Below are 115,343 nucleotides of genomic sequence, written 5' to 3' on the forward strand. Positions count from 1 at the left end.
CACCGTGCTCGAGCCGACCGCATCCATCCGGCATCCCGATGGGCGATTCCCGCTCACAACTCAAGATCGAGCTCCCGATCGGCCGCGCGCGACCGCTCCGGACCTCTGCGCCGCGGCGACCCGCGACCCGTTCCTTACCCGCCCCGGCTTCCCGCGGCGGGCCCGCGCTCAACGATAGGGGGCGTCCATGGCGATGGAGCGCGCAATCTCACGCTCCCACCGGTCGCCGTTCGCGAGCAGCTTTTCCTTGTCGTAATAGAGTTCTTCACGGGTTTCCGTGGCGAACTCGAAATTCGGACCTTCGACGATGGCTTCCACCGGACAGGCTTCCTGACAGAAGCCGCAGTAGATGCACTTCACCATGTCGATGTCGTACCGGGTGGTACGGCGGGTGCCGTCGTTCCGGCGCGGGCCGGCCTCGATGGTGATGGCCTGCGCCGGGCAGATGGCCTCGCAGAGCTTGCAGGCGATGCAGCGCTCTTCGCCATTGGGATAGCGCCGCAAGGCATGCTCGCCGCGGAAGCGCGGCGACAGCTGCCCCTTCTCAAAGGGATAGTTCAGCGTCGCCTTGGGCCTGAAGAAATAGCGCATGGCCAGGAAGAAGCCGGAGACCATCTCCGTCAGGAAAAACGCGCGCGCGGCCTGATCGAGCTTCATGGGCGCTCTCCCGCCGCGGTCACGCGGCTCATCTGATGGGTCGGAAGCACGTTCATTGGGGCGCATTCCCGGTGAAGTGCAGCACGCCAGCGACCACCACGACGGCGATCAGGGAGATGGGCAGGAACACCTTCCAGCCCAGCCGCATCAGCTGGTCGTAGCGATAGCGGGGCACCATGGCCTTGGCCATGGCAAACAGGAAGAACATGAAGCAGAGCTTGATGACAAACCACACCAGCCCCGGCACCCAGGTGAAGGGCGCGAACGGCAGCGGCGAAAGCCAGCCACCCAGGAACAGGATCGTCCCCATGGCGCACATGGTCATGATGGCCACGTACTCGCCCAGCATGAACAGCAGGTAGGGCGTGGAGCCGTATTCGGTCATGAAGCCCGCCACCAGCTCCGACTCCGCCTCGACCAGGTCGAAGGGCGGGCGGTTCGTTTCAGCCAGCGCCGAAACGAAGAAGACGACGAACATGGGCAGCAGCGGCAGGAAGTACCAGTTCAGGAAACCGAACCGGCCGTTCTGCGCCTCGACGATGGCGCTGAGGTTCAGCGAACCGGCGCACATCAGCACGGTGATGATCACGAAGCCGATGGAGACTTCGTAGGACACCATCTGCGCGGCCGAGCGCAGGGCCGCGAGGAAGGGATACTTCGAGTTCGAAGCCCAGCCGCCCATGATGATGCCGTACACCCCGAGCGACGAGATGGCGAAAATATAGAGCACGCCCACATTGATGTCGGCGATCACCCAGCCATCGGCGATGGGCACAACGGCCCAGGCCGCCAGCGCCAGCACGCAGGTGACGAGCGGCGCCAGAAGGAACAGCACCTTGTTGGCGCCCGCCGGAACCGTTGGCTCCTTCAGCACGAACTTCAGCAGATCGGCGAAGGACTGCAGCAGGCCGAACGGCCCCACCACGTTGGGACCGCGCCGCAGCTGCACCGCCGCCCAGATCTTGCGGTCGGCGAGCAGAATGAAGGCGATGAAGATCAAAAGCGCCACGAGCAGCGCCAAGCTCTGCCCGAGGATGATCAGCACCTGGAGAAGGGTATCCTGCCAGCTCATCGGTTCTTATCGCCCCCTCACGCTTGCCGCGCGCGGGCCGAAGCCCGGGCCGCGCGCGCCATCGTCGGCGCCGTGTGAATCCTGCCGTAGCGTCCCATCGCGCTCACTCCGCCGCCTCGGCGGCACTGGCCGCCTGGAGCGCCGAGCATTCCGCCATGATGGCGGAGGCCCGGGCGATGGGGTTCGTCAGATAGAAATCCTCGATGGGCAGCGCGAACGCGCCCTTTTCCACCGCCCCGCCCTTGTCTGCCAGCTTGGCGATGTCGTCCGCCTTGCCTGCCTCGATCTGGTCGACGCGGCCAAGGTGTGGATAGGCGGCCATCAGCTTGGCGCGCAGGCCGGTGAGGCTGTCGAACGGCAGGGTCTGGCCCAGCACCTCGGACAGCGCCCGCAGCACCGCCCAATCCTCGCGCGCCTCGCCGGGGGGGAAGGCAGCGCGGTTGGCGAACTGCACCCGCCCTTCGGTATTCACATAGAGGCCCGACTTTTCGGTATAGGCTGCCCCGGGCAGGATCACATCCGCCCGATGGGCGCCGCGATCACCATGGGTGCCGATGTAGACGACGAACGCGCCGGGCTCCACATCCACCTCGTCGGCGCCCAACAGGAACGCCACGTCGAGACCGCCGGCCGCCATGGCCTTGGTGTCGAGGCCCTTGGGGCCGGGCACCGCGCCCACGTCCAGGGCGCCCACCCGCGCGGCCGCCGTGTGGAGCACGCCGAAGCCGTTCCAGCCCTCCTTCACCGCGCCGCACGCCGTCGCCAGCTTGGCCGCGAGGGCGAGCACCGCAGCGCCATCCGCACGGGCGAGAGCGCCCTGGCCGATGATGATGAGGGGATGTTCCGCGCCCTTCATCGCATCGGCGAAACCGCCAGTGCCAAGAAGCGCCGCGAGGCTCTCCGGGCCGGCGCCGAGATACTCATACGAATAGGTGAGGTCCACCTGCTCGCCAATGAGGCCCACCTTCAGGCCGCCCTGGCGCCAGCGCTTGCGGATGCGGGCGTTGAGGACGGAGGCCTCATGACGCGGATCGGTGCCGATCAACAGGATGGCGTCCGCCGCATCGATCCCGGCGATGGTGGGATTGAAGATGTAGCTGGCGCGGCCGAGGACCGGATCGAGCGCGGCGCCGTCCTGGCGGCAGTCGATGTTGGCGCTGCCGAGCTTCTCCATCAGCGTCTTGAGGGCGAACACCTCTTCGACGGTGGCGACATCGCCGATCAGCGCGCCGATCTTCTCCGGCTTCGCCGCCTTCACCTTCTCCGCCACGGCGGCAAAGGCCTCGATCCAGGACGCCGGCACCAGCCGGCCGCCCTTGCGCACATAGGGGCGATCGAGCCGCTGCACCTTCAGGCCGTCCCACACATAGCGGGACTTGTCGGAGATCCACTCCTCGTTCACCAGGTCGTTGGTGCGCGGCAGAATGCGCATCACCTCACGGCCGCGGGTGTCCACGCGGATGTTGCAGCCCACCGCGTCCATCACATCGACGGACTCGGTCTTGATCAGCTCCCACGGCCGGGCGTGGAACTGGTAGGGCTTGTGGGTCAGCGCGCCCACCGGGCACAGGTCCGCCACATTGCCTTGCAACTCCGAGCGCATGGCGTGCTCGAGATAGGTGGTGATCTCCGTATCCTCGCCGCGCCCGATGGCGCCGAGGTCCGGAACGCCGGCCACTTCGGTGGTGAAGCGCACGCAGCGGGTGCACTGGATGCAGCGGGTCATGGCGGTCCGCACCAGCGGCCCCATGTACTTGTCTTCCACCGCCCGCTTGTTCTCGGCGAAGCGCGAGGTGTCCGCGCCATAAGCCATGGCCTGGTCCTGCAGGTCGCATTCACCGCCCTGGTCGCAGATCGGGCAATCGAGGGGGTGGTTGATGAGCAGGAACTCCATCACCCCTTCGCGGGCCTTCTTCACCATGGGGCTCTTGGTGAGAACCACCGGCGGCTCGCCGTTCGGGCCGGGCCGCAGATCCTTCACCGCCATGGCACAAGACGCCGTCGGCTTGGGCGGGCCGCCCTTCACCTCGACTAGGCACATACGGCAATTGCCGGCGATCGAGAGGCGCTCATGGAAGCAGAAGCGCGGAATCTCGACCCCCGCCGCCTCACACGCCTGCAACAGCGTGTATTCGGCCGGGACCTCGATCTCTGTGCCGTCGACGACGATCTTCGCCATCACTCCCACCTCGCCTTGTGCCGCGCCGGACGCGGGCGTGAGACACGTGCACCGGTTCCGGCGCGCCCGCGTCCCGATCCTTGACTAACCTGCGTCCCCCGCCCTGCCCGCCAACGGCGTTCAGGAGGGACGCGACCTCATTCCGCCGCCACCGGCTCCGGATGCGGGTTGGCCGCATACTGGTCGATGCGCTCTTCGATCACGTGCCGGAAATTGCGGATCAACCCCTGCACCGGCCACGCCGCGGCGTCGCCCAGGGCGCAGATGGTGTGACCCTCGATCTGGGTGGTCACCTCCAGCAGCATGTCGATCTCGCGCTTGTGGGCGCGCCCCTCGGCCATGCGCTGCATCACCCGCCACATCCAGCCGGTGCCCTCGCGGCACGGCGTGCACTGGCCGCAGCTCTCATGCTTGAAGAAGGCCGAGATGCGGGCGATCGCCTTGATGATGTCGGTGGACTTGTCCATGACCAGCACGCCGGCCGTGCCGAACGAGGACTTCACCGCGCGCAGGCCATCGAAATCCATGATCAGGTCTTCGCAGGCCTCCGCGGGCACCACCGGGCAGGACGCGCCGCCGGGGATGATGGCCAGCAAATTATCCCAGCCGCCACGTACCCCACCGCCGTGCTTCTCGATGAGCTCCTTGAAGGTGATGCCCATGGCGTCCTCGACCACGCAGGGCCGATTGACGTGACCGGAGATGCCGTAAAGCTTGGTGCCCACGTTGTTGGCGCGGCCGATCCCCGAGAACCACGCCGCACCGCGCCGCAGGATGGTCGGCGCCACTGCGATGCTCTCCACGTTGTTGACCGTGGTGGGGCAGCCATAAAGGCCCATGTTGGCCGGGAACGGCGGTTTCAGCCGCGGCATGCCCTTCTTGCCTTCCAGGCTTTCCAGCAGCGCCGTCTCTTCGCCGCAGATATAGGCGCCGGCACCGTGGTGCACATAAAGGTCGAAGGGGTAATCGTGAATGTTGTTCTGGCCCAGCAGGCCGGCGGCATAGCACTCGTCGATGGCCTGCTGCAGGCGCTTGCGCTCATAGATGAACTCGCCGCGCACATAGATGTACGCCGCATGCGCGCCCATGGCGAAGGAGGCGATGAGGCAGCCTTCGATCAGCGTGTGGGGATCGTTGCGCAGGATCTCGCGATCCTTGCAGGTGCCGGGCTCGGATTCGTCGGCGTTCACCACCAGATAGTGGGGCCGGCCGTCCGACTGCTTGGGCATGAACGACCACTTGAGGCCGGTGGAGAAACCGGCGCCGCCGCGGCCGCGCAGGCCTGAGGCCTTCATCTCGTTGATGATCCAGTCGCGGCCCTTCTCCAGGATGGCCTTCGTGCCATCCCAGCAGCCGCGCGACTGGGCGCCCTTCAGGCTGAAATCCTGAAGGCCGTAGAGATTGGTGAAGATGCGATCCTTGTCGGCGAGCATGGCGTCACTCCCCGGTGGTCGGCGCGGCGGCGGGCGCGGCAGGCTCATCCTGCTTCGCCTTCGGCGCATAAAGGGCAGGATCGGTCAGGGCGGTGGGCCCGCCCAGCGGCTCGGAGCCGTGACGCCCGTTCTGGGGGCCGATCTTCACCGGCCGGCCGGCGGCCAGGTTGTCGAGCAGAGCCTCGAAGTTCTCGGGGGTGAGGTCCTCGAAATAGTCGTCGTTGATCTGCACCATGGGCGCGTTGGTGCAGGCGCCCAGGCACTCCACCTCCAGCCAGGAGAAGGTGCCGTCGGCCGAAACATGGCGCTCGTCGCCGATGCGCCGCTGGCACACCGCTTTCAGATCATCGGAGCCGCGCAGCATGCAGGGGGTCGTGCCGCACAGCTGCACGAAATACTTCCCCACCGGCGCCAGGTTGAACATGGTGTAGAAGGTCGCGACCTCCAGAACCCGGATGTGGGCCATGCCCAGCCGATCCGCCACCGCGCGCAGCGCCGGCTCCGGCAGCCAGCCCCCGGCCGCCTTCTGGGTCTCCCACAGCAGTGGCACCACCGCGGAGGCCTGCCGGCCTTCGGGATATTTGGCGATAAGCGCCTTGGCGATCTCCTCCAGCTCCGGCGTGAAGGCGAAGCTTTCGGGCTGCTCGGCAGCGAGGCGACGAACGGACATTCTTCAGGCCTCCAGACCAGCGATGGAGCCGGCCGCAGCCGTGCGGGGCTCACCCATCGGGAGGATGACGGACAGGCGCGGCATCAACGGTCCACCTCGCCAAACACGATATCGAGCGAGCCCAGGATGGCCGACACGTCAGCCAGCATGTAGCCGCGCGAGAGGAAATCCATGGCCTGCAGATGGGCGAACCCGGGAGCCCGGATCTTACAGCGATACGGCTTGTTGGTGCCGTCCGACACCAGATAGACGCCGAACTCGCCCTTGGGCGCCTCCACCGCGGCATACACGTCGCCGGCGGGCACGTGGAAGCCTTCGGTGAACAGCTTGAAGTGCTGGATGAGCGCTTCCATGGACCGCTTCATCTCGCCGCGCTTGGGGGGGGTGATCTTGTGGTCCGTGGAATGGGCCGGCCCCGTCTCCTTCAGCAGGCGCTCAACGCACTGCTTCATGATCTTGGTGGACTGCCGCATCTCTTCCATGCGCACCACGTAGCGATCGTAGCAATCGCCATGGACACCCACGGGAATGTCGAACTCCAGCTCCGAATAGCACTCATAGGGCTGCGCGCGGCGCAGGTCCCAGGCGGCGCCGGAACCGCGCACCATCACGCCCGAGAAGCCCCACGACAGCGCATCCTCCAGCGACACGGTGCCGATATCGACGGTGCGCTGCTTGAAGATGCGGTTGCCGGTCACCAGGCGGTCGAGGTCATCCAGCACCCGCGGGAAGGTCTCGCAGAAGGTGCCGATATCTTCCACCAGCGCCTTCGGCAGGTCCTGGTGGACGCCACCGGGGCGGAAATAGGCGGCGTGCATGCGACTGCCGGAGGCGCGCTCATAGAAGATCATGAGCTTCTCGCGCTCCTCGAAGCCCCACAGCGGCGGGGTCAGCGCACCCACGTCCATGGCGAACGTGGTGACGTTGAGGAGATGGGAGAGCAGCCGCCCGATTTCCGAATACAGCACGCGGATCAGCTGGCCGCGCTTGGGCACCTCAAGCCCCAGGAGCTTCTCCACCGCCAGGCAGTAGGCGTGCTCCTGGTTCATGGGCGCACAATAGTCGAGCCGGTCGAAATACGGCACGGCCTGGGTGAACGTCTTGGTTTCGATCAGCTTCTCGGTGCCGCGATGCAGCAGGCCGATATGCGGATCAACCCGCTCCACCACTTCGCCGTTCAGCTCCAGCACCATGCGCAGCACGCCGTGGGCGGCGGGATGCTGGGGGCCGAAGTTGATCTGAAAGTTCCGAACCTTGTCGGCCGGCTTCATCTCTTCGGCGTTGATCGGAAGTTCCTGTCCCATCTGGCGCTCCCTCAGCCGGCCTTCGGCGGCACAGGCTTGTCGCCCGAAGCCTTCTCGTCACCGGGGAGGATGTAGTCGACGCCCTCCCACGGCGAGAGGAAGTCGAAATTGCGGAATTCCTGGGTGAGCTTCACCGGCTCGTAGACCACGCGCTTGAGCTCGTCATCGTAGCGCACCTCCACATAGCCGGAGGTCGGAAAGTCCTTGCGCAGGGGATAGCCGTCGAACCCATAATCGGTGAGCAGGCGGCGCAGCTCCGGGTGGCCGGTGAACAGGATGCCATACATGTCGTAGGCCTCCCGCTCGAACCAATTGGCCCCGGCGAACACTCCGCACAGCGAGGGAACGGGCCCCCCCTCGTCGGTCTCCACCTTGAGGCGCACCCGCAGGTTCTGGCGCAGCGACAGCAGGTGATAGACCACGTCGAAGCGCTTCTCGCGGTTCGGATAATCGACACCGCACACATCGACGATGCACTGGAACAGGCAGGCCGGATCATCCCGCAGGAAGGTGGCCACCTTGGTGATCTGAGCCGGATCCACCTCGAGCGTCAGCTCGCCGAAGGCCACAGCCCAACCCTTCACCGCGCCGCCGAGAGCGCCGGTGATGTGGGCGGCCAGATCTTTCAGGGTCTCGTCCATCTCAACTATCCCGTCCCGAGCCTTCGCGGCTCAGCGTTCGATGGTACCGATGCGGCGGATCTTCTTCTGCAGCAGCAGCACGCCGTACAGCAGCGCCTCCGCCGTGGGCGGGCAGCCGGGCACGTAGATGTCCACCGGCACCACCCGGTCACAGCCCCGCACCACCGCATAGGAGTAGTGGTAATAACCACCGCCGTTGGCGCACGACCCCATGGAGATCACGTAGCGCGGCTCCGGCATCTGGTCGTAGACCTTGCGCAGGGCGGGCGCCATCTTGTTGGTGAGCGTGCCGGCCACGATCATCACGTCCGACTGGCGCGGCGAGGCGCGGGGCGCAAAGCCGAACCGCTCCACGTCGTAGCGCGGCATGGAGACCTGCATCATCTCCACCGCGCAGCAGGCGAGACCGAAGGTCATCCACATGAGCGAGCCAGTGCGCGCCCAGGTGATGAGGTCATCGGCGGTGGTGAGGATGAAGCCCTTGTCCGCCAGCTGGGCGTTGACCTCGGTGAAGAAGGGATCATTCGCCCCGACCGGCTTGCCGGTCGAAGGATCGATGATGCCCTTGGGCGCCGGGGCGATATCCGGCTTGGCCGCCGAAGGGGTCAGTCCCATTCCAGAGCTCCCTTGCGCCACTCATAAATGAAGCCAACCGTCAGGACCCCGAGGAAGATCATCATCGACCAGAAGCCCAGGTCGCCGAGGCCGCCGAAGCTCACCGCCCAGGGGAACAGGAAGGCCACTTCCAGGTCGAAAATGATGAACAGGATCGAGACGAGATAGAATCGCACGTCGAAGGTCATGCGGGCGTCGTCGAACGCATTGAAGCCGCATTCGTAAGCCGACAACTTCTCCGGATCGGGGTTCTGGTAGGCCACCAGGAAAGGCGACACCAGAAGGGCAAGGCCGATGACCAGAGAGACGCCGATGAAGATCACCACCGGCAGATAATCCATGAGCAATGCGTTCATGTGGCCCGCACCTCGGGACGCAGGGACCGGGACACGGAGGCGATCCGCTGAAAAGCGTGAACGCGCCGGCCTCGGTTGGAGGAGTTCGAAACGACGCCGCAGCCTTATCCCAGCGCCAGATGGGTGGCAAGTGGGCGGTTGGGTCAACCCCACCCCCTACGGGCCCACCTTCACCACAGCCAAGCTATGCAAACCCTGATCACTGGCGGCGAAAATGAGGCATCGCAAACTGTTGCATCATCGCCACAAGCCGCTGCCTCTGTCTCTTCACATGTCCGGCGACGGCCCTCCACAGGGGTCGTCGCCGATCATCAGCGGTGAGATTCGCCGCGATCTCCGGCGGTCGCCCGCAGCCGTCCGTTAGGGCAACCGCGCGGCGGAGCCGTCCTCACCGGCGAAGATCACCCCGCGGCGGCGGCCGGCGGGCTGCTGGCGCCGGCCGGTTGGCCGGCCGGTTCCCCATGTTGGCGCCGGGTCGCGGTCCGGGCTGCTGCCGCATCGCTGGGGCATTCCGCGGCTGCGGCCGCATGGCTGGGGCATTCCGCGGCTGCTGCCGCATGGCCGGCGCGTTCCGCGGCTGCTGCCGCATGGCCGGAGCATTGCGTGGTTGCTGCCGCACCCCTGGGGCGTTCCGCGGCTGTTGCCGCATGGCCGGAGCATTGCGCGGTTGCTGCCGCACCCCTGGAGCGTTCCGCGACTGCTGGCGCACGGCGGGTGCGTTGCGCGGCTGCTGCCCCATGGCTGGCGTTGGACGCCCCTGCGGACCGACCGCCGGCCGCATGGACCCGGGCCCGGCGGCCCCGCCACCTGGACGGCCCGGCGCCATGCCCGGGCTGCCGGGACGACCAGGGGTGAATCCAGGGGCACCGGGGCCGACGCCCGGGCGGCCAGGAACCACCCCCGGTGTGCCGGGACGACCCGGACCAAAGCCGGGAGCACCGGGACCGACACCGGGGCGACCGGGCACCATCCCCGGCGCGCCGGGACGACCCGGGCCAAAGCCAGGAGCACCGGGACCGACACCGGGGCGACCGGGCACCACCCCCGGCGCGCCGGGACGACCCGGGCCAAAGCCAGGAGCACCGGGACCGACACCCGGGCGACCGGGCACCACCCCCGGCGTGCCGGGACGACCCGGGCCAAAGCCAGGAGCACCGGGACCGACACCGGGGCGACCGGGCACCACCCCCGGCGCGCCGGGACGACCCGGGCCAAAGCCAGGAGCACCGGGGCCAACGCCCGGGCGACCGGGGACCATCCCAGGCGCGCCGGGACGACCCGGACCAAAGCCGGGGGCGCCGGGACCAAAGCCCGGACGGCCGGGCACCATCCCCGGCGCACCGGGACGACCCGGACCAAAGCCGGGGGCGCCGGGACCGAAGCCCGGACGGCCCGGAACCATGCCCGGCCCGCCGGGACGCGGGCGCCAAGGTTGTGCGGGACCACCCGGGCCGGGACCGACCCATGGCCCTGGGCGCGGACCACCGCCCGGCCAGGGACCTGGGCCAGGACCAGGACCAGGCCATGGGCCCGGCCGGGGGCCGGGGCCGGGCCATGGGCCGGGGCGCGGCGGTGGGGGCCGCCAGCCCGGGTAGCCGGGCCAGACCGGCGGATAGACCCAGCCGCGGCGCCAGTTCCAGGCATTGTTCCAGGCATTGCCCACCAGAATGCCGGCGCCGAAGCCCAGCAGGCCCACGCCCGCCGCTGTATAGATCGTGGTCGGATCATAATCCGGCACATAGACCACTTCGGGTTCGGCCGGCGTGATGTAGACGGTTCGCACGCCATCATCGGTACGGGTGGTCACCACCTGCTGCGGCGTCGTCTTCAGCGCACCCGCCGCTTCCGCCTGGGCCCGCAGCAGCTGGATGGCCTCAGCCACCTGCTCCGGCTGCACGGTGAAGGCATAGCCGATGGCCGCAGTGCCATCGATCGTCTCATTGAGCTTCGTCACCACGCCCGGGAAACGGGCCATGCTCTTGACCGCCGGATCCCAGTTCAGCGCATCGACACCGGAGAAATCGCCCTTTTGCGTTTCGGCGCGATGGGCCGCCAGCCAGCGCTCGAGCTGCACCAGCTCCAGCGGATAGACCGTGGCCGGTAGAAGCTGTGCCAGTAGCGTATCGGGATAGAGCGCATAAGGACCCAGCAGCTGCTGAAGTTGCTCCAGCGTGTAGCGCGGTGCCGATGGGTCCACCGCCACCTCGGGCGCCGCATCGGGGGCCGGCATGGCCGGCGCGGACAGCCCGGGAGCGACCACCGACGGGTCCGGAGACGGGGCGCCGGGCAGCGGAGGTGCGCCGGCGTCGAGGGTGGATGTGCCGGCGGCTGGTGCGCCCGCGGGTTGCGCCTGTGCCGGCAGGATGGCGCTCGACCAGCCGAACACCGCCGCCATAGCCAGGCGCGACCATCCGCCCCGTGAACCAAGGTTCCTGCTCAGCTGCATCGCCGCCCTCCCTCAACTTCGCAAGTGCTAGAAGACTAGAGGGAAGCGGCACGGTTGCCGACACAAAAAATGCACGCCGGCACGTTCCAGCGCCGGCGTGCATCGGTGTTCAAACCCAGAATATTCCTGGGATACCGCCCTACTCCGTGCCGCGCAGCGCGCTGTTGACCGCCGCCACCAGCTGCTTGAGCGAGAACGGCTTCGGCAGGAAAGCGAAGTGCTCCGAGGGCGGCAGGTTGCGGGCGAACGCCTCCTCGGCGTAGCCGGAGATGAAGATGACCTTCATGGCTGGATCGCGCGCCCGCAGCTCCTTGAGGAGGCTGGGGCCATCCATTTCCGGCATCACCACGTCGGAGATCACCAGGTCGATCTTGGGACCGCCGCGGGCCATCACCTCCAGCGCCTCGACACCGCTGGCGGCAGTGCTCACTTCATAGCCACGCGCAGACAAGGCGCGGCTGGCAAAGGCGCGGACGGCATCCTCGTCCTCCACCAGCAGGATGCGGCCCTGGCCGGTGGAATCCCCCACCTTGACCTCCGGTTCCGCCGGACGCGGCGCCTCTTCCTCGGCGCTGGGCACATAGCGGGGCAGGAACACGCGGAACACGCTGCCCTTGCCGTGCTCGCTGGCGGCGAGGATGGTGCCGCCGGTTTGCTGGACGATGCCGTAGACCGTGGAGAGCCCCAGCCCCGTGCCCTTGCCCACCTCCTTGGTGGAGAAGAACGGCTCGAAGATCTTGTCGATGATCTCGCTGGGAATGCCGCTGCCCGTATCCTCCACCTCCACCAGCACATAATCGGAAGGGGTGAGCGAGCCTTCGCCATAGGCGCCACAGGCGGCAGTGGGCACGTTGAGGGTCCGCAGGGTCAGGGTTCCGCCATCGGGCATGGCGTCGCGGGCGTTCACCACCAGGTTCACGATCACCTGCTCGAACTGGTTCACATCCACCTTCACCGGCCACAGGTCCCGCGCGTGCTGCACCTCCAGGGTGATGCGCTCGCCGATGAGGCGCCGCAGCAGTTCCGACACGTCGGAGATCACGTCCGTCAGCTCGATCACCTGAGGGCGGAGCGTCTGCCGCCGGGAGAACGCCAGCAGCTGGCGCACCAGCGCCGCCGCCCGGTTGGCGTTCTGCTTGATCTGCATGATGTCGGGGAAGGACGGGTCGCTCGGTCGATGCTTGGCGAGCAGCAGATCGCAATAGCCGATGATGGCGGTGAGCACATTGTTGAAGTCGTGCGCCACCCCGCCGGCCAGATGCCCCACGGCCTGCAGCCGCTGCGACTGGGCGAACTGCACTTCCAGCGCCTTCTGCTCGGTGGTGTCGAGGGCGCACAGCGCCAGCGCGCCGTCCGCCACCCCGAGGGGCGCACCGAACAGCCGCGCGGCGCGCCCGCCGGTGCCCGCCGCCGTAACATCGCAGGGAAGGGACGGCGCAGCACCGCGCCCCGCCTCACTGAGGAAGCCGGCCAGCGCCGTGGCATCGCGCTCCGAAACCAGGGCGGTGAGCGGCCGCCCGATAGCGGTGGCCGCATCGCAGCCGAACAGTCGCGTGAAGGCGGCATTGGCGGTGCGCAGCCGCCCCTGCGCATCCACCACCGCCAACGCCAGCGGCGCCCGGAGGAAGAATCGGTCCATCTCGCCCGCTTCGGCAGCGCCTGCCGCGGGCGCCATAACCGGGGCCGCAACCGGCGGCGCGACGGGCGCGACCGGCCGCGCGGGCGCCTCCACCTTCACCTCCGGTGCCGGCTGCGGCGCAGCAGCCGGGGCCGGCAGAGCCGCGCGCGGCAGCACCACGCCGGTGGCCTCGCCCGCCCCGTCGCTGGCGCCGAGGCACAGCAGCACCGGCACCGGGCGCCCATCCTTGCGCGTCAGTTCCACCTCAAGACAGGCCGCACCGCGACCGGCGCCCACCGCGCCGCGCACGCGGGCGAGATGCCCGGGGGCCACCACCTCGGCCAGGGGCATGCCTTCCTGCGGCCAATCGGCGAGAGGATAGCCCAAGAGCCGGCAGAAGGTGACATTGGCGAGGGCGACACTCTCGCCCGCGAAGCGCGCCACACCGGCCGGTGCCCGCTCCCAGGCTTCCAGCAGCGCCGCCGCGCTCTTGAGATCCAGACCGCCGACTGTCGCCGTGGGCGCCGCGCCGACTGGAGCAACCACCGGCTCGGCGACCACCGGCGCCACCGGCGCAGAGATCAGGCGCAGCGTCCACAACACCCGTCGCGGCGTCTCCAGGGGCGCCACGGAGATTTCCACCTGCCGGCCGCCCGTGCCAGAATCCGTATCGATGAGCCGCTGGAAGCTCCGGCCTTCGGCCACCGCGTTGAGCAGCTCCGACAAAGCGGCATGAATGCCCGGCACCCGGCCCAGGAAGCGCTCCGGCGTGGGCGCCTCCCCGTTCTCGCTGCGGCACATGGTGAGGTAGGCGGCATTGGTGGCCACCACCCGCTCACCATCCTCCACCACGACCAGCGCGTCCTTGGAGGCGGCCATCACCGCCGGGCCAAGGCTATCCTGCGGCTCCGCCTCCCCCTGCCAGGCCTTCCACACCATGGAAACCGCCCAGAACGCCCCGAACACGGCAAAGCCGCCGATGAGGCCGGAGACGAACGATCCCGTCGCCTGGGAGAACAGAAGCGTTGCCAGAAAGCCGCCCGCCAGCGCCAGTACGCCGAGCCCTGCGGTTCGCAGCATCTGTGCCCGCGCACCGGTTCCCAGCATGGCAGATCTGGACCTGCTCACAGCCGCATTTGTCCTGCTCATCGCCTACCTTTCCCGGTTGCGCATCGCCGCTCGCGGCGCCCTCTCATTAGAAGAGGAGTCGCGGTCGACTCAAATCCTGCCATGATTATCAACAAAACCTTAGGTGATGGCGTCTATCGTAGAGACGCAGAGTCATCCGTTCGCTATGACTCCAAGTTCCCGTAGGCTGCGCGACGGAGGCGTGATGTTACAGCAGTTGTTCGGCGCTGAGCTGGATTTTTGGGTACGGCTCGCGATCTCGGTGGTCGTTATCGCCGTGCTGCTCGGTGCCACCATTCTCGTCATCCGCAGGCTGGGCGGTGGCTCCGGCCGGATGACGGGACGCGGTCGCGCCGGGCCCCGCCTCGCCGTCGTCGATGCCATCTCCATCGATCCGCGCCGGCGCCTGGTTCTGGTGCGGCGCGACGATGTGGAACACCTGCTGCTGACCGGCGGAACCAACGACGTCGTGGTGGAGCCAAATATCACGGGCGGGTATGTTGACACCTCCGGACTGCGGCCGGCGCTGCCCATGGAGCGGCAGGGCCGATCCGCTGCTGCGGCGACCCCGGCTGTCGCAGCTCCGGACGTGGGCGCCAGCTTGCCGCTGCGGGCGGAAGCCCCCGCCCTGCCCGCCGCCCACGCGGATGCTTTGACTGCCGCCGTCGCCGCCGCGGTCGCCCTGCCCCTGGACGACACCATCGACACCGACCGCCATCGGCGCCCGGTTCTCCCGCGCGAGCCCGCCCTGGCGGCTCCCGCCGCGGACGAGACGGGCCCGGCCCGCCGCGAGGCGCACGCCCACGAGATGCGCGCCGGCCATGGCGCAGCCCCACAGGTCGCCGCTCCGGCCATCACCGCCACTGAGGAACCGGCGCCCGAAAAACCAGCTGTCGCCGAGGCGCCGGCGGCAGCGGCGTCGCCGCGCGGGGCCGCCGCCGCCATTCTGGTCAATCTCAAGCGCCACCATGACCGCGCCGCCAGTCTGACGAAGACCTTGCCGAACCTTTCGGGCAAGGAGCGCGAAGCCACCGAGGCGCAGATCCGCAAGATCAACCGACGTGCTGAACAGCTGGCGCAGGAGGCGGAAGACGCCATCGCGGCCGAAGCTGCCGACGACGGCGCCGCCGCGGAGAAGGCTGCTGCTGAGAAAGTTGCCGCTGAGAAGGCGGCCGCTGAAAAGGCTGCTGCTGAAAAGGCCGCAGCAGAGAAGGCCACTGCTGAGAAGGCTGCTGCTGAGAAGGCTGCTGCTGAGAAGGCCGCTGCTGAAAAGGCAGCTGCTGAAAAGGCGGCCGCTGACAAGGCCACTGCTGAGAAGGCTGCTGCTGAAAAGGCCGCTGCTGAGAAGGCGGCTGCTGAAAAGGCCGCTGCTGAGAAGGCCGCTACTGAGAAGGCCGCTGCTGAAAAGGCGGCTGCTGAAAAGGCGGCCGCTGACAAGGCCACCGCAGAGAAGGCTGCTGCTGAGAAGGCCGCTGCTGAAAAGGCCGCTGCTGAGAAGGCCGCTGCTGAGAAGGCCTCTGCTGAGAAGGCGGCTGCTGAGAAGGCCGCTGCTGAGAAGGCCGCAGCAGAGAAGGCCGCAGCAGAGAAGGCGGCTGCTGAAAAGGCCGCTGCTGAGAAGGCCGCTGCTGAAAAGGCCGCTGCTGAAAAGGCCGCTGCTGAAAAGGCCGCTGCTGAGAAGGCCGCTGCTGAAAAGGCCGCTGCTGAAAAGGCCGCTGCTGAGAAGGCTGCTGCTGAGAAGGCGGCTGCTGAGAAGGCTGCTGCTGAGAAGGCGGCTGCTGAGAAGGCGGCTGCTGAGAAGGCTGCTGCTGAGAAGGCGGCTGCTGAGAAGGCGGCTGCTGAGAAGGCGGCTGCTGAGAAGGCGGCTGCTGAGAAGGCGGCCGCTGAGAAGGCGGCCGCTGAGAAGGTGGCGGCGGAGCGGGCCTTGCAGGACCAGATCGTCATGGATATGGAGGCGGCCCTCCGTGATGCGGAGGTGACGCCCCGGGCCCCCGCCCAGGACCCGCGTCCCACCCTGCGGCCCGCGGCGCGGCTGGAGACGCCGGAGACCCCGCGTACGGCACCTGCGGTGGAACCCCGCCTCAAGGAGATGGCGCAGCGGCTCGACGCCGCCTTGGCCCGCCCCATCGACAGCCGCCCGGCCGAGGACAAATTGCATCTGTCCCTCTCCGACCTGCTGGAAGATATCGAGGGGAGCGTCGCCAGCGCCGCCCGTCAGGAGCGCCAGCAGACCAGCGAGCCGCAGCGCCGGCTCTTCGGGACGCCCCGCGAGCCGGTGGCCGCGCCACCCGAGCGACCGCGCGCCGGTTTGTTCGGACGCCGCCCGCGCCTGCCCGGCACCGAGGAGACCGGGCACACCGCGCCGGCTCCGGAGGGCACCAGCGCTCAGCCCGCCCCAGTTGGCGAGAGCCGTCCGCGCGAGCTGCCGCGCTTCTCCCGCGCGGCCGGCGAACTGACCCCGCCCGAGCGGCCGGCCCGCGGCTATGCACCGGTCGACCCAATGCGCGAACCCACGCCCGTGCGGCCGGCGCGCGAACCATTGTTTACCGCGCGGCGGGCCACGCCCGCGGCCCTCTCGGCGCCCCCCGTGGTGACGCCGGAGCCGAAAGCCTCCGCCGAGGAGCCGGATTTCCTCGACGATTTCGATGCGGAGATGGCAAGCCTGCTGGGCCGCACCCCGCCGCGGGAGCGCTAGACCACAGAATGTGAAAAGGGCCGGCACCGAAAGGCGCCGGCCCTTTTTTTTTGCTGCGGGATGAGCGGCCCACCGACTGCCCCGACGGCGGGCGGGCCACGGTTTTCCTGCTCAGTCGTCGCGATAGACCCGTTCCCGGCGTTCGTGCCGCTCCTGAGCCTCCAGCGACAGGGTCGCGATGGGCCGAGCTTCGAGCCGCTTCAGGGAGATGGGCTCGCCGGTGTCCTCGCAATAGCCGTAGCTTCCGTCCTCGATCCGCTGCAGCGCGGCGTCGATCTTCGCGATCAGCTTGCGCTGGCGATCGCGCGCCCGCAATTCGATCGAGCGGTCGGTTTCCGATGAGGCCCGGTCCGCAAGGTCCGGATGGTTCTGGTTCTCATCTTGAAGGTGCTGCAGGGTTTCACGCGCTTCCCGCAGGATGTCGTCCTTCCAGCGCAACAGCTTCAGGCGGAAATACTCCCGCTGCCTGTCGTTCATGAAAGGCTCGTCATCGTGGGGCCGATAGTCCTCGTCGAGTTGGATCGACATCAGCCGTGTCCCTCATAACGCGTCGTTGATCCCCGCGGTGCAGGGGAACGCCAGGCCGGCCGTTGGCGAGAGCGAGAACGAAGCCTGCACCGTCGACGAACTGGAGTGGCGGCCGCGCGGGGGCCCCGCAAGACGGACACACGCTCCAAGGTCGCCGCGCTTATATCGGCGCCGCCGCCCCACGACAACTCCCCCCTGCCGCAGCGCGTGCACCGTCTGCGGGGGTCGGGACTTGACGGGCGGCCGGCGACTGCCGACCCTGCCGGTGATGCGGTGCGGTGCGCTCCTGCCCCTGCCGCGGGGAAGAAACGGGGATTCGCGCCGATGCGCTTCGAGGGTACCGAGAGTTATGTCGCCACCGATGACCTCAAGGTCGCCGTCAACGCCGCCATCGTGCTTGAGCGCCCCCTGCTGGTGAAGGGCGAGCCCGGCACCGGCAAGACCGTTCTCGCGCAGGAGGTGGCCGCCGCCCTCGGCGCGCCCCTGATCGAGTGGCATGTGAAGTCCACCACCAAGGCGCAGCAGGGGCTCTATGAGTATGACGCCGTCGCCCGACTGCGCGACAGCCAGCTCGGCGACCCCAAGGTGCACGACATTGCCAATTATATTCGCAAGGGAAAGTTGTGGACGGCCTTCACTGCGCCTCAGCGCCCGGTGCTGCTGATCGACGAGGTGGACAAGGCCGACATCGAATTTCCCAACGACCTGCTGCAGGAACTCGACCGCATGGAGTTCCACGTCTACGAGACCGGCGAGCAGGTGAAGGCGCACCAGCGCCCGGTGGTGATCATCACCTCCAACAACGAGAAGGAGCTGCCGGACGCCTTCCTGCGCCGCTGCTTCTTCCACTACATCCGCTTTCCCGATGCCGAGACCATGCGCGCCATCGTCGAGGTGCATTTCCCCGGCATCAAACAGCGCCTCGTCTCGGAGGCGCTACGGCTGTTCTACGACCTGCGGGAGGTGCCGGGCCTCAAGAAGAAGCCCTCCACCTCCGAGCTCATCGACTGGCTGAAGCTGCTGCTTGCCGAGGACGTGGAGGCGGACACCCTGCGCGAAAAGGACGTGCGCAAGACCATTCCGCCGCTGCATGGCGCGCTGCTCAAGAATGAGCAGGATGTCCATCTGTTCGAGCGGCTGGCCTTTCTCGCGCGGCGCGAGCAGCGTTGATTGTGGATGCCGCCAGCGTCGTCGCCCTGCTGGCGGCGCTGGTGCCCCTCGCTCTGTTCTGGGCCCTGCTCCATCGCCGCAGCCGCGGCGATGGCTCTTCCCCCCATGCGGCGCGGCCACAGGCAGCCGCCCGGTCCGCGATCGATGATGTGGGGCGTGACGACGTCGAAGGCGGCGAGCGCCACCCCACGCCCGCGCAGGATGACACCACGCCGCAGGACGAAACCACAGCCGCAGGCGGCGCTGCGGCCGCCGCGGCGGGCGGCGCCGTGGTTCTGGGCTATGATCTGGCGCGGCGGGCCGAGCAACGGCGCGAGGAGAAGGCGACAGGACGCGCCGATCAGTGAAAGAGGAGATGGGCCGCGCCTGGAGCGCGGCACGCGCTCCCACGGGGCCGGCTGCCCAACCTCAGCACCCGCACGGGCCGATGATCAGCACCAGGACTTCACCAGCTGGGCGTCACCACCAAGCTGTCACCACCAAGACTTGCCCATGTTGAACGTGTAGCTCAGCGAGACGCCCGCCTTGAACTGGCTTTCGTCGCTGGTCAGGGGCGAAGCGGCCGCGTCCCCCAGCAGATAGCCATAGGTGCCGTAGACCCCCGCCTCGAAGCCGTTGCGGAAATTGTAGGTCACCTGGGCGGTGGCGGCCACCGCATCGAACCCGGCGCCGGCATTGAACACCGGCAGCGGATTACCCTGCAGGGTCGCCGAAAGCGACTGCAGCGGCGTGATGCCGAAATAGGTGCCCATGTAGCCGCTGCCCGCGTAGGACAGGCGCGGCCCGACCGCGAACCGCCAGCGATCCATGGTGTAGATGAGGTCGGCCGCGAGATCGCCGGTCACGCCGTCGAACCCGCCCATGCCGTAGCGCAGTTCACCGCGCAGGCGCAGCCACTGGAAGGGATACCATTCGGCGAAGCCACCGGCTTCGATCGACATGTCCACATCGCCGAGACCGGTCAGGCGATCGGAGGAATCCTCGTCGCGACCCCAGTCCAGCCGCCCGACGGCGCCCACCCGGAAGCTGCCGGTATCCAGCAGCGCCACCGAGGGATTGTCGTCGACACTGCGGAACACATTGAGCCCGCTGGCCTTGGAGATGGAGAAGATGGCGCCCGGCCGAAAGGCGTAATCGTCCGCGCCGGGATAATCGGGCTCCACCCGGCCGGAGACACCGATGGTCAGATACCAATCCTCGGCCGAGGGCTTCGCCGCCGGGGCAGCGCTCGAAGCGTAAAGATCAGCCGCGGCTGCAGGACCTCCCGCGGCCGCCGCCAGCATGAGACCCGCCACCCCCACCGACAGCATCGCGTCCCGGCACCACAACATGGCAGACCTCTTGCCTTCCCGATCTCGTGCGCAGCTCTCGCCTGTATGCAGCGCGCTTGCGCGGTGCCGAACCTCGTCCAACGCACGGGCGCAACGGCCCCGCCGGACAAACCGGAATCCGCCTCCTATTTAGCGGCGAACAAAGCCCCTTGTGGTGGCAAAAAAGACACGCATCCAAAGCCCTTGGCGGGCGGCCGAGGCGGCTGCGCGCGCCAGCCGCCGCCTCGGACCCGTTCGTCAAGCCGCGCGCTTCACGCAGCTGGCGTCACATGGGGCCCCAATAGCCCGCCGGGCCCCATGGCCCGGGCCCCCAGGGGCCGTAATCGAAGGCCATCTGCTGGTTCATCATGGCCGTCATCTGCTGCTCGTTGGCGAGGTTCTGCGCAAAGGCCATCTGCTGGTACTTCTGGAAGTTTTCCTGCGTCCCATAATAGAGGCAGCCGCACACGGTGGGGTCCGCATAGAGGTAAAGCGGCTGCCCGCCCTTGTTCTGAACCACGAACTTGTGCGGCGGCAGCTTCCGGAGTGACGCGGCCTTCTGCGGCGTGTCCGCCACACGCACGCTGAAACCCGCCGCCGACAGCATGTTTTCCTTGTCCTGAACCGCAGTCACGCAGCCCGTCGCCGAAAAGGCGACCAGGGCGAGGGCGGCGAAAGCAATGGGTTTCACGCGCGACATCTCCCGCTCGAATTGTGGATCATAAGCGCGTGACGGTACCATCGGATGCTTGGCGTTCCAATCGAGGCGGGTCCCATTGGAGCAGTTCCAACCGGCACATCACAGGCCGCTTGGTGCCGGAATGACCGCCAAAATGGACGCGATGGCCGCCCGCGCCCCCTTCCCGTCTTTGGAAGACGACACCTATCCTTTTCATCGCAATGAACGGGACATCGCCACCTCCATGCGCCTCTCAATATTCACCCGCTCCCGCACCTGGATCGTGGCAGTGCCACACCAGAGTGCACCCGAACAAAAATCCACCTCTAGCCAAGAGATGGATACCTCCACTCACAAAGCATCACCTGTTGCTTCAGCAGCGGAAGACCTGATGTCGTTTTTCGGTGCGCAAATTGGCGCAGGTCATGGACGCTCTATTGATTTCACCGCAGCCTTCGTCCGTGATCCTGTCGGTCGTGCCGATACCGATCACCGTGCGCGAAAGGCCAAGACGATGACCGATCAAGCCCAGGCTCCCCACAGCACCCTGGCCGATGAAACCTTCATGTCCGCGGATGATCTGCGCGCATACATGCTGGAGCTCGAGCAGAACAAGCTCAACAAAGAGCTCGCCGCCATGGACAAGGAGGACAAGGCCCGCGAGGAGCTGGTGAAGAAGCTCGCGACGCCGGTGGACCTGACCCCGGACCTCATCCACGCCATCGCCCAGAATCTGATCACCAAGATGCGGCTGGCCGCCCAGCGCGGCGAGACCGAGATCATGGTCCTGCGGTTTCCCAACACCCTGTGCACGGACAAGGGGCGCGCCATCAACAATGCCGAGGACGGGTGGCCCGAGACGCTCACCGGCCGGCCGCGCCAGGCGTTCGAGCTGTGGCGCGACTATCTGCGCCCCAACCACTACAAGCTCAAGGCCATGATCGTCGATTGGCCCGGCGGCATGCCCGGCGACGTGGGCTTCTTCCTCAGCTGGGCCTGAGCCTGTCTCCGGGCCCCGGACCGGCGCCCGCACCACCACAAGCCCGCCGCGCCACCGGCGCCGCGGCGGGGCGCCCAGGGGGACATCATGGGTCACGACGCGAAGCATCCGGAGCAGGCCGATCATCCGCAGGCGGGCCATCCGGAGCCGCTGAAGCGCAAGGCCTATGAAGGCGAGCTCAAGGCGCTCCATGCCGAGCTGGTCAAGCTGCAGATCTGGGCCAAGCAGACCGGGGCCAAGATCTGCATCCTCTTCGAGGGCCGTGACGGGGCCGGCAAGGGTGGCGTCATCAAGGCCATCATGGAACGGGTGAGCCCGCGGGTGTTCCGCGTGGTGGCCCTGCCCCCGCCCACCGAGCGGGAAAAATCCCAGATGTTCATCCAGCGCTACGTGCCGCACCTGCCGGCGGCGGGCGAAATCGTCATCTTCGATCGCTCCTGGTACAATCGCGCTGGTGTTGAGCGGGTGATGGGATTCTGCAGCGAGGAGCAGGCCCGCAAGTTCCTTACCGGCGCCCCGCTGGTGGAGCGGGCCATGGTGGAATCCGGCATCATCCTGCTGAAATACTGGCTGGAAGTCTCTCCAGCCGAGCAGACCCGGCGCATGGAATCGCGCATCGACGATCCGCGCAAGGTGTGGAAGCTCTCGCCCATGGATATCGAATCCTATTCGCGCTGGGATGAGTATTCCCGCGCCCGCGACGAGATGCTGGCCGCGACCGATACGCCCTGGGCCCCCTGGTACGTGGCGTTTTCGGACGACAAGAAGCGCACCCGCCTCAACATCATCTCCCATCTCTTGTCCCAGGTGCCCTATCAGGCAGTGCCGCGGGAGAAGATCAGGCTGCCCGAGCGCGGCGCCATCCATGATGCGCAGGCAAGCCCCGCCATCCGCCACCGGGTGCCCGAGCGCTTCTAGCTGCGCAGCGACCAGGCGGGCGGGCGGCCTATTCGGCCGCGGCGCGGGGTTGTGGCGGCTGCAGGGGTGGCGTCTCGCTCGCCTCGTGCCGGCCGGAAATGGCGTGGTGCACGCGGGTGTCGAGCTTGTCGAGATAGAGATAGACCACCGGGGTGATGAACAGGGTAAGCAGCTGCGACACCAGCAGGCCGCCCACCACCGCCACGCCCAGCGGCTGGCGCAGCTCCGATCCCGCCCCCGCGCCCAAAGCGATGGGCAGCACACCGAAGATGGCGGCAAGGGTGGTCATCATGATCGGCCGAAACCGCAGCAGCGCCGCCTCGCGGATGGCGTCATGGGCGCTGGCGCCGGCGCGGCGGCGCACCAGGGCCACGTCGATCATCATGATGGCGTTCTTCTTCACGATGCCCACCAGCATGATGATGCCGATGATGGCGATCACCGACAATTCCATGCCGGCCACCATCAGCGTCACCAGGGCGCCGATGCCGGCGGACGGCAGGCCGGAGAGGATGGTCAGCGGGTGGATGAAGCTCTCATAGAGCACCCCCAGCACCATGTAGATCACCAGCACCGCGGCCAGGATCAGCAGCACCTGATTGCCCAGCGCATCCTGGAACACCTGCGCGGTGCCCTTGAAGCCGGTAATGATGGAGGCCGGCAGGCCCACGCTGCGCTCCGCCTGGCTGATCTCCTCCACCGCCTGCCCCAGGGAGGTGCCGGGCGCGAGGTTGAAGGAGATGGTCACCGCCGGCTGCTGCTGCTGGTGGGCGACCGAGAGCGGACCCACTGTGCGGCGGATGTCAGCCACCGTCTCCAACGGCACCACCGCGCCCGACGCGGTGCGCAGATAGACCCGGCTGAGATCGGCGGCATCGCGCTGGAAGCGCGGCTGCACCTCGGCGATCACCGCATACTGGTTGGTGGGGGTGTAAAGGGTGGCCACCTGCCGGGTGCCGAACTGGGTGTAGAGCGCATCCCGCAGCATCTGCTCGGTAATGCCCAAGGCCGCCGCCTTGTCCTTGTCGAGGTCGATGGTCAGCTGCGGATTGGAGATCTCAAGATCGCTGGTCACGTCCCGCAGGCCGGGCAGCTTGGCGATGGCCTGCTCCATCTGCTCGGCGCCGGCATAGAGCGCCTTGGTGTCGGAACTCTGCAAGGTGTACTGGAACTGACTTTTGGAGGCGACGCCGCCCACGTTGATGTTCTGCACCGGCTGGAAGAACACCTTCACCCCCGGCACCTGCGCCACCCGCCGCCGCAGGTCCTGGATCACGCCGTTGGCGGACGCCGTGCGCTCGGCGCGCGGCTTGAGGGAGATGAACAGCCGTCCGGTATTGCCGGTGCGGCTGTTGCCGGTGGCGCCGGCGGTGGAGACCAGATAGGCCACGTTGGGATCCTGCCGCACCGCCGCCGCCACCTGCTTTTGATGCTCCACCATGGCGTCGAACGAGGTGTCGGTGGCGGTTTCCACGGTGCCGGTGATGAAGCCGTTGTCCTCCTGCGGGAAGAAGCCCTTGGGGATGACCACATAGAGATAGGCCGACAGGCCCACCGTGGCGAACGTCACCATCAGCATCAGGAAACGGTGCCGCAGCACAGCGTCGAGGCTGATGCGATAGGCCGCGAGCCAGGCCTCGAACATGCGCTCGGTGATGCGGAAGAACAGGTTCGGCCGGCGGCCGTGGTCGGGCGCCTTGAGCACCCGGGCGCAGAGCATGGGGGTGAGGGTGAGGGAGACGAAGCCCGACACCAGGATCGCCACCGAAATGGTCACCGCGAACTCGCGGAAGATGCGCCCCACCACGCCACCCATGAACAGCACCGGTATGAACACCGCCACCAGCGACAGGGTCATGGAAATGATGGTGAAGCCGATTTCCCGCGCGCCGAGAATGGCGGCGCGGAACGGCGTCATGCCCTCTTCCACGTGCCGGTAGATGTTCTCCAGCACCACGATGGCGTCATCCACCACGAAGCCGACGCACAAGGTGAGCGCCAGCAGCGTCATGTTGTTGATGGAATAGCCGAACACCCACATGGCCGCGAAGGTGGCGATGATCGACAAGGGCAGCGCCAGTGACGGCACGATGGTGGCGCGCACGTTGCGCAGGAACAGGAAGATCACCAGAACCACCAGGACGATGGCCTCGAACAGCGTCTTCTGCACGTCGGCCACCGCCTCGCGGATGGACACCGAGCGATCCATCAGCACGTTGATGTCGACGGACGCCGGCAGCTGGGCGCGGAACGCGGGCAGACGCGCCTTCACCTCGTCCACCACTGCCACCGTATTGGCATCGGGCTGGCGGACGATGGCGACGATGATGGAGCGGTCATCGTTGAACCAGCTCGCCACGCGCTCGTTCTCCACCCCGTCGCTGACGCGGGCGATCTCGTCGAGGCGCACGGGCGCGCCGTTGCGCCAGGCCACCACCAGGCGCCGGAAGTGGTCGGCGCTGGCGCTGGCGGTGCCCATGTCGATGGTGAAGGTCTGCTTCGGCCCGGACAGCACGCCGATGGGCGTGTTGGAGGCCGCCGCCTGCACCGCGCTCTGGATATCGGCGGCGGAAATGTTGCGCGCCGCCGCGGCCGCCGGATCCACCCGGATCCGCACCGCATATTTCTGCGCCCCGTAGATCTGCACCTGGGCCACGCCGGGCAATTGCGAGATCTGCTGGCCGATCAGCGTATCGGCATATTCATTCACCGCCGAAAGGGGCAGCGTGGCGGAGGAGACCGCCAGCAGCAGCACCGGCGCGTCGGCTGGGTTGACCTTACGGAAGCTCGGCGGCGTCGTCATCTCGTCCGGCAGCTGGCGCTGGGCCACCGAGAGGGCGGACTGCACGTCCAGCGCCGCGTCGTCGATGCTGCGGTTGAGATCGAACTGGACGGTGATGGAGGTGGCGCCCTGGGTGCTGGACGAGGTAAGCGAGGTGATGCCGGCGATGGTGGCGAGCTGCCGCTCGATGGGGGTCGCCACCGCCGTCGCCATGGTCTCGGGGCTGGCTCCGGGCAGGGACGCGGAAATGGTGATGGTGGGAAAATCCACCCGCGGCAGCGCCGCCACCGGCAGCTGGCGATAGGCGAACAGCCCCGCCACCACCAGCGCCACCATCATCAGCGTGGTCATCACCGGCCGGCGGATGCACAGTTCGGCGAACATGGCGTCAGCTCCCGGCCACGGGCGTCGCCGGCCGCTTCACGCGCACCCGGCTGCCCTCCCGCAGGGACAATTGCCCGTCGATCACCACCGTTTCGGTGCCCTCCAGGCCCTTGGCAATCACGCTTTCGCCATCCACCGTGCGCGCCACGACCACCGGGCGCACCCGCGCGGCGCCATCTTCCACCACGAACACGAAGGGGCCGCTCTGGCCCGATTGCACCGCCTCCGATGGCACCACCACCACGTCCGGCTCGGTGCGCAGGGTTACCGTGACGGCGCCGAGGGTGCCGGGCCACAGGCGCTCATCGGCATTGGCAAACACCGCCCGGGCGGTGAGGGTGCCGGTCTGCGGATCCACCGTATTGTCGATCACCGCCACCCGGCCCCCGCCGATGGTCTCGCCCGACCCCTGCAGGGTGATGGCCACCTGGGCATTCTGCGCCGTGCGCAGATCGTTGATGTAGCGTTCCGGCAGGCCGAAGGCGACATAGATGGGCTTGAGCTGGCGCACCGTGGCCAGGGTGTCGTCGACGCGGATCACCGTGCCGGCCCGCGCTGCCGCCACGCCGATGCGCCCGGTGACCGGCGAGCGGATCTCGTAATAGCCCCGCTGCACCTTGAGGGACTGCAGGTTGGCCTCGTCCTGGTCCACCGTCGCCTGCTGCACATCGGCGGTGGTCTTGGCGTCGTCCAGCTGCACCTGGGAGATGGCCGCGCGGGTCACCAGCCCTGAATAGCGCTCCACGTCGCGGCGCGCCTTCTCCAATTGCACCCGATCCTTGGCCAGGGTGGCCTCGGCCTGCCGGATCTGCGCGTCGATCACCCGGGAATCCAGCTCGAACAGCAGGTCCCCGGCGGCGACGGTGGCGCCATCGGCAAAGGCGACCTTCTCCACCTCGGCGGCGACCCGCGAGCGCACCGGCACCGTCACCATGGCCTCGACCGTGCCGAGGGCCTCCACCCGCACCGGCATGGGCTTGCGCGTGGCGGCGCCCACCAGCACCGCCACCTCGCGCGGCCGGCCGGCGGCCGACTCGGTCGGGGCCTTGGCCATCCACGGCTTATCCTGCCAGAGCCAAGCGCCACCGCCGGCGACCGCCAGGGTCATCACGGCCAGAACCACGCGCCCGCGCCTACGCCCTTCGCTCGTCATGCCACCCTCGATCCCGCCGCCTGCCACCGTCGCTGCGATGCAACGACACTCTCTGCACCGGGTCCAATTAAGGTTTGGACAGAATTGAAGTCGAATACACGGCGAACGCGGCGCGTTGACGTTTCCGTGATCGCCTGAACCGCGAGAGAGCCGCCAGGCGCCTCAGGCCGCCAGCCGCACGCGGGCAAGGCGCTCCAGCGCGCGATCGATGGTGGCGTCGGTCTTGGCAAAGCAGAACCGCACCACGGAGCGCACCGCGTCATCCGCATAGAAAGCGGAAACCGGGATGGTGGCGACGCCGTGGGTCTTCACCAGATCGAGACAGAAGGACTCGTCGTCGGGCGTATTGGAATGGGCCGAGAGGTCGATGTTGAGGAAATAGGTGCCGGCCGAGGGCAGCACCCGGAAGCCGAGGCCGGCGAGGCCATCCGCCAGCCGGTCGCGCGAGCGCTGCAGGCCGGCCCGCATGGTGGTGAAATAGGCGTCTTCCTTGCCGAGCCCATAGGCCACCGCGGCCTGCAGGTTCGGCGGCGTGGTGAAGGTGAGGAACTGGTGGGCCTTGGACAACACCTTCATCAGCGGCGGCGCGGCCAACACCAGCCCCACCTTCCAGCCGGTCATGCCGAAGATCTTGCCGGCGGAAGAAATCTTCACGGTGCGCTCACGCATGCCCGGCAGGGCCATCATGCTCTCGAACACCCGCCCGTCGAAGATGATGTGCTCCCACACCTCGTCGCACACCGCATAGGCGCCGAACCGCTGGCAGAAATCCGCCACCCGCTGCAGCTCCTCGCGGCTGTGCACCACGCCGGTGGGGTTCTGCGGATTGTTGAGCAGCACCAGCTTGGTGCGATCGGAGAAGACGGCCGCCAGCTTCTCCTCGGTGATGGTCCAGTGGGGCGGCTCCAGGCGCACCAGCCTGGCAATGCCGCCGGCCCGCTGCACCAGCGGCAGATAGGCATCATAAAGCGGCTGGAACAGAACCACCTCGTCACCGGGCTCGATCAGCGCGAGCAGCGCGCCGGCCAGGGCCTCGGTGGCCCCCGAGGTCACCATCACCTCGGTCTCGGGATCGAGCGAGAGCCCCTGCCAGCGTTGGAAATGGGCGGCGGCGGCCTGGCGCAGCTCGGGCAGGCCCATCATCGGCGGATACTGGTTCCAGCCGTTCACCACCGCATCGGCCGCCTTCTGGCGCACGTCCAGCGGCCCGGGGTCGTCCGGAAAGCCCTGCCCCAGGTTCACCGCCTCATGGGTGCGGGCGAGTTGGGACATCACCTCGAAAATGGTGGTGGGCAGCGCCGAATAGATGGGGTTCAGCGGACGCGCGGCGAGAAAGGAGGTCATGGCGGCATCTATCTGCGGAAACGGCGCCCCCTGACGGAGCGGCTGCCAGCCCTTTAGCCCCTTCGTGGCGGCAACAAAAGGGCCGAGCGGCGCTAGCCACCCCGATCCGGCACCGAAAGCGGCTTCAGGGCGGCGAGCAGCGCCTCCTGCGTCACCTGCGCCATGGGCATCAGCACCTTGGCGGCCTCGGTGCGCCGGCCGGGCCGCATCACCAGCACCACCGTTTCAGCGCCGCCGCAGGCCGGATCGCCACAGGAGATCTCGGACACCGAAACCGTGGCCTCCTCCTCCAGCTCGAGCGCCTGGCGCACCAGGTCCGCCAGCGCCCGGGCGGCGTCCCGGTTGCCGTCCGCGCCATCGCGGCGCCGCATGAACAATCGCATGGCCTTCCCTGCTCTCCCGGTCGCCCGACCCGCCACGCGGAGGCCGGCACGGCGCCAGCCATGCCGTGCCCTCGCGGCGGGAAAAAGGCGTCCCGTCAGTCCTCATCCAGCGGCGCGCTCTCGCCGAACAGCCGGCGCAGCACATGCAGGCCGCGCCGCAGGCGACCCCCTTCGAGCCGCAGCACCGCCCAGGTGACGCGGCCATCGTCCACATCGCGCACCTCGATCACCGCCCGGCCGTAGGCGATGCGCATGCCCGGCGCGACGCGATCGCTGGCGCGATCGGCGAACGCGTCGGCGATGGTGAGCGCCCACTCCTGCTGCGGCACCGGCAGTCCATAGAGCCCGGCGAGATCGCCGAGCCGCACCTCGCCCACGAACGGAAAGGCGGCCACGTCATCGAGCACCAGGGTTTCCTTGGGCCGGAACAGGCGATCGAGCCCATGCACCTTCTGCGGCGGCGCCAGGATATAGCCGTAGTCCCCCGGCTCGAGCGGCCCGGCGGCTTCCGGTGTCAGGGTCTGGCCGGCGCGCACCACCATCACCAGCCGCGCCCATTCCGGCAGGCCGCTGCCGGTGGCCGGCGTGCCGGCGGTGACCGGATAGCCCACCAGCTCCACCTCCATCTGCCCCGGCAGGTCGATCTCGAACCGCCGCACCGCCGGCAGCGGATCGGACAACGCGACGCCGAAGCGCCGTGCCGCCGGCACCATGGTGAGGCCATGCAGGATCAGCGAGACCAGCACCACCGTGAAGGCGATGTTGAAATAGACCTCCGCATGGGCAAGGCCCGCCAGCATGGGAATGGTGGCGAGGAAGATGGAGACCGCCCCGCGCAATCCGGCCCAGGAGATGAAGGCCTTTTCCGCGTTGGAGAAACGGAACGGCGCCAGGCACAGGAACACCGCCAGCGGGCGCCCCACCAGGATCAGGAACACCGCGACGCCCAGCGCCGGGATCGCATAATCCAGCAACGTCTGGGGCGAGACGAGGAGGCCCAGCATCACGAACATGACGATCTGGCACATCCAGGTCACGGCATTGAGAAAGCCGGTGATGGGCGCGATGGCGCGCACCGGCCGGTTGCCCATCACCAGGCCCGCCACGAAGACCGCCAGGAAGCCGGAGCCGTGCGCCAGCGCCGTGACCGCGAACAGCAGCACCGCCACCGCCACCACCAGCACCGGATGCAGCCCGCCGGGCAGATCCACCCGGTTGATGAGCCAGGCGAGCAGCACCCCGCCCACCACGCCGAGCACGCCGCCCACCACCAGCTCGCGAAACACCCCCAGCACCACCGCCAGCCCGGGGTGGGAGAGATCGCTGGTGATCAGTTCCACCAGCAGCACGGTGAGGAACACCGCCGCCGGATCGTTGGTGGCGGATTCGAGCTCGATCACCGAGCCGACCCGCCGGCCGAGATGCAGCCCCTGGGCATGCATGAGGAAGAACACGGCGGCGGCATCGGTGGAGGCCACCACCGCCCCGACCAGGAAGCCTTCCAGCAGCGACAGATTGAGCAGCGGCACCGCCACCAGGGCCACCAGGGCCGCCGTGAGCACCACGCCGATGGTGGCGAGCAGCAGTGCCGGCGTCACCGCCCCGCGCATGGCGCCGATGCGCATGCGTAGCCCGCCATCGAACAGGATCAGCGCCAGCGCCGCCGACCCCACCATGTAGGTGGCCCAATAATCGTTGAAATGGATGCCGCCCGGACCGTTCTCACCGGCCAGCACGCCGATGAGCAGGAACAGCAGCAGAATCGGAGCGCCGAAGCGGGCCGCCAGCAGGCTCGACAGGGTCCCGGCAACCAGCAGCGCTGCAACCACCAGCAGAACCACATTGGAGATGACCACTGCACCCATGCTCTCGCCCAAGCCTCGTCACACTCGACCGTGTCTCCATCCCCGAGCGGTGGGCCCGGCGCATTGCACGCCGACAGTAGCGCGACATCGCATCAGCGCGTAAGCTCTTGTCGTTGCGGACAACCAGAGACGGTGTTTTGGGGGCGCGCCGGACACGTTCTCAAGGGTGCTGACATGCCGTGGCGCAGACGGGTCTGTGCTTACCAGGTCGTTCCCTTCACCTGCGCCGATGATGGCCTGTGGGTGATGGAGAGCGAAACCATCTGCTTCGAGCATGACCTCGCGATGGAAATCGCCGAGGCGGATTGTGACTGTGCCGCCTGGGTCGGCATCTATGCCCTGGACCATCGCGGCGAGCGCCTCTGGGCGGCACCCATCGCCAGCTATGGTGCGCACAACCCGCACGCCGGCACCGACGCGCAGAATGCCCACCATGCGCTCCAGCCCGGCCTCTCGCTGCCGAACGCACCTCTGCAGAACGTTCCACTTCATAAGGTGACGCTCCAGGGGCCCCGGCTCACCCTGCCGGCGGGCGGACAGGCCACCCGCAACGGGCCCGCGCGCCACTGACGCCAGGCAGCACGGGCCCCACTGAGGGACGGCTGCGCGGCGGCACCGGCGCCGCTGCCAATGCGCGATCAGCGCACCTTGGCGCGGCAAACGTGGGGTCCCCCGGGATCAGTAAACGTGAGAGCCCAAACGACCGCAACCGCGCGCGAGACTGTCCGGAGCAACACGGCCCGGAGCAGCGGCAATAAAGGCGCTGCGGAAGGCGCCTAATAATCCCACTGCGCGCCGATGCCCACCGAGGTGGAACCGTCTGCCCCGGTGGCGCCCTGCAGGCGGATGTTGCGGGTCACGTCCACATCCACGGTCACCTGGCTGGAATTGGGCGTGGTGCCCTGCTTCACGCCCATATAGATGCGGTCGTTGATGCGCCGCCCGAGGCCCACCTGACCGCCGGTGCCGGCGGAATTCATGCCCACGTCGAGGCTGTCCACCCCGAGGGTACGCCGCATCTGGTCCAGCACTCCGCCGCCACCCGAGAACTGGGCGATGGTCTGGGCAATCTGCAGGCTCTGCGTCGCCGTCAGCGATCCGGCATTGCGGCCGAACAGCAGGCGCGCCAGCACCTCATCCTGCGGCAGGGTCGGGGTCGAGGTGAAGGTGATGTCCGGCCGGGATGCGGGTCCGGTCACCAGAATGCGCGCGGTGATGTCGTTGGCGGTGGTCTCCGCCACGAAATCGAGCTCCGGATCGGTGCTGCCGGTGAACTGGATCTTGCCCCGGGTGAAGTTGAGGCGCTTGCCGAGAATGTCGAACTGGCCGCGGCGCATCTCGAAGCCGCCCTGGGTCAGCGGCGCCCGGCTGGAGCCGGAGACGCGGATCTCGCCCCCCAGCTCCGCCTCCATGCCCATGCCCCGCACGAAGATGTTGTTGGCCGCGGCCACCACCAGATCGAGGGTGACGCCACCGCCACCACCACGCTGCCGCTCAGGCGGTGGCGGGGGCACCCGCGCGGCGTTGCGGCCGCGGCGGTCATTCACATTCTTCACCTGCATGGACTGAACGCCGCCGGGCATGCGCTCGGCAATGTTCACGTCCATGGCCCGCACCTGAAGCCGGCCGGTCACCCGTGGATCGTTGGTGAACTGGCCCTCCAGCGCAATCCGTCCCTCGGTGACGAGACGGATGAGCTCGCTGTTGACGAGCCCCGCATTCTGCATGGTCACCTCGAGCCGGCCCGGGAAGTTGGCGGCGGGGTCCAGCCCCACGCTGCCACGCACGGCGACGCTGCCGCCATTGGGGGTGCGGGCGGTGAGCGACTGCACGGTCACCGAACGATCGGTACCGGCGATGACGCCTTCGATGCGATCCAGGGTGACACCATTGGCGCCATCATTGTAGCGCCCGCCACTGATGCGCACAGTGCCGCCCGCGCGCGGAGCGGCGGTGGTGCCGCGGATGGTCGCGTCGATGGTGGCGGTGCCGGCCAGTTGACTGCCGAGCGCAGCGAGCGAAGGATTGGCGATGCGCAGATCGACGCCGCCCCGCGCGGTCAGGTCCATGTCCCCCGCCCCCATGGGCACCGAGCCGGTGATGGCGAGATTGGAGAGGTGGGTTCCGGAAATCGTGGTGCGGGTGGTGACCCGGCCATTGCCGAGCTGCCCATTGGTGCGGATATCGAACGGGCCGGCGCCGGCGGCGGCGAGGTCAGGGTTGCTGAGCCGCAGCACCTGCAGATCGTAGGTGCCATCCGGCCGGGCCGCCGGTCCGCGCAGGCGCGCGGTGCCGTTGAGGGTGCCGGCCAGGTTCAGCCCTGGCGCTGCGAGCTCCGCCAGCGCCAGCGGCAGGGCGCGCACATCCACGTTGAGATCGAGCGTACTGCCGGCGCGGCCGGAAACGGTGGCGCTGCCGCCACGGCTCGCCACCGCCAGCCGGTCGATGGTGACGTCGCCGCCATTGATGGTGATGTTGGCCGGCGCCGACGTGGCCAGGGTGGTGCCGCCCCGCGCCATGCTGAAGCGTTCCAGCCGCACCTGCGAGGTGGTGCCCTGGTGGTTGAGCTGGGCCGCGGCGGCCACATTGGCCCCGTTCACCTGGGCATCGAGCTGCAATGCCGTGCCGCGGCCGGCGCCGCGGGCGGTGAGGGTGGCGCGGGGAATGGCCACCCCGGCATTCACATCCCTGACATCCACATTGCCGTTGAGCACCGGTTGGCCGGTGGGATCCGTCACATCGAGATTGATGCGCGCGGCGCCCACGCTCTGCCCGGCGGCGCGCACGCCGTCGGCGGTGGCATTGAGGGCGATGGTCTGGCGCCCGTTGGTGGAGCCGAGATCCACCTTGGCGTCGAGCTTACCAGCCAGTTCCGTCAGGGCCAGGGCCGAAAGGTCGGCGAGATTGCCGGCGGCCACCGCCAGCTGCCCCACCATGAGGCCATCGCCGCCACGGGCCACATCGCCGCGCGCCGTCACCGAGCCGATGGCGAGATCGAGCTTTTCCAGCCGGGCCGCGCCGCCATCGCCGAGGGCGAAGGCCCCGCCGCCGGTGGCCGGCTTGCCGGCGATACGGCCATCGAGTTTGAACGCACCGGCGGGCAGGCCGGTCAGGTTGCGCGCATCGAGATCAAGCGCCAGCCCTTCGATCTTCTGGCCCATTGCGGTGCCTTCGGGCACCGCCACCCGGGCCGTCACCGCCAGCGCGTCGAGGCTGCCGGAGAAGGCCGCCGTGGTGTCGAGCCGGCCGGACAGACGCGGCTCCACCCGCTTGAGATCGTCCAGGGTCAGCAGAACCTTCAGGTCCGCCAGCGCCTTGGAGAGGGTGCCGTTGACCTTCAGGTCGAGCCCGGTGGCCGACAGGGTGAGGTCCTCGACCCCGAAGGCGGCCTCCCCCGTGCGGGCGATGGCGCCGGACAGCCGGGAGGTGCCGCCGAACAGTCCGTCGACCGCGGCGATGCCGGTCTTCACCTTCTCGGTGCCCCCGGCGAGCTTGAGTGTGAGCTGGCGGAACTGCTCCGCTCCCTTCACGTCCGCCTCGAGCTGGGCGGTGCCGGAGAGGGGGCGGCCGGCCAGCGGCCCGAAGGCGGCCAGATCCAGCCGCTCCAGATGCAGGGTGCCGTCGGCCCCCTCGGCGCTGGCGGTACCCGTGAAGCGGGCCGACAGGGCATTGAGCGCGGCGGTGAAGCCGGTGAGCGCCGGCGTGCCATCGGCTGGCTTGGTGGCGGTGGCGGTCAGCCGGGCCGTGTCGCCCAGCGCCGCGCGCACCTTGGCGTCGGTGCTGGTGAGCCCGGCGGCCTGGGCGTCGACGGACAGGGCGAGGTCCCCCGCCCCGCCCTGGGGCCGGGTCACCGCATCGAGGGTCAAGGTCTTGGCGCCATAGCCGGCGCCGGACAGGTCCGTGGCTGTGAGCCGCACGGTAGCCGCCGGCGCCGCCAGCGCGCCCTTGGCGGCGCCTTCCGCCTTCACCGCACTCCAGGCGACGCCAGGAGCGAGCGCCGAGAAGCGGTCGGCATCGCCAGCCACGGCGCTGAAGGCGAGATCGGAGCCGTCGCCGGCGGGGTCCACCTTGCCGCGCGCCGCGAAGCCGAAGCCGGAGGCGCGCACGGTCAGCGTTTCCACATCCACGAGGCCGGCGGTCTCCACCAGGGCGGTGGCCGACAGCTCGGTCTTATCCTCGAACAGGGGGGCGATGGCGGCCGGCAGCAGCCGTGCCACCTCCGCATCGAGGGTCAGATTGACCCGGTGGCCGGCCGCGGTGGCGCGCACCCCAGCGGCGCCGGTCATGTGCGCCACGGCGCCGGCATTCAGCGCCAGATTGCCGTCCCAGGCATCAATCGGCCCCTTGCCGGTGATGCGTGCGTCGAGCGCCGGCAAGCCATCCATGCCGGCGGCGCGGGCCACGAGGCCCCCTTCCGGCTCGGTGGCGTTGATGTCCACCACCAAGTTCCGCGTCTGCGGGGTGTAATGCACCTGCCCCGTCACCTGGCCGGGCGCGTCCTTGCGGGCGAGGTCGAAATCCACCGCCAGCCCATCGGAGGCGGCCATCAGGTCGGCCGAGGCGGTGAGGGTGAGCTGGGCCGCGCGACCGAGCAGCGGCTCGCCGAGGGAGATGTCGGCGATGGCCAGGCGGCCGAGCCGCACCGGCATGGCGAAGGATCCGCCGCCCGAACTGCTGGTGGACGGCTCCGAGGGCGGCAGGTCCGGCACCCGCTCGACAGCGATCCGCGCCGCCTCCACCGCCTCGATGTTCACCACCCCGCCGAGCAGCGACAGGGGATGCCAGGCGAGGCGCAGGGCCTCCACCTCCGCCACCGGGCCCTTGGCGTCGGCGACGCCGATATGGCCGATGCTCATATCCCACGGCACGCCGCCGCGAATGTCCGAGATGGTGACCGTGAGCCCGGATACGGACGCGAGCTGCGAAGCGATGCGCGCGAGCGCGCCCTTGCCCGGCCCGGTCTGCAGCGCGCCGAACAGCGCCAGCACCAGCACCAGCAGGCCCGCGACGACGACGCCCGTCCAGCGCAGGATCGAGAAGAGAATGCCACGAGCCGCCATCAGAAAGCCTGCCCCAAGCTGACATAGACGCCGTACGAGCCGTCGTCTGGTCCGGGATTGAGGGGAACGGCGAAGTCCAGGCGCAGCGGCCCGATGGCCGTGTAGTAGCGCAGGCCCAGGCCGGCGGAATATTTCATCATGCTGAAGTCGGGATATTCGGTGGCATAGGCCGAGCCCATGTCGAAGAACGGCACCAGGCCGATGGTGTCGGTGATGCGCACGCGCAATTCCGCCGATGCCTCGAAATAGCTGAGGCCGCCGATGATGATGCCGCGGGCATTGCGCGGGCTGGCGGACTGGTAGTCGTAGCCGCGCAGCGAGCCGCCGCCGCCCACATAGAACCGCCGCTGGGCCGGCACGTCGGTGAGATCGGCGCCGGCATAGCCGCCGGTGGAAACCCGCCCGGCCAGGATGTAGCGTTTTTCCTCGTCGAAGGCGTGGTAGGCGGACAAGGTGCCCTTGGCCATCACCGGGCCGGCGCCATTCTCGCCCAGATAGGCGAACGGCTCCACCGTCACCGCCGCGCGCAGGCCGCGGGAGGGGTCGAGGGGCGAATCCGTATTGTCGAAATTGAAGTCCAGCGGCACGCCGGCGATGAAATAGTCGCCGCTGCCGTCGGCATCCTCCACCGTGGAATCTTCCAGGTCGATGCCGATCTGCAGGCTCATCTGATCATTGAAGCGATGCCGCACGCCGCCCAGGAAGGTCACGCCTTCCCGCACATAGGCGTTGGTCACCTCGCGCAGGCCGGCCACCTCCGCCAGCAGATCGTCCTTGGCGGTGAAGATGCCCGGCTTCATGAAGCTCGCCGACACCTTGTAGCCGAACGGATCGGCATCGGGCACCGCCTCGGATTTCTCGCCGAACCAGGAGACGGTGGCATCCAGCCGCAGGGTCTCGCCGCCACCGAACAGGTTGCGGTGGCCCCAGAAGGCGGTGAGCGAGGAGCCGTCGGTATTGGAGTATTTGGCGGAAAAGCCGACGAAGCGCGGCGGCCGGGCCGTCACATCGATGAAGATGGGCAGCTGGCCGTTGGCGTCGAGATGGTCGGCCTCGCGCACCCGCACGCTGGCGACGGATTCGATCTTGGCGAGGCGCCGGCGCAAGGCGGCCAGGCGCTCCGGCGAATAGGGCTCGCCCGGCTGGATCTCGATGCGGTCCTCGATAAAGCCGGGGGTGAGGAAATCGGCGCCCGAAACGGTGAACTTCCCGAAGGTGGCGCGCGGCCCGGTGGACACCAGGAAGGTGACGTTGAGCTGCTGGGTGGCGTGGTCCGCCACCACCTCCTTGTTCGCGACCTTGGCGAAGGGATAACCCATGCGCCGCCAATGGTCGGACAAGGTGGTCTCGGCGGCGACGATGGCGTCGGCGCGTGCCACCTGGCCGGTTTCCAGCCGCAGCGCCCGCTGCGTCGGCGCATCGGCCAGCGGCTGGCGGTTGCTGGCGCTGAGCACCCGCACGGCGCCGAAGGTGAACTGCGGCCCGGGGTCCACGACGATCTTCACCGGCACCGGTCCCCGGGCGCGGCTCGCCTCGACGATGTCGAAAATGTTGGGCGTGTCGGCCCGGTTGCCGGAGATGGTGATCTCCATGGTGCCGCCGTAGTAGCCGTTGGAATAAAGCGCGGCGATGATCCGGTCACGATCCGCCGTCACCCGCCGCACCAGCCCGGCCGCCCCCGAGGGCGGGTTGGACTTCATGCTCTCCAGGTTGGAGGCATCGGTGATGGCGCTTTTGACGCTGCGATCGCCGCCCACCACCTCCAGCTCGATGGTGTAGGGCACGGCGTCGATGGTCGGCGGCTTCTTCTCTTTCTCCCGGTTGGGATTGAAGAAATTGGCGACAGAATCAAAAAAGTCGCCGTCCTCCGCATGCGCCGGCAGAATGCCGAGCGCCAGCACCGCCGCCGTCACTGCCACGGGGCGCCTGCACAGGCCGAAAAAGGAAGTCGCCGCTCTCGCCATTTCCGCTCGAGGTTGGAAGGGGTTTGCCGCGGCGCACGCCACGCACTCTTCGCGAAAGGGCCGAAAGTCCCCCCTCACGCACAACGGACGCTAGGCACCGTCCGTAAATTTCAGCTTATGATCGCTCCTGACCTTGCGTCCCTCGCTGCTTTTCCCCGCATACCGCAGTTTGCCATTGTTTGGTACCGCTGGCGAGCCAACAGCCTCACCAAGACCTTGATACCGCAGGATGCGGCGGGAACTGGCCAGCGGCCACGCCACACCCGCGCACCGGCACCTGCGGCATTTTGTCAAACCCTCAGCCCGGCTCAGCCGTTTCTGCCACCGGTGCGCTGCGCGCCGCGCGCGCGGCCGTGGCCACCCGCACCCGCCGCTGCAGATAATCCAGTACTGACCGGAATCGGGATTGCGGCCGCGCCCCCGGCGGCTCCAGGCCAAACGGCTGAAACAGGCGGATGCGGTCGTCGCGGGCGACAATGGCATCGGTGATGAGGCGCGCACCCAGCACACCATGGGCCAGCTCCTCCAGCCCCATGGTGACGCAGAACCACACGCCCTTCTCCCCTTCGGCGAACAGCGGCATGCCATGGCGGGTGTGGGTGAGCGCCACGCCGTGGCTCTGTTCCACCAGCGCCCGACGCGCGGCCGGCGCGACGGCGCTCACATGGCGGCGCAGACAGCGGGCCGCGGAGGCCCGCCCCCAGGGCGGAAAAGCGGTTTCGGCGGCGAGCGCGAGGCTATCGCCCTCAAAGCGCCAGCGCAGGCCGGTGGCACCCACCTCCTCCGCCAGCCCACCATAGGCGGCGGTGCCCGCCGGCACGTGGAACCGCCCGCGCACCCAGGGCCGCGTCACCAGGCTCGGCGCCAGCTCCGGCGCCCACCGGACCAGTTCCGCCCCACCGCTGAACACGAGATGGGCGGCACGCACGCGCAGCCCCGGCAGGGTCACATATTTGCGAATCCCATGCCCATCGATGCTGAGGGCTGCCGGCTGCGGCAGGCGGGTGAGGCCGCAATCGGCCACCGCCGCCTCCAGCAGCTGGCGGAACGCCGCGCCCCCCACCTGTTGGGCGGGCACCACCCCCAGCGCCGCCACATAGGTCGGCGTGGCCAGCAGCGCCTGGGTGTCGGCCGCATCGAGAACCACCCCGCCGCCCGGCACCAGGGCATTGAACGCCTCGGCCTCGCGCCACAGATCATCAGCTGCCGCCGGCCGCGCCACCGCCAGCCGGCCCTTGGCACCAAGGGTGAGGCCGGCCCCCGTCGCCAGCGCCATGCCGCGCTCGGCGGCCGCCACCGAAAGACGCAGAAGATCCTGCGCATCGGCCTGGCCCACCGCATCCCGTAAGGCGCGCGCGGAGAGGCCATAGCCCGGGGCCAAAGTGGCATCGAGCCCGAGGCCCTCCGGCTGCCGCGCCAGGCTCACCAGCACCACCTCCAGGCCGCGCGTCGCCAGATCGCAGGCCATCAGCAGACCCGCCATGTCGTCACCGATGACACACACATCGCAATCCCGCGTCCGCTCCGGACCGGTGGCGTGGCGCAAGGGCGCGGATTCGGGAGAAGCGGAAGGCAAGGCGGTGCTGGTCATGAACCCTCGTTTTCTGGCGGTGGACGCCCTTCACCTCATCTCTGCGGGCCGCAGCCCCTGGCGCCGCCCCTTAGGTAAGGGCCGCGACAGTGTGGCGCGAGGCGGCTTGAGAATCCGTTTCCACCGCCGCTTGCGGGCGCGGCGTGGCGCGAACACGCCCGCTGCGGGTTGCGATGCAGCACGCGCCTCGGGCATAAGGGGCCACCTTCGACACGTTCCGGTTTGCCCATGCGCCGTCTCATCTTGCTGCGTCACGCCAAATCCGACTGGCCTGAAGGGATGGCCGATCCGGAGCGTCCCCTGGCGCCACGCGGCCGTGAAGCGGCCCCTCGGCTCGGCGCCTATCTCGCCCTTCAGGGTCTGGTGGCGGATCGGGTGCTCATCTCCCCCGCCCGGCGGGCGCGGGAGACCTGGGAACTGGTTTCCGGCCAGATGCCGCCGGTGCCTATGGCGGCCAGCGAGCCGCGCATCTACGATGCCAGCGCCACCCGGTTGCTCGGCGTGGTGCGCGAGCAGCCCCGACAGGTGCATATGCTGATGCTGGTGGGACACAATCCAGGCCTTGAGGATCTGGCAGCGACCCTGGTCGCCAACGGCGTGGCGGCGGACATGGCGCGCATGGCGGAGAAATTCCCCACCGGCGCCCTGGCGGTGATCGACCTGCCGGTGGACGACTGGAGCACCATCAAGCCCGCCAGCGGCCGCCTCGACCGCTTCCTGGTTCCGCGCGAGCTGAATGGCGCCGGCTGAGCGCATGATCGGCCTCACCGGCGCCCTCGACGAAGCCCGCATCGCCTGGCTCACCCTCGCCGACCGGGTGGAGGGCCTCGCCCACCCCACCCTGCGGCTCGGCGTCACCGGCCTCTCGCGCGCCGGCAAGACCATCTTCACCACCGCTTTGGTGCATGCCCTGCAGCGGGGCGGCCGCATGCCGGTGTTCGAGGCCATGCAGTCCGGCCGCATCGCCCGCGCCGAGCTGGAACCCCAGCCCGACGATGCGGTGCCGCGCTTCGCCTATGAGGAGCACCTCGCCACCCTGGCCGAGGCGCGCGCCTGGCCCTCCTCCACCACGCGGGTGAGCGAACTGCGCCTGGCGGTGCGCTATGCCACCGCCCGCGGCAGCCTGCGCACCCTCACCCTCGATCTCGTGGACTATCCCGGCGAATGGCTGCTGGACCTGCCCTTGCTGGCCATGAGCTATGCGGACTTCGCCCGCCAGAGCCTGGAGCTGGCGCGGGCGCCGGCCCGGGCGCGGGTGGCCAGCCCCTATCTCGCCGCGGTGGCCGCCCATGGCGCCGATGGGCCGGCGGACGAGGCCCACGCCCGCGAGCTGGCCGCTTTGTTCACCGCCTACCTTTCCGCCTGCCGCACCGAGCAAGTGGCCATGAGCCTGCTGCCGCCCGGCCGGTTCCTGATGCCGGGGGATCTGGAAGGCTCCCCCGCCCTCACCTTCGCGCCGCTCGACCCGCCCGACGGCGCGCCCCGCCCCGGCGGCCTCGGCGCCATGATGGAGCGGCGCTTCGAGGCCTATAAGAATGCCGTGGTGCGGCCCTTCTTCCGCAACCACTTCGCTCGGCTCGACCGGCAGATCGTGCTGGTGGATGCCCTCTCCGCCCTCAATGCCGGGCCGGCCGCGCTGGCGGACCTCGAACGTGCCCTTGATGGCATCCTGGCCGCCTTCCGCACCGGTCGGAACAGCCTGCTGAGCACCCTGTTCCGCCCGCGCATCGACAAGGTGCTGTTCGCCGCCACCAAGGCCGACCACCTGCACCACACCAGCCACGACCGGCTGGAAGCCATCCTGGCGCGGCTGGTGGAACGGGCGCGCGGCAGGGCCAAGGAGCATGGCGCGGCGCTGGACGTGGTGGCGCTGGCCGCCATCCGCGCCACCCGCGAAGCCCGGGTGCGGCGCGACGGCCTCGATCTCGCCGCCATCGTCGGCACGCCGGAGAAGGGCCAGGAGGCCGGCGGCCACCGCTTCGACGGCGAGGAGGAAGTGGCGGTGTTTCCCGGCGAATTGCCGGCCGATCCCGACAGCTTCTTCGACCCCGCCGGCACCGGCTTCCGCGGCCTCGCCACCGGCGATGTGAACGACGCCGACTTCCGCTTCCTCAAGTTCCGCCCGCCGGCGGGCATTGGCGGCAAGGCGCCCATTCCCCATATTCGCCTCGATCGGGCGCTGGAGTTCCTGCTGGGCGACCGCCTGGTGTGAGCCCACGCGGCACGAATGCGGCCGCCCGACTGGAGAACCGATGAGCGACGAGCCCGCCCGCATGTCCCCCTCCGCGAAACGCCCGCAGGCCGCGCGCCCGCAGGTGTTCCGCCTGGACGAAGGCGACATCACCCTGGCCCCGCCCGAGGCAGAGCTGGAAGCTGGGCCGCCGGAACCGGTGCCGGCGGCCGGCGGCCGACGCGGCGTCTTCTCCCGCTTCGGCTTTTCGTGGTCCGGCCTGTTCTGGACCGCCCTCGGCGGGGTGCTGAGCCTTGCCGCCTATGTGGGGCTGAGCCAGCTCGTCAGCGATCTTTATGCCCAGTCCCCGGCGCTCGGCTATGTGGGCCTCGGCCTTGCCGGCGCGCTGGTGCTGGCCGGCGTCATTCTCATCGGCCGCGAGGTGGCGGGCATCGCCCGCCTCGCCCATCTCGACCATGTGCGCGAGAAGGCCGCCGCGGCCCTGGCGGACGATGACCGAACCCTGGCGCAGGGGGTAGCGCGCGACATGCTGCGCCTTTCCGCCGCGCAGCCCACTCTGGCCCGCGCGCGGGTGGAGCTCGAAAGCCATCTTGGCGGCATCATCGACGGGGCGGATCTGGTGCGGCTCACCGAACGCACCTTGCTCCCGACCCTGGATTCCCGTGCCCGACAGATGGTGTCGGAAGCGGCCAAGAACGTCTCGGTGGTCACCGCCGTCTCGCCCCGCGCCCTGGTGGACCTCGCCTTCGTGCTCTACACGGCGGTCTCCCTGATGCGCCGCCTCGCCCAGCTCTATGGCGGGCGGCCGGGCATGCTCGGCATGCTGCGGCTCATCCGCCATGTGCTCGGCCACCTCGCCGTCACCGGCGGCATGGCGGCGGGCGATACGCTGGTGCAGCAGATCGTCGGCCAGGGCCTCGCCGCGCGGCTCTCGGCCAAGCTGGGCGAAGGGGTCGTGAACGGCCTCCTGACTGCGCGCCTGGGACTTGCCGCCATCGCCGTCACACGGCCCCTGCCCTTCACCGCTCTGCCCGCCCCGCGCCTCGCCGATGTGGCCACCGGCCTGTTGCGCAAGGCGGAAGAGGAGGAACAGGTGCCCTCACGCCGGGAGCAGGCGGGCCGGTAGCTCGGTGAGCCGATAGCGCAGCGGCCGGTTGCGGCGCAGGGTCTCCGCCGTGGGCCAAGCGACGATGACCGACAGCAGCGCGATGAGCCCCGCCGTGCTCCACTGCGCCTGCGACGCGGCAAAACCGACCACCCCCGCGAGCCCCAGCGCCGCGAGGGCGCCCAGACCCATCATCAGCCCCCACCGCGCCCGGCCATAGCCGCCCCGGCACTCCACTGCGACACCAGCCCGCGCCAGGGCCGCGTGCAGCGCCCGCACGAAGCGCAGGTAATCCGCCTTCTGGTCGCGCATGGCGGTGAGCGAGGTGCGGGAGGCGGAGGCCACCACAAGCCGGGTGCCCTCCCGCCCCAGGATTTCCAGCTCAAAGGTGGCGCTGGCGAATTTGGCGGGCTGGAAGCGCAGCGTCAGCCGTCCGATGTCGGCGAGCTTGAGCCGCCCTTCCCGCGGCCCCACCAGCCATTGCAGCGCATCGTCCTGCAGGGTCAGCGCCACGCCGGCACCACCGAGGCGGGGGTGATAGGCATAGGTGATGTCGGTCTTGGTCCTGTCCGGCATGGGTCCTCGCTTCATCGCCGCTGTGTGGGCGAAGGCGGGAGGCGACGCAAGAGGAGCGGGAAAAGGGACGCAGCCTGCGCCGGTCAGCTCAGCTCGCGCATGGCCGCGTCGATCCCCTCCACGGTGAGGGGGAACATGCGGTTTTCCAGGATGTGCCCCATGAGCCGGATGGAATCCGTATAGCCCCAATGGGCCTGCGGCACCGGATTGAGCCAGGCCGCGTGGGGATAGGTGGCGAGCAGCCGCTCCATCCAGATCTTGCCCGGCTCGGGATTGTTATGCTCCACCGAGCCGTTGGCATACATGATCTCATAGGGGCTCATGGAGGCGTCGCCCACGAAGATCAGCTTGTAGTCGCTGCCATAGGTGTGCAGCACATCGAACAGGGAGATCCGCTCGCTGGCGCGGCGGGCGTTGGAGCGCCAGACGCTCTCATAGACGCAATTGTGAAAATAGAAGTGCTCCAGATACTTGAACTCGGTGCGCGCGGCCGAGAACAATTCTTCGCACTGGGCGATGTGCCAATCCATGGAGCCGCCCACATCGAGGAACAGCAGCACCTTCACCGCATTGCGCTTTTCCGGCCGCAGCTTGACGTCGAGATAGCCGGCGCGGGCGGTCTCGCGGATGGTGCCGTCGAGGTCCAGCTCCTCCGGCGACCCCACCCGCGCGAACTTGCGCAGCCGGCGCAGCGCCACCTTGATGTTGCGGGTGCCGAGCTCCACCCCGTCGTCCAAGTCCTTGAACTCGCGCTTGTCCCACACCTTCACGGCGCGGAAATTGCGGTTGCCGTCCTGGCCGATGCGCACCCCTTCAGGATTGTAGCCATAGGCGCCGAAGGGCGAGGTGCCGCCGGTGCCGATCCATTTGTTGCCGCCCTGGTGGCGCCCCTTCTGCTCCTTCAGCCGCTCGGCCAGGGTCTCCAGCAGCTTGTCGAGCCCGCCCAGGGCCTCGATCTGGCGCTTTTCCTCCTCGGTGAGGTGCTTTTCCGTGAGCTTGCGCAGCCACTCCTCGGGAATGGCGTGCCCCTCCTCGCCCAGCGCCGCCTCCAGCCCCTTGAAGTGCTGGCCGAACACCTGGTCGAACTTGTCGAGGTACCGCTCATCCTTCACCAGGCTGGCGCGGGCGAGGTAATAGAAGGTGTCCACCTGCCGGCCGGCGAGATCGCGGTCCATGGCCTCCATGAGGGTCAGGTATTCGCGCACGGAAACCGGCACGCCCGCCGTCTTCAGGGCCTCGAAGAATGCGATGAACATGGCGCGCGGCTCCCTGTCGCCGGCCCCTGCTCGCCCGGCTTGTCCTGTCGCCAGTGAAGCACGCGGCGCCGGCATGCGCCACCGCGGCCCGGACCTCCGCTCAGGTGGAGAGCAGGACGCGCTCGGCCCCGTCCAGCACCAGGCAGGTGAGGCGGCCACTGGCGAAGGCGCCGGTGTCGATGCCGATGCGGTTGGCCTTCAGCTGCGGCTCGGGCGTGGGCGTATGCCCATGCACCACCATATGGTCGAACGCGCCGGCATGGTCGAGGAAGGCGTGGCGAATCCACAGGCAGTCCTCGCGCCGCTGGTCCTCCAGCGGCACGCCAGGCCGCACGCCCGCATGGACGAACAGATAGTCGCCGCACACGTGATAGGTGCCGAGGCTCTCCAGGAACACCAGATGCCGGGCCGGCACGGCGCCGCGCCACTGCTGCCACAGGCTGTGCGGCTCCTGCACCCCCGCGACCTCGGCGAAACCGGGCAGATAAGATTGCACCGCCTCGAAGCCGCCCACCCGCTGCCAGTGGGGGAAGGCCTCGAAGCTGCGATGGGCCTCGCGCATCATCTGCTCGTGATTGCCGGACAGGCAGATGACGTCCCGGGCGCGGCGGCGCTCCAGCAGGGTCTCCAGCACCTCGGCGCTCGCCGGGCCCCGGTCCACGTAATCGCCCAGATAGATTTCCACCGGCTCCTGCCCGGGGTGGGCCGCCTGGTCGTCTTCCATCTGCCGCTGCAGACGAACCAAAAGGTCGAGCCGGCCGTGGATGTCACCCACGGCATAGACCCTCTTGCCCTCCGGCACCCGGGGCAGCGGCTGCGTCATCACCCGTCCTCTCATGCCGTCCTTTGGGGCATGCGGCTTGCGCGCGCCACCATGAAGCGGTCAGCTTGCCGGCGCCTTGCGTCACGCCCGCCGGAATGTCTTCGGAGATCAGGATAGCGGGCTTTGCTGCATTGCAAAAGACGGGGTATTTGCCCACCGCGGGAGCCCGTGGCATGGGCAGGCGATCCGCGCGGGCGGGATTCGGTGGCGAGGGGTCCATGGGGTTCGAGATCACGGCATTGGCGCTGCTGGTGGAAGCCGCGCTGGGCTATCCGGCGGCGCTGGTGAACCGCATCGGCCATCCGGTGATCTGGATCGGCCGACTGATCAGCACCCTGGACCGGGCCTGGAACGCGCCGGAGCGCCCCGCCGCCCAGCGCCGCCTGCTGGGGGTCGTCACCGTCGGCGTGCTGGTGATCGCGACAGCGGTGCCGGCCGCGATCCTGGAAACCGGGCTGCGCGCCCTGCCCTTCGGCCTCCTCCTCGCCGGCCTTGCGGGCAGCAGCCTTTTGGCCCAGCGCGCGCTGCACACCCATGTGGCGGCGGTGGCGCAGGCGCTGGAGACGGGCGGCCTGGAGGCGGGGCGCGTGGCGGTCAGCCAGATCGTCGGCCGCGATCCGCAGCACTTGGATGAGGCGGGCGTGGCGCGGGCGGCCATCGAGAGCTTGGCGGAGAATTTCTCCGATGGCATCGTCGCCCCCACTTTCTGGATGTGCCTCGGTGGCTTGGCCGGTGGCGCCGCCTACAAGGCCATCAACACCGCCGACAGCATGATCGGCCATCTGAACGCCCGCTATGGCGCCTTCGGCTGGGCGGCGGCGCGCACCGATGATCTTGTGAACCTGCCGGCCTCCCGCCTCACCGGTCTGCTGCTGGTGGCCGCCGCCGCGGTGACGCCGGGCGCCTCGGCGGGGCCCGCCTTCGCCGCCATGGGGCGGGATGCGCCGCGCCATCGCTCCCCCAATGCCGGCTGGGCCGAGGCGGCCATGGCCGGCGCCCTCGGGCTGAAGCTCAACGGCCCCAAGGTCTATGGCGGCGTGCCCACCGACGATGCCTATATGGGCGATGGCCGGCGGGAGGCCACCGCCGCCGACATCCGCGCCGCACTGCGCCTCTATCGCCGGGCCGATGGCCTGCTGGTGGCTCTGGTGGTGGCGGGAGCGCTGCTCTTCGCCTTCGGCTGAGAGTTCAGCCGCCCTTCACCGACATCGGCAGGCCGGCCACCATGAACACCACCCGCCCGGCACGACGGGCGAGGCGCTGGTTGAGCCGGCCAGCGGCGTCGCGGAAGGCGCGGGCCAGCGCATTGTCGGGCACGATGCCGAGCCCCACTTCGTTGGCGACGCACACGGTGAGGCCGGGCCGCCGGCACAGCGCCGCTTCCAGCGCCGCCGATTCCCCATCGAGATCGTGCTCGGCCAAAAGATGATTGGTGAGCCAGAGGGTGAGGCAATCCACCAGAACCGGCTGCTCCGGCGGCAAAGCATCGAGCGCGGGCGCCAGCGCCAGGGGCACGTCCTGGGTGCGCCAGCCCTCCGGCCGCCGGGCCCGATGGCGGGCGATGCGGTCCACCATCTCGTCGTCCCGCGCCTCGGCGGTGGCGAGATAGGCCCAGGGGCCCGGCTCCGCCTCCACCATCTCCTCGGCGAACGCGCTCTTGCCGGACCGCGCGCCGCCCAGCACCAACACCAGCCCTGTCGCCATCATGCCTCCACCGCCGCGCCCTGCCCTGGCAGACCTTCCGCGGGCGGCGACACTAACGGGGCTTCCCACCACGGCAAAGCACAGGGTGTGAGGCCGAGGGCGCGGGAAAACGGGAGGCGGGAAAAATGCATCCCGTCGTCGCGCCGCTGGTCAGTCGGCGGCTATACTGGCGACGCATCATTGCCCGGAGACCCCTGCCCCATGGCCGCCGACCTCACGCTGGAATGGCTTGCGCGCCTCGTCGGTTTCGACACCACCAGCCGCAATTCCAACCTCGCGCTGGTGGAAGCGGTGGAAGCGTTTTTCCGCGCCCGCGCCATCCCGTTCGAACGGGTGGAGGATGTCGCCGAAGGCAAGGCGGCGCTCATCGCCACCATCGGCCCGCGGGACGTGCCCGGCATCATTCTGTCCGGCCATACGGACGTGGTGCCGGTGGATGGCCAGCTGTGGAGCTCCGATCCCTTCACCCTCACCGAACGGAACGGCAAGCTCTATGGGCGCGGCAGCGCCGATATGAAGGGCTTCGTGGCGGTGTGCCTCGGCATGGTGCCGCAGATGCAGGCGCAGCCACTGAAGAAGCCCATCCACCTCGCCTTTTCCTATGACGAGGAGGTGGGCTGCCTGGGGGTGCGCCCGCTGCTCACCCATATGGTGGCCAACGGCTATCGGGCGGAAGGCTGCATCGTCGGCGAGCCCACCATGATGCAGGTGGTGGTGGCCCACAAATCCAAGCGCTCGCTGGAAACGGTGGTGACCGGCCGGGGCGGCCATTCCTCCCGCGCGCCGGAGCTGGTGAATGCGGTGCAGGCGGCGGCCCTCATCGCCGCCCGGGTGATGGCGCTCGACACCCGCCTCGCCGAAGGCCCGCGGGACGACCTTTATGACGTGCCGGTTTCCACCGCCCATGTGGGGGTTCTGCACGGCGGCACCGCCGTGAACATCGTGCCCGAGCGGGCGGTGATGGAATGGGAAATCCGCGCCCTGCCCGACCAGGACATCGACGCCTTGGTCGCCGAGATCACCGATTACGCCCACACCGAGCTGGAACCCGCCATGCAGGCGCGGGCGCCGGAAAGCCGCATCAGCTTCAACATCATGAGCGCCATTCCCGGGCTCGCCACCGATCCGGAAGCGCCCATCACCACCCTCGCCAAGCGCTGGGCCGGGCGCAACGACCACGCCAAGGTGGCCTATGGCACCGAGGCCGGCCTGTTCGTGGAGATGGCGCAGATCCCCACCGTCATCTGCGGCCCCGGCTCCATCGGCGTCGCCCATCAGGCCGACGAATATGTGGAGATCAGCCAGCTGGAGGCCTGCGAGGACTTCATGCGCAAGGTGATCGACTATTGCAGCTGAGGCCTCCGCCTCAGCCGGGCCTTACGAGCGGGCCTTGGCCACCAGCGCGGAGGTGGAGCGACCCTCCACCAGATCCACCAGCGCCACCCGGCCGCCCCAGCTCTTCACCAGATCGCCGCCCACCACCTGGTCTTCGCGATAATCCGCGCCCTTCACCAGCACGTCGGGCTTGAGCTGGGCGATGGTCTCATAGGGCGTGTCCTCGTCGAACAGCACCACCAGATCCACGCAGCGCATGGCCCCCATCACCCGCGCCCGCGCGCCCTCGTCCTGCACCGGCCGGCTCGCCCCCTTGAGGCGGCGCACCGAGGCATCGGTGTTGAGCGCCACCACCAGCCGGTCGCCCTGCCGCGCCGCCGCTTCCAGCAGCGAGACATGGCCGGGGTGCAGCAGATCGAAGCAGCCGTTGGTGAACACCACCCGTGCCCCCGCCGCCCGCCAGCCCGCGATGATGCCGGCCGCCTGGCTGCGGGAGACCAGCTCCCCCGCCTCGGCCCCGTGTGCGACGCTGGCATCGAGGGCGGCGGCGAGTTCAGCCCGGGTCACCACCGCGGTACCGATCTTGCCCACCGCAACCGCCGCTGCCGCATTGGCGAAATAGACCGCGCTTTCCATGGGCTGGCCCGAGGCCAGCGACACCGCCAGCGCCGCCAGCGCCGTATCGCCGGCACCGGAGACATCGAACACCTCACGCGCCTGGGTCGGCACGTGCAGCACCTCGCCGTCGCGGCGCCACAGGGTCATGCCCTTTTCCGAGCGGGTCACCAGCACATCGCCGCCGAACTGCTGTGAGGCGCGCGCCGCCGCGGCGGCCACCTCCGCATCGGTGCCATCGGACAGGCCGGTGGCGGCGGCGAGCTCGATGCGGTTGGGTGTCACGAGGCTGGCGCCGCGATAGGCCTCGAACGTGCGCCGCTTGGGATCGACGATCACCGGCACCCCTTCGGCCTGAGCCGCAGCGATGGCGACGGCGATCACCCGATCGGACAGCACGCCCTTGGCGTAATCGGACAGAACCACCACCCGGCTGCCCTTCACCGCCGCTGCCACCGCCGCCGCCAGCGCGTCCTCGGTGGCGGCGCTGGGCGCGGCCTGGGTCTCCGCGTCGATGCGCACGATCTGCTGGCGCCCGCTCATGACGCGGGTCTTGGTGATGGTGGGGCGGGCGGGATCGCGCACCAGATGGGCGAGGTCCATCTCGCGATAGGGGGCGAGCGCCTCGGCCAGGGCCGCGGCATCGGCATCGGTGCCGACGAGGCCCACCAGGCTCACCGCCACGCCCAGGGCGCAGGCATTGGCCGCCACATTGGCGGCGCCGCCCGGCACGATGCGTTCGGTGCCATGCACCAGCACCGGCACCGGCGCTTCCGGCGAGATCCGCGAGACCGAGCCGACGATATACCGGTCCACCATCACATCGCCGATGACGGTGATGCGCGGCATGCGCCCTTCAACCATGATCGAAACCCTTGACGCGCATCATCCCGCGCTCTCGACGCGGCCCTTGAGATAGTCGGTGACGTAGGATTCCACCCCGGTCTCCAGCGACAGGAAGGGCCGCTTGTAGCCGGCGGCGCGCAGCTTGGTCACGTCCGCCTCGGTGAAATACTGGTACGCCTTCTGCAGGCTCTCGGGCATGTCCACATAGGTGATCTGCGGCGCCGCGCCCAGCGCCGCGAACACCGCCCGCGCGAGATCCGCGAACGAGCGGGCCTTGCCGGTGCCCACGTTGAAGATGCCGGAGACATCCGGATTCTCCAGCAGCCAGCGCACCACCTCCACGCAGTCCGACACGTGGATGAAGTCCCTGAGCTGCCCGCCATCGGTGAATTCAGGATTGTGGGACTTGAACAAGGTGACGCTCTCGCCGCGCGCGGCGGCGGGATAGATCTTGTGCACCACCGAGCGCATGTCGCCCTTGTGGTCCTCGCCGGGGCCGTAGACGTTGAAGAAGCGCAGGCCCGCGAACTGCGGCGGGCGCGGCCCGCCCGCCTCCACATCCGCCATCACCCGGCGATCCACGAACAGCTTCGACCAGCCATAGGGATTGAGCGGCGCCAGCAGCGCCAGGCCGGCGGTCGATTCGTCATCGGTGAAGCCGGCGGCGCCGTCGCCATAGGTGGCGGCGGAGGAGGCATAGATGAAGCCCAGCCCCTTGCGGGTGGCGAGGTCCCACAGATCCAGGGTGGCGCGGATGTTGCGGGCGACGATCTTGTCGGCGTCGCGCTCGGTGGTGGCGGAGACCGCGCCCATGTGCACCACCGCCGCCAGCCGCCCGCCTTCCTTCTCCACGAAGCTGTTCACGACCTCGGGGCGGATCACGTCATGCAGCGGAATGTCGGAAATGTTGCGCCATTTCGGGCCGTCCTCCAGCCAGTCGGCCACCACCACGCGGTAGCCGTCCTCGGCGGCGGCGCGGGCGATGTTGGAGCCGATGAAGCCCGCCCCGCCGGTGACGAGGAGGATGTCGCGGCTCATGGACGGCTGGCGCTTCATGGGGTCTGCCTTTCAGCGGTCACGCGGAACACGGTCGTGTGCCACGGCTCACTGCCCTTTGTCCACGCCGGCGCGCAACGCCTCCAGCGCCGACCAGACCGCCGCCGCGCCGTGATCGGCAAGGCAGGGCGGCCCCTCCAGCGTTTCGGGGGCGATGCGGCAGCGCGACTTCTCGCAGGGCGCGCAGTCCCGCGTCGCCGGCAATTCCCGCACCCGGGCGCCGAACAGGCCGGTCAGCTGCGGATTGGTGGGGCCATAGAGCCCCAGGGTCGGCACCCCATAGGCGGCGGCGAGATGGCCAAGCCCCGTATCGACGCTCACCACCCCCGCCGCCCCCTGCAGCACCGGGGCGACGGTGGCCAGGGACTGGGGCGGCAGCAATTCCACCGCCGGTTCATCGGCGGCGATGGCGGCGGCGCGGGCCGTCTCCTGCGCCCCATGGGCGAACAGGCGCACCTTGAGGCCCGCCGCGCCGGCGCGGGCGGCCAGCGCCTGCCAGCCCTCCCGGCTCCAGGTCTTGGTGGGCCAGGTGGTGCCGTGCAGGAACACGAGATAGGGCGCGCCGCCGGTCGCCACCGGTCGCAGGCCGGTGTCGGCGGGCAGGCCCTCGAGGCTGTAGCCCAAGGCGGCGGCGAACAATTTTCGGATGCGCGTCGCCATATGCTCCACCTCGGGCACATGATGGCGATGGCCGTAGAACAGGGTTGCCAACGGCTCGCGGGCGCTGGCGCGATCGAAGCCATGGCGCGGCCCCTCGGCGCAGGTGGCCACCAGCGCGCTCTTGAGCAGGCCCTGGGCGTCGATGACCACATCATAGCGTTCCGCCGCGAGCGCCCGGCGCACCGCGCCGGCCTCCCCCGAGCGCCAGGCGGCGAGCGGGTGCTTGCGCAGGCGGCGCAACGGCACCGGGATGGTGCGGCGAACGGCGGGATGCAGCGCCGCCACCGGCGCGAACGCCTCTTCCACCGCCCAATCCACGCTTAGCCCGGGCAGCGCGGCGGCGGCATCGGTCAGCGCGGGGAAAGTGTGGACCACATCACCAAGGGACGACAGCTTGACGAGAAGCAGCTTCATTGCCGGGTCTGCTCGGCCGCCGCCATCACCTCTTCCGCCTGAATCTCCTCCAGGCACGCCAGGGTGCCGAGGGGGCATTCGCGCTTGTGGCAGGGACGGCAGGCCAGATCCCGCGCCACCACCCGCGCCCGCCGCCCGGCCGGTGGCGTCATCTTCTCGGAGGAGGCGCCATAGATCACCACCAGCCGCCGCTCGAACGCACCGGCCACGTGCATGAGGCCGGAATCATTGGAGATCACCACGTCGGCGTCGGCGAGGATGGCAGCGGCGTCGATCAGGCTGGTGCGACCCACCAGATTGTCCACGGCCACTCCGCTGGTGGCAGCGATGAGGTCGGCCGCCTCCTGGTCCTTGGGCGAACCCAGCACCCGCACCCGATAGCCGGCCTTCACCGCCAGCGCCGCCAGCTGGGCGAACTTCGGCGCCGGCCAGCGCTTGGCCGGGCCGTATTCGGCGCCGGGACACAGCACCATCACCGGCCCCTCGCCGGCGAGGGGAAACTTGGCCACCGCCGCATCATGGGCGCCGTCCGGCAGCATGAGATGGGGCCGGGGCACCATGGTCTGGGTGCCGGGCGGCAGGCCGAGGGCCACGAAGCGATCGATGGTGCGGGCCGTCTTGCGCAGGCTGTCGGGCCGCGCATCGGTGAGCAGCGCCGTGCGCATCTCACCCTTGTAGCCGACCCGCTCGGGAATGCCCGCCGCGAAAGGGGGAATGGCCGCCTTGAACGCGCGTGGCAGAATGATGGCCTTGCCATAGCCCTCGGCGCGCAGCGAGCGCCCCAGGCGCCAGCGCGCCACGAGCCCGAGCTCGCCATGCCCCAGGCCCAGGGGAATCGTGCGCCGCACCCCCGGAATCATCCGGGCGATCGGCAGCGCCGCGGCCGGCGCCAGCACGTCGATGGGGCGGGAGGGCTCACGCATGCGCAGCACCTCGACCAGACTCGCAGCCATCACCATGTCGCCAACCCAGGACGGGCCAACGAGCAATTGGGGCGAGAGGGAACCGAAGGCACGCATGTGCGACTCACAGGAAAACAACTCCGCCTCATGACAAGGCGTCACCCGGCCGTCAAGCATCCGCCCGGCCGCCGCTAGAGATGAGGGGCCGGGGTCAGGGATGGCAAGAGGCGGATCAAAAGAAACAGGCCGAACAAAAAAGGCGCCCCGGGACGGGACGCCCATCACCGGCACGCCAGCACCGGCACACGCCATCGTCGGCACTCCGCGGCCGGCGCGCCGCCCCTTGCGCGGCGGCGCACACATCGCGGCGACCGATCAGGCCGTCGGCGTGGACTTCTCCACCGACTTCTTCAGCGGCTCGGACGATTCCGACGCCACTTTCTGCGCCAAAGCCGAGAGATCCTTGGCCTGGCCGCTCACCGTGTCGAACTGCTTGCGGGCGTGACCGGTGGAGAGCTCGACAGCCTCGGCCATGCTCTTGGTCTGCAGCAGCGAATTGAAATAGTCGAACGTGGAGTTCACGTTCGCCTGCATGGCCTCGAGCACCTTGGCGTTGTATTCCGCCACGCCCTTGCTGGCGGTGGTGTAGGTCTCTTCCAGAGCAGCATTCACCTGCTCGGCGGACGCCTTCAGCTTCTCGTAATTCTCGCGGGCGGCAGCCAGTCCCTTCTCGGCGATCTCGCGCACCGCCGGAGGCACCTCCACCGGGGGAATGCCATTGGCGGAAAACGCCTTCTTCGCTGCCTCGACCTGGTCCTGATACGCCTTGATGAAGGAGTCGCTCATGTCGTCCTCAAGATACGCGGGGCCTTGCGTGAACGAAGTGACAATGGCCTCCGGACTGCGCCGGACGTTCACCCCCGCGAGCTCAGGGCACCCCTGCACCCCACCCCGCCAAAGGAGAAACACGGGCCACTGCCCCGACTTTCCAAGCTATAATGGAAGGTTGCGTGCGACGCAAAAACAATTCATGCGCCGCACAATGAGAACGTTTTCAGTCAAGCCGCCGCGAGAGGCGACGTGACGGAACGCGAAAGCCTCGCTTCAGGCGGACTTGTTGGGGTCGAGCGCCTTCTCGGCATTGGTCTTGGCTTCACGAATGACGCTCTCTCCCACCGTTTTCAGGTCCTGAGCCGCGCTCTGCGCGCTCTCGGCGGCGGCGGCGCTCAGGGTCTTCACCCGATCGGCCAGGGCGCGGGCGTGCTGATCCAGCGACTTGGCGGTGGTCTCACCGAGCGACTTCACATCGGCGCCGAGCAGCTTGGCCTGCTCGGCCGCCTTCTGCATCTGGCTCGACAGGAATTCCGCCTGCAGGCTCAGCATTTCCTGCGGGGTCCTGGCGGTCACCAGCTTGTTGAGGAACGCGAAGCTCGCATCCACATTGGCTTCCATCTGCGACAGCGCCTTCTGGCGCAGCTCCAGCACGCCGCTGCGCACTTCCTCCAGGCGGCCCTCGCCTTCGTCGACGGCATCGAGGGCATTCTTGAACAAGGTCTCGAACGCCTGGCGCGCCTGGGCGACATTCTTTTCCGCAACGGCACGCACTTCCGCAGGCAACTCAAGGTTTGGGCTGAACTTCGTGGTCATGGCGGTGTCTCCTCGGGCTGCGGCGCGGCCATCCCTAAAAGCCGCACCATTTTGATTGTAGTATGCGCTGTCCACGCTGCGCCAATATGAAAATCATAAAGCACGCCTGAGTTGCCTCGCTATTAACCAATTTACTGCATTGTCCCTTCCCGATGGAAACCCACGAGACCGCCCGGGCGGCCAATGCGGACAGCAGGGATGACGGAGACGAAGGCCCGCATATTCGATCTGTCGGAACCGCGCCTCGCGCCCCTGCGCCAGGACCGGGTGCCGGCCTTTCTCGTGGATGCGCAGACCGCCGTCGTTCTCAGCGCCACCCCCGCCAGCGCCGACCTCGGCGTGGTGGCGGACGCGCCGTTGCCACCCTCGATCGCCGAAATCGCCCAACAGCTCGCATTACAGGGCGGGCCCACCCTGGTGCGGCTGCGCCCGCCCGGCGACGGCGCCCACCAGGTGTTCCGCTGCCTGCCGCTCGACCTTGAGGGACACCGCACCCTGCTGTTCTCGGATCCCGCCGTACCCGACGCCGCCGCACCGATCGCCGCGCCCGCCGCTCCGGCGCCGGCCGTGGAACGCTTCACCTTCGAGATGGACGCCGAAGACCGCTTCCGCTCCCTTTCCCCGGTGTTGGCGGGCGCCCTCGGCGCGACCGCCGGACGCTGGATCGGCGCCCGTGTGCCGGAACTCGAAGCCGCGGGCCTCGTGGGCGGCAGCCCCGGCGGCGGCGGCGTGCTGACGGACGTTCTGGCGCAGGGCGTCAGCTTCTCCGGCATCCGCCTCGCGGTGCGCCAACCACAGCCGCTGGACCTGGAGCTGGGTGGCGTGCCGCTGCTGGATCCGCGCCGCCGCAAGCTTGGCACGCGCGGTTTCGGGCTCCTGCGCCGCGGCGCCATGCCGATGACCGACGAAGCCCCCGCCATGCCATCGCCACCCGCGCCGGAGAGTGCGGCGCCAGTCGCCACCAATGTGGTGCCCTTCGGCAGCGCGCTCTCGGCCCGCGACAGCAAGACGTTCGAGGAGATCGGCCGGGCCTTGACCGGCTTCATCGGCGGCGAGGAGGCCGATGCGCCCGGCCCGGCCCCGGACGACGACACCACCGCAACCCTGCCAGCTGCCTTGCCCACCGCCGTGCTCGACGCCCTGCCGCTGGCCACGGTGCTGGCCGATGCCGACCAGCCGGTGCACGCCAACCGCACCTTCTTCGATTGGACCGGGTGGCCGGACCTCGCCGCGGTGGAAGCCGCCGGCGGTCTCGACCACGCGATTCAGATCCGACCCCAGGGGAACAGCAGCCTGATGACCGCCACCGGCGAGCGCCTGCCCGTGACTGCGCGCACCATGACCGCCCCCTTCCTTTCGCCGGATGCGCGGCTGCACGTGCTGCGCCGGCTCGACCGGGCCAATGAGCTGGATCCGCCCGCCCGCGCGCCCGAGGACAGCCGCCGCGCCGCCCTCGATCTGGTGCCCTGGCCGCTGCTGCTGATCGACGCGGGCAGCCGCATCCTGTTCGCCAACCGGGCAACGGTGGCCCGGTTCGGCTTTCCGGCCGAGGACATCACCGGCCACTCCTTCATTCTGCTGGTGGCGCCGGCCCAGCGCGCCGGCGCCTATGGCTGGCTGGAGGGCGCCACGGCCGGCGCGGCCAACGGCGACGGCGCCATCGCCCCGTTGCAGCTGACCCTGCGGGCGCGCAATGGTGAGGAATTGGAGGCCCTGGCCGGTCTCGCCCGCATCAGCGAGGTTCCCGCCGAATTCTGCCTGGTGTTCGGCCCCACGGCGCCCCCCGCCAGCGCCCCCGCCGCCGATGCCGCCGGCAGCTCCGTGACGGCCCCGCAGCGCGCCGCGACGGCGACGAACGACGCCGCAGCGCAGACGGCGCCCACCGTGGCGCCCTCCCCCGACCCGCCCGCTGAACCGGCGCACCAGCAGGTGGCCCCGCTGCCTCCCGAGGCGGCGCTGCAATTGGTGGCGCGCCGACTGGCGGAAAGCCTGGCGCCGGCCTTCGCCACCCTGCGCGATCCGGCGCGGCAGCCCGACGACAGCCTGCTGCCGCCGGACCTGCGGGCGGCCATGGAGACCGTGCAGCAGAGCCTCGACGATCTGAGCGCCCTCGCAACCCCGCTGGGCGAGCCGCCGCTGGAGCCCACCGCACCCGCCGCCCTGGTGCACGCCGCCCTCGCCGAGCTGCGGCCGGTGGCCCGGCGCCGGCATGTGACGGTGCGGACCGACATCGACGACGTGCCACAGATCACCTCCGCCCCGCCGCGCCTGGCCCGGCTGGTGCGGCTGATGCTGGAAGAGGCGCTGAGCGCCGCGCCGGCCGATTCCACCATCATCATCTCCCTCACCTGCGAGGATCCCGACGGCACCAGCCCGGTGTATCTGCAGATCAACGATGCGGGCGATGCGGTGGACGAAGTGGACGATGCCGCCGCCCGGCGCCCGCTCACCCTCTCCCCCGGCACCGATCGCTTCAGCCGCGCCGGCCGGCCGCTCCGGCTGGCCCGTCTGGTGGCGGAAGCCGATGCCCTCGGCGCCCGGTTCGAGATCGTGCGCGGCCGGCCGCGGGGCATGTGCGCCCGCCTGACCCTACCCCGTTAGGAGAACGCCCCGCGCAGCCGCCCAGAGCGGCGCGCGAATACCTCCGGAACCCGCATGTCGCCCGCCACTTCTTTAGAAAAATTCTGATTCACGCGCTCGGAATTCTACGCAGTTGACGGCGAAGGCCCGTGTCTGCGTAAATGAGAATGAGAAGCACGTTTTTGGATGACTTCTAATTGAGCTGATCTGGGCATTGCCATGATCGTTTGTTCTTGCAACGTCTTTTCGGACCGTCAGGTCCTCGATGCCCTTGCGGCGTCGGATGGGATGCGTACGCCCGGCGAGGTTTATCGCTGCCTGGGCTGCTCCCCCCAATGCGGGCGTTGTGCCCGCACCATTCGTGCCATCATGGATCAGGCTCAGGCCCGCAGCTGCGCCGGGTGCGCGGAGGATTGCGCGGTCGCGGCCTTGACCGGCATGGTCGCGGCGGAGTAACCGCCGGCACGGGTCACACCGCTGAACCGCAAACGCCATCGTGAACCGGCGGCGCACCGATAGCGTCGGCCGAGCGGTTTCCGGGTGTTGAAATCAACTTAGAATTTGTCTAAAACCATTTCGACTTCACAAGGTATGGCCGGTTTTAGGCGTCAGGAGCAGACCATGAAAGGCGATCCGAAGGTTATCGAATACCTCAACAGAGGCCTTCGCTCGGAGCTGACCGCCATCAATCAGTACTGGCTCCATTATCGCATGCTCGACAATTGGGGCTACAAGGCGCTGGCGAAGAAGTGGCGCGCGGAATCCATCGAGGAGATGGTCCACGCCGACAAGTTCACCGACCGCATCTTGTTCCTGGACGGCTTCCCGAACATGCAGGTGCTCGATCCGCTGCGGATCGGCCAGGACGTGAAGGAGATCCTGGAGGCGGACCTCGCCGCCGAGCTGGACGCCCGCGCCCTCTACCAGGAAGGCGCCACCTACTGCCAGTCGGTGAAGGACTATCCGAGCCGCGACCTCTTCGAGGAGCTCATGGCCGACGAGGAAGGCCATATCGACTTCCTCGAGACTCAGCTGGACCTCGTCGCCAAGCTCGGCCTGCAGCTCTACGCGCAGCACCACATCGGCGAGATGGACGAGGATTGATCCTCTCCACCACCGACAGATCCGAAAGCCCGGCTTCGCGCCGGGCTTTTTCGTATGGGATCAAGGCGTTTAGTGACAGCTATATGTTACCTCCGCAGGCAATCGCGCCAGCCTTGAAAGCGACACAGAATATAACGATGTTGCCCCCGAACTGAGGCGCCCTCCATCGCGAGGCGCCCTTCCGCTCTTCCATGAGACGGATCCACCAGTCCCCGGGGCGCGCTGACGCGGATCGGCGTGCCGCGCGGCGGGGAGACCGGCGATGGAGCCTTCCATGGCCCGACCATTCGAGAGTTGACGTTGAAACTTGGCGCACCCACACGTCGCCTCGCGCTGATCGTCGCCGCCGGCTGCGGGCTCGCCGCAGGGGTGGCGCTGACGGCGCTGGCGCTGCTTCCCCTGCTGGTGCCCGCCGCCGATCTGCGCCGTTCCGCCATCGAAGCCGTGGCCGGCACCACCGCACAGGGCGTCACCATCACGGGCGAGCCGGTGCTGCAGCTGCTGCCCTCGCCGCGCGTCATCCTGCACAAGGTCACCTTCTCCCTCCCCCGCGACCAGGCCCTGGATGCGGAATCGGTAGTCAGCCGCATCAATCTGTGGCCGCTGCTGCTCGGCCATGTGGAGATCGCCGACGTCACTCTGGTCAGCCCCACCCTGGTGCTGCGCCGCGAGACCGTCCGACCACAGCTCGGCATGGCCGGCTTCCTCGCCGCCGCCGATGCGCCGGAATTGCGGGTGGTGAACGGCACTGTGGTCTGGCGCTCGGAAAGCGGGCTCACCCAGGAGCTGGTGTCCGGCATCGACGGCAGCATCGACCGCATGCGCAATGGCCGCGGGGTCGCCCTCGACGTCACCTTCGACTGGCGGGACGAGGCGGTGGAAGCCAGCCTCGCGGTCGACAATATCCAGGATTTCCTGGCCGGCACCCAGAGCCCCACGCGGATCGCCCTGTCGTCCCGCAGCGCCATCGTGCGCTTTCGCGGGCAGAGCAGCTTCGGCAGCAGCTTCGGCGCCGACGGCACGATCTCGGCCGACGTGGATTCGCTGCGGGCCCTGCTCGAATGGCTCGGCGCCACCGCCCCCACCGCGCGCGGCTTCGAGGCGTTCAGCCTCTCGTCCCATTTGGTGATGGACGACAATCAGCTCTCCCTCACCAAGGCGATGCTGGACCTGGACGGCAACCGCGCCGAGGGCGGCCTGCTGCTGAAGCTCACCGACGCCCGGCCGATGCTGCAGGGCACTTTCGCGGCCGAGCGGCTCAATCTCAATCCGTATGGCCGCCTGCGCCTGACCAGCGACAACGGCCTGGAATGGAGCCGGGAGCCCATCGACCTCTCGGTGCTCAACGCCTTCGACCTCGACCTGCGCCTGTCGGCGGGTCAGGTCACCGCCGGCGACACCCTGTTCACCACGGTGGCCGCCAGCGCGGTGCTGTCCGAAGGGCGGCTGGTGCTGGCGCTGGGACAGACCAACGGCTGGAACGGCATGCTGCGCGGCACGGCGACCCTGGCCCCCCTGTGGGCCAACCGCGCCGGTGGCACCGGCCTTTCGCTGCATGTGGAAGCCGACTGTACCGACATCGCCCTCGCCCCGGCCCTCGCGGACCTTGCCGGGCTCGATCATTTCGAGGGCACCGGCACCCTGCAGTTCGACCTCCAGGGCGAGGGCCGCAGCCCGCAGGACATTGCCCAGACCCTCGCCGGCCGGGTCAGCCTCACCAGCGAGGGCGGTTATCTGGTGGGGTTCGACGTGGCCCAGGTTCTGCGCCGCATCGAGCGCCGACCGCTCTCCGGTGGCGATCCGCGCGGTGGTCGCACCGCCTTCGACCGGCTGGTGGCCCGCGCCACCCTGCAATATGGCCTTGCCACCCTCGATGAGATGAAGCTCAGCGGCAAGTTGGTGCGGCTCTCCCTGGGCGGCACCCTGGATGTCGGCACCCGCTCCCTGGACCTGACCGGCGAAGCCGCCCTGATGGCCCCGCCCAAGGGCAGCCTGCCGGATATTTCGCTGCCGTTCGTGATGCAGGGACCCTGGGTCTCACCCCGCATCATCGCCGATCCCGCCAGCCTGATCGAGCGATCCGACGCCGCCCAGTCGTTGCTGGAGGCGGTCAAGGGTCACAAGAGCGCCATCACCACCGTGCGGTCGGTCATCGAGAAGCTGGTGGCGCCCGCCGCCGCCCCGGCAGCGGCTCCGGTCGCGACACCTGCAGCACCCCCTGCAGCAACCCCTGCTGCAATACCTGCCACGCCCCCCGCCGCCACCCCGGCGGCCCACGCGACACCGGCCGACTGAGATCATCCATCTCTGGCCGGGCGAGCCGCCGCTCACTGGGCCGCTGAGCTCTCCCGCGGACGGGTGCCGGGCCTTAAGGCATCATGGCGCAGCCGGGCGAACATCAGGTGGTCTTCCCACACCCCGTTGATGCACAGATATTCCCGCGAATAGCCTTCGCGCGTGAAGCCGCAGCCCTCCAGCAGCGCGATGGAGGGGCGGTTGTTGGGCATGCACGCCGCCTCCACCCGGTGCAGGTGGAGCACTTCATGGGCCACGGGCAGAAGCGCCGTGACAGCGGCCTTCATATAGCCCTGCCCGGCATAAGGCGCACCCATCCAATAGCCGAGGCTCGCCGCCTGGCAGACCCCGCGACGGACGTTGGAGAGGGTGAGGCCGCCCAGCAGCTGGTGGTCGCCCTGCCGGAACACCAGCAGCGGATAGGCCTCGTCCGCCAGCATGTCACGGGCGTAGCGCCGCAGCCGCCGCCGGAAGGCGCCGCGGCTGAGGTCATCGGACGGCCATAACGGTTCCCAGGGGGTGAGAAAGGCCCGGCTCTGCGCCCGCAGGTCCCGCCACGCGGGGAAGTCCCCCGTCTGCGGCACCCGCAGATACACCCTGTCGCCCTCGATGCTGGGCAGGACATCCGGCGCGAACAACGTGCTCAGCAGCCACATGATGGTTTCGTTCAACCCTCGTCTTGCCGGCCCACCGACCGCCATCCGTCGTTCGTGCCGCGCCGGGCCCTGCCGTTCTGGCGGGCCCACTCACCGCCGGGCGAGCCCTTCCACCGCACGCGCCGCCGGCTCCAGCCCGGCCTTGGGGCCAAGCGCCGCCAGGGTCGGACGCCCGCGCGCCACCAGATCTTGCGCCACCCGCTGCACCGCAGCAACGTCCACCGCATCCACTCTGGCGACGATCTCGTCCACCGGGATGATGCGGCCGAAGCCCAGGAGCTGCCGCGCCAATTGGTCGGCCCGCGCGCCCGAGCTCTCCAGCGCGGCCAGAAGGCCCACCTTCATCTGCGCCTTGGCGCGGGCCACCTCGCTCTCGGTGATGCTGTCCTGCGCCGCCAGGAGCTGCTCGATGACCGCTTCCGACAATTCGCCCACGTCGCCCACATCGGTGCCCGCATAAATGCCGAACAGGCCGGTGTCCGCATAGCTCCAGTGGAAGGAATAGATGGAGTAGCACAGGCCGCGCTCCTCCCGCACATCCTGGAACAGGCGGGACGACATGCCGCCCCCCAGCACATTGGTGAACACCTGCAAGGCGTGGAAATCGGCGTCGAGATAGGAACAGCCTTCCAGGCCGATCACCACATGCACCTGCTCGGTGTCGCGAGCGGTGAGGCCAAGGCCTCCGGCGTAGCGCGCGCCGGGCTGCTCCGGCTTGTCGCTGGCGCCGATGGACGCCAGCCGGCGGCGCGCCTCTTCCACCACCTGCTCATGCTGCACCGCGCCGGCGGCGGCCACCACCATCTTGGGGCCGCGATAGGTGCGGCCGAGATAGGCGCCGAGCTGGTCGCGGCTGAAGCCGCGCACCGTCTCCGGCGTGCCGAGGATGGAGCGCCCCACCGCCTGGCCGGGAAAGGCCTGCTCCTGGAACAGGTCGAACACCAGGTCGTCGGGGGTGTCCATCACCGCGCCGATCTCCTGGACGATGACGTTCTTTTCCCGCGCCAGCTCGTCGGCGGCAAAAGCCGGCTCGGTCAGGATGTCGGACAGGATGTCGAGGCCGAGACCCACATCCTCGCCCAGCACCCGCACATTGTAGCTGGTCTGTTCCACCGAGGTGGCGGCGTTGATGTCGCCGCCCACCTGCTCGATCTCCTCGGCGATGCGCCGCGCCGACCGGCGGCGCGTGCCCTTGAAGGCCATGTGCTCCAAGAGGTGGGAGATGCCGTGCTCGTCATCCTGTTCGTCGCGGGCGCCGGCGCCCACCCAGATGCCGAGGGAAGCGGTGCCCAGGTGCTCCATGGAATCAGTGACGACGAGAATGCCGTTCTCGAGGGTGGAGACGTCGACGCTCATGCCGTCTCCTTTCACGCCGCCGCGCCGGCGGCGATGCGGGCCCGGCCGCGAATGAAGGCTTCCACCGCCTCGAGATCATTGGGCAGCACGGTCACGCTCTCCCGGCGGCTCATCAGGTCCGCCATATGGGGCGGCAGCGGCGGCCGGAAACCGGTGGCGGCGGCCACCGCATCGGGGAACTTGGCCGCATGGGCGGTGGCCAGCACCACCTGCGGCACCTTGGCGGCATGCTCCACCTTGTCGGCCACGGTGAGACCCACCGCCGTGTGCGGATCCACCAGATAGCCCGCGCCCTTATAGAGCTTGGCGATGGTGGCGGCGGTCTCCGGCTCATCGGCGCGGGCGGCGGAGAAATCAGAGACGATGGCGGCCAGCGCCTCCTTGGGCAACGTGAAGCTGCCCGACTGAGCGAGCGAGCCCATGAGCTGGCGGATGACGCCGGCATCCCGGTCCACCGCCTCGAACAGCAGGCGCTCGAAATTGGACGACACCTGAATGTCCATGGACGGCGAGGTGGACGGCGTCACCCCCGTCACCTCGTAGCGGCCGGTATTCAGGGTGCGCACCAGGATGTCATTGACGTTGGTGGCGATGGCGAGATCGCGGACGGGCAGGCCCATCTTCTTCGCCACCCAACCGGCGAGGATGTCGCCGAAATTGCCGGTGGGCACCACGAACGACACCTCGCGATGGGGCGCGCCGAGGGCCGTGGCCGCATAGAAATAATAGACCACCTGGGCGACGATGCGGGCCCAGTTGATGGAATTGACCCCCGCCAGGGCGAGCTGATCGCGGAAGGCATGGTGATTGAACATGGCCTTCACCATGCTCTGGCAATCATCGAACGTGCCTTCGACCGCGATGGCGTGCACGTTGGGCGCATTCACCGTGGTCATCTGCCGGCGCTGAACTTCCGACACCCGGCCGTGGGGATAGAGGATGAACACATCCACCGCATCGGAGGTGCGGAACGCCTCAATGGCGGCCGAACCGGTATCGCCCGAGGTGGCGCCGACAATGGTGGCGCGGGCGCCACGGGCGCTCAGCACGTGGTCCATCAGCCGGGCCAGCAACTGCATGGCCACGTCCTTGAAGGCCAGGGTCGGGCCGTGGAACAGCTCCAGCACGAAGCGGTTCGGCCCCACCTGCACCAGCGGCGTCACCGCCGGGTGGCGGAAGCCCGCATAGGCATCGGCGATCATCAGGTCGAGGGCGCGTTCCGGCAGCGCATCCCCCACGAACGGCGCGATCACCGCCTTGGCGACGGCGGGATACGGCTTGCCGGCGAGGGCGGCGATGGCCTCCGGCGCAAGGGTCGGCCAGGTTTCCGGCACATAAAGACCGCCGTCACGGGCGAGACCCGCCAGCAGCGCATCGGAAAAAGAGAGAGCCGGGGCTTCGCCGCGGGTGGAGACGTAACGCAAAAGATCCTCGCCGGATTGGGACCGCATCGAAACGATGACGACAGGGGCGCTAAACTAAACGCTTGCACCGGTCGGGGAAAGGCTTCCGCTACACGGCGCAAAAAAGCCGCGCCCGAAGGCGCGGCTTGCCGGGTGCCGATCGGCGCGGCGCTCAGGACCGCTGCTTCACATAGCGGCCCGGCGCATCCTCGATGGGCGTCAGGCGACCGCCGCCCACCTCACGCGCGGGCACATCCTGCGGGCTCAAGGCGGAGAACCAGGCCAGCCAGTCCGGCCACCAGGAGCCCTTGTGCTCCTGAGCGCCGTCCAGCCAGCCCTCATAGTCTCCGCCCGCGGGCCCGTCCGCCCAGTATTGGTACTTCATCTTGGCCGGCGGATTGACCACGCCGGCGATGTGGCCGGAGCCCGCCAGCACATAGCGCACCGGCCCCGACAGCAGATTGGCGCCGACATAGACCGACTTGGGCGGCGCGATGTGGTCTTCCCGGGTGGCCAACGAATAGACCGGGATCGTCACCTTGCGCATGTCCAGGGTGACGCCGGCCAGCTCCGCCTTGCCCTTGGCGATGTTGTTGGAGAGGTAGCAGTTGCGCAGATAATAGGAGTGGTTGGCCGCCGGCATGCGGGTGGGATCGGCGTTCCAGTACAGAAGATCGAACGGGAACGGATCCTTCCCCTTCAGATAATTATTCACCACATAGGGCCAGATGAGATCGTTGGAGCGCAGCAGGTTGAAGGCAGAAGCCATCTTGCTGCCCTCGAGATAGCCCGTGGACTTCATTTTGCGTTCGAGAATGGAGAGCTGCTCCTCATCCACGAATACCTTCAGGTCACCCGCGTGAGTGAAGTCGATCTGCGTGGTGAGGAAGGTGGAGGAGGCGATCCGGTCGTCCCCGGTCTCGGCCATATAGGCGAGGGTCGCCGCCAGAAGGGTGCCGCCGACGCAATAGCCCACCGTATGCACCTGCCGCTCACCGGAGGCGATGGCGACGGTGTCGAGCGCGGCCATGATGCCGTCGCGCATGTAATCGTCGAAGCCCTTGGTGGCGAGGCGCGCGTCCGGATTGACCCAGGAGATGGTGAACACGGTAACGCCCTGATCCACCAGCCACTTGATCAGAGATTTCTCGGGGGTCAGGTCGAGAATATAGAACTTGTTGATCCACGGCGGCACGATCAGCACCGGGGTCTTCTTCACCGTCGGCGTGGTTGGCGCATACTGAATGAGCTGCATCAGCTCATTCTCGAAGATCACCTTGCCGGAGGTGAGGGCGAGGTTCCGCCCCACGGCGAAGGCGTTCATGTCGGTCTGGCGGATGCGCAGGGTACCGTTACCCTCCACCAGGTCCTCGGTGAGGTTCTTCATGCCCTTCACCAGGTTCTCGCCCGATGAGGACAGGGTCTCGCGGATCAGCTCCGGATTGGTGAGCACGAAGTTGGAGGGCGAGACCGCGTTGGAGATCTGCTTGACCAGGAACTCCGCCTTGTGCCGCACATGCGGGTCGAGGCCGTCGGCCTCCTTCACCATGTCTTCCGCCCAATGGGAGGTGACGAGATAGGCCTGCTTCAGGGCATCGAAGATGGGGCTCTCGCTCCAGCCCTGATCCTTGAACCGCTGGTCCCGGGGCTCCGGCGCGGCGACCGGCTCCACCGGTTCGCCCGCCAGCTTCTTCACCGTATTGGCCCAGACCGACAGATAGCCCGTCATCAGCCGCGACTGGGCCTCGATGGAGCGCTGGGGATCGGTCATCCAATATTCGGCCACCTGGCCGACGGTCTTCAGCGCATCGGCGATGTCGTCGGCGAGATCGTCGGTCTTGCCGGCTTCGCGGGGCGCGAGATAGGCAGCCATGGCCTTGCCGCCCTCCTCCACCATCTGTGCCAGATTCTGGGCGAAGGTCTCCAGATTGAGATTCTTCTGCCCCTCTCCGGCCACCGGCGCCTTGGCTTGAGGGGCCTTGGCTTGAGGGGCCTTCTCCTGAGGCGCGGTGACGGCGGCGGGCGCGGGCGCGACCGCCGGTGCCGCAGCGGCGGGCTCCGCCGGCACGGTGAGCGTGTCCGGAGTCGGTGCAGGCTGGACAGCGGAACTGGTCATGGCACGCTCCATAGCATCACAAATCGACGCAACCTGTACGAGAGAAAGAGCATAGCCCGAGACGATGGGGCCAATGCAAGGCGTTCCTTAGCGCAGCGGGATGTCGGCGACGTGGCGGGCGGCGCCCTGTGCATATGGTGCATCGCAGCAGGCGCCGGGCGTGCGGGAGGGACGTCGGATGTCGATCGCGACGCGGCGGCGATTCTCCGCGTTCCCCTCACCCTGGGCTGTCCTTCCCTGCTCCTGATGCCGTTTTTTCCGGGCTTCCGGCTCAGGTTGTTTCGCATTTCCCAATTTGCGCATATTAGCGGAGGACGCGACCCGGATCGAGCCTCGCGGGATGATCGAGGCCACCCACAGCACCAGGGATGTGTGCGTTCATGCCGACGATGCGCCCCCGCCCGCGGATCCTGCCCCTTCCCGTCCCGGCCCGCGCCGCCCGCCCTCTCGCCACCTTCGGCGTCCTCACCACCCTGGCCCTGGGTCTGACCGCGTGCGCCAACGATACGCCCCTCGCCCTGCCGGTGCCGCCGGATACCTCGAACGTGGCCGAGGTGCCGGCCGATTCCTATCCCACCATCGGCACCACCCCGCGCACCGGCCGCGCGCCCATGACCGATGCGCAGCGCGCCCGGCTGCAGCGGGATCTGGAACAGGTGTCGCGGGATCGCGAGGCGAAAATCCGCAGCGCCGTCGACAGCGGGAATTGACCACTCTCGCCGGTTTTGCCCCACAACGATCGCAATCGTTGCTTTTTCATTCAGCGAAGAGTGCTAAAAGACCCGTTCGCCGCGCCGGGAGAGGGACAGGTGCGGCTTGTTCATCACACCCTGTGACACGGCCTTTGGAGCCATTGAGATGACCACCGACTTTCACCGCATTCGCCGGCTGCCGCCTTACGTGTTCGAGCAAGTGAACCGTGTAAAGGCCGCCGCTCGCAATGCCGGGGTGGACATCATCGACCTCGGCATGGGCAACCCCGATCTCGAGGCGCCGGAACATGTGCTGGAGAAGCTGAAGGAAACCATCGGTAAGCCCCGCACCGACCGCTATTCCGCGTCCAAGGGCATCCCCGGCCTGCGCCGCGCGCAGGCGGCCTATTATGAGCGCCGGTTCGGCGTGAAGCTGGATCCCGATCGGCAGATCGTCGCCACTTTGGGCTCGAAGGAAGGCTTCGCCAACATGGCGCAGGCCATCACCGCCCCCGGCGACGTGATCCTGACCCCCAACCCGTCCTACCCCATCCACGCCTTCGGCTTCCTGATGGCCGGCGGCGTCATCCGCTCGGTTCCGGTGGAACCGGGGCCGGAGTTCTTCCACGCCATGGAACGGGCGGTGAAGCACTCCATTCCCAAGCCCATCGCCGTGGTGCTGTGCTATCCTTCGAACCCCACGGCCTGCGTGGCGGATCTCGAATTCTACAAGGACGTTGTGGCCTTCGCGAAGAAGAACGAGCTCATCGTTCTGTCCGACCTCGCCTATGCCGAGCTCTATTTCGACGACAACCCGCCCCCCTCGGTGCTGCAGGTGCCGGGCGCCATGGATGTGACGGTGGAGTTCACCTCCATGTCCAAGACCTATTCCATGGCCGGCTGGCGCATGGGCTTTGCGGTGGGCAACGAGCGGCTCATCTCGGCGCTGGCGCGGGTGAAGTCCTATCTCGACTACGGCGCCTACACCCCCATCCAGGTGGCGGCGGCGGCGGCGCTGAACGGCCCGCAGGATTACGTGGCCGAGATGCGCGAGACCTATAAGAAGCGGCGCGACGCACTGGTGGACAGCTTCGCCCGGGCCGGCTGGGCGGTGCCTGCCCCCAAGGCCTCCATGTTTGCCTGGGCGCCCATTCCCGAGCCGTTCCGCGAGATGGGCTCGGTGGAATTTTCCAAGCTGCTCATCGAGAAGGCGGAAGTGGCTGTGGCCCCGGGCGTCGGCTTCGGCGAGCACGGCGACGATTATGTCCGCATCGCGGTGGTCGAGAACGAGCAGCGCATCCGCCAGGCCGCGCGCAACATCCGCCGCTTCTTCGATCAGGCCGGCCTGACGCTGCATAATGTGGTGCCGCTCACAGCGGCCCGCTGATCCGCGTCACGCCCGCCCCGCCCGAACGCCCGCCCGCCGCGGGCGTTCTCGTACCTTCGGAAAGAACCGGTCCGATCCATGAGTGAATTGAAAGTCGGCCTCGCGGGCCTCGGCACCGTCGGGGCCTCCGTCATCCGCATGCTCCAGCGCCGCGCCGATGAACTGGCCCTGCGCACCGGACGCACCATCAAGGTGGTGGCGGTGGCGGCGCGGGACCGGACCCGGGATCGCGGCGTCGACCTTTCGGCGCTGCGCTGGTACGACGACCCGGTGGCGCTGGCCCGGGATCCCGACATCGACGTGTTCGTGGAGCTGATGGGCGGCGACGGCGACCCCGCCAAGGCGGCGGTGGCCGCGGCGCTCGATGCCGGCAAGCCGGTGGTGACCGCCAACAAGGCGCTGCTCGCCAAATGGGGCGTTGATCTCGCCCAGCGCGCCGAAGCCTCGGGCGCGAGCCTCCATTTCGAGGCGGCGGTGGCGGGGGGCATCCCGATCGTCAAGACCCTGCGCGAATCCCTGGCCGGCAACGTGGTGGAGCGGGTTTCCGGCATTCTCAACGGCACCTGCAACTACATCCTCACCCGCATGGTGGACGAAAAGCTCTCGTTCCAGTCCTGCCTCGCCGCGGCACAGCGCCTGGGCTATGCGGAAGCCGACCCCACCTTCGACATCGACGGCTTCGACACGGCCCATAAGCTCGCCATCCTCACCTCGCTGGCGTTCGGCACCCAGGTGGATTCCGAATCCATCTATGTGGAAGGCATCCGCCAGCTGACGCTGGAGGATCTCGAGGCCGCCGACGACCTCGGCTACAAGGTGAAGCTGCTGGGCGTCGCCCTGCGCACCGAGACCGGTATCGAGCAGCGGGTGCATCCCACCATGGTGCCCAAGCATTGGCCCATCGCCCAGGTGTCCGGCGTCACCAATGCGGTGGCGGTGAATGCCGATGCCGTCGCCCTCACCCTGGTGGGCCCGGGCGCCGGCGGCGACGCCACCGCCTCGGCCGTCGTGGGCGATCTGGCTGATGTGGCCCGTGGCGTGCGCGGCTTCGCCTTCGGCCTGCCGGTGGCCAGCCTCGCCAAGGCCGAGCGCGCGCCGATGCAGCGCCACGAGGGTGGCTATTACATCCGCCTCTCGGTGGTGAACAAGCCCGGCACCGCCGCCACCATCGCGCGGCGCATGGCCGAGGAGAACATCTCGCTGGAGTCCATCGTCCAGCGCCGTCCGCCCCAGGACGCCGGCGCCTCCGTTCAGGGCACCGCGCGGGTGATCCTCATCACCTATGCCACCTCGGAACAGGCGGTGCGCCGCGCCATCTCGGCTATCGAGGCCGATGGCGTCGTCACCGCCCTGCCGCAGGTGATCCGCATCGAAAAGGATTGATGACATGAGCGCCGCCCGGATGGCTCCGGTCCTGGATCGTCGCCTCGCCCTGGATGTGGCGCAGGTGACTGAGCGCAGCGCCGTTTCCGCTGCGCGCCTGCGCGGACGCGGGGACGAGCAGGCGGCCGACCTCGCCGCCATGTCCACCTGCTATCGCGAATTGAAGCAGGCACCGGTGCACGGCACCGTGGTCATCGGCGAAGGCGCCGAAGGCGAAACCGAACACCTGTTCGTGGGCGACACCTTCGGGCTCGGCGGCGAACCGGTGGATCTCGCGGTGGATGCCCTCGAAGGCTCCACCCTGTGCGCCAAGAACATGGAAGGCTCCATTTCGGTGCTGGCCATCGCCGAGGCCGGATCCCTGCTGAAGGTGCCGCCGGTCTATATGGAGAAGCTCGCCATCGGACCGGGCTATCCCGAGGGGATCGTCTCCCTTTCGCAGCCGCCTGAGGAGAATGTGCAGGCGCTGGCCGAGGCCAAGGGCGTGCCGCCTTCCGAGATCACCGCCCTGATCCTCGACCGGCCGCGCCACGCGCCGTTGATCGAAGCGGTGCGCAAGACCGGCGCCGCCATCAAGCTGATCACCGACGGCGACGTGGCCGGCATCATCCACACCACCAATCCGGAAGACAGCGGGGTCGACATCTACCTCGGCCTCGGCGGCGCCGCGGAAGGGGTGCTGGCGGCGGCGGCGCTGCGCTGCATCGGTGGGCAGATGCAGGGCCGCCTCGTGCTCGACACCGAGAAGAAGCGGGCCCAGGCCAAGGCGCTGGGCATTCGCGACGGGGCCAAGATCTATCACCTGGAAGAGATGGTGCGGGGCGACTGCCTGGTCTCGGCCACCGGCGTCACCGACGGCGCCCTCCTGAAGGGCGTGCGCTTCGGCCGGGATGTGATCGAGACCGATACCATCGTGCTGCGGGCGGCCACCGGCACGGTGCGGCGCATCACCACCCAGCATCGGGACTTCCGCAAGTTCCACTTCGCGCCCTGAAGCGCGGGGCTTTTCTGCACCGCCGGCCCGACGTTCCGCACACCAAGGCGGCCGCAGCACTCGCGCATCCGTCTGGCCGGCGAGCGATCCCGGCAGACCCGCGCGACACGAGAAAAACCCAGCATGTGACACGGGCTTTCGCTAGGCTCGTGATCCTGCGCGGCACCGGTGCTGCCGCAGCGCCGTGTGGTGGGAGACCATGGACCATCTCATCTTCCACCTCGCCGTTTCCCTCGCTATCGGCCTGCTGGTGGGCGTGGAGCGCGGCTGGCAGGAGCGCAAGGAAGCGGAGGGTAGCCGCACCGCCGGCATCCGCACCTATGCCCTCACCGGCCTGCTCGGCGGGGTGTGCGCGGCGCTCTCTCAGGCCTTGAACAGCGCAGCCGTGCTGATCGCCGCGGGGCTCGCCACCTCAGTTCTGTTCGCCGTCTTCAAATATCGCGAGATGGTGCGGGACAACGACTATTCCATCACCGGCCTGGTCGCCGCCATGCTGGTGTTTGCCCTCGGCGCGCTGGCTGTGGCGGGCGAAACCTCGGTCGCGGCGGCGGCGGCCATCGCCGCCACCTCCCTGCTTGCCACCCGGCAGATGCTGCATCAGGCGGTACGCCGCCTCACCTGGCCGGAGCTGCGCTCGGCCTTGATGCTGCTGGGCATGACGGTGATCGTGCTGCCGCTGCTGCCCGACCGCGCCATCGATCCCTTCAACAGCATCAATCCCCGGCAGCTATGGCTGTTCATGGTGCTCACCGCCTCCATCTCGTTCGCCGGCTATGTGGCGGTGAAGGTGGCAGGGCCGGAAAAGGGCATCCTCATCAGCGCCATTGGCGGCGCCATGGTGTCCTCCACCGCGGTCGCCCTCGCCTTCGCCCGGCGGGCCGCCGGTGGGGAAGCACCGTCCCTGCTGGCGGGGGGCGCGGCGGTGGCCGCCATGGTGTCGGTGCTGCGGGTCTGCGTCATCTGCGCGGTGGTCGCCCCCAGCCTGCTGCTGCACCTCGGCCTGCCGGCGCTCGCCGCCGCCGCCGGCTTCGGCATCACCGGCGCGCTGATGATGCGCCGCAGCTGCGGGGCCCGCGGGGAATCAAGCCTCGGCAATCCGTTCGACCTCGGCCCCCTGGCCGCCTTCGCCGCCATGTTCGGCGCCATCTCCGCCCTCAGCGGCTTCCTGCTGAAGGCGGTAGGACCGGGCAGCCTCTATCTGGTGAGCGCGGTGGCGGGGCTGGTGGATGTGGACGTGCCCTCGCTGAACGCGGCGCGTCTGGCCGGAAGCGGCCTGTCGTTCGAAGGGGCGGCTTTGTGCATCCTCATCGCCCTCGGCATGAACGGCGTGGGCCGGGTGGTGCTGGCCGCTGCCGCGGGGACCCGCGCCTTCACCCTGCGCTTCCTCTGTGCCACCCTCATCGCCATGGCGGCGGGCGGCGCGGCGCTGCTCGCCATGCAGGCGCTCTGAGCGCCTGCGCTCCAACTCGGCCTCGACGTTGCCGCACGGCTCTGGCTTCATAGCTGGGTGAATATCGCCCTGACGAATCGCCCCTTCCTCAATGTCTCCCGCTCCGCCACCGATCGCACCTGGCGCGAGCGGCTCGACGGGCGCGGCGCCCAAACGGCCCTCGCCATGACCCAGCGCTACGGCATCAGCGAGCTGCTGGCCCGGGTGCTGGCCGGCCGCGAGGTGGCGCTGGACGAGGTGGAGACCTATCTCGACCCCACCATCCGCACCCTGCTGCCCGATCCGGACACCCTCACCGACATGGCGCCCGCGGTGGCGCGCCTCGCCCGGGCGGTGACCGGTGGCGAGCAGGTGGCGGTGTTCGGTGACTATGACGTGGACGGCGCCTGCTCCACGGCGCTGCTCGTGGGCGTGCTGCGGGCCGCCGGCCTTGATCCCCTGTTCCATATTCCCGACCGCATCTACGAGGGCTATGGCCCCAACGTGCCGGCCATCGAGGCGCTGGCGGCCCAGGGCGTGACGCTGCTGGTGACGGTGGATTGCGGCACCACCTCCGCCGAGCCTTTGGCCGCCGCCCGCCGCCTCGGCCTCGACGTGGTGGTGATCGACCATCACCAGGCCAACGAGGCGCTGCCGCCGGCGGAAGCCATCGTCAACCCCAATCGGGAAGACGATCTTTCCGGCCTCGGCCATGTGTGTGCGGCGGGGCTCACCTTCATCACCGCCGTGGGGTTGGTGCGGGCGCTGCGGCTGGCCGGCCATTTCGGCACCGGGCGGCCGGCTCCGGACCTGCTGGAGGCCCTGGACCTCGTCGCCCTCGCCACGGTGGCGGACGTGGTGCCGCTGAAGGGCCTCAACCGCGCTTTCGTCAACAAGGGCCTGATCACCCTGCGCCGGCGGATGCGGCCGGGGCTCACCGCCTTGATGGATGTGGCCCGGCTCGACGGCCCGCCCCGCCCCTATCACCTCGGCTTCATTCTCGGCCCTCGCATCAATGCGGGCGGCCGCATCGGCGACGCCACCCTGGGCACCCGGCTGCTGCTGAGCACCGATCCGCTGGAGGCGAAGACCATCGCCATCGAGCTCGACCGGCTCAACGCCGAGCGCCAGGACGTGGAGCGGGCCATCGTCGCCGCCGCCGAGCTGGAGGCACAGGCCGCTCTCGGCCTCGCCGATGAGGGCTCGGTTGTGGTGGTCAGCGGCGATGGCTGGCACCCCGGCGTGGTGGGGCTGGTGGCCTCCCGCCTCAAGGAGCGCTTCCAGCGGCCCGCCTTCGCCATCGCCTTCAACGGCGCCACCGGCACCGGCTCCGGCCGCTCCATCGCCGGCGTGGACCTCGGCCGGGCGGTGCGCGAGGCGGTGGAGCTGGGGCTGCTGGTGAAGGGCGGCGGCCACGCCATGGCCGCGGGCCTGACCGTGGAGCGCACCCGCCTTGGGGAACTGCGCGCCCATTTGGAGAGCCGCCTCGCCGCCGACGTGATCCGGGGGCGGGCCGAAGGCACCCTCACCCTCGACGGCGCCCTGACGGCGGCAGCCGCCACACCGCGCCTGGTGGAGAGCCTCGCCCAGGCCGGACCGTTCGGCGCTGGCAATGCCGAGCCGGTGTTCGCCTTCCCCAACCACAAGGTGACCTATGCGGAGAGCTTCGGTGCTGGCCATGTGCGGGCCCGCATCGTCTCCGGCGACGGCACCAGCCTGAAGGCGGTGGCCTTCCGCATCGCTGAGGAACCCCTCGGCCGCGCGCTGCTCGCCGCCCGCGGCCGCCCCATGCACGTGGCCGGCAGCCTCGACCTCGACACCTGGCAGGGCGAAACCCGCGTCAGCCTCCGGCTCAAGGACGTGGCGGAGCCGATGTAGGCAGACCGCCCGGCCTGTAGCCATATTGGGCCAGACGGTGCCGCGCCCGGTCGATCTCCTGCGGTGTGAACAACGGATGCCAGCGCGGGTTCCCCACCACCAGCGCCTCCACCGTCAGGTCGAGCCGGCCGCGCAATTGCAGTTCCGCGTAGCCCTGGCTCTCCCGTTCCGAATTGATCAGCACCCGCGCCGTGGCCACCCCGCGCCGCTCGTGCAGCATCTTGAAAAACTGCGTGGCGTTGTATTTCGCCTCGGTCTTGGCCCGCAGGTAGACGTCCAGCATCGCGGTATCAAATGCCGCCTCCAGCCGCTTCTGCTCCATCAGCTCCCCCTAATCACCGCCGCACCGATCCTGCATAGGCCGGGCCACAAATGCAATCTATCGAAGCATTCCGCGCCGATGCACGTAGTGGAACGCAGCCGATGCGGCCTACCCCGCCGGTTCGCGAAGGGCTGCGATTACCGCTTGGCGCGATCGGAAACCGTCAATGCAGTGCGCCCGCTCATGCGCCGCTTGCGCGGCGGCCGAGCTTCCGTCGGGGCCTCCTCGGCCGTGTGGGCGGGAACGGGCGCGCTGTCCGGGCTCGCGGCTTTGCCGCGCCCGGTCCGCTTGCCCGCCTTCTTCGGGCTCGCGCTTTCCGGCAGCCGTGATCCATCGGCCAGGGCGAGCAGATGCAGCACGCGGGCCGGGGCGGTGGTCAGGCCGGACGCATGGGGATCGATCCGCGCCACGAGGCCTTTGATCTTGGTGGCCGGAACCCCGTCCACCGCTTCCGCAAAAGCCCCTGCCCCAACGGCCGCGCGGATCTGTGTGACGCTGGCAAGCGTGGCATCCTCGGCGGCGAGCTGCGCGCCGACAATCTTGAGAACCGCCTGCCGGGCCGCATCGGCGCCGGCCGGAAACAGGTCCGCATGGGCACAGATCCCGGCGAGGGCGCTAAAGAAGTCCACGCGATCAGTCATTGAGGCGCCTCCAGGTCTCGTCCATCAGGTCACGCACGAGCGGCACGGCAGTGCCCCACTTCTGCACGAAGGTCGGCGGGTCCGGGAACTGCTCCGGGTCCATCGCCCGCTCAATGGCCGCCTGATTGCTCATCATCACATCGAACATCGTGAAAGTGGCGCCCGCTTCCGCCGCCTCGGCCCGCATATCGTCCAGGGTCCACTTATGCTGTTTCTTCGTGAGATTCACCCGGGTTGCCAGCACGGCCGGCAGCCGCTTGGGCTTCGGCAGGGATGTGGCCGCGTGATAGGTATCATCCCACAGCGAGTGCCTGAACACCTCGAAGCCCAAGGTGGACAGGTAATCCGGAATGGTGGGCACCACCACCAGGTCGGAGAGGCGAATGGCGACTTCGGTGAAAGCGGAAATACCGGGCGCGCAATCGAGCAATACCAGATCATAATGGGCCCGCAGCTTCGGCAGGGCCTCCTGCAGCACCATCAGGGTACGGCCTTCCAGCGCCTTCGGACCATACCCCTTGCCCGCAAGCTCGAACAAAATCTCTCGTTCCAATGACCGCAGTTTAGGGTGTGCCGCAAGGAGGTCTATGGGCAGCAGGCGGCCGGCCTTGGCGACGTTTGAAACGTCTTTCGAAATATACTCGAGAATGGGGACCTTGATGCCATGCATCAGGCGTTCATCGAGGAACGCGGAGATGGTCTTCTGCTGCTCATAGGCGGCTTTCAGCTGGTCATTCACCAGAAAGCAGAAAGACACGTTTGCCTGAGCATCAAGATCCACCACCAGAACCGTCATGCCTACTTCAGCAAAGCCCTCGGCGAGCATCACGGCCGTGGTCGTCTTGCCGACGCCGCCCTTCATGTTCGCCACGGCGACAACCCGCCCGTTTCGCTCCAGCATCCCCATCCGCCCCGCCCGCACACGAAGAACGCCTCAGTTAAGGTGTGCCACGCCCTCAGCGCAACCCATAACATCGATGGATCGCGCGCCCGGTCGCGGTCAAATTCGCGCATCGCGCCGGAGCGCCGCCGGCCTATTCTCGGGCGATCTTGTTTTCCGGTGGTGTTGGTCTCGGGTGACCTTGACGGGGAGAGCGGACGTGCGGCGCGCGTTGCCTATTCTGTTGTGCTTCAATGCGGGCTTCGTGGACACGGCGGGCTTCGTCGCCCTTGGGGGCCTGTTCACGGCCCATGTCACCGGCAACATCGTCACCTTCGCCGCGGCGCTCGGCGAGGGCCGGACGCCGGCGGTGGGCAAGGTCATCGCCATGCCGGTGTTCGCCTTCGTGGTGGTGGCGGCCATGCTGTTCAGCCGCGCCATGGCAGCCCGCGGCCTCAACGGCTTTCGCATGCTGATGGCGGTGAAGCTGGTGCTGCTGGCCCATGCGGCGCTGGTGGCGGTGCAGCTCGGTCCCTTCACCGACGTCAATAGCCCCTCCGCCCTGATGACGGGCATGACCCTGGTCAGCGCCATGGCGCTGCAGAATGCGCTCCATCGCACCCACCTGGCGGATGTGCCGCCCTCCACCATGATGACCGGCACCGCCACCCAGATCCTGGTGGATGTCGCCGGCCTGTGGCGGCCCTCACCCGAGGCAGATGTCGGCGCCATGCGGGCGCGGCTGGGGCGGTTCGGCTTGAATTTCCTGGCCTTCCTCGGCGGCTGCGCCCTCGCCGCCTTCCTCTACCTGATGATCGGCATGTGGTTCCTGCTGGTGCCGCCCTTTGTGGCGATGGCGGAGATCTTCACCCTGCCAGCCGATTCCGAGCCCGCGCCGGCGGCCCGGGCACGGTGAGCGCGGCCAAAGAAAACCCCGCCCTCCGGCAAGGAGGGCGGGGTTCATGCGCACGGCACGGACCGGCTCAGTAGAGGCCGGTCAGCCAATAGAAGCCGATGACGAAGAACACCGCCGCCGTCTTGATGAGGGTGATGGCGAAGATGTCGCCATAGGACTGGCGATGGGTGAGCCCGGTGACCGCCAGAAGGGTAATGACGGCGCCGTTGTGGGGCAGCGTATCCATGCCTCCGGACGCCATGGAGGCGACGCGGCTCATGACCTCCAACGGGATGTTGTAGGTATGAGCGAGGGCGATGAACTGCTCCGACATGGCAGCGAGCGCGATGGACAGGCCGCCCGAGGCCGAGCCGGTGATGCCCGCGAGGGTGGTCACCGTGATCGCTTCGTTGATGAGCGGGTTGGGAATGGCCGACAGCGCCGACTTGATGAGCAGGAAGCCCGGCAGCGCCGCGATCACGGCGCCGAAGCCATATTCGGTCGCGGTGTTGAGGCTGGCCAGCAGCGCGCCGCCCACGGCATCCTTCGAGCCGGCCGAAAACTTGGCCTTGATGGGCTTGAAGGCGAACAAAAGCACCGCCACGATGCCGAGCAGCAGCGCCGCCTGCACCGACCAGATGGCCGCCCAGGTGGCGGTAGGCACGCTCACCACCGGGCCGCCTTCCACCAGAGTGGCGGTGGCGGTGGGCGGGAACCAGGTGGGAATGAGGCGGGCAAACACCAGGTTGGCGATGCCCACCACCACCAGCGGCGCCAGGGCGAGCCAGGGCGAAACCAGCGGCACGCTCTCGTCCACCACCACCTCGTTGATGTGGCCGGTGCCGTAGCCCTCGCCGCGCTTCTGCGCCTGCTTGCGGCGGAATTCCAGATAGCTGAGGCCCACCACCAGGATGAAGGCGGTGCCCACGAAGCCGAGGATGGGCGCGGCATAGGCCGTGGTCTTGAAGAAGGTGGTGGGGATGATGTTCTGGATCTGCGGGGTGCCCGGCAGCGTATCCATGGTGAAGGAGAAGGCGCCCAGCGCCACCACAGCCGGCAGCAGGCGCTTGGGAATGCCCACCTGGCGGAACATCTCGGCGCCGAACGGATAGACCGCGAACACCACCACGAACAGCGACACGCCGCCGTAGGTCAGGAGCGCGCCCACCAGCACGATGGAGAGAATGGCGCGGCCCGGCCCCAGGAGCTTGACGATGGCCGAGACGATGGAGCGCGAGAAGCCCGACAGCTCAATCAGCTTGCCGAACACCGCACCGAGCAGGAACACGGGGAAGTAGAGTTTGATGAAGCCCACCATCTTTTCCATGAACAGGCCGGAAAAGACGACGGGGACCGCGCCGGGTTCGGTGAGAAGCACCGCGGCAAGGGCGGCGACGGGCGCGAACAGGATGACGCTGAAGCCGCGGTAGGCCACGAACATCAGGAAGAAGAGCGCCGCAAGGCAGATGATGAAGCTCATCGGCGTTGGATCCAAAGCGAGAATGAATGGAAGAGACGTCGAGAATCGGCGCCCGCCTGGAACACGGGCAAAGGTAAGCTAGCCTGCCATAATGCTGCTGGCGACTCGAATTATGTTGGTATGCCCTAAGCTGTACCGCGACGCACCCGGTTGGCCCAAGCCATTGACCCAACGGAATATCATTCAGAAGTATGAGAAGTTCATATGAAACAACCGCCCCGGCGGGGCCGGAGCGGTTGTGCAGCGCAGAATTATTATAATGCATCGCACAATACGTGACGTGCGACGCAAACTACTCGAAAGGCCGCTCAGGGCATCAGGGCGATCTGCTCCAGCCCCAGGGTCTCGGGGAAGCCCAGCACCAGGTTCATGTTCTGCACCGCCTGGCCGGACGCGCCCTTCACCAGATTGTCGAGGGTGGAGAGGATGATGGCCCGGCCGGAGACGCGATCCGCCACCACGCCGATGAACACCATGTTGGAGCCGCGCACGTGGCGCGACTGCGGTACCTTGCCGAACGGCAGCACGTGAACGAAGGGCTCGCCCTTGTAGAAGGTGGCGATGAGCTTGTGCAGATCCTCGGCGGTGGCGCCGGTGGTGCGCACATAGATGGTGGCGTAGATGCCCCGGTTCATGGGGGTGAGGATGGGCACGAACACGGGCACCACCGGCCGGCCGGCGGCCTTGGTATATTCCTGGTCCAGCTCGCCCATGTGCCGGTGCGAGCCCACCGAATAGGCATGGATGCCCTCCGAGACCTCGGAGAACAGCATGGCCTCCTTGGCCGAGCGGCCGGCGCCGGACATGCCGGTCTTGGAATCCACCACGATGCTTTCCGGCTCGATGGCCCCGGCTTCCAGCAGCGGCACCACGGGCAGGATGGCGGTGGTGGTGTGGCAGCCCGGATTGGCCACCAGCCGCGCCTTGCGGATGTCGTCGCGATAGATCTCGACGAGGCCGAACACCGCCTCCTGCTGCAGCTCGAGAGCCGCATGGGGGTGGCCGTACCACTGCTCATAGGCGCCGAGATCGCTCAGCCGGAAATCGGCGGAAAGGTCCACCACCTTGATGCCCGGCGTGGTCTCGAACAGGGTCTTGATCACGGTCTGGGTGGTGCCGTGGGGCAGCGCGCAGAACACCAGGTCCACCGCGGAGAAATCCACCTCCTCGATGGTCACCAGCTTCGGCAGGTCGAACGGGGCGAACTGCGGGAACACGTCCGCCATGGCCTGGCCGGCCTTCCGATCAGCCGTGAGCGCCACGATCTCCACCCGCGGATGGCGCAGCAGCAGGCGCACCAGCTCGGAACCGGTGTAACCGGAGGCGCCGAGAACCGCGACCCTTGCCTTTGCGTCCGCCATCTTCCTCTCCTGCATCCACGCCCAACGCCCGGCCCGAGACAGACCGGCCAACAGGCTGACGACGTGGGGCATCGGTCTCTACACCGATCCCTTGGCAGGGAAAAGACACAAGCCCACCCGCCGCCGGCACGGGGCCGCGTAGGGGGGACGCCCACCGTTGCCATTCTGTTCCCCTTTGCGGCGCACTCGGGCACTATGGGGTTCCGATGTTCGCGCCTGCGGAACGATTCGCGTGCGCGGCCCCCCTCCCTCTGCTATCGACGCGCCATGTCCGATACCGACGACCTCTTCGGCTCCGCCGCCCGTGCCCGTCCCGCCACCAAGGCGTCTGCCCGCTCCAAGACCCCGCCCGTCCCCGCCATGGCGTCGGATTATACCGCCGCCCATATCGAGGTTCTGGAAGGGCTGGAGCCGGTGCGCCGGCGGCCGGGCATGTATATCGGCGGCACGGATTCCAAGGCGCTGCATCACCTGTTCGCCGAGGTGATCGACAATTCCATGGACGAGGCGGTGGCCGGCCACGCCTCCTTCATCGAGGTGCATCTGGGGACCGACGGCTACCTGACCGTCGCCGACAACGGCCGTGGCATCCCGGTGGAAGAGCACCCCAAATTCCCCGGCAAGTCGGCCCTCGAAGTGATCATGACCACGCTCCACGCGGGCGGGAAGTTCGACAGCAAGGTCTATGAGACCTCCGGCGGCCTGCACGGCGTCGGCGTGTCGGTGGTGAACGCCCTGTCCGACCATCTGGAGGTGGAGGTGGCGCGCAACCAGACCCTCTACCGCCAGACCTTCGCCCGTGGCGTGCCCGATGGCCCGCTCACCGAGGTGGGGCGCATCACCAACCGGCGCGGCACCCGGGTGCGCTTCCATCCCGATGCGGAGATCTTCGGCCCCGCCGCCCGCTTCGAGCCGGCGCGGGTGTTCCGCATGGCGCGGTCCAAGGCCTATCTGTTCGGCGGCGTGGAAATCCGCTGGTCCTGTGATGCCGACCTCCTCAAGGGCATCGAGGGCGTGCCGGAGAAGATGGTGTTCCGCTTCCCGGGCGGCCTGCGCGACTATCTGGCCATTGATCTGGAAGGCCAGACCCTGGTGCATCCGGACATCTTCTCCGGCCGCATCCAGAAGCCCGGTGGCCACGGCTCGGTGGAATGGGCGGTGGCCTGGGTGGCCGATGGCGATGGCGGCATTGCCTCTTACTGCAATACCATCCCGACCCCCGATGGCGGCACCCATGAGAACGGCTTGCGCGCCGTTCTACTGAAGGGCCTGAAGGACCATGCGGAGCGCTCAGGCCAGGGCAAGCGCGGCGCCGCCATCACCGGTGACGACGTCACCACGGGCTGCGCTGCCATGCTTTCCGTGTTTGTGCGCGAGCCGGAATTCCAAGGCCAGACCAAGGATCGCCTCGCCACCACGGAAGCCGCGCGCATCGTCGAAAGCGCCCTGCGCGATCCCTTCGACCACTGGCTCGCCGCCAATCCGGCCCAGGCGAGCCGGCTGCTGGAGCATGTGATCGACCGGGCCGAGGAACGCCTGCGGCGCAAGCAGGAGCGGGAGATTTCCCGCAAGACCGCGGTGCGCAAGCTGCGCCTGCCGGGCAAATTGGCCGACTGCTCCAATAGCGAGGCGGCGGGCTCAGAGCTGTTCATCGTCGAAGGCGATTCGGCCGGCGGCTCCGCCAAGCAGGCCCGCGACCGCAAGACCCAGGCGGTGCTGCCCCTGCGCGGCAAGATCCTCAACGTGGCCAGCGCCGGCCGCGACAAGCTGGCCCAGAACCAGCAGATTTCCGACCTCACCCAGGCGCTCGGCTGCGGTACCCTCGGAGCGTATCGGGATACCGACCTGCGCTATGAGAAGGTCATCATCATGACCGACGCCGACGTGGACGGCGCCCATATCGCCTCGCTGCTGGTGACCTATTTCTTCCGCCAGATGCCGAAGCTGATCGAGGAAGGCCACCTGTTCCTGGCGGTGCCGCCCCTCTACCGCATCACCCAGGGTGCCAAGACCCTCTACGCCCGGGACGATGCCCACAAGGACCGGCTGCTGAAGAAGGAATTCTCCGGCAAGGGCAAGGTGGACGTCGGCCGCTTCAAAGGCCTCGGCGAGATGATGCCGGCGCAGTTGAAGGAGACCACCATGGATCCCCGAACACGCACCCTGCAGCGGGTGAGCATCGAGGATGCCGAGCGGGCCGCCACCATCGACATCGTCGAGCGGTTGATGGGCAACAAGCCGGAAGCGCGCTTCGCCTTCATCTCCGAGCACGCCGCCTTCGCCGACGAAGACCTGCTCGACATCTGAGCCCGCCGGCGGGCCTATTCGCTCTCGGCAGGGCCCACGGCGCCGCCGCGGGGGGCCAGCCGGGAGGCCGGCCAGGCGATGGCCACCATCACCACCCCGCACAGCACGAACACGGCGGTGGGGCCGAAGCGATCGGCCACCGTGGCGTGGAGAATGGCGCCCACCGCCTGGCCCACGAAAAACGAAGTGGCGAACAGCGCGAGGGCCGAGCCGCGCGCCTCGGGCGCCAGTTCGGTGGCGAGGATCTGCAGCACGTTGTGGATCATGTAGAAGCAGAAGCCCGCCAGGGTGAACATGCCCAGCGCCAGAGCGAACATGGGCGCGACGGCGGTGGCCATGAGCAGCAGACCCACGGTGGCCGCCCCCACCCCGGCCATGCCGCCAAGCCCCAGCGCCCGCACCAGCACCGGCACCGCAAAGCTGTAAAAGGCGCCGCCCACGGCGAAGCCCCCCAGCATGAGGCCGGCCTCCACCGCATCGCCGAAGCCGTGCGCCACCATCAGCGGCGCCATCATGGGAAAGGCGCCGAAGGTGAAGATGCCTTCCAGGGCCACCACGCCATAGACCTTGATGGACAACGGGTTGCGCAGCACCATGCCGTATCTGGCGATGGAGGTGCCGAACGAGAGGGGCCCGCGCGTCTGCAGTTCCTTCATGCCCAGCATGCAGGCAAGAGCCGCCACCGCCGCCAGGGCGCTCGCCGTCCAGAACACGTCGCGCCAGCCGGCATAGGCGGCGATGAAGCCGGACAAAGCGGAGCCGGAGAGCTGGCCGAGCACCAGCGCCAGCAGGATGCGGCTCAGCGCCACCGGCCGCTGATCGAAGCTCACCCGATCGCCCACCATGGCCAGCACCACGGGAATGATGCCGCCCGCGAAGGCGCCGGAGAACACCCGGGTGACCAGCAGTACCTCATGGCTGCCGGCCAGCGCCGAGGCCGCCAGCCCCAGCGCCAGAACCGTGAGGTTGACCCGCACCAGCCGCAGCTTGCCCACCGCATCGCCGATGGGGCCGAACACCAGCTGGAATGCGGCGTAGGGCAGCGTGAAGGCGCTGGCTAGCACCGCCACCTGCGCCAGCGAGACCCCGAGATCGGCAGCCAGAATATTCAGCATGGGATCGACGGCGCGCAGGGAGAACGCGCTCGCGAATGCGGCGAGACCGAGAATGAAGAGGAACGGCATGGGGACCCGGGGCAGGGAAACGGTTGCGTCTACCCCTGGACGCCCGGCGGCCCCCGGTCAAGACCCGGTTTCATCAGATTGCGCCTGCAAGGCTGACGTAATCATTGACACGGCGCACAACTTTCATATGTTGCTCTCCGTCGTCCGAGTTATGTCGAATCCAAGCGCGCCGACCGACGACCACTCGTCTGACCCCGTACGGCACGGGACGTTCGATCAGCGGCGCGCCGCCGCATCCTAAAGATGCAATGTCATTTTCCGAACTCGGCCTGAGCGAGAAGGTCCTCGCGGCCGTCGCCGATACGGGCTATACGAAGCCCACTCCTATTCAGGCCCAGGCCATCCCCGAGGTGCTGGCGCGCCGGGATGTGCTCGGTATCGCCCAGACGGGCACCGGCAAGACCGCGGCCTTTACCCTTCCCATGCTCACCCTGCTCGAACAGGGGCGCGCCCGGGCTCGCATGCCCCGCACCCTGATCCTCGAGCCGACCCGTGAGCTTGCCGCCCAGGTTGAAGAGAACTTCACCCGCTACGGCAAGAACCATAAGCTGAACGTGGCGCTGCTGATCGGCGGCGTCTCGTTCGGTGACCAGGACTCCAAGCTCCTGCGCGGCGTTGACGTGCTCATCGCCACCCCCGGCCGCCTGCTCGACCATGTGGAGCGCGGCCGGCTGCTGCTGTCCGGCATCGAGGTGCTCGTCATCGACGAGGCCGACCGCATGCTGGACATGGGCTTCATTCCGGACATCGAGCGCATCTGCAAGCTGGTGCCGTTCACCCGGCAGACCCTGTTCTTCTCGGCCACCATGCCGCCGGAGATTCAGCGTCTGGTCTCCCAGTTCCTGTCCAACCCGGTGCGTATCGAGGTGTCCAAGCCCGCCTCCACCGCCACCACGGTCACGCAGTTGCTGGTGGCCTCCGGCAAGGAGGACTGGGAGAAGCGCGATGTGCTGCGCAACCTCATCCGCTCCAGCGAAAATCTGCAGAACGGTATCATCTTCTGCAATCGCAAGCGCGATGTGGCGGTGCTCCATCGTTCGCTGCAGAAGCATGGCTTCAATGCCGTGGCCCTGCATGGCGACATGGACCAGCACGCCCGCCTGAAGGCCCTGGACCAGTTCCGCAACGGCGAAGCCAAGCTGCTGGTGGCGTCGGACGTGGCGGCCCGCGGCCTCGATATTCCCGAGGTGAGCCACGTCTTCAACTATGACGTGCCGCACCACGCGGAAGACTATGTGCACCGCATCGGCCGCACCGGGCGCGCCGGCCGCACCGGCACCGCCTATTCCATCGTCACCCACGCAGACGCCAAATCCCTGGCCTCCATCGAGAAGCTCATCGGCAATGCCATTCCCTGGCACGGCGAGCCGCTCGGCGAGGCTCCGCCGCGGGAGAAGCGCGAAAGCCGCGAGGGACGCGAGGATGGCCGCCTGCGCGGCAAGCGCCGGGTGGAGAAGGACGCCCGCTCCGAACCGCGCCGGGAGCGCGAGAAGGAGCCCCGCCGCCAGCGGGAGAAGGAGCCCCGCACCGAGGAGCCCCGCACCGAGGAGCCCCGGGCCGAGCGTCCCCGCCGCCCACAGCGGGAAGAGGTGGCCGAGGCCCGTCCTCCGCGCCGTGAGCGGCAGCCCGCCAACGAGCCCGCGGACATGTCCCACCTGCCGGCCTTCCTGCTGCGCCCCGTGCGCGTGAAGGCGAGCTGACACAAGGCGCCGTCGCCCTTCGGCGATGGCCCACCCCGGCGGCGAACGGACGTCTGCCGCCGCCGGTTTTCGGTGTGGCCTGCCAATGGGCGGCCACATGCGGGGGAAGATCCGCGCAGCCGCTCTGTCCTCTGCTCCCGGAAGGCGGGTTCAGATGCCCGGTGGGCATCCGACGCCGCACGGCATCCTGGCCGTCGTGCTGACGAACGATCCCGGGCAAACACCGTTCGGGGCAGACGTCGTCATTCCGTAGCGTTCAGTTCAATCGACATCCGCGATCCCTGCCTGCGGCTCATGCCCACCACCCAAGCCAGTCTCATGGGGCGAGCTTCCGCCTGTCTGCCGGAAACGTTTCGCGAGGGGAGACCGCGGGACGGTTCGCCCGGCCGCGATCGCGCATCGAAGATCGAGACGGGCGCGAGGACCACAGCCGCGGCGCACGCCGCGCCCGCACCAGTTGCCCGCCCGGAGAGACCGATGGCACGACACCTCGCCTGGATCTTCGCCGCCGTGATGGGTCTCATGCCCTCTCTCGCAGCCGCTTTCGAGGAACGGCCGGTGGCGCTGGGTGCGCTGCATGGCACCCTCACCCTGCCATCAGGGACCGCCGCGGTGCCAGCCGCGCTGATCCTGCCCGGGTCCGGGCCCGTGGATCGCGACGGCAATCTCCCACAGGCGCGCTCCAACACTCTCAAGCTGCTGGCGCAAGACCTCGCCGCCAGGGGCATCGCCAGCCTGCGCATCGACAAGCGGGGCGTCGGCCAAAGCCAGCCGGCCGACCTGCGCGAAGAGGACCTCCGCTTCTCAACCTATGTGGAGGATGCGACCGCCTGGCTCGACCGGCTCGCCGCTGAGCCCCGCGTCGCCCGCATCTTTCTCATCGGCCACAGCGAAGGCGCGCTGGTGGCGACCCAGGTCGCCGCTGGCGCCACCCCACGGCATCCGGTGGCCGGGGTCATCCTGGTGGCCGGCGCCGGCTTCCCCGCAGCGCAGCTCATTGGCCGGCAGCTCGCGGCGGCCGGCGTTCCGGCGGCGCTGCAACAGCGCTCCGCCGCCATCGCCGACGCCCTCACCCGCCAGCAGGCGGTCAACGATCCTCCGCCGGAGCTTGCCGCGCTCTACCGGCGCAGCGTCCAGCCCTATCTCATGTCGTGGCTGCCGCTGGATCCGGCGCAGGAGCTCGGCCGGGTGGAGGTGCCTGTGCTGATCCTCCAGGGCACCACCGACCTCCAGGTCGCGCCGGAGGACGCCCGTCGCCTCGCCGCGCACCGGCCGGGGGCCGCACTGGTGCTGGTGGAGGGGATGAATCATGTGCTGAAGGTCGCCCCGGCGGAGCGGGCGGCCAACCTTGCCACCTATGCCCAACCGGACGTGCCGCTGGCGCCGTCCCTGGTGCCCGCCATCGCCGCCTTCATGGCGAACCATTGAGCGGCGTCAGCGCGCCGGGCCCGTGACTTTCTTCACCCGCCGCGCCTTGGCCGCACTCTTCTCCAGAACCGCCGCCCCCGCCACCTGGCGCGCACGGCGGGCCAGCGCCGCCAGGTCGTCGGGCTCATCCAGGGCCGCATCCGGCACCCGCCAATAGCTGCCCATGGTGCGGGCGCCGGTCTTCGCCACATAAGTGAACGGCGCCGAGCCCTGCGCGGCCAGCGCGGCGGCAAAGGCCGCGTCGGCCTTGAGATAGAGCACCCCATCCACAGCGAGGGCGAACATCAGCCCGTCCGCATAGACACCGGCCCCACCAAACATGCGGCGCACCTGCACCGGCCCGAAGGCCGCGAACAGATCGGCGAGGGTCTCGGCGTCCATGGCCGGCCCGGCCTCAGCCGGCCAGATGCCGGAACTCGTTGAGCAGGAAGTTGCCCACCCGCTTGCCGCGATTGCGGAACGCCAACATCGGCGTGTTGTCCACGAAATAGGTGTGGAGGATGGAATCGCGGGTCGCCACCTCAGGGCCCAGCTTGTCCACCGAGTGCCAGGTGTCCGGCCCCACGGCGAAGGCATAGCCGGTGTTGGGTGCGAACGACATGCGCTGGGCCAGCTCGAACCCACCCTCGGGCCGCCGCCGGTCGAAGCGGGTGCCCACGTGGGTGATGCTCTCATCCTCCGGCAGATAGAACTGGATGGTGATGCCCTTCCAGCGGGTATCGGTGTGGGGCGGAATCTCATAGCCGGCCACGTCGCGGGTCAGCATGGGCACGGGGAACATGCCGGTGCCCATGTAGTCGGGCCCGAACCGCCGGCCGAGGCCGGGCGCCAGCCGCCGCATGAACACATCCTTCACCGGCTCCGCCCGCAGGGCCTCGCCCACCAGGCTCCACACGGCGCGCTTTTCGCCGGGCAGGTGACGGATATATTCCGGATAGAGATCGATCTTGACGCGAGTGGACGAGCCGTCCGCCTTCACGTTCACATTGTTGCGGCCCTTCAGGGCGCGATACTCGCGCGCCTCGGGCATGGCCGTGCGCATGGCGCGATAGAGCGCATCAGGAAACACGCCCGACAATTCGAGGTGCCAGAAGGGCTCGTCCACCAGCGGCGCCCGATCGACGGCATCGACGATATGAGAGACGACTTCAGACAGCGGGGGAAGATCGGACGCCATGGCCGCGGGTCTCCGTGAGTATCTTTTTGACGGGCTGCGCGCTGGCGTCTTCGGCTGGCCGCTATGCCGGCCCTCGTCGCTGCGCGATCCCTGGCGTGAAGGCCACACCGGTCCGGGGCAGAGGACAGGGGGATACCTATACCCCAGGCACCGGGCTCAGCAAGAGGGTCGAAAGCACAGCACCGTCGCAGGCGCGCCAGTCAGCCCCGGTTGCCAAACGGGGCCGGCGCACGCAATCTGACGCGCCTTCCATGGCGCCCGCCGGGCGCCCCTCCCCCGTGATGTCGTACCCCTTGATTGTCGCATGGCCGCCAGCTCGTTCCAATTCCTGCACGCCGCAGACATTCATCTCGACAGCCCCCTGCGCGGGCTTTCGCTGCGTGGCGCGGAGGCCGCCGCCTTCACCGGCGCCTCGCGCCAGGCGCTGGACAATCTGGTCTCGACCGCCATCGCCGAGAAGGTCGCCTTCGTCGTCATCGCCGGCGACATCTATGACGGCGACTGGCGCGACTTTTCCACCGGCCATGTGTTCGTCCGGCAGATGGGCCGGCTGGCGCGCGAGAACATTCCGGTGTTCATGCTGCGCGGCAACCACGACGCCCTCTCGGTGATCAGCCGGGACCTGCCGCTGCCGGAAAACGTGCACAATTTCTCGGTGCGCAAGGTGGAGAGCGTCGAGCTGCCGGAGATCGGCGTGGTGCTGCACGGGCGCGGCTTCGCGCAGCGTCATGTGCCCGAGAACATGGCCCTGGCCTATCCTCCGGCGCGGGAGGGCCAGTTCAACATCGGCGTGCTCCACACCTCGCTCACCGGCCGCGAGGGCCATGAGGTCTATGCGCCCTGCACCGTCGCGGACCTGGAGCGCACCGGCTACGATTACTGGGCGCTGGGCCACATTCACCAGCGCGAGGTGGTGCGCCCGCAGGGCCCGGCCATCGTCTTCCCCGGCAATCTGCAGGGCCGCCACGCCCGCGAGACCGGGGCCAAGGGGGCAACGCTGGTGCGGGTGGTCGACGGCCGCATCGCCGACATGATTGCCCTCACCCTCGATGCCGCCCGCTTCGCGTCTCTCAACCTCGACCTCACGGGCCTCAGCAGCCCTGCCGACCTGCACGGCCGGCTGCGCGTTGCCCTTGCGGAGGCGGTGGAGCAGGCGGACGGGCGACCGCTGGCGGTGCGCCTCACCCTCACCGGCCGCACGCCCCTCGCCGATCACCTGCGCGCCGACCCGGGCCAGTTGCGGGAGGATGTGGTGGCGCTGGCGGCAGCGGCCGGCGACCAGGTGCTGGTGGAGAAGGTGTCCATCCGCGTGGAGGCGCCACCCACCGCGATGCCCGCGCAACTGGCCGATTTCGAGCAGATCCTGGCTGAGGTCACCGCCGATCCCGCCGTGCGGGCCGACATCGGCGCCACCATCCGCGACCTCTATGGCAAGGCGCCAAAGCCGGTGCTGAAGGCGCTCGGCCTCGACGAGGCCGACCTGGAGGCGGTGATCGCCGAGGCCCTCGCCGAGGGAGAACAGGCCATCACCGCCCGCCTGCGCGATCCCGCCGGGGAGGGCTCCGCGTCATGAGATTCGTGCGTCTCGGCCTCGATCGCTACGGCCGCTTCACCGATCGCACCCTCGACTTCGATCGCGACGCCCGCGTCAGCGTGGTGCTGGGGTCCAACGAGGCGGGCAAGACCACCGCCCTGGCCGCCGCCTGCGACGTGCTGTTCGGCATCGACTTCACGTCGCGCTTCAATTTCCTGCACGATTACGCCGCCATGCGTCTGTCCGCCACGCTGGTGGATGGCGCCGGGCACACCCTGTCCTTCGCCCGTCGCAAGCGGAACAAGGCCACCATCGTCGATCCCGAGACGGACGCGCCCCTGCCCGATGATGTGCTCGCGCCCTTCCTCGGCGCCCACGATCGCGCCGCCTTCCTCGACATCTTCGGCCTCGACCAGAAGCGCCTGCGCGACGGCGGCAAGAAACTGCTGGCCGGTGGGGGGGACCTGGCCGAGACGCTGATCGCCGCCGCCCCCGGCCTCAACCGGGTCGCTGACCTGCGCGACGCCATGAGGGCGAGCGCCGCCGAGCTGTTCAATCCCGATCGCAAGAACAAGAAGGCCCCCTTCTATGTGGCGGTGGAACGCTACAGATCGGCCCAGGCCGAGATCCAGGCCCGCGAGCTGCGCGGCGAGGAGGTCAAGGCCCTGCGCGCCGCCGAGGCCGAGGCGGCCGCCCTGCGGACGTCCGCGGGTGATGCCGAGATCGAGGCCCATCTGGCCGAACAGCGCGCCGCCGCCCTCATCCGCGCCGCCAAGGAGCTGCGGGCGGTGGCGCGGGCCGAGGCGGCGCTGGCGGCCCTCGGGCCCCTGCCCGCGGTGGATGGCGCGTTTCCCCAGCTCGCTCGCACCCGGCTCGATGCCCACGCCCGCGCCAGCGAGGCCGAGGCCGCCGCGCGCGCGGCGGCGCAGATGGCCCAGGCGGCGCGCGAGGCCATTGCGCCCGATGCGGCGGTGCTGGCGGTGGCCGAGGCCATCGTCCGCTGCGATGAGGACCGCGCCAAGATCGAGCATGAGCGCGCCAGCCTGCCCCACCGGCGGCAGGAGGCGGAAGAGGCGCGGGCCGGGCTGGCCCATATCGCCGCCAACCTCGGCCTCGCCGATGTGACGACACTGCGCGCCCGGCTGCCCGGGCGGCCCCTGCTGGCCCGCGCCGGCGACCTGCTGGGCCAGATGCGCGACCTCGCCGGGCGCCGGGACGCCCTGGCGCAGGACGAGGAGGGGCTCATTCGCGCCCGCCGGGTGCTCGACGCCACGGCCAGTGGCCTCCCGCCCGCCGAAGACCCTGCCCCACTGCGTCGGGCCATCGACGCGCTCGACGGCGCCGAAGCCCGCGAGGCCGCACGCGCCGCCCTTGCCCGCCAATTGGCTGCCGCCCGCGAGGCCCAGGCGGCGCGCCTCGCCCGCCTGCCCTATGGCCCCTGGCAGATCACCCCGCTCGCACGGGCGCCACTGCCCGATGCCGCCACCGCGGAACAGGCCCTGCGCGCCATCACCGCCGCTGCCGACACCCTGGCCCGGCTCAAGGAGCAGGGCGCGGATCTGGAGGGGCAGCATGACCAATGGGTGGCGCGCCGCGCCATTCTGGACGCCGCCGGCACGGCGCCCACCGCCCAGGCCATCGCCGCCGCCCGTGACCGCCGCGACGGCCTGTGGCAGAACCTGCGGCCGGCCCTGCTGGGCCAGCGCCCGCCCGAGGCCGACGATGCCGCCCGCGCCGAGGACTTCGAGCACGCCATGACGGCCTCCGACCGGCTGGCCGACGATCGCCTGAGCGCCAGCCAGCGCCTGGCGGACATCAGCCATGCCGACATCGCCCTGGCCGAGCTTGCCGCGCGCCGGGCCAGCCACGCCACCCGGGTGATGGCGGCCGAGGCCGATCTGGATGCGGCACGGCTGCGCTGGCAGCGCCTGTGGAGCGAAGCGGGCCTGTCGCCCGAGCCGGACCCGCGCGCCCTCACCTTCCTCCAGGAAGTGGCGGCGCTGCGCGCGGACGCGGACGAGCGGGCCCGCCAGCAGGCGGACTTGAGCCATCAGGACGCGGTCTGCCACCAGGAGCGTGCGCAGGTGGAACAGCTGCATGCCCAATTGCAGCTGCCGGCTCTCGGCGCCGGGCCGATCCGGCTCGCGGTGCTGCGCGGCGCCATTGCCGAGCGGGACGAGGCGTTCGCCCGGCAGCGCGATCTCATCCGCGATCGGAAACGGCTCGACGAGCAGAGCGCCCATCTCACCCGCCAGCGCGCGACCCTCGATGCCAAGGCCCGCGCCTGCGCCGAGGAGGCCGAGACCGTGTTCCCCGTCCTCGCCATCCGCGCGGCGGCGCCGCTGCAGGAGGTGCAGGCGGCCCTGGAGCTCTGGCAGGAGGCTCCGGCCCTGGCCGAAAAGCTCGCCACCGCCGAGCGCCGCATCGCCGGCATCGAGCAGGACGAGATCCATTTCACCGCGCAGGTGGAGGCGCTGCTGGCGCAGCTGGACGCGCCCGCCGGCGATGATCTGTGCGGCACGGTGCGGGCCCTTAGGGCGCGGCTCGATGGCGCCCGGCAGGCCCGCGCCAAGGCCGATGCGGCCGATGCCACCCTCGCCGAGCGCACCACTGCGGCGACCGCCGCCGCGGCCACCCTCGCCCGCGCCGAAACCGGGCTCCAGGAGGTGCTGGCGCAGGCGGGTCTCGACGATGCGGCGGCCCTCCCCGTACTCATCGATCGCCTCACCGAGGCGGCGACCCTGCGCGCCGACCTGGCGCAGGCCCGCGCCCGCCTCGACAGTGAATGCGGCGACCGCAGCCTCGACGAGGTCCGAGCCGCCATCGCCGAGCGCGATGACGACGCCCTGGTGCGCGACGCAGCGACCGCCGCCGCCGCCCATTCCGCCGCCCGCGCCGCGCGCGACGAGGCGGTGGAGCGACACACCCAGGCCCGGGCCGCGCTGGCGGCCCTGGAACAGCGCGCCGGCGCCGCGGCCGCCGCCCAGGAGGCACAGGATGCGGTGGCGGAACTGGACGGCACCATGGCCCGCTTCACCCGGGCCCATGTGGCGGCGCGCCTGCTGACCCACGCCATCGAGCGCTACCGGCAGACCCACCAGAACCCCATCATCACGCGGGCCGCCGAGGCCTTTCGCACCCTCACCCGCGGCCAATGGGACGGCATCGCCGTCGACTACGACGCCGAACCGGCACGGCTGGCGGCGGTGCGCGAGGCCCGCCTGCACGGGGTGGATGCGCTCTCCGAGGGCACCGGCGATCAGTTGTTCCTGGCCCTGCGGGTGGCCGCCATCGAGGAGCATGCCCGCCGCGCGGCGCCCCTGCCCTTCCTGGCCGACGACCTGTTCGTGACCTTCGACGAAGCGCGCACGGAGGCCGGCCTGCGGCTGCTCGGCGAGCTCGGCGCCACCACCCAGGTGATCGTCTTCACCCACCACACCCACGTGGCCGAGGCCGCCACCCGGGCCCTGGGGGCGGCGGCACAGGTGATCACGCTCTAGGCGCCCGCGCCCGACCCGCTGCCCATTTCACTCCAAAATGCTCTAGAAGTAGCGCTGCGCGCTGGCGCGCGAGCGGTCGAGGGACAGGTGATGGTCGGTTGGGCGTGGCGTTGGGTGAAGCGGGCGGCCATCGGCGTCCTGATCGTGCTGGCCACCGTGTTCGTGGTGCGGGCGGTGGACTCCCAAAGGGGCGCGCCGCTGGAGCCCTGGCACACCTTCGTGCCGAAGGAGATGAGCCGCGCGGCCATGGCGCAGGCGGATCTCGCCACCTATCTGGCGGCCGAGAACGCCCTGTTCGCCGAGGTGAAGGCGCAGGTGACGGACCAGCTGCCGCCGCAGGACCGCGTGCGCTTCAACCGCTATTTCGCGCAGAGCCCCGTCTATCCCGGCGCCTTCGCGCAGGATTTCAACCGCACCTTCGTGCTGGAGCCGGAAGGGCCGGTGGCAGGCGCCGCCGTGTTCCTGCACGGGCTCACCGATTCCCCCTTCAGCCTCCGGCATCTGGCGCGGCGCTACGCGGCCCGCGGCTTCCTGTCCATCTCGATCCGCCTGCCCGGCCACGGCACCGTGCCCGGCGCCCTCACCGGGGTCGATTACGAGGACTGGATCGCCGCAACCCGGCTCGCCATGCGCGAGGCGCGCAAAAGGGTGGGGCCGGACAAGCCCATTCACATCATCGGCTATTCCAATGGCGGCGCACTCGCCCTCATGCACGCTCTCGACGCCCTGGATGATCCGAGCCTGGTGGCGCCGGCCAAGATCGTGCTGGTCTCGCCCATGGTGGGGGTGACGGAATTTGCCCGCTTCGCCGGCATCGCCTCCTGGCCGGCGGTGTTCCCGGCCTTCGCCAAGGCCGCCTGGCTCTCCATCATTCCCGAGTTCAACCCGTTCAAATACAATTCATTTCCGGTGCAGGCGGCGCGCCAGTCGTTCCTGCTCACCCAGGCGGTGCAGGCCAATATCCGGCGCCATCTGCGCAACGGCCAGCTCGCCGGCCTCGCCCCGGTGCTCACCTTCCAATCGGTGCTCGACCATACGGTGAGCACGCGGGCGGTGATCGAGGCCCTGCACACCCACCTTGCCGACAATGGCAGCGAGCTGGTGCTGTTCGACATCAACCGCAACACCCATTTCGAGCAATTGCTGAACCGCCGGGCCGATACCGCCCTCGACCGGCTGCTGCCGCCGGGCCCGCGCCGCTTCCGCACCGCCGTCGTCACCAATGTGAACCCCGGTTCCGACCAGGTGGAGGTGCGCGTCACCCCCGCCGACAGCACCGAAACGCAGGTGCGCGCCCTCGGCCTGTCCTACCCGCCGGATGTCTATTCCCTCTCCCACGTGGCGGTGCCGTTCCCGCTGGACGACGGGCTTTATGGCCTCACCCCGGACCCGGCCGACGCCTTTGGCGTGCGGCTCGGCGACGTGGCGGCGCGGGGGGAATATGGGGCGCTGATCGTCAATATCGACATGCTGGTGCGCATGTCCTCGAACCCCTTCTTCCCCTATCTGCTGGAGCGGCTGGAAGCCGGCCTACCCGGCGACCGGCCCTGAGGCCTCCTCGTCCGCCGGCTGGCCGGAGAGCAGCGCCGCCACCGAACGGGTGGACGGGTGGTGGGCACACAAGGTCACCGCCGCGATGAGGATGGGCACGCCGATGAACGCCCCCGGCAGGCCCCACAGGAAGGCCCAGAAGAACACCGCGAACAGCACCATGAAGGGCGAGACCGCCGCCGCCTTGCCGGCGATGCGCGGCTCGATATAGCTGCCCGACAGGAACTGGATGATGTTGAGGCAGACGAACACGAACACCGCCATTTCCCAGGATTCGAACTGGGCCAGCGCGAACAGGGTCGGCAGCAAAGTGGCGATGAACGGGCCGATGAAGGGAATGTAATTGAGCGCAAAAGCCATGGCGCCCCAGGCCAGCGCCAGCTCCAGGCCGGCGGTGAGGGTGAACACCCACACCACGGCGCCGGTGGCGATGCTCATCAAGGTGCGCACCATCATGTATTTCTGCAGCTTGCCGGCAATGTCGGCGCCGGCGGCCAGAAGGAAGCCGCCCTTGCCCCGCCGCTCCAGCGCCTTCAGCTGGCTCACCGCGGCATCCACCTCCAGAAGCCCCAGCAGCACATAGACGAAAGTGAACACCAGGAAACTCGCCAGCCCCTGCAGCCGGCCGGAGACGTCCTGAAACACCCGCAGCAGCCAGCGCACGTCGAAATGGTCGGCCACCACGCTCGCCAGCACGAAGCCGTGGCCTTCCAGCCAATCGCCGAGCTGGGCGTAGAGCGCCTGGAAGCGGGCGGCGTTCTGGAACACCCACTGGCCCACATGGGTGAAGCCCCACACCACGATGGAGGTGACGGCCCCCACCACCGCCAGGCTGATCACAAGCGTGATCAGCACCGCCACGAGGGACGGCAGGTGCGCCTTCAGCGCCCGCTGCAGCGGCCACACCACGGCGATCACGAACAGCGCGAACACCACCGGCGCGAACAGCGTATCCGCCAGATAGAGCGCGGCACCCACCAGCACCGCCGCCGCCAGACCCATCATCACCCGCATCGCCAGCCCTTCCCGAACGGAACCTCGCCCCACCGCATCCGGTCCCGCCTCAAACCGCCGTACGGTCGAACGCGAACGCGAGCCGCATGGCCTTGATCTTCTCATACAGCTTGATGTCCTGCGCGTAAGGCCACCAGGCGTATAGCAACAGCTCCAGCGGGTGCCACAGGCCCACCCAGCCGGCAATGATGAAGCCTTCCACCAGCACCTGGCCGAACAGGCTTTCCGAACCCAGGAGCTTCTCGGTCAGCGCCGACAGGCCGAAGCACACGGCCAGGAAGAGCGCGCCCATGCGCAAGGCATGGCGCCCCTCCAGCCGCAACTCGGTGATCTTGCGGCGGCTATATTGGATCTGCTTGTCGCAATAGCGTGCCAGCGCCCGCGGCATCTCGCCCACATGGGGGTCCGCACGGGCGGCAGGCGGCAGATGCAGCACGGCGCTGAGGGTGTGCTTCTTCCAGTCGCTCTGTGCCTTCAGCGCATCCATCAGCTGGTCGATACCGGACATATCCAGGTCCTCGCCCACGAACGGATCGAGCTCCGGCTCCTGGAAGAAGGTCTTCACATCGGAGAGGTGCAGATGGATCTCATTGGTGGTCGCCGATGCGGCGGCCACGGATGTCTCATTCATGAAAGACAGGCCTCGAGGCCGTGAGCGGCCCGCCGTGCTCATACGTCATTTCCTGCGCCGCGGGAGCCCGGCGCCGTCACCGACCATGGTTCAACGCCATCCCCCGCGGCAGCCGGGCAAGCGGACTCGAAAACGTGCTCAAGAAAACGTGAACACCCTCGCGAAGCGGCCGGCGCTGCATATTTGATGAGAAGCAAGGCTCGCCACAGCTTCGGGGGTTTTGCTGGTGCCGTCGGCGCGCCACACTGCGCCGGCCCCGATTGTCCTCCCAGGGAGATTATCCATGTTGTCGCTCGCGACGCTCGCGCTTCTCGCCCTCGGTTCCGTTGCCGCCGTGCAGCTCGCCCTTCACCAGGCCGCGCGGAAGCCCCAGGCGATCCCGGTTCGCGTGCGCGCCCGCCGGCGGCCCTGACGCGCCTGCAATAAGGGATCTGCCGTGAAGGATCTGCCTCTCGACGAGGTCTATCAGGTCCTGGAGCCCGGGCCGGTGGTGCTGCTCACCACCAGCCAACGGGGCGTGCCCAATGTCATGACCATGTCGTGGCACATGATGGTGGAGTTCACCCCGCCGCTGGTGGCCTGCGTGGTCAGCGGCGGCGATTTCAGTTTCACCGCCCTGCGCGCCACCAAGGAATGCGTGATCGCCGTGCCGGCGGTGGAGCTTGCCAAGAAAGTGGTGGGCATCGGCAATTGCTCCGGCGCCGACACCGACAAGTTCGCCACCTTCGGACTGACGCCGCTGCCGGCGGAACAGGTGAAGGCGCCCCTCATCGCCGAATGCTTCGCCAACCTCGAATGCAAGGTGGTGAACACCCGCCTCGTGAACAGCCACAATCTGTTCGTGCTGGAGGTGGTGAAGGCGTGGCGCGATCCCGCGCAGAAGCAACCCAAGACCATCCACCACCGCGGCTACGGCACGTTTGCGGTCGATGGCGAGATCATCAAGCTGCCCTCCGCCATGCCGTGAGGGCGCCCCCGGGGCCGGGCCAACCTGCGCCCGTTTGACGCCGGTCAACGCCGGCCGGACATGGATGCGAGATTCAGGATAAGAGTGCAGCGCGCGGTGGCTGTCTGGCAGCCCCGCCTGATTTTCCTGGAGAAGCACCATGGCCGATGCCCCGAATCTGACCGTCTCCCTGGAGAAGGTGTGCTTTCTGATCCAGCTGGCGCGCGAATTCGACGTGAAGGACGCCGTCAGCGATCCCGATAGCGGTTCCAACGCGGCCGACGACGCCATGGTGTCGGTGCTGGAGGATCACGCCAGCGACCCGGTGCGCAGCGAGATCGTCTCCTTCATCCGCGACATGAATGAGGATGAGCAGGAGGATCTGGTGGCCTTGGCGTGGCTTGGTCGCGGCGACGGCGACTTCAACAGCTGGGACGAGCTGCGCGCCGAAGCCGCCCGCGCCCACAACAACCGGACCGCAACCTATCTTCTGGGCATCCCGCTGCTGGCCGACTATCTGGAGGAGGCCCTGTCGCAGCTCGGCTATTCCTGCGAGGATCTCGACAGCGACGAGACAGAAGCCGACTGAGCCCTGCGCGGCACGAGACATGCGTGTGTCTCCTGCGGGCCGCACGTCTCCCCCTGCGCCTGCACCGTTGGGAGGCCGGATTGCCATACCGGAGCAATGACGACCTGCCGCCCGCCGTGCGCCAGCACCTGCCTCAGCACGGCTGCGACATCTACCGCGCCGCCTTCAACGCCGCCTTTGCCGCCCATCTGGACGACCCGCGCCGCGAGGAGGCTGCCCACCGCATCGCGTGGGCGGCGGTAAAGCGCAGCTATGTGAAGGCGGGCGCGCGTTGGGTGCCGATCCGTCCCTGAACTCAGCGCGTGCGGAGACAGCCCCGGGGGCTCATCGCTGGCCGGAGGAGGCGAGGCCCACCTGCGCGGTCAGCCAGTCCGCCGTCAGCCGGGCCACGGCCTCCAGGGCGCCCTCCTCGGCGAACAGGTGGCTCGCCCCCGGCACCACTTCAAGCGCAGCGGGTCCGCCGAACAGGGCCATGACGCTGCGGTTCTGGTCCAGCACCTCCAGATCGGCGCTGCCGACCAGCAACAAGGTCGGTGCCCGCACCAGGCCCAGCACCGGCTTGGCGAGATCGGGCCGCCCGCCGCGCGAGACCAGCGCATGGACCCGTGACTGGACCCGGGCCGCCGCCACCAGCGCCACCGCCGCGCCGGTTCCGGCGCCGAACAGGCTGCACGGCAGGGAGGCGAGATCGCGCTCCCGGCCGATCCAGGAGAGGAGCTCCACCAGCCGGTCGCTCTGCTCGATCAGGTCATCCACCACCCGTGCGCCGTCCGCCCGATCCTGCGGTCGCACCAGATCGAACACCACGGTGGCGAAACCCCGGGGTTGCAGAAGCCGCGCCACGGTCCGGTTGCGCACACTGGTGTGGTCGGAGGCGGCATCGTGCACAAACACCACCAGCCGGCGCGCACCGGCGGGAACCACAACCTCCCCCGCCAGCCCGAAGGGCGGGATCTGGACCTCGCGCGAAGTGTTGAATTCCTGAGGCATCACGCCCACGAGCCATCCTCCTGCGCATCGGGGCCGCCGTAACATCGCAGGATCACCGCCACTGTCGCGCCATTCTTTGATCTCGCGCAAACCTTTTCGTTTTCCCTGCCCCACCGACCGCCGCCGCCGACCGGGAATCGCCCGCATGAAGCAGGTACAACGCAGCACACCGACCTGAAATACGGTATTAGGACACCCCTCCCCACATCCGACTGTCCCCGGCACCGGCGCGATCATGCTGCGCCGCCCCCATCAGCCACCGGTCAGTAGATCGGATCAATCCGCCACGCCCAGGCAGCACCGGGCGACCCCGGCTCCATGGCGCCAACGTATTTGCAGCACGTGATTTTTCACGCATCCCGACCGCTCATGACGAGCGCGCGCAATGACGTTACATGATCGCCCAAAGATTGCATGGCGTGCACAGCCGGCTCCACCGACAGAAACAACAAACTGAAAGATATGTCGTAAACTTCATTATCAATGAATTATTTTTACTTATCTCAGAATTGATATTTAATATATCACAAGTTTTTTCTTCATCTCACAAAGTGCATTTTCGAAAGACATTAAATAGACAAATCATTTTCATTTTTTCGGCGCAAAAGAATTGACATTTTGAAAAATATCCACATATCATACATTCAACCATTGAATGAAGGCAGGCTTCTTCGGGAGCCGAACCGGGCAATCCTTGCCCCGTCGCCACCCGCTTTGTGCGGCTGCGGCACGCCCTTGCAACACAGGGGGTCCCATGACCGACTTCGCCACTCTCGCGCACCAGCCGCGGCGCCCCGTTACTGAGCCGCTTCCCCTGGTGCCCCGCCCTTACGACACCCTGGCCGTCATCGGTGGCGGCGCCTGGGGCACTGCGCTCGCCCTGGTCGCCGCCCGTGCCGGCCGGCGCGTCCATCTGTGGATGCGCAATGCGGACCGTGCCGCCGAGATCGCCCGCGCGCGCCGCAACAGCGCCTATCTGGGCGACATTCCCATTCCGGAAGCCATCACCCCCACCGCCGATCTCGCGGCCGCGCTCGATGGCGCCGAGGCGGTGCTGCTGGTCACCCCCTCCACCACCATCCGGGAGATGGCCGGCCGCATCGCTGCGCTCACCGCGCCGGATGTGCCCCTGTTCGTCAGCGCCAAAGGCATCGAGGCCGAGACCGGCCTCATGATGTCGTCGGTGGCGGAAGAGGCCGCGCCGGGCCGTGTCATCGGCGTGGTCACCGGCCCCACCTTCGCCACCGAGACCGCGGCGGGCCACCCCACCGCGGCCACCATCGCCTGCGTCACCGGCCCCCACGTGCCGCCCCACGCCCGCGCCGGGGCGCGCATGGCCGCCACCCTCACCTCCGACAGCTTCCGCCCCTATGTCTCCGACGACATGGCCGGGGCCGAGGTGGGCGGGGCGGTGAAGAATGTCATCGCCATCGCCTGCGGCATGCTGGCGGGCGCCGGCTTCGGCGAGAACACCCGGGCCGCCCTCATCACCCGCGGCCTCGACGAGATGAAGGAACTGGCGGTGCGCCTCGGCGGCCGGCGGGAGACGGTCACCGGCCTGTCGGGCATGGGCGACCTCATGCTCACCTGCTCCAGCCTCAAGTCGCGCAACTTCCGCTATGGCTTTGAGCGCGGCCAGGGCCGCAGCGACGCGGAGGTGTTCGACGGCGCGCCGGTTCTGGTGGAAGGCCGCCACAACGCGCTCACCGTCACCGATCTTGCCCGGCGCCTGGGCCTCCACATGCCCATCTGCGAGATGGTCCGCGCCATTGTCGCCGATGGCCGCCCCATCGGCGAGACCTTCGCCGCCTATTGGTCCTCGCCCATCCAGGCGGAGCCGCGCGCCCTCGACCTCACTTTCCCCCATCCGGCGCAGGACGAGGTGACCCGCCGCTTCGCGGAGCTGTTGCCTTGACCGTGGCGGTAACCCGGCCCGCCCTGACGCGGGGAGATCGGCAGGACTGGCGCTTCGTGCTCGCCACCGACCTCGACGGCACCTTCCTCGGCGGCACGGCGCCGATGCGCCAGGCGCTCTATCGCTGGATTTCCGCCCGGCGGGACGAGGTGGGGCTCATCTTCGTCACCGGCCGCGATCCCGGCTTCATCACCGAGCTCTGCGCGGGCACCGTCGATGGGGCGCAGGAGATCCCGGTTCCCGATTATGTGGTGGCGGACGTGGGCACCACGGTGGCGCGCGTCGACCGCGCGGGCGCCGCGCCCAGCCTTGAGATCATGCATGATCTGGAAGCTCCCATCGCCACCGCCTGGGGCGCGCGGACCGATCTGGTGCGCCGCACGCTGGGCGCCGCGCCGGGGCTGGCGGAGCAGGACACGCCGTTCCGCCACCGGGTGTCCTACCATTACGATCCCGCCGCCTACGATCCGGCGTCCATCGCCCCGCTGGAGGCGGCCGGGCTCGACATCCTCATCTCCCACGGCTGCTTCCTCGACGTGCTGCCGGCGGGGGTGAACAAGGGGTCGACCCTGCTCCGCCTCATCGCCCATCTCGGCCTGCGGCCGGAAGCGGTTCTGGTGGCCGGCGACACCCTGAACGATCTGTCCATGTTCCGCACCGGCTTGCACGGCGCGGTGGTGGGCGGCGCCGAAGCGGCGCTGCTGGACGCCACCCGTGCCCTGCCCAAGGTGCGCCAATGCGCGGCACCAGGCACCGGCGGCATCGCCGAGGCCATCGCCGCCTTCCATCTGCATCCCGAACCGCCGGAGCTCAACGTATGAAATCGGATCTCGTCATCGTCTACCATCGCGCCCCCTATGAGGAGCGCGAGGAAGATGGCGAGGTGGTGCTGCGGGAGCACGGCAGCCCCAATGGCATCGTGCCCACCCTCAAAGCCCTGCTCGGCCGCATGGACCGCGGCGCCTGGATCGCCTGGAAAGAGGCGGAGGACCCGGCCCATCCCGCTTTCGAGCGGGTGGTGGAGATCTCCGACAGCTACGGCACCTATGCAGTGACGCGCCTGCCCCTCACCGCCGAGCAGGTGCGCAGCTTCTACCACGTCACCTCGAAGGAAGCCTTCTGGCCCATCCTCCACGGCTTCAAGGAACGCTACAATTACGACCCCGTCGACTGGCCCACATTCCGCAGCGTGAACTGGGCGTTCGCGGAAGCCGCGGCGGAGGAGGCCTCCGACGACGCCGTGGTGTGGGTGCACGACTACAATCTGTGGCTCGTGCCCGGCTATCTGCGCCAGCTGAAGCCCTCGGTGAAGATCGCCTTCTTCCACCACACGCCGTTCCCGGCGGCGGACATGTTCAACGTACTGCCCTGGCGCAAGGAGATCGTCGACAGCCTGCTGGCCTGCGATTCCATCGGCTTCCACATTCCGCGCTATGCGCAGAACTTCGTCTCCACCGCCCACTCGCTCACCCGAGCACGGCTCGCGGAGGACATGGAGACCAGCCCCTGCATGGCTCGCGAAGGCACCGCGCTGAGCGAGGTCTTCACGCCGCTGGCCCTCTCCATCGACGACCGCACGGTGCATCTCGACACCAATCCGGTGGGGGTGAATTTCGATTACATCGAAGAGCTGGCGGCGGCACCCGCCGTAACGGAGAAGGTGGAAGCCATCCGCGCCGGGCTCGATGGCGGGCAGCTCATCCTCTCGGTGTCCCGCACCGATTACACCAAGGGCAACATCCAGCAGCTGGAGGCGATCCAGCGGCTGCTGCAGCGTCGGCCCGAGCTTCACGGCAAGGTGCGCTTCATGCTGGTGTCGGTGGGCGCCAACCGGGCCATGAGCGCCTATGAGGACATCCAGCAGCGCATCGAGGAACTCACCGGCCACATCAACGGTGCCTTCGGCAGCTTCGAGTGGCAGCCGGTGTCTCTGATCTCCACCGCCATCCCCCTGCCCGAGCTCGTCGCCTATTACCGGGCGGCGGACGTGGCCGCCATCACCCCCCTGGCCGATGGCCTCAACCTGGTGGCGAGCGAGTTCTGCGCCGCCCAGGGCGCGGACGGCAAGGGTGTGCTGATTCTCTCCGAATTCGCCGGTGCGGCGGTGCTGCTGGAAGGGGCCATCCCGGTGAACCCCTTCTCCCACGCCCACATGGACAAGGCCCTCGACCAGGCCCTCGCCATGCCGGAAGAGGAGGCGCGCGGGCGCATGGGGCTGCTGCGCAGCTCGGCCCGGCGCTTCACTTTGGAGAGCTGGGCGGAGGCGACGCGGCGCCATTTCGCGATGCTGCGCGAGGGACCTGCGCCGCAGGAGCGGACACCGCCGGCGGCGCCCTTCCACCTCAAGGCCGTCCCCTGAGGGCGGGCCGATGCAGAGGGTTTTCCCGAAGGTTGTCCAAAGGACGTTGTCCAAAGGGCACCGGCCGCGCCATCTTCCGGCTGGCGCGGCGCCTGCCGCCCCGGTATAGGAAGGCAAGGTCCCCGTAGCTCAGCAGGATAGAGCACAGGTTTCCTAAAATTGGGCACGTGTGGGGGAAACGCCGCGCGTGAATCCGCTCAAAGTCGGGGAAAGCTTCGGCCACTGCCAGCGCAGGGGCCATGCCAATCCCGAGCCAAGCCCGCGGGAGCTTCTCTCCGGGAAGGTGTAGAGACTAGACGGGCGGCGCCTAACGCTTCTGCAGGATCTTCCCGCGGGCCATGGCGAAGGGATAGTCCAGACCACGAACGCCGGCCGCAGGGCTGGCGGCGGCGAAAGCCGAAGTGGGATGAAACCTGGTGTCGCGTGTTCGAGTCACGCCGGGGACACCATTCCTGTTCCCCCTTCCGCAGGGGTTCGCTGCGGGTTGGCGGGCATCCGCCTGCCGCCCCTGGAGGCCGCCCGCCATCGTGCCCGCCGCACTCACCCGTCGCACCCTGCTCGTCTCCAGTGCCGCCACGGCCCTTGCCGGCCTTGGCTGCGCCGGCCTGTCCACGCCGGCGGGCGCCACCGCCCTGACCCTCGCACAGACGCTGGAGAGCGTGGAGCGCCGCAGCGGCGGCCGCCTCGGCGCCGTCATCCAGGATACCGCCAGCGGCCAGACCTGGCGGCATCGCGCCGAGGAACGCTTTCCCCTCACCAGCACCTTCAAGGCGTTCGCCGTCGCCGCCGTGCTGGCGGAAGTGCACGCGCGGCGTCGACGGCTGGATGAGATCATTCGCTATACCGCGGCCGATCTCGTGCCCTATTCCCCGGTCACCAGCCAGCATGTGGCCACCGGCATGAGCCTGTCCGCTTTGTGCGCAGCGGCACTGGCGGTGAGCGACAATACGGCCGGCAACCTGCTGCTGATGCAGATCGGCGGGCCGGTGGGCCTCACCGCCTTCATGCGGGGCATCGGCGATTCCGACACCCGGCTGGACCGCTGGGAAACCGCCCTCAACGAAGCGAGCCCCGGCGACCCGCGTGACACCACCACCCCGCAGGCGGCCGCCGCCAGCCTATCGCGCCTGCTGCTGGGCGACACCCTGCTCCCCCCAGCCCGCGACCTGCTGACCGGCTGGATGATCAATGATCAGGTGGCCGGGCCGCTGCTGCGGGCCGGCTTTCCCGCCGGCTGGGTCACCGCCGATCGCACCGGCGCCGGCAGCCACGGGTCCCGCGCCATCATCGCCGTCTCCTGGCCCACCGGCCCCGGCGGCCGCAAGCCCATCGTGGCCGCCATCTACCTCACCCAGACCAAGCTCACCATGGACGAGCGCAACGCCGCCTTCGCCGAGATCGGCCGGGCCATCGCCGCCGCGGTCATCTGAGACGCCGGTTCACGAACGCCCCTTGGTCGCCTTGCGGAAGACGAGGCAGAGGTTGTTGGCCGGCATGTCCGTCACACGGGCCAGCATGAGGCCAGCGGCGGCGGCGCAGGCCTCCACATCCTCGAGTTGGCGCAGGCCCCAGCGCGGATCGCGCCGGCGCAGGTCCGCGTCGAACGCCGCATTGCTCGGTGCGGTGGCCACGCCCGCCCGCAGATAGGGCCCATAGGTGAGCAGCACGCCGCCCGGCTTGAGAGCGGCGGCCGCGCCGCGCATGAGCCCCTCGGTGGCCGCCCAGGGGCTGATGTGGATCATGTTGATGCACACCACCGCATCCATGGTCTCCGGCGCATCCAGCGGCCAGGACGGGGCGGCGGCATCGAGCGCCAGAGGCGGCGCCACGTTGGACAGGCCCTCGGCCGCCGCCCAAGCGGCAATGGAGGCGCGGGCATCGGGCGCGGCATCGGTCGGCTGCCAGAAGATATCCGGCCGCTGGCGGGCGAAGAAGAGCGCATGCTCGCCGCTGCCGCTGGCCACCTCCAGCACGCGGGCGGCACGGGGCAGCAGGGGTGACAGCACCGCCAGGATCGGCTCGCGGTTGCGAGCCACCGAAGGCGCCGAGAGGCGGGCGGTGGGAGCAAGATCGGCCATGAAACCCCTCGAACGCGGACCCAACGGAGACGACCCGGCACCGGCCCGGCCGCCTGTCTTATAACCCGCCGCGGGCTCCGCTGACGACCGCTCCCGCCCCCGCTCGCAACGCAAGGTAAGAAAGGGTGATGGCGGTTTCGCCCGCGCGCCTTCAAGACGCGGGGGCTTTGCGGTAGTCTGACGTCATGCGACAGCTCCGCTTCAGAGCACCGCGCCCCTTTGCCGACGCGGCCCCCGGTCCCCTTCCGGCGGCGCTCCGCGCAGTCGGTCACCGGCTGAGCAGCAAATTCATACCTCTTGACCCACGCCCCCCCGCACGGAGCATCCGCGCCGCGTCCATCGCGTCTCGAGATCGGGGAACTGACGTTCCGGCACGGCGATGGCTCCGCTTCCGCTGTCTGGCGCTGGGACTCGGCCTATGGACGCTTGCACCCTTGGCGCCGGCCTTTGCCGCGGAGACGTCGTGCGCGCCACAGGCCACCCCCGCCGGGCGACCGGACGCCACTGAGGCGACGGGTGCGACGCCCTCGGCCGACAGGCCGCGCATGGTGCAGCTGGAAGATGACGGCAGCCTGCGGCTGTCGGATGGCCGGCGCCTGGTGCCCATGCAGGTCGTGCTGCCGGTGCGCTTTGGCGCTGACGCACCGCTCTGGGCCGGTGCCCGCGCCGCCGTCTCGAACCTCGCTGGTGTGCCCCTGCGCCTCGGCGCCACCTCCACCGATCGCCACGGCCGCCTCATCGGCGCGGCGTGGCTGGACGACACTTCCGCCGGGCAAAACGAAAATGGCAGCACCGGCGAGAGCCTCGCCCTGGCGCTGGTGCGCGCGGGCGCCGCCTATGCGGATCCCACCCCCGCCTGCACCGACAGTCTTCTGGCGGCGGAAGACGCGGCCCGCCGGACGGCGCGTGGACTGTGGCAGGCGGCCGGCGCGCGCCCCGGCACCACGGATATTGAAGGCCTCAGCGCCCGCGCCGGTTTGTTTTCCGTAGCGGAAGGCCGCATTCTGACGGTTGGCGTGCGCCGGGATCGTACCTATCTGAATTTCGGTGACAGCTGGCGGCAAGACTTCACCGTCATGATGGCGACGGCGGATTTCGCCACAATCTTCGGGCATGGCCTAGATCCCGCCATGTTGCGTGGCACCATGGTGCGCGTGCGCGGCGTGGTGCGCGAACAGGGCGGGCCGGCCATGGTGGTGAAGACCGCCGCCGCGGTCACGCGGCTGGTGGATGACGATACGGAGCGATCGGCCGATCGCCGGGGGAAGAGGCAGTGAGCGTGAGCGGGCGGACCGCACCGGGGCAAGCGTGCCCGTGCCGCAAGGCGCGGCCGCTGGCGCATGCCCGCTGGAGCCGCTGGGCGCTCGCCGCCGTGGTGCCCCTGTTCCTGACCAGCTGCGCCAATGTGGACCTGGACCAGGCGAGCGTGCCCCTCTCCTCCGGCGCCGCCTCCGAATATGCCGGCATGACCCCCGCCCAGCAGCGCGAGCACGAGCGGCTGGTGGCGAGCTATGGCGGCACCTATGACGATCCGGAACTGAAGGCGCTCATCCAGCAGGTGGTGGAACGGCTGGTGGCGGCATCTGAGCGGCCGGACCTGAAATACCGCGTCACGGTCCTCAACTCGCCGGCCATCAACGCCTTCGCCCTGCCGGATGGATCGCTTTACGTCACCCGCGGCCTGCTGGCGCTGGCCAACGACACCTCCGAAATGTCGTCGGTGCTGTCCCATGAGATGGCCCATGTGATCGCCCGCCATGCCACCATCCGCGAGGACCAGGTGAAGCAGGCGGTGCTGGTGAGCCGGGTCATCTCCGATGTGGTGAACGACCCCGACCTCGGCGCCCTCGCCATGCAGAAGAGCCGGCGCACCCTCGCCTCCTTCTCCCGCGGGCAGGAGCTGGAGGCGGACGCCATCGGCGTCGGCATCGCCTCGCGCGCGGGGTTCGACCCCTATGGCGCCTCCCGCTTCCTGACCGACATGGGCAAATATGCGGAGATCCGCTCCACGGCGCTGGGCGGCTCGTCCTCCTCCACCACGCCGGACATGGACTTCCTCTCGTCCCACCCGGCGACGCCGGAGCGCATCTCCATCGCCATCGCCAACGCCCGCCAATATGCCACCCCCGGCTCCGGCGAGCGCGACCGCGCGCTCTATCTCTCCGCCATCAACGGCATGGTCTATGGCGACGACCCCAAGGAAGGCTTCGTGCGCGGGCGCAAGTTCTTCCATCCCAAGCTGGGCTTCACCTTCACCGCGCCGGAGGGCTTCTCGCTGGAGAACACCTCCCAGGCGGTGCTGGGCGCCACCGGCTCTGGCCGCGAGGCGCTGCGGCTCGACGCGGTGCGGGTGAACCCCGACCAGTCGCTGGCCCAATACCTCTCTTCCGGCTGGATCGACGGGGTGGAGATCAATACGGTGGAGACCCTCTCGGTGAACGGCTTTTCCGCCGCCACCGCGATCGCCCGGGGCGATCAGTGGTCGTTCCGCATGTTCGCCATCCGCTTCGGCTCCGATGTCTACCGGCTGATCTTCGCCGCCCGCGAGCTGACGCCGGAGCTGGACAAGCAGTTCCGTGCCGCCGCCACCACCTTCCGCCGGGTCTCCCTTAACGAGGCGGAGACGGTGAAGCCGCTGCGGGTGCGGGTGGTCTCGGTGGGCCTGGGCGACACCGCCGACAAGCTCGCCGCCCGCATGCAGGTGCCCGACCGCCACATGGAGCGCTTCCTGGTGCTCAACGGGCTCGAGAACGGCAACAAGATCAAGTACGGCGACAAGGTGAAGATCATCTCCGAATAGGCCCGCCGAGTCGCGCCGGCCACCCCCTGCCCGCCCCGCAAAGCTGCACCCGCGCTCGCCTTCGCGCCGGCGCTTGCGGTCTGCCGATCCGACGTGGAATAATAGAGGCCGGCCTGGGGTGCCGCGTGCGCACGCGGCTGAGATCATACCCATCGAACCTGTCTGGATCATGCCAGCGTAGGGAGGTGCCGATGAGCGAGAGCTTGTCGCCTGTGTCTTCGTCCCCGTCTTCCCTCGCCACCCTGCGACCCGGGATCGCTCCCCGCGTCGCCATCGTCGGCGGCGGGGTGATGGGTCTTTCGCTCGGCTGGCAACTGGCCGGCGCGGGCTGCGCCGTCTCCCTGTTCGAGGCCGGCGAGACCGGGCGCGGCGCCAGCCACGCCGCCGCCGGCATGCTGGCCGCCTGCGCCGAGGCCGAGCCGGGGGAAGAGGAGTTGCTCGCCCTCAACCGCGCCAGCCAGGCCCTGTGGCCCGCCTTCGCCGCGGAACTCGAGGCCGCCTCCGGCGCAAGCGTCGACCTGCGCACCGAAGGCACCCTCACCATCAGCCTCACCGCCGACGATGGCGCCCGGCTGCGCCATCTGTTCGCCTTCCAGACATCCCTCGGCCTCCCCGTTCAGTGGCTGACCGCCGCCGAGACCCGCCGGCGCGAGCCGCGCCTTGCCGGCCAGCTGTCCGGCGCCATCCTCACCGCCGAGGACCACCAGGTGGACAACCGCAAGGTGGCCGCCGCGCTGAAGATCGCCGCCGCCCGCGCCGGCGTCTCGATCTTCGAGCACAGCCCCGTCGCCAAGGTGGCCACCAGCGGCGGCCGGGTGCTGGGCGTGGTGGTGGGCGAAGAGCTGAAACCCGCCGATGTGGTGATCCTCGCCGCCGGTGCCTGGAGCCGGGGGGTGGACATCACCCCCGCCGCGCCGCTGCCGGTGCGCCCGGTGAAGGGGCAGATGCTGGCCCTGCGCATGGATCCGGCCGCGCCCCTCCTCAACCATGTGATCTGGGCGCCGGGTTCCTATCTGGTGCCGCGCCGCGACGGCCGGCTGATCCTCGGCGCCACCACCGAGGAGAAGGGCTTCGACACCGACCTGACCGCCGGCGGCCAGCTGGCCCTGCTCACCCACGCCTGGCGCGCTTTGCCGGGGCTGGAGGAGCTCTCCATTCACGAGCAATGGGTGGGCTTCCGCCCCGGCAGCCGCGACGATGCCCCCATTCTCGGCCCCAGCGCCGAGGTGGAGGGGCTGGTGTTCGCCACCGGCCATCACCGCAACGGCATCCTGCTGCTGCCGGTGACCGCCCGGCTGGTGGCGGATTTCGTCCTTTCCGGCCGGCTCGATCCTTTGGCCGCGCCCTTCGAGGCCGGCCGCTTCGCCCCCCGGGCCGCCGCAGAATGAGCCCCGCCATGACCGTGCCCGCCCTCGACCTCACCGTGAACGGCGCCGCTGAGGCGCTGAGCGTCGTCACCGTCAGCGACCTTCTGGACGCCAAGGGCATCGATGCCACCCGCAAGGGCATCGCGGTGGCCCGCAACGGCGCGGTGGTGCCGCGCCGGGCCTGGACCGACACCCGCCTCGCCAGCGGCGACACGCTGGAGATCATCACCGCCAAGCAGGGCGGCTGAGCCGGCGCACGACAACGAGAAAAGCCATGACCGATCTCCTTTCCGACGACCCGCTCGTCATTGCCGGACGCAGCTTCCGCTCGCGTCTGTTCCTGGGCACCGCCGGCTATCCCAACCAGAAGGTGTTTCTGGATGCGCTGGCCGCCTCGGGCGCCGAGATGGCCACCGCCTCCATCCGCCGCATCAGCCTTGCCGGCTATGAGGAAAGCCTCACCGATCTCCTCTCCGGCCGGGTGCACATTCTGCCCAACACCGCCGGCTGCCAGACCGCCAAGGATGCGGTGCTCACCGCCGAGCTGGCGCGCGAGGCGCTGGACACCAATTGGGTGAAGCTGGAGGTGATCGGCGATCGCGAACTGCTCTATCCGAATGTGGAAGAGCTGCTGAAGGCCACCGAGGAGCTGGTGAACGCCGGCTTCGTGGTGCTGCCCTATTGCACCGACGATCCGGTGACCTGCCAGAAGCTGGCGGACCTCGGCGCCGCCACCGTGATGCCGCTGGGCTCCATGATCGGCACCGGGCTCGGCATCGCCAATCCGCACATGATCGAGCTCATCTGCGCCCGCTCGCCGGTGCCGGTGGTGCTGGATGCCGGCCTCGGCACCCCGTCCGATGCGGCGCTGGCCATGGAGCTGGGCTGTTCGGCGGTGCTGCTCAACACGGCGGTGTCGAAGGCGCTCGATCCGGTGCGCATGGCGGCGGGCTTCCGCGCCGCGGTGGATGCCGGCCGGCTCGGCCGCCGCGCCGGGCGCATTCCCCGCAAGCTCCATGCGGAGGCCTCCAGCCCCGAATTCGGCCTCGTGGGCAGCTGAGCCCATGCTGCCCCGCCCGCCTCTGCTCGTCATCACCGATCGCAGCCAGGCGCGGGGCGACCTCGCCGACATCATCGCCGCCGCCTGCGCCGCCGGCTGCCGCTGGTTCAGCCTGAGGGAAAAAGACCTGCCCGAGGGCGAGCAGATCGCCCTGTTCGCCCGCCTGCGTGCCGTCACCCGCCCCTCCGGCGCCACCCTCACCCTGCACGGCCCGGCAACGCTGGCCGCCGCCGCCGGGGCCGATGGCGTCCACCTCTCCGCCGGCAGCGACCCGGCCGCCGCCCGCGCGCTGCTCGGCCCGGGGGCCCTCATCGGCCTGTCCACCCACACCCGCGCGGAAGCGGTGGCCGCCGACCCGGCCCATCTCGACTACATCACCCTGAGCCCGCTCTTCCCCACCCCCTCCAAACCCGGCTACGGCCCCGCTTTGGGCCTCCCCGGCCTCACCGAGGCCGCCGCCACCGCCCGCGTCCCCATCATCGCCCTGGGCGGCATCACCGCCGCCACCGCCACCGCCTGCCGCGCCGCCGGAGCGGCCGGGGTGGCCGTCATGGGCAGCGTGATGCGGGCGGGAGATGTGGGAAGGGAGGTGCGGGGGGTGGTGGGAGCGTAGCGGGGGGCGCGGTTAATCCGGCGTAGCCACGCGGCTGCTTTCGACCCCATTGCTGTCGTTCGATCCTGAAGCACGAGTTCTAAATAGCTGACGCTCGCAGTCGGTGTTACCGGTGGTAAATGCGGCGATACCCTTAGCCCGGTGCGCAAGGCCCACTATTCTATCGAGCCTTGCGGTTACGTTGGTTGCAGATGCACTAGACCTGCTCGGCAAGGGGATCGACCATGGCGACGCTGGAATCGTATGTAGAGGCATTAATCGCGGAACTGACCCGCATTCAAGCTCCCGGATCGGTACCGGAACCGGATGAGGAAGGGTTTTCGCTTCCAGGCCAAATTGCTGTCGGGAACGACCGCTTCATAATGACGACGCGGGAGATGGAGCGGCTGATTAAGCTTTCTTCGCGAGAGCTCAAGCGCGGCGATCCGGCCCTAAGCCGCTCTCATACCGATAAGGAATGGAATTGGACGGTGCGGGGTGCCTTCGGCCCAGCGCTGATGCTGATCGATCTCGATGACGACCGGCAAGAGAATGCCCGCACTGTTGTCGCGGCCATCCGCGCGGCCGTTAGTGGACCTAGCAAGACACACGGCCCTGCTGAGCATGCGTTCGGTTGCACTCTGTTTGGCAACTTTGATGTCGCACCGTTTTCGATTGGTCCAGTGCAGTTTGAGCCACGTTCGGCGTGGCTCGCACGCAAGCTTTCTGACGGCGACGTTAGCAAGACGACCGCGCAGCGCGTCATGCGCGTCTGGTCTGGAGGCAAGCCGCGTAAGCGCAAGACATCGGTCGAGTCTATACGGGAGCGGGATATTCTCGATGCCGTGGGCAAGTGTCCGTATGTGTGTAGTGTCCGCACCGAGGGGCTCGCCTCCGAAGCCGGTCGTCTTAAAGCGCAAACAGCTGCGCGCCTTGCATTGACAGGAATTGCCCTGCGCTGGGCCGTATCCTCCAGAGCGCTCGATGGGTTCCGCCTGTTGGTCGATCCGTCTGTTCGCCGCCAGCGCTCGCTGGTGTTTAAACCGAAGGTCGGAACGCTGTCTGGCGGCAACCTAATGGGGCTGCCGCATGGTCCTAACATTAGTCCTGGAGACTGGGCGAAAGAACTGGCGAAGAACCGTGGTGACTTTGATGTGGTGGGCGAGGCAATCACTTATTACCTCTCGCGTGACGGGAGGGTGGCGCGTCCCGCGCTCATGAATACGTTTGCGCAGGCGCTACTATGGTTCCATGAGGGATGCCGGGATGAGGTGGAACTGATGGCCGTGGTGAAGTTCTCGGCGTGCCTCGATGCCCTCGCCAGTGGCGGCAAGTCCAACGGGATCAGAAGCCTAATCCGAGCCCGGCTTGGCATGCAGGACGACAAGCCGATCCGCAAAGATGGCCCCACCATGCACCAGGCGGTAGAAGAGATTTACAGCTCGGGCCGCAGCCGCACGATACACGGCACCAACGATAAGATCGGCAATGATTGGTCATCTACTCGGGCGCTGGCAGAACAGTTTGCGCGGATATGCCTTGTGATGAGTCTGGACTGGGCAGTCAGTAATCCTACCAGTGACGACCCGCTGGCCCTCAGGAAGTGAATGAACAGGGTATGCCCTGACCGGTCTTGCCTCTTCCGACCCCAATTCGGTGATCGGCGGAATGACCACTCCTTCAAAAGCCCATTCAAATAGCGGACAGGCAGATAACCACCCCAAAACAGACATTGGCTACGACCTCAGCGAACGGCTGCGTCCGGCGCAAAGCCGAGCGCTTCCAATCAAGCTACGGCTCAATACCCGCACCGACCCGCACCGCACCGCCCCCCTACGCCGGCAGCACCACCACCTTGGTTTTCACCGGGGTGCGGGCGTAGAGGTCGAGCATGTCTTGGCTCAGGAGGCCCACGCAGCCGCTGGTGACGCCGCTGCCGATGGATTCCGGGTCGCTCGTGGCATAGATGGTGTAAAGGGTGTAGCTGCCGTTCTGGTAGAGATAGAGGGTGCGCGCGCCCAACGGGTTGTCGAGGCCGCCGGGCATGCCGCCGGCGTATTTGGCCGCCTCGGGCTGGCGCTTGATCATCTCCTTGGGCGGGGTCCACACCGCCCATTCGCCCTTGCGGCCCACATAGGCATCGCCGCTCCAGCGGAAGCCGTCGCGGCCCACATTGGCGCCGTAGCGGGTCGCCATGCCGTCTTCCTCGATGCGGTAGACGTAATAATTGCCGGGATCGACGATGATGGTGCCCGGCTCTTCCTTGGTCTCATAGCGCACGGTGCGGCGGTAGTATTTGGGATTGACCTTGCTGAGGTCCACCGCCGGAATAGGGAACTTCTCTTCCGGCACCGGCCCATAGACCTTCTGCGCCTCGGCGAGGGTCATGCCATCCATGCCGGCGCAGCCGGCCAGGCCCAGCGCGCCGAAGCCGAGGGCCGAGCCCACCAGGAAGCTGCGGCGGCTGAGGGCGCCCGCGCACGGCTGCGGCGCGGCGGCCTGTTCACTCACGCCGCCGGCGGCGGTCCCACAATCCTTGATCATGACCTGGCAAACCCCTGTCCCGTGGCCCGGCGCGGCACCCCGCCAGCCCCGTGTCGGGCGGAGAGTGCCGCCACACGGCGCCGCTGGCAAGCGCAAGCGCCATCAGGTCGCCCCTGAGGCCCGCGCGCCCGCCCTCGCTGCGCCACAGACACCGAGATCACGGCAGCAGTGAGGTGGCCGGCGCGCCGCGGGCGTGCCGCGCATCGTCTGGCGCCGGCCCGTCTCCGCCGCGGGCTCAGGTGGCCGGCTGCTGGGCGGGCCCCTGCCCTTCCGCGCCATGCTCAGGCGCCTCGGTCACCAGCTGGGAGGCGGGCGACTGCACCAGCAGCAGATAGCGCTCGAACTGCACCAGCACATCCGCCAGCAGCTGCTCGCGGCTCATGCCCATGACATCGTAGCCACGGCCCCCATTGGAGAAATAGGTGCGCGCCTCATAACGGAAGTCGGGCTTGGCGGCTTCATAGGCGGAAAAGGTGGGCAGCCGGCGGGCCACCGGCATCACCCCATAGACGAAGTCGCGCACCCCGTCCGCCGGGGCCGTGAGGGCCACGGCGCCATTCTCCTCGCGCACCTCGGCCGGCCGGCCCCGCCGGGTCAGCTCCACGGCCACCTGTTCCAGCGCCGGCCGGGCCTGGGTGGCGATGAAGGCTTCCACTTCCTTCAGGTCCGGCGAATGCAGGATGAGCGCGAGCCGGCGCTGCCAGGTGAGGCCCGAGGCCGGGTGCGCGGGGGCCGGCGCCGCCGGCTGCGCGGCCTGCGCCTCCCGCTGCGCCACATCCGCCCGCATGCCCACGAACAGCGCCCACACCAGCGCCAGCATCACGAAGGTGAAGGGCAGCGCGCTGGCGATGGTGGCCGATTGCAGCGCGCCAAGGCCCCCGGCCAGCAGCAGCGCCGCCGCCACGCCCCCTTCCAGCGCGCACCAGAACACCCGCTGCAGGGTCGAGGTCTCGGTGGCGCCGCCGGCGGCGATGGCATCCACCACCAGCGAGCCGGAATCCGCCGATGTCACGAAGAAGATGGCGACCAGCGCGATGGCCAGGGTGGAGGTGACCGGCGACAGCGGCAGATATTCAAAGAACTGGAACAGGCCCACGGACACGTTCTGCGCCACATCCGCCGCCAATTGGCCATTGGCCACCGTGGTGTCGATGAGGATGGCGGTGTTGCCGAACACGGTCATCCAGAAGAAGGTGAAGCCGGCCGGAATGAAGAGCACCGCCACCACGAACTCGCCCACCGTGCGGCCGCGGGAGATGCGGGCGATGAACATGCCCACGAACGGCGACCAGGAAATCCACCACGCCCAGTAGAACAGCGTCCAGCCATCGATCCAGGGGGTCGGCTGATAGGCGTAGATGTTGAAGGTGCGCAGCAGCAGGGTATCGAGATAAAGGCCGATGTTCTGCACGAAATCGCGGAACAGCGCCTCGGTGGGGCCCACCACCAGCACGAACAGCATCAGCGCGATGGCCAGCACCAGATTGGTCTCGGAGAGGATGCGCACCCCCCGATCCAGCCCCGAGACCACCGAGACGGTGGCGCAGCAGGTGATGACCGCGATGAGCGGCAGCTGCACCTCGATGCCGATGGGAACGCCCAGCAGATAGTTGAGGCCGGCATTGATCTGCGACACGCCCAGCCCCAGCGAGGTGGCGATGCCGAAGATGGTGCCGACGATGGCGAAGATGTCCACCGCATGGCCGATGGGGCCGTTGATGCGGTTCTTCAGCAGCGGATAAAGGCCGGAACGGATGGTGAGGGGCAGGTTGTAGCGATAGCCGAAATAGGCGAGCGAGAGGCCCACCACCGCATAGATCGCCCAGGCATGAATGCCCCAGTGGAAGAAGGTGACCGTCATCGCCTCGCGCATGGCGGCCACGGAGCGCGGCTCGGCGGTGGGCGGGGTCATGAAATGGGTGATGGGCTCACCCACCGCATAGAACATCAGGCCGATGCCCATGCCGGCGGCGAACAGCATCGCCACCCAGGAGGTGAACTTGAAGTCGGGCACCGCATCATCCGGGCCGAGCTTGAGGCGGCCATACCGGCCCACCGACAGGATCAGCACCGCCGCCAGGAAAATGCCGACCGCCAGCAGATAGAGCCAGCCGAAGGCCGAAAGAATGGAGCTCTGCAGCTGCGAGAAGATCTCGCCCGCGCGGTCGGGCGCGACGACGCCGACCATGAGAAACATGGCAATGAGCAAAACGGAACCGAAGAACACGGGCGGGTTGATGACAATGCGGCTGAACATGACTCCCCTTGCGATCTATTGTGGGCTGATATGCGGCCAATAAACACCATAATCCGGCCAGATTCCACCCATAATCGCCTATAATTTCTATAAATAACAAATACATAATAATGATAAATTTATATAATTGAAAAATTATATTATCTTACGGATTAAATATTCTTTCTGATCGCGGGGGCTTCATTCATGTAGTGTCGTTCTGCGACGACTTTCGGCACACGCGTCATTTCTGTGTGAGCCTGCGGCAGCGCGCCGACCCCATGACCTTGCCCGGAGCACCCCCGTGGGGGCTCTTCAATGCGCGCATCTGGGCAAAGCTGCGCACGCAAAAAACAAGGGCGCAACCTTGCGGCCGCGCCCTTCGGGATGTGCACCGGGTCCATTGCCGCGTCGGCCTCAGGCCTTCAGCCAGCCCTCCACGGCCGCCACCTCCGGCACGCCGCCGGCGTGGACCACCTTGCCGTCGATGACCACACCGGGGGTGGAGAGGATGCCGAATTTGGCGATCTGCACGTAGTCGGTGACCTTTTCCACGGTGACGTCCACGCCCAGGCGCGCGGCCGCCTCCGAAATCAGCTTCTGGGTGGCCTCGCAGCGCTTGCAGCCGGAGCCCAGCACTTTCACGTCCCTCATGGCACGTCCTTCCCTCGATCAGGAAAACAACAGGTTGAACAGATAGCCCACCATCAGGATGCCGCCGCCCACCACCGCCAGGAACACCGCGATCAGCCGCAAGGTGAGCACCTTGCGCAGAATGATCATCTCCGGCAGCGACAAAGCGATCACCGACATCATGAAGGCGAGGGTGGTGCCCAGGGCGGCGCCCTTGTCCAGCAGCGCCTCGACAATGGGAATCACCCCCGCCGCATTGCTGTACATGGGAATGCCCACCAGCA

At 68.7% G+C, this 115,343-nt stretch carries 95 protein-coding genes and 1 riboswitch (1 of these 96 only partly in view); of the genes, 43 read left to right on the forward strand and 52 right to left on the reverse strand.

The genetic code is table 11. The features are described 5' to 3' along the window. Positions 1-168: 168 nt before the first annotated feature. The 11 genes from nuoI to ACU4E7_RS20570 form a co-directional block, all read right to left on the reverse strand. Positions 169-657, reverse strand: a complete 489-nt coding sequence (nuoI, locus tag ACU4E7_RS20520) for an NADH-quinone oxidoreductase subunit NuoI (protein WP_238121219.1) — start codon at positions 655-657, stop codon at positions 169-171. Positions 658-709: 52 nt separating this feature from the next. Continuing rightward, positions 710-1,729 (reverse strand): NADH-quinone oxidoreductase subunit NuoH, encoded by a 1,020-nt coding sequence (gene nuoH / locus ACU4E7_RS20525; protein ID WP_447019956.1) that lies wholly within the window; start codon positions 1,727-1,729, stop codon positions 710-712. Between the two features lie 103 nt (positions 1,730-1,832). Beyond that, positions 1,833-3,908: an NADH-quinone oxidoreductase subunit NuoG gene (nuoG, locus tag ACU4E7_RS20530; RefSeq protein ID WP_447019957.1), complete on the reverse strand. Its 2,076-nt coding sequence runs from the start codon at positions 3,906-3,908 to the stop codon at positions 1,833-1,835. 137 nt (positions 3,909-4,045) lie between these two features. After that, on the reverse strand, positions 4,046-5,341 hold the full coding sequence (gene nuoF, locus ACU4E7_RS20535; RefSeq protein ID WP_238121216.1) for an NADH-quinone oxidoreductase subunit NuoF: 1,296 nt from the start codon (positions 5,339-5,341) through the stop codon (positions 4,046-4,048). Positions 5,342-5,345: 4 nt separating this feature from the next. Continuing rightward, the gene (nuoE, locus tag ACU4E7_RS20540) at positions 5,346-6,011 is read right to left on the reverse strand and encodes an NADH-quinone oxidoreductase subunit NuoE (protein ID WP_238121215.1); all 666 of its coding nucleotides are present in this window, start codon (positions 6,009-6,011) and stop codon (positions 5,346-5,348) included. Between the two features lie 83 nt (positions 6,012-6,094). After that, positions 6,095-7,282 (reverse strand): NADH-quinone oxidoreductase subunit D, encoded by a 1,188-nt coding sequence (locus ACU4E7_RS20545; RefSeq protein ID WP_447021676.1) that lies wholly within the window; start codon positions 7,280-7,282, stop codon positions 6,095-6,097. A gap of 44 nt (positions 7,283-7,326) precedes the next feature. Then, positions 7,327-7,956 carry an NADH-quinone oxidoreductase subunit C gene (locus tag ACU4E7_RS20550; protein ID WP_447019958.1) on the reverse strand — a complete coding sequence of 210 codons (630 nt, stop codon included), beginning with the start codon at positions 7,954-7,956 and terminating at the stop codon, positions 7,327-7,329. 30 nt (positions 7,957-7,986) lie between these two features. Beyond that, positions 7,987-8,571: a NuoB/complex I 20 kDa subunit family protein gene (locus ACU4E7_RS20555; protein ID WP_238121213.1), complete on the reverse strand. Its 585-nt coding sequence runs from the start codon at positions 8,569-8,571 to the stop codon at positions 7,987-7,989. Next, a complete protein-coding gene (locus ACU4E7_RS20560) occupies positions 8,562-8,927 on the reverse strand; it encodes an NADH-quinone oxidoreductase subunit A (protein ID WP_238121212.1) in 366 nt (121 codons plus the stop codon). The genes ACU4E7_RS20555 and ACU4E7_RS20560 overlap by 10 nt, the downstream gene beginning before the upstream one ends. Positions 8,928-9,315: 388 nt before the next feature. Then, complete coding sequence (locus tag ACU4E7_RS20565) at positions 9,316-11,373, reverse strand: DUF3300 domain-containing protein (RefSeq protein WP_447019959.1); 2,058 nt, start codon at positions 11,371-11,373, stop codon at positions 9,316-9,318. A gap of 139 nt (positions 11,374-11,512) precedes the next feature. Beyond that, positions 11,513-14,071 (reverse strand): response regulator, encoded by a 2,559-nt coding sequence (locus ACU4E7_RS20570; protein WP_447019960.1) that lies wholly within the window; start codon positions 14,069-14,071, stop codon positions 11,513-11,515. Positions 14,072-14,324: 253 nt separating this feature from the next. Between ACU4E7_RS20570 and ACU4E7_RS20575 the strand changes: the two genes are divergently transcribed. Further along, on the forward strand, positions 14,325-16,811 hold the full coding sequence (locus ACU4E7_RS20575; protein WP_447019961.1) for a flagellar biosynthetic protein FliO: 2,487 nt from the start codon (positions 14,325-14,327) through the stop codon (positions 16,809-16,811). A gap of 111 nt (positions 16,812-16,922) precedes the next feature. Here ACU4E7_RS20575 and dksA read toward each other — a convergent pair whose 3' ends face one another. Next, the gene (dksA, locus tag ACU4E7_RS20580; RefSeq protein ID WP_238121209.1) at positions 16,923-17,339 is read right to left on the reverse strand and encodes an RNA polymerase-binding protein DksA; all 417 of its coding nucleotides are present in this window, start codon (positions 17,337-17,339) and stop codon (positions 16,923-16,925) included. 324 nt (positions 17,340-17,663) lie between these two features. Between dksA and ACU4E7_RS20585 the strand changes: the two genes are divergently transcribed. Both ACU4E7_RS20585 and ACU4E7_RS20590 read left to right on the forward strand, forming a co-directional pair. Then, positions 17,664-18,509, forward strand: a complete 846-nt coding sequence (locus ACU4E7_RS20585) for an AAA family ATPase (RefSeq protein ID WP_238121208.1) — start codon at positions 17,664-17,666, stop codon at positions 18,507-18,509. Then, the gene (locus ACU4E7_RS20590; RefSeq protein ID WP_238121207.1) at positions 18,506-18,856 is read left to right on the forward strand and encodes a hypothetical protein; all 351 of its coding nucleotides are present in this window, start codon (positions 18,506-18,508) and stop codon (positions 18,854-18,856) included. Before ACU4E7_RS20585 ends, ACU4E7_RS20590 begins: the two co-directional genes overlap by 4 nt. A 126-nt stretch (positions 18,857-18,982) precedes the next feature. Here the strand turns inward: ACU4E7_RS20590 and ACU4E7_RS20595 are convergent, their stop codons facing one another. Both ACU4E7_RS20595 and ACU4E7_RS20600 read right to left on the reverse strand, forming a co-directional pair. Further along, positions 18,983-19,840, reverse strand: coding sequence for a MipA/OmpV family protein (locus ACU4E7_RS20595; RefSeq protein ID WP_238121206.1), 858 nt, complete (start codon positions 19,838-19,840; stop codon positions 18,983-18,985). Between the two features lie 265 nt (positions 19,841-20,105). Continuing rightward, positions 20,106-20,510, reverse strand: a complete 405-nt coding sequence (locus ACU4E7_RS20600; RefSeq protein WP_238121205.1) for a hypothetical protein — start codon at positions 20,508-20,510, stop codon at positions 20,106-20,108. Positions 20,511-21,012: 502 nt separating this feature from the next. Here ACU4E7_RS20600 and ACU4E7_RS20605 point away from each other — a divergent pair. Then, positions 21,013-21,498 (forward strand): hypothetical protein, encoded by a 486-nt coding sequence (locus ACU4E7_RS20605; RefSeq protein ID WP_238121423.1) that lies wholly within the window; start codon positions 21,013-21,015, stop codon positions 21,496-21,498. Between the two features lie 87 nt (positions 21,499-21,585). Further along, a complete protein-coding gene (gene ppk2, locus ACU4E7_RS20610; protein ID WP_447019962.1) occupies positions 21,586-22,416 on the forward strand; it encodes a polyphosphate kinase 2 in 831 nt (276 codons plus the stop codon). Positions 22,417-22,444: 28 nt separating this feature from the next. Here ppk2 and ACU4E7_RS20615 read toward each other — a convergent pair whose 3' ends face one another. The 5 genes from ACU4E7_RS20615 to ACU4E7_RS20635 all read right to left on the reverse strand — a co-directional run bounded on the left by ACU4E7_RS20615 (position 22,445) and on the right by ACU4E7_RS20635 (position 30,327). Continuing rightward, positions 22,445-25,582 carry an efflux RND transporter permease subunit gene (locus tag ACU4E7_RS20615; protein WP_447019963.1) on the reverse strand — a complete coding sequence of 1,046 codons (3,138 nt, stop codon included), beginning with the start codon at positions 25,580-25,582 and terminating at the stop codon, positions 22,445-22,447. Between the two features lie 4 nt (positions 25,583-25,586). After that, on the reverse strand, positions 25,587-26,636 hold the full coding sequence (locus ACU4E7_RS20620; protein ID WP_447019964.1) for an efflux RND transporter periplasmic adaptor subunit: 1,050 nt from the start codon (positions 26,634-26,636) through the stop codon (positions 25,587-25,589). 261 nt (positions 26,637-26,897) lie between these two features. Next, the gene (locus tag ACU4E7_RS20625; RefSeq protein ID WP_447019965.1) at positions 26,898-28,079 is read right to left on the reverse strand and encodes an aminotransferase; all 1,182 of its coding nucleotides are present in this window, start codon (positions 28,077-28,079) and stop codon (positions 26,898-26,900) included. Between the two features lie 92 nt (positions 28,080-28,171). Next, positions 28,172-28,462, reverse strand: a complete 291-nt coding sequence (locus ACU4E7_RS20630) for a hypothetical protein (RefSeq protein ID WP_447019966.1) — start codon at positions 28,460-28,462, stop codon at positions 28,172-28,174. A 95-nt stretch (positions 28,463-28,557) separates the two neighbouring features. Then, positions 28,558-30,327: a potassium/proton antiporter gene (locus tag ACU4E7_RS20635; RefSeq protein ID WP_238121200.1), complete on the reverse strand. Its 1,770-nt coding sequence runs from the start codon at positions 30,325-30,327 to the stop codon at positions 28,558-28,560. Between the two features lie 174 nt (positions 30,328-30,501). On the opposite strand from ACU4E7_RS20635, the gene ACU4E7_RS20640 reads away from it, so the two are divergent. Further along, positions 30,502-30,897 (forward strand): hypothetical protein, encoded by a 396-nt coding sequence (locus ACU4E7_RS20640; protein WP_447019967.1) that lies wholly within the window; start codon positions 30,502-30,504, stop codon positions 30,895-30,897. A gap of 206 nt (positions 30,898-31,103) precedes the next feature. On the opposite strand, the gene ACU4E7_RS20645 is transcribed toward ACU4E7_RS20640, so the two are convergent. The 3 genes from ACU4E7_RS20645 to ACU4E7_RS20655 form a co-directional block, all read right to left on the reverse strand. Continuing rightward, entirely contained in the window at positions 31,104-35,387 is a 4,284-nt protein-coding gene (locus ACU4E7_RS20645) for a translocation/assembly module TamB domain-containing protein (RefSeq protein WP_447019968.1), read from the reverse strand. Continuing rightward, entirely contained in the window at positions 35,387-37,306 is a 1,920-nt protein-coding gene (locus ACU4E7_RS20650; RefSeq protein WP_238121197.1) for an autotransporter assembly complex protein TamA, read from the reverse strand. Before ACU4E7_RS20650 ends, ACU4E7_RS20645 begins: the two co-directional genes overlap by 1 nt. Positions 37,307-37,649: 343 nt before the next feature. After that, a complete protein-coding gene (locus tag ACU4E7_RS20655; protein ID WP_238121196.1) occupies positions 37,650-38,942 on the reverse strand; it encodes a hypothetical protein in 1,293 nt (430 codons plus the stop codon). Positions 38,943-39,170: 228 nt separating this feature from the next. On the opposite strand from ACU4E7_RS20655, the gene ACU4E7_RS20660 reads away from it, so the two are divergent. From ACU4E7_RS20660 to ACU4E7_RS20670, 3 genes are read left to right on the forward strand one after another with little or no spacing between them, the layout of a single operon-like run. Continuing rightward, positions 39,171-39,692 (forward strand): SixA phosphatase family protein, encoded by a 522-nt coding sequence (locus tag ACU4E7_RS20660; RefSeq protein WP_238121195.1) that lies wholly within the window; start codon positions 39,171-39,173, stop codon positions 39,690-39,692. Further along, positions 39,679-41,154, forward strand: a complete 1,476-nt coding sequence (locus tag ACU4E7_RS20665) for a YcjX family protein (RefSeq protein WP_447019969.1) — start codon at positions 39,679-39,681, stop codon at positions 41,152-41,154. The genes ACU4E7_RS20660 and ACU4E7_RS20665 overlap by 14 nt, the downstream gene beginning before the upstream one ends. Before the next feature lie 40 nt (positions 41,155-41,194). Next, complete coding sequence (locus ACU4E7_RS20670) at positions 41,195-42,259, forward strand: YcjF family protein (RefSeq protein ID WP_238121193.1); 1,065 nt, start codon at positions 41,195-41,197, stop codon at positions 42,257-42,259. Here the strand turns inward: ACU4E7_RS20670 and ACU4E7_RS20675 are convergent. From ACU4E7_RS20675 to ACU4E7_RS20685, 3 genes are all read right to left on the reverse strand, one after another. After that, a complete protein-coding gene (locus ACU4E7_RS20675; protein ID WP_447019970.1) occupies positions 42,233-42,814 on the reverse strand; it encodes a hypothetical protein in 582 nt (193 codons plus the stop codon). The two genes, ACU4E7_RS20670 and ACU4E7_RS20675, sit on opposite strands and share 27 nt — an antisense overlap. A gap of 83 nt (positions 42,815-42,897) precedes the next feature. Further along, the gene (locus ACU4E7_RS20680) at positions 42,898-44,070 is read right to left on the reverse strand and encodes a vWA domain-containing protein (RefSeq protein ID WP_447019971.1); all 1,173 of its coding nucleotides are present in this window, start codon (positions 44,068-44,070) and stop codon (positions 42,898-42,900) included. 100 nt (positions 44,071-44,170) lie between these two features. After that, positions 44,171-44,893, reverse strand: coding sequence for a metallophosphoesterase family protein (locus ACU4E7_RS20685; protein ID WP_238121190.1), 723 nt, complete (start codon positions 44,891-44,893; stop codon positions 44,171-44,173). Between the two features lie 218 nt (positions 44,894-45,111). Between ACU4E7_RS20685 and cbiB the strand changes: the two genes are divergently transcribed. Beyond that, entirely contained in the window at positions 45,112-46,077 is a 966-nt protein-coding gene (cbiB, locus tag ACU4E7_RS20690) for an adenosylcobinamide-phosphate synthase CbiB (protein WP_447021677.1), read from the forward strand. A 4-nt stretch (positions 46,078-46,081) separates the two neighbouring features. Here the strand turns inward: cbiB and cobU are convergent, their stop codons facing one another. Beyond that, on the reverse strand, positions 46,082-46,597 hold the full coding sequence (cobU, locus tag ACU4E7_RS20695; protein WP_447021678.1) for a bifunctional adenosylcobinamide kinase/adenosylcobinamide-phosphate guanylyltransferase: 516 nt from the start codon (positions 46,595-46,597) through the stop codon (positions 46,082-46,084). Positions 46,598-46,798: 201 nt separating this feature from the next. Here cobU and argE point away from each other — a divergent pair, with 201 nt between their 5' ends. Further along, positions 46,799-47,953: an acetylornithine deacetylase gene (argE, locus tag ACU4E7_RS20700; RefSeq protein WP_447019972.1), complete on the forward strand. Its 1,155-nt coding sequence runs from the start codon at positions 46,799-46,801 to the stop codon at positions 47,951-47,953. Positions 47,954-47,974: 21 nt separating this feature from the next. On the opposite strand, the gene rfaE1 is transcribed toward argE, so the two are convergent. The 6 genes from rfaE1 to ACU4E7_RS20730 form a co-directional block, all read right to left on the reverse strand. Continuing rightward, entirely contained in the window at positions 47,975-49,396 is a 1,422-nt protein-coding gene (rfaE1, locus tag ACU4E7_RS20705) for a D-glycero-beta-D-manno-heptose-7-phosphate kinase (protein ID WP_447019973.1), read from the reverse strand. Positions 49,397-49,432: 36 nt separating this feature from the next. Beyond that, entirely contained in the window at positions 49,433-50,419 is a 987-nt protein-coding gene (gene rfaD / locus ACU4E7_RS20710; RefSeq protein ID WP_238121419.1) for an ADP-glyceromanno-heptose 6-epimerase, read from the reverse strand. 78 nt (positions 50,420-50,497) lie between these two features. Next, a complete protein-coding gene (waaC, locus tag ACU4E7_RS20715; RefSeq protein WP_447019974.1) occupies positions 50,498-51,523 on the reverse strand; it encodes a lipopolysaccharide heptosyltransferase I in 1,026 nt (341 codons plus the stop codon). After that, the gene (gene waaF, locus ACU4E7_RS20720) at positions 51,520-52,542 is read right to left on the reverse strand and encodes a lipopolysaccharide heptosyltransferase II (protein ID WP_238121186.1); all 1,023 of its coding nucleotides are present in this window, start codon (positions 52,540-52,542) and stop codon (positions 51,520-51,522) included. Before waaF ends, waaC begins: the two co-directional genes overlap by 4 nt. Positions 52,543-52,800: 258 nt before the next feature. Next, positions 52,801-53,271 (reverse strand): phasin, encoded by a 471-nt coding sequence (locus tag ACU4E7_RS20725; protein ID WP_238121185.1) that lies wholly within the window; start codon positions 53,269-53,271, stop codon positions 52,801-52,803. 258 nt (positions 53,272-53,529) lie between these two features. Next, on the reverse strand, positions 53,530-54,072 hold the full coding sequence (locus ACU4E7_RS20730; protein WP_238121184.1) for a phasin family protein: 543 nt from the start codon (positions 54,070-54,072) through the stop codon (positions 53,530-53,532). 198 nt (positions 54,073-54,270) lie between these two features. On the opposite strand from ACU4E7_RS20730, the gene ACU4E7_RS20735 reads away from it, so the two are divergent. From ACU4E7_RS20735 to ACU4E7_RS20750, 4 genes are all read left to right on the forward strand, one after another. Next, positions 54,271-56,673 carry a PAS domain-containing protein gene (locus tag ACU4E7_RS20735; RefSeq protein ID WP_447019975.1) on the forward strand — a complete coding sequence of 801 codons (2,403 nt, stop codon included), beginning with the start codon at positions 54,271-54,273 and terminating at the stop codon, positions 56,671-56,673. 198 nt (positions 56,674-56,871) lie between these two features. Continuing rightward, positions 56,872-57,108, forward strand: a complete 237-nt coding sequence (locus tag ACU4E7_RS20740; RefSeq protein WP_238121182.1) for a (2Fe-2S)-binding protein — start codon at positions 56,872-56,874, stop codon at positions 57,106-57,108. 165 nt (positions 57,109-57,273) lie between these two features. Then, a complete protein-coding gene (gene bfr, locus ACU4E7_RS20745) occupies positions 57,274-57,756 on the forward strand; it encodes a bacterioferritin (RefSeq protein WP_238121181.1) in 483 nt (160 codons plus the stop codon). 300 nt (positions 57,757-58,056) lie between these two features. Then, positions 58,057-60,051, forward strand: a complete 1,995-nt coding sequence (locus ACU4E7_RS20750; RefSeq protein WP_447019976.1) for an AsmA family protein — start codon at positions 58,057-58,059, stop codon at positions 60,049-60,051. Between the two features lie 32 nt (positions 60,052-60,083). On the opposite strand, the gene ACU4E7_RS20755 is transcribed toward ACU4E7_RS20750, so the two are convergent. The 4 genes from ACU4E7_RS20755 to phaC form a co-directional block, all read right to left on the reverse strand. Further along, on the reverse strand, positions 60,084-60,707 hold the full coding sequence (locus tag ACU4E7_RS20755; RefSeq protein ID WP_238121418.1) for a GNAT family N-acetyltransferase: 624 nt from the start codon (positions 60,705-60,707) through the stop codon (positions 60,084-60,086). Positions 60,708-60,797: 90 nt separating this feature from the next. Beyond that, on the reverse strand, positions 60,798-62,063 hold the full coding sequence (locus ACU4E7_RS20760; RefSeq protein ID WP_238121179.1) for a M16 family metallopeptidase: 1,266 nt from the start codon (positions 62,061-62,063) through the stop codon (positions 60,798-60,800). An 11-nt stretch (positions 62,064-62,074) separates the two neighbouring features. After that, on the reverse strand, positions 62,075-63,487 hold the full coding sequence (gene thrC / locus ACU4E7_RS20765) for a threonine synthase (protein WP_447021679.1): 1,413 nt from the start codon (positions 63,485-63,487) through the stop codon (positions 62,075-62,077). A gap of 151 nt (positions 63,488-63,638) precedes the next feature. Then, positions 63,639-65,582, reverse strand: a complete 1,944-nt coding sequence (gene phaC / locus ACU4E7_RS20770; RefSeq protein ID WP_447019977.1) for a class I poly(R)-hydroxyalkanoic acid synthase — start codon at positions 65,580-65,582, stop codon at positions 63,639-63,641. Between the two features lie 380 nt (positions 65,583-65,962). Here phaC and ACU4E7_RS20775 point away from each other — a divergent pair, with 380 nt between their 5' ends. From ACU4E7_RS20775 to recJ, 6 genes are all read left to right on the forward strand, one after another. Beyond that, positions 65,963-66,292: a hypothetical protein gene (locus ACU4E7_RS20775; protein WP_447019978.1), complete on the forward strand. Its 330-nt coding sequence runs from the start codon at positions 65,963-65,965 to the stop codon at positions 66,290-66,292. A gap of 148 nt (positions 66,293-66,440) precedes the next feature. After that, positions 66,441-67,661, forward strand: coding sequence for an LL-diaminopimelate aminotransferase (locus tag ACU4E7_RS20780; RefSeq protein WP_238121175.1), 1,221 nt, complete (start codon positions 66,441-66,443; stop codon positions 67,659-67,661). A 78-nt stretch (positions 67,662-67,739) separates the two neighbouring features. Then, on the forward strand, positions 67,740-69,044 hold the full coding sequence (locus tag ACU4E7_RS20785) for a homoserine dehydrogenase (protein ID WP_447019979.1): 1,305 nt from the start codon (positions 67,740-67,742) through the stop codon (positions 69,042-69,044). 4 nt (positions 69,045-69,048) lie between these two features. Beyond that, positions 69,049-70,038: a class II fructose-bisphosphatase gene (glpX, locus tag ACU4E7_RS20790; protein ID WP_238121173.1), complete on the forward strand. Its 990-nt coding sequence runs from the start codon at positions 69,049-69,051 to the stop codon at positions 70,036-70,038. A 199-nt stretch (positions 70,039-70,237) separates the two neighbouring features. Next, positions 70,238-71,488 (forward strand): MgtC/SapB family protein, encoded by a 1,251-nt coding sequence (locus ACU4E7_RS20795; protein ID WP_447019980.1) that lies wholly within the window; start codon positions 70,238-70,240, stop codon positions 71,486-71,488. A 57-nt stretch (positions 71,489-71,545) separates the two neighbouring features. After that, the gene (gene recJ, locus ACU4E7_RS20800; protein ID WP_447019981.1) at positions 71,546-73,345 is read left to right on the forward strand and encodes a single-stranded-DNA-specific exonuclease RecJ; all 1,800 of its coding nucleotides are present in this window, start codon (positions 71,546-71,548) and stop codon (positions 73,343-73,345) included. Here the strand turns inward: recJ and ACU4E7_RS20805 are convergent. The 3 genes from ACU4E7_RS20805 to ACU4E7_RS20815 form a co-directional block, all read right to left on the reverse strand. Continuing rightward, positions 73,320-73,667, reverse strand: a complete 348-nt coding sequence (locus ACU4E7_RS20805; protein ID WP_447019982.1) for a hypothetical protein — start codon at positions 73,665-73,667, stop codon at positions 73,320-73,322. The genes recJ and ACU4E7_RS20805 overlap by 26 nt on opposite strands. A 137-nt stretch (positions 73,668-73,804) precedes the next feature. Continuing rightward, positions 73,805-74,308, reverse strand: a complete 504-nt coding sequence (locus ACU4E7_RS20810) for a hypothetical protein (RefSeq protein WP_447019983.1) — start codon at positions 74,306-74,308, stop codon at positions 73,805-73,807. Further along, the gene (locus ACU4E7_RS20815) at positions 74,301-75,215 is read right to left on the reverse strand and encodes a ParA family protein (RefSeq protein WP_447019984.1); all 915 of its coding nucleotides are present in this window, start codon (positions 75,213-75,215) and stop codon (positions 74,301-74,303) included. Before ACU4E7_RS20815 ends, ACU4E7_RS20810 begins: the two co-directional genes overlap by 8 nt. 193 nt (positions 75,216-75,408) lie before the next feature. Here ACU4E7_RS20815 and ACU4E7_RS20820 point away from each other — a divergent pair, with 193 nt between their 5' ends. Further along, entirely contained in the window at positions 75,409-76,104 is a 696-nt protein-coding gene (locus ACU4E7_RS20820; RefSeq protein ID WP_447019985.1) for a YoaK family protein, read from the forward strand. A gap of 67 nt (positions 76,105-76,171) precedes the next feature. On the opposite strand, the gene ACU4E7_RS20825 is transcribed toward ACU4E7_RS20820, so the two are convergent. After that, complete coding sequence (locus ACU4E7_RS20825; RefSeq protein WP_238121170.1) at positions 76,172-77,563, reverse strand: GntP family permease; 1,392 nt, start codon at positions 77,561-77,563, stop codon at positions 76,172-76,174. A gap of 308 nt (positions 77,564-77,871) precedes the next feature. Continuing rightward, on the reverse strand, positions 77,872-78,924 hold the full coding sequence (gene argC, locus ACU4E7_RS20830) for an N-acetyl-gamma-glutamyl-phosphate reductase (protein ID WP_447019986.1): 1,053 nt from the start codon (positions 78,922-78,924) through the stop codon (positions 77,872-77,874). Between the two features lie 267 nt (positions 78,925-79,191). Between argC and parE the strand changes: the two genes are divergently transcribed. Beyond that, positions 79,192-81,231, forward strand: coding sequence for a DNA topoisomerase IV subunit B (gene parE / locus ACU4E7_RS20835; RefSeq protein ID WP_447019987.1), 2,040 nt, complete (start codon positions 79,192-79,194; stop codon positions 81,229-81,231). 14 nt (positions 81,232-81,245) lie between these two features. Here the strand turns inward: parE and ACU4E7_RS20840 are convergent, their stop codons facing one another. Further along, positions 81,246-82,415 carry an MFS transporter gene (locus tag ACU4E7_RS20840; RefSeq protein WP_447019988.1) on the reverse strand — a complete coding sequence of 390 codons (1,170 nt, stop codon included), beginning with the start codon at positions 82,413-82,415 and terminating at the stop codon, positions 81,246-81,248. Between the two features lie 248 nt (positions 82,416-82,663). Here ACU4E7_RS20840 and ACU4E7_RS20845 point away from each other — a divergent pair, with 248 nt between their 5' ends. Further along, the gene (locus ACU4E7_RS20845) at positions 82,664-84,115 is read left to right on the forward strand and encodes a DEAD/DEAH box helicase (protein ID WP_238121166.1); all 1,452 of its coding nucleotides are present in this window, start codon (positions 82,664-82,666) and stop codon (positions 84,113-84,115) included. 477 nt (positions 84,116-84,592) lie between these two features. Further along, positions 84,593-85,543, forward strand: a complete 951-nt coding sequence (locus ACU4E7_RS20850) for an alpha/beta hydrolase (RefSeq protein ID WP_447019989.1) — start codon at positions 84,593-84,595, stop codon at positions 85,541-85,543. A gap of 6 nt (positions 85,544-85,549) precedes the next feature. On the opposite strand, the gene ACU4E7_RS20855 is transcribed toward ACU4E7_RS20850, so the two are convergent. Both ACU4E7_RS20855 and ACU4E7_RS20860 read right to left on the reverse strand, forming a co-directional pair. Next, a complete protein-coding gene (locus tag ACU4E7_RS20855) occupies positions 85,550-85,924 on the reverse strand; it encodes a TfoX/Sxy family protein (RefSeq protein WP_447019990.1) in 375 nt (124 codons plus the stop codon). 13 nt (positions 85,925-85,937) lie between these two features. Next, on the reverse strand, positions 85,938-86,720 hold the full coding sequence (locus ACU4E7_RS20860; RefSeq protein WP_238121162.1) for a hypothetical protein: 783 nt from the start codon (positions 86,718-86,720) through the stop codon (positions 85,938-85,940). A gap of 304 nt (positions 86,721-87,024) precedes the next feature. Between ACU4E7_RS20860 and ACU4E7_RS20865 the strand changes: the two genes are divergently transcribed. The 3 genes from ACU4E7_RS20865 to ACU4E7_RS20875 all read left to right on the forward strand — a co-directional run bounded on the left by ACU4E7_RS20865 (position 87,025) and on the right by ACU4E7_RS20875 (position 93,305). After that, the gene (locus ACU4E7_RS20865; protein ID WP_447019991.1) at positions 87,025-88,293 is read left to right on the forward strand and encodes a metallophosphoesterase; all 1,269 of its coding nucleotides are present in this window, start codon (positions 87,025-87,027) and stop codon (positions 88,291-88,293) included. Then, positions 88,290-91,754, forward strand: coding sequence for an AAA family ATPase (locus ACU4E7_RS20870; protein WP_447019992.1), 3,465 nt, complete (start codon positions 88,290-88,292; stop codon positions 91,752-91,754). The genes ACU4E7_RS20865 and ACU4E7_RS20870 overlap by 4 nt, the downstream gene beginning before the upstream one ends. Positions 91,755-91,844: 90 nt before the next feature. After that, entirely contained in the window at positions 91,845-93,305 is a 1,461-nt protein-coding gene (locus tag ACU4E7_RS20875) for an alpha/beta hydrolase (RefSeq protein ID WP_447019993.1), read from the forward strand. On the opposite strand, the gene ACU4E7_RS20880 is transcribed toward ACU4E7_RS20875, so the two are convergent. Beyond that, a complete protein-coding gene (locus ACU4E7_RS20880) occupies positions 93,285-94,319 on the reverse strand; it encodes an AI-2E family transporter (protein ID WP_447019994.1) in 1,035 nt (344 codons plus the stop codon). The genes ACU4E7_RS20875 and ACU4E7_RS20880 overlap by 21 nt on opposite strands. Before the next feature lie 49 nt (positions 94,320-94,368). Next, positions 94,369-94,950 carry a hypothetical protein gene (locus ACU4E7_RS20885; RefSeq protein WP_447019995.1) on the reverse strand — a complete coding sequence of 194 codons (582 nt, stop codon included), beginning with the start codon at positions 94,948-94,950 and terminating at the stop codon, positions 94,369-94,371. A 283-nt stretch (positions 94,951-95,233) separates the two neighbouring features. On the opposite strand from ACU4E7_RS20885, the gene ACU4E7_RS20890 reads away from it, so the two are divergent. From ACU4E7_RS20890 to ACU4E7_RS20905, 4 genes are all read left to right on the forward strand, one after another. After that, positions 95,234-95,362, forward strand: a complete 129-nt coding sequence (locus ACU4E7_RS20890; RefSeq protein ID WP_273546153.1) for a hypothetical protein — start codon at positions 95,234-95,236, stop codon at positions 95,360-95,362. 24 nt (positions 95,363-95,386) lie between these two features. Then, positions 95,387-95,917, forward strand: a complete 531-nt coding sequence (locus ACU4E7_RS20895; RefSeq protein WP_238121156.1) for a flavin reductase family protein — start codon at positions 95,387-95,389, stop codon at positions 95,915-95,917. A 139-nt stretch (positions 95,918-96,056) separates the two neighbouring features. Continuing rightward, positions 96,057-96,485 (forward strand): DUF3775 domain-containing protein, encoded by a 429-nt coding sequence (locus ACU4E7_RS20900; RefSeq protein ID WP_238121155.1) that lies wholly within the window; start codon positions 96,057-96,059, stop codon positions 96,483-96,485. 80 nt (positions 96,486-96,565) lie between these two features. Next, positions 96,566-96,778 carry a ChaB family protein gene (locus ACU4E7_RS20905; RefSeq protein ID WP_238121154.1) on the forward strand — a complete coding sequence of 71 codons (213 nt, stop codon included), beginning with the start codon at positions 96,566-96,568 and terminating at the stop codon, positions 96,776-96,778. A 31-nt stretch (positions 96,779-96,809) separates the two neighbouring features. Here ACU4E7_RS20905 and ACU4E7_RS20910 read toward each other — a convergent pair whose 3' ends face one another. Further along, entirely contained in the window at positions 96,810-97,484 is a 675-nt protein-coding gene (locus tag ACU4E7_RS20910) for a dienelactone hydrolase family protein (protein ID WP_447019996.1), read from the reverse strand. Between the two features lie 745 nt (positions 97,485-98,229). Between ACU4E7_RS20910 and ACU4E7_RS20915 the strand changes: the two genes are divergently transcribed. The 4 genes from ACU4E7_RS20915 to bla all read left to right on the forward strand — a co-directional run bounded on the left by ACU4E7_RS20915 (position 98,230) and on the right by bla (position 103,179). Next, a complete protein-coding gene (locus ACU4E7_RS20915; RefSeq protein ID WP_238121152.1) occupies positions 98,230-99,390 on the forward strand; it encodes an NAD(P)H-dependent glycerol-3-phosphate dehydrogenase in 1,161 nt (386 codons plus the stop codon). A gap of 2 nt (positions 99,391-99,392) precedes the next feature. Then, complete coding sequence (locus ACU4E7_RS20920) at positions 99,393-100,211, forward strand: HAD family hydrolase (RefSeq protein ID WP_447021680.1); 819 nt, start codon at positions 99,393-99,395, stop codon at positions 100,209-100,211. Then, positions 100,208-101,749 carry a glucosylglycerol-phosphate synthase gene (gene ggpS / locus ACU4E7_RS20925; RefSeq protein WP_447019997.1) on the forward strand — a complete coding sequence of 514 codons (1,542 nt, stop codon included), beginning with the start codon at positions 100,208-100,210 and terminating at the stop codon, positions 101,747-101,749. Before ACU4E7_RS20920 ends, ggpS begins: the two co-directional genes overlap by 4 nt. A 554-nt stretch (positions 101,750-102,303) precedes the next feature. Next, the gene (bla, locus tag ACU4E7_RS20930) at positions 102,304-103,179 is read left to right on the forward strand and encodes a class A beta-lactamase (protein WP_447021681.1); all 876 of its coding nucleotides are present in this window, start codon (positions 102,304-102,306) and stop codon (positions 103,177-103,179) included. Positions 103,180-103,188: 9 nt separating this feature from the next. Here bla and ACU4E7_RS20935 read toward each other — a convergent pair whose 3' ends face one another. Beyond that, positions 103,189-103,827, reverse strand: coding sequence for a DUF938 domain-containing protein (locus tag ACU4E7_RS20935; RefSeq protein WP_447019998.1), 639 nt, complete (start codon positions 103,825-103,827; stop codon positions 103,189-103,191). Positions 103,828-104,372: 545 nt separating this feature from the next. Here ACU4E7_RS20935 and ACU4E7_RS20940 point away from each other — a divergent pair. The 7 genes from ACU4E7_RS20940 (at position 104,373) to ACU4E7_RS20970 (ending at position 111,253) form a co-directional block, all read left to right on the forward strand. Continuing rightward, complete coding sequence (locus ACU4E7_RS20940; protein WP_447019999.1) at positions 104,373-105,104, forward strand: thermonuclease family protein; 732 nt, start codon at positions 104,373-104,375, stop codon at positions 105,102-105,104. 56 nt (positions 105,105-105,160) lie between these two features. Then, the gene (locus ACU4E7_RS20945) at positions 105,161-106,627 is read left to right on the forward strand and encodes a M48 family metalloprotease (protein WP_447021682.1); all 1,467 of its coding nucleotides are present in this window, start codon (positions 105,161-105,163) and stop codon (positions 106,625-106,627) included. Between the two features lie 104 nt (positions 106,628-106,731). After that, positions 106,732-106,828: riboswitch (TPP riboswitch) on the forward strand. Next, complete coding sequence (gene thiO, locus ACU4E7_RS20950; RefSeq protein ID WP_447020000.1) at positions 106,819-108,015, forward strand: glycine oxidase ThiO; 1,197 nt, start codon at positions 106,819-106,821, stop codon at positions 108,013-108,015. (Overlaps the previous riboswitch by 10 nt.) 8 nt (positions 108,016-108,023) lie before the next feature. Further along, positions 108,024-108,242 carry a sulfur carrier protein ThiS gene (thiS, locus tag ACU4E7_RS20955; RefSeq protein WP_238121145.1) on the forward strand — a complete coding sequence of 73 codons (219 nt, stop codon included), beginning with the start codon at positions 108,024-108,026 and terminating at the stop codon, positions 108,240-108,242. 26 nt (positions 108,243-108,268) lie between these two features. Further along, a complete protein-coding gene (gene thiG / locus ACU4E7_RS20960; protein WP_447020001.1) occupies positions 108,269-109,054 on the forward strand; it encodes a thiazole synthase in 786 nt (261 codons plus the stop codon). Positions 109,055-109,058: 4 nt separating this feature from the next. Beyond that, positions 109,059-109,667, forward strand: a complete 609-nt coding sequence (locus tag ACU4E7_RS20965) for a thiamine phosphate synthase (protein WP_447020002.1) — start codon at positions 109,059-109,061, stop codon at positions 109,665-109,667. 224 nt (positions 109,668-109,891) lie between these two features. Beyond that, positions 109,892-111,253 (forward strand): hypothetical protein, encoded by a 1,362-nt coding sequence (locus ACU4E7_RS20970; RefSeq protein ID WP_447020003.1) that lies wholly within the window; start codon positions 109,892-109,894, stop codon positions 111,251-111,253. 226 nt (positions 111,254-111,479) lie between these two features. Here ACU4E7_RS20970 and ACU4E7_RS20975 read toward each other — a convergent pair whose 3' ends face one another. The 4 genes from ACU4E7_RS20975 to ACU4E7_RS20990 all read right to left on the reverse strand — a co-directional run. Further along, the gene (locus ACU4E7_RS20975) at positions 111,480-112,190 is read right to left on the reverse strand and encodes a L,D-transpeptidase (protein ID WP_447020004.1); all 711 of its coding nucleotides are present in this window, start codon (positions 112,188-112,190) and stop codon (positions 111,480-111,482) included. A gap of 235 nt (positions 112,191-112,425) precedes the next feature. After that, the gene (locus tag ACU4E7_RS20980; RefSeq protein WP_238121140.1) at positions 112,426-114,447 is read right to left on the reverse strand and encodes a BCCT family transporter; all 2,022 of its coding nucleotides are present in this window, start codon (positions 114,445-114,447) and stop codon (positions 112,426-112,428) included. Positions 114,448-114,843: 396 nt separating this feature from the next. Next, positions 114,844-115,080, reverse strand: a complete 237-nt coding sequence (locus ACU4E7_RS20985) for a thioredoxin family protein (RefSeq protein WP_447020005.1) — start codon at positions 115,078-115,080, stop codon at positions 114,844-114,846. Between the two features lie 18 nt (positions 115,081-115,098). Beyond that, a protein-coding gene (locus ACU4E7_RS20990; protein ID WP_447021683.1) for a permease crosses the window boundary here: on the reverse strand, positions 115,099-115,343 show its final stretch. 766 nt of this gene lie beyond the right edge of the window; only the last 245 of its 1,011 coding nucleotides appear in the window; its start codon lies beyond the right edge, outside the window; its stop codon occupies positions 115,099-115,101.

The sequence above is a fragment of the Xanthobacter sp. ZOL 2024 genome (genome assembly GCF_052932325.1).

Bases quoted from the DNA above. Each gene is read 5' to 3' on its own strand.
- nuoI (WP_238121219.1), bottom strand. From the start codon at position 657: ATGAAGCTCGATCAGGCCGCGCGCGCGTTTTTCCTGACGGAGATGGTC.
- nuoH (WP_447019956.1), bottom strand. From the start codon at position 1,729: ATGAGCTGGCAGGATACCCTTCTCCAGGTGCTGATCATCCTCGGGCAG.
- nuoG (WP_447019957.1), bottom strand. From the start codon at position 3,908: ATGGCGAAGATCGTCGTCGACGGCACAGAGATCGAGGTCCCGGCCGAA.
- nuoF (WP_238121216.1), bottom strand. From the start codon at position 5,341: ATGCTCGCCGACAAGGATCGCATCTTCACCAATCTCTACGGCCTTCAG.
- nuoE (WP_238121215.1), bottom strand. From the start codon at position 6,011: ATGTCCGTTCGTCGCCTCGCTGCCGAGCAGCCCGAAAGCTTCGCCTTC.
- ACU4E7_RS20545 (WP_447021676.1), bottom strand. From the start codon at position 7,282: ATGAAGCCGGCCGACAAGGTTCGGAACTTTCAGATCAACTTCGGCCCC.
- ACU4E7_RS20550 (WP_447019958.1), bottom strand. From the start codon at position 7,956: ATGGACGAGACCCTGAAAGATCTGGCCGCCCACATCACCGGCGCTCTC.
- ACU4E7_RS20555 (WP_238121213.1), bottom strand. From the start codon at position 8,571: ATGGGACTGACCCCTTCGGCGGCCAAGCCGGATATCGCCCCGGCGCCC.
- ACU4E7_RS20560 (WP_238121212.1), bottom strand. From the start codon at position 8,927: ATGAACGCATTGCTCATGGATTATCTGCCGGTGGTGATCTTCATCGGC.
- ACU4E7_RS20565 (WP_447019959.1), bottom strand. From the start codon at position 11,373: ATGCAGCTGAGCAGGAACCTTGGTTCACGGGGCGGATGGTCGCGCCTG.
- ACU4E7_RS20570 (WP_447019960.1), bottom strand. From the start codon at position 14,071: ATGCTGCGAACCGCAGGGCTCGGCGTACTGGCGCTGGCGGGCGGCTTT.
- ACU4E7_RS20575 (WP_447019961.1), top strand. From the start codon at position 14,325: ATGTTACAGCAGTTGTTCGGCGCTGAGCTGGATTTTTGGGTACGGCTC.
- dksA (WP_238121209.1), bottom strand. From the start codon at position 17,339: ATGTCGATCCAACTCGACGAGGACTATCGGCCCCACGATGACGAGCCT.
- ACU4E7_RS20585 (WP_238121208.1), top strand. From the start codon at position 17,664: ATGCGCTTCGAGGGTACCGAGAGTTATGTCGCCACCGATGACCTCAAG.
- ACU4E7_RS20595 (WP_238121206.1), bottom strand. From the start codon at position 19,840: ATGTTGTGGTGCCGGGACGCGATGCTGTCGGTGGGGGTGGCGGGTCTC.
- ACU4E7_RS20605 (WP_238121423.1), top strand. From the start codon at position 21,013: ATGACCGATCAAGCCCAGGCTCCCCACAGCACCCTGGCCGATGAAACC.
- ppk2 (WP_447019962.1), top strand. From the start codon at position 21,586: ATGGGTCACGACGCGAAGCATCCGGAGCAGGCCGATCATCCGCAGGCG.
- ACU4E7_RS20615 (WP_447019963.1), bottom strand. From the start codon at position 25,582: ATGTTCGCCGAACTGTGCATCCGCCGGCCGGTGATGACCACGCTGATG.
- ACU4E7_RS20620 (WP_447019964.1), bottom strand. From the start codon at position 26,636: ATGGCCAAGGCCCCGACCGAGTCGGCCGCCGGCCGGCCGCGCGAGGTG.
- ACU4E7_RS20625 (WP_447019965.1), bottom strand. From the start codon at position 28,079: ATGACCTCCTTTCTCGCCGCGCGTCCGCTGAACCCCATCTATTCGGCG.
- ACU4E7_RS20630 (WP_447019966.1), bottom strand. From the start codon at position 28,462: ATGCGATTGTTCATGCGGCGCCGCGATGGCGCGGACGGCAACCGGGAC.
- ACU4E7_RS20635 (WP_238121200.1), bottom strand. From the start codon at position 30,327: ATGGGTGCAGTGGTCATCTCCAATGTGGTTCTGCTGGTGGTTGCAGCG.
- ACU4E7_RS20640 (WP_447019967.1), top strand. From the start codon at position 30,502: ATGCCGTGGCGCAGACGGGTCTGTGCTTACCAGGTCGTTCCCTTCACC.
- ACU4E7_RS20645 (WP_447019968.1), bottom strand. From the start codon at position 35,387: ATGGCGGCTCGTGGCATTCTCTTCTCGATCCTGCGCTGGACGGGCGTC.
- ACU4E7_RS20655 (WP_238121196.1), bottom strand. From the start codon at position 38,942: ATGACCAGCACCGCCTTGCCTTCCGCTTCTCCCGAATCCGCGCCCTTG.
- ACU4E7_RS20660 (WP_238121195.1), top strand. From the start codon at position 39,171: ATGCGCCGTCTCATCTTGCTGCGTCACGCCAAATCCGACTGGCCTGAA.
- ACU4E7_RS20665 (WP_447019969.1), top strand. From the start codon at position 39,679: ATGGCGCCGGCTGAGCGCATGATCGGCCTCACCGGCGCCCTCGACGAA.
- ACU4E7_RS20670 (WP_238121193.1), top strand. From the start codon at position 41,195: ATGAGCGACGAGCCCGCCCGCATGTCCCCCTCCGCGAAACGCCCGCAG.
- ACU4E7_RS20675 (WP_447019970.1), bottom strand. From the start codon at position 42,814: ATGCCGGACAGGACCAAGACCGACATCACCTATGCCTATCACCCCCGC.
- ACU4E7_RS20680 (WP_447019971.1), bottom strand. From the start codon at position 44,070: ATGTTCATCGCATTCTTCGAGGCCCTGAAGACGGCGGGCGTGCCGGTT.
- ACU4E7_RS20685 (WP_238121190.1), bottom strand. From the start codon at position 44,893: ATGACGCAGCCGCTGCCCCGGGTGCCGGAGGGCAAGAGGGTCTATGCC.
- cbiB (WP_447021677.1), top strand. From the start codon at position 45,112: ATGGGGTTCGAGATCACGGCATTGGCGCTGCTGGTGGAAGCCGCGCTG.
- cobU (WP_447021678.1), bottom strand. From the start codon at position 46,597: ATGGCGACAGGGCTGGTGTTGGTGCTGGGCGGCGCGCGGTCCGGCAAG.
- argE (WP_447019972.1), top strand. From the start codon at position 46,799: ATGGCCGCCGACCTCACGCTGGAATGGCTTGCGCGCCTCGTCGGTTTC.
- rfaE1 (WP_447019973.1), bottom strand. From the start codon at position 49,396: ATGCCGCGCATCACCGTCATCGGCGATGTGATGGTGGACCGGTATATC.
- waaC (WP_447019974.1), bottom strand. From the start codon at position 51,523: ATGAAGCTGCTTCTCGTCAAGCTGTCGTCCCTTGGTGATGTGGTCCAC.
- waaF (WP_238121186.1), bottom strand. From the start codon at position 52,542: ATGCGTGCCTTCGGTTCCCTCTCGCCCCAATTGCTCGTTGGCCCGTCC.
- ACU4E7_RS20725 (WP_238121185.1), bottom strand. From the start codon at position 53,271: ATGAGCGACTCCTTCATCAAGGCGTATCAGGACCAGGTCGAGGCAGCG.
- ACU4E7_RS20730 (WP_238121184.1), bottom strand. From the start codon at position 54,072: ATGACCACGAAGTTCAGCCCAAACCTTGAGTTGCCTGCGGAAGTGCGT.
- ACU4E7_RS20735 (WP_447019975.1), top strand. From the start codon at position 54,271: ATGACGGAGACGAAGGCCCGCATATTCGATCTGTCGGAACCGCGCCTC.
- ACU4E7_RS20740 (WP_238121182.1), top strand. From the start codon at position 56,872: ATGATCGTTTGTTCTTGCAACGTCTTTTCGGACCGTCAGGTCCTCGAT.
- bfr (WP_238121181.1), top strand. From the start codon at position 57,274: ATGAAAGGCGATCCGAAGGTTATCGAATACCTCAACAGAGGCCTTCGC.
- ACU4E7_RS20755 (WP_238121418.1), bottom strand. From the start codon at position 60,707: ATGTGGCTGCTGAGCACGTTGTTCGCGCCGGATGTCCTGCCCAGCATC.
- ACU4E7_RS20760 (WP_238121179.1), bottom strand. From the start codon at position 62,063: ATGAGCGTCGACGTCTCCACCCTCGAGAACGGCATTCTCGTCGTCACT.
- phaC (WP_447019977.1), bottom strand. From the start codon at position 65,582: ATGACCAGTTCCGCTGTCCAGCCTGCACCGACTCCGGACACGCTCACC.
- ACU4E7_RS20775 (WP_447019978.1), top strand. From the start codon at position 65,963: ATGCCGACGATGCGCCCCCGCCCGCGGATCCTGCCCCTTCCCGTCCCG.
- ACU4E7_RS20780 (WP_238121175.1), top strand. From the start codon at position 66,441: ATGACCACCGACTTTCACCGCATTCGCCGGCTGCCGCCTTACGTGTTC.
- ACU4E7_RS20785 (WP_447019979.1), top strand. From the start codon at position 67,740: ATGAGTGAATTGAAAGTCGGCCTCGCGGGCCTCGGCACCGTCGGGGCC.
- glpX (WP_238121173.1), top strand. From the start codon at position 69,049: ATGAGCGCCGCCCGGATGGCTCCGGTCCTGGATCGTCGCCTCGCCCTG.
- ACU4E7_RS20795 (WP_447019980.1), top strand. From the start codon at position 70,238: ATGGACCATCTCATCTTCCACCTCGCCGTTTCCCTCGCTATCGGCCTG.
- ACU4E7_RS20805 (WP_447019982.1), bottom strand. From the start codon at position 73,667: ATGGAGCAGAAGCGGCTGGAGGCGGCATTTGATACCGCGATGCTGGAC.
- ACU4E7_RS20810 (WP_447019983.1), bottom strand. From the start codon at position 74,308: ATGACTGATCGCGTGGACTTCTTTAGCGCCCTCGCCGGGATCTGTGCC.
- ACU4E7_RS20815 (WP_447019984.1), bottom strand. From the start codon at position 75,215: ATGGGGATGCTGGAGCGAAACGGGCGGGTTGTCGCCGTGGCGAACATG.
- ACU4E7_RS20825 (WP_238121170.1), bottom strand. From the start codon at position 77,563: ATGAGCTTCATCATCTGCCTTGCGGCGCTCTTCTTCCTGATGTTCGTG.
- argC (WP_447019986.1), bottom strand. From the start codon at position 78,924: ATGGCGGACGCAAAGGCAAGGGTCGCGGTTCTCGGCGCCTCCGGTTAC.
- parE (WP_447019987.1), top strand. From the start codon at position 79,192: ATGTCCGATACCGACGACCTCTTCGGCTCCGCCGCCCGTGCCCGTCCC.
- ACU4E7_RS20840 (WP_447019988.1), bottom strand. From the start codon at position 82,415: ATGCCGTTCCTCTTCATTCTCGGTCTCGCCGCATTCGCGAGCGCGTTC.
- ACU4E7_RS20845 (WP_238121166.1), top strand. From the start codon at position 82,664: ATGTCATTTTCCGAACTCGGCCTGAGCGAGAAGGTCCTCGCGGCCGTC.
- ACU4E7_RS20850 (WP_447019989.1), top strand. From the start codon at position 84,593: ATGGCACGACACCTCGCCTGGATCTTCGCCGCCGTGATGGGTCTCATG.
- ACU4E7_RS20855 (WP_447019990.1), bottom strand. From the start codon at position 85,924: ATGGACGCCGAGACCCTCGCCGATCTGTTCGCGGCCTTCGGGCCGGTG.
- ACU4E7_RS20860 (WP_238121162.1), bottom strand. From the start codon at position 86,720: ATGGCGTCCGATCTTCCCCCGCTGTCTGAAGTCGTCTCTCATATCGTC.
- ACU4E7_RS20865 (WP_447019991.1), top strand. From the start codon at position 87,025: ATGGCCGCCAGCTCGTTCCAATTCCTGCACGCCGCAGACATTCATCTC.
- ACU4E7_RS20870 (WP_447019992.1), top strand. From the start codon at position 88,290: ATGAGATTCGTGCGTCTCGGCCTCGATCGCTACGGCCGCTTCACCGAT.
- ACU4E7_RS20875 (WP_447019993.1), top strand. From the start codon at position 91,845: ATGGTCGGTTGGGCGTGGCGTTGGGTGAAGCGGGCGGCCATCGGCGTC.
- ACU4E7_RS20880 (WP_447019994.1), bottom strand. From the start codon at position 94,319: ATGCGGGTGATGATGGGTCTGGCGGCGGCGGTGCTGGTGGGTGCCGCG.
- ACU4E7_RS20885 (WP_447019995.1), bottom strand. From the start codon at position 94,950: ATGAATGAGACATCCGTGGCCGCCGCATCGGCGACCACCAATGAGATC.
- ACU4E7_RS20890 (WP_273546153.1), top strand. From the start codon at position 95,234: ATGTTGTCGCTCGCGACGCTCGCGCTTCTCGCCCTCGGTTCCGTTGCC.
- ACU4E7_RS20900 (WP_238121155.1), top strand. From the start codon at position 96,057: ATGGCCGATGCCCCGAATCTGACCGTCTCCCTGGAGAAGGTGTGCTTT.
- ACU4E7_RS20915 (WP_238121152.1), top strand. From the start codon at position 98,230: ATGACCGACTTCGCCACTCTCGCGCACCAGCCGCGGCGCCCCGTTACT.
- ggpS (WP_447019997.1), top strand. From the start codon at position 100,208: ATGAAATCGGATCTCGTCATCGTCTACCATCGCGCCCCCTATGAGGAG.
- ACU4E7_RS20935 (WP_447019998.1), bottom strand. From the start codon at position 103,827: ATGGCCGATCTTGCTCCCACCGCCCGCCTCTCGGCGCCTTCGGTGGCT.
- ACU4E7_RS20940 (WP_447019999.1), top strand. From the start codon at position 104,373: ATGGTGCAGCTGGAAGATGACGGCAGCCTGCGGCTGTCGGATGGCCGG.
- thiO (WP_447020000.1), top strand. From the start codon at position 106,819: ATGAGCGAGAGCTTGTCGCCTGTGTCTTCGTCCCCGTCTTCCCTCGCC.
- thiS (WP_238121145.1), top strand. From the start codon at position 108,024: ATGACCGTGCCCGCCCTCGACCTCACCGTGAACGGCGCCGCTGAGGCG.
- thiG (WP_447020001.1), top strand. From the start codon at position 108,269: ATGACCGATCTCCTTTCCGACGACCCGCTCGTCATTGCCGGACGCAGC.
- ACU4E7_RS20965 (WP_447020002.1), top strand. From the start codon at position 109,059: ATGCTGCCCCGCCCGCCTCTGCTCGTCATCACCGATCGCAGCCAGGCG.
- ACU4E7_RS20970 (WP_447020003.1), top strand. From the start codon at position 109,892: ATGGCGACGCTGGAATCGTATGTAGAGGCATTAATCGCGGAACTGACC.
- ACU4E7_RS20975 (WP_447020004.1), bottom strand. From the start codon at position 112,190: ATGATCAAGGATTGTGGGACCGCCGCCGGCGGCGTGAGTGAACAGGCC.
- ACU4E7_RS20980 (WP_238121140.1), bottom strand. From the start codon at position 114,447: ATGTTCAGCCGCATTGTCATCAACCCGCCCGTGTTCTTCGGTTCCGTT.
- ACU4E7_RS20985 (WP_447020005.1), bottom strand. From the start codon at position 115,080: ATGAGGGACGTGAAAGTGCTGGGCTCCGGCTGCAAGCGCTGCGAGGCC.